Origin of the sequence: Paenibacillus polymyxa M1 (assembly GCF_000237325.1) — a bacterium.
Lineage (GTDB): Bacteria > Bacillota > Bacilli > Paenibacillales > Paenibacillaceae > Paenibacillus > Paenibacillus polymyxa_C.
In genome coordinates, this window is sequence record NC_017542.1 from 4,182,644 (window position 1) to 4,297,986 (window position 115,343).

A 115,343-nucleotide genomic window follows, 5' to 3' on the forward strand; every position below is an offset into this window, starting at 1 on the left:
TTTTCGGATTGAACGATCGGATAGTTAAATAGGTTCTCTGCCCCAACATATTGATGAACAGATGGAATAAAGACAGACTTCCCGGTTTTAAACACGACTCCTGCTATGCCCTTTCCAGATTGCAGCACAATCCGCTTAAATCGATCATTTAAATTGCCAGCGGCATTTTTCCATTTAATGACGTATTGATATTCGGCCGGTTCAACCAGAGCAAGTGCCATAAAATCATAACCGAAATGTTCGCGTATTCGCTCAAGCTCCCTTTGATAATCCATCTTATTATTCATCACTCTCTCCTAATAAAACTAGGAAAGAAGGCAGGGCCCGCTTTCCTAGTTCGATTTATGTCTTCTGTACAGGATATAACTTCTGCGCACATAATTCAACGGAACGCTCCACACATGTACAAGCCGGGTAAACGGCCAGAACGCAAAAATCGCAAAACCCATAAGTACATGAAGCTTGAAAGAAATCGGTACATCTCTCATCAGTGTCGGGTCGACACGGAATATGAACAGGCCGCGGAACCAGATTGAGATCGTCTCCCGATAATCGAATTCAGGCTGTACCGCATTCGTTACGAGAGTTGCAAACATCCCCATGCATACAAGTGCCAACAGCAATACATTTACAATCAAATCAGAAGCTGTACTTAAACGGCGCACATTACGAATTGTAAAACGTCGAGAGGTAAGTATCAACATCCCCAGGAACGTCATAGCCCCAAATATTCCACCAATATAGACCGCTCCAATGTGATATAGATGATCGTTTACACCCAGCGCATGCATCCAGGTTTTGGGTATGCCCAGACCAGACACATGACCAAATATAACAGGAATAATCCCCAAGTGGAATAAGAGACTTCCAATCATCAATTGTTTCTTTTCAATAAATTCACTCGATTTTGCCGTCCAATTGAACTGGTCAGTTCTATAGCGGAAGATATGACCTACGATAAAGATGACCACGCACATATAAGGGAAAATGACCCATAAAAACTGCTCCATCATCATAACGCGGCTGCCTCCTGTTCTACGCAAGCTTTAAGCGTTTCGCGCAGTCCCTTGACCAGATGAAAATACGGGCTTTCCATTTTTTCCAGCGCTTTAAGCAAATGATAGGTGCCGTCTTCCAAAATCGCGATGGGCATGCGGAAGTTTTCTGTCGTCTTTGCATCCTGCACCCATTCAGCGGCATATAGAAATTCACACATGAGCGGCAGATAATCAGGTAGCTCTCCATCTGGCATTTCAAGACCATACATTTCATAGAGGACCTTTAACTTGACCAGCATTTGTCCTCTTTCCTTTGCATCTTCGAACTTGAAGTAAGTCATATATAGTGCGCAATTTTTTTGAAAATCAAAAGTTTCCGTATACATTTCCTGGATTTCTTCCATACTAAACTCTTGCATCAAAGACCAGTACATATTAGCATGCGTATACGCAGGATGATCCGGATTAAAGGATGCTTCCAGAAAAGCCGGATGAAAATCCAGCTTTTCTGGGTACATGAGTTGTTGGGCGAAAAACCCGAATGAAGGCTTGAATTCATACAGTTTCGCTACATTAATCACGCCAAATACCCCCGTAGAAGTTTTCTTCATACATTTGCTTGCCTGTTTTCGAAGGCTCTTCCATTCCTGTGGAGCTTCCCAGGCTACAACCGCTACAGCCAGCTCCTTGAGTTCCACAACTATCCATAGTCCCTAAAGTATCACCGTAACCGGCAGCTCCTTGGGCGCGATATGGATTGGCATAACCCTCTTTATGCGATGTCGGAATGACGAAACGGTCCTCGTATTTGGCAATGGCCAGAAGCCGGTACATTTGCTCTGCCTGACGTGCTGTCATGCCAGTGCGTTCCAGACGGCTTTCATCGAAAGATTGTCCTGTGGACTGGGCGCGCATATAGGAGCGCATCATAGCCATCCGCTGCAGCGATTCTTTCACCGTCTGGGTGTCGCCCGCCGTCAACATATTGGCAAGATACTGAATAGGCGTGCGCATTTCTTCGATAGCTGGAAAGATCATATCCGGATTCTCGATGGAGTCTTTCCCTTCAAAGTAATTCATGATCGGACTAAGTGGTGGTACATACCAGACCATCGGCAAAGTGCGGTATTCCGGATGAAGTGGGAATGCCAGCTTATATTCAATCGCAAGCTTGTAGACCGGTGAGTTCTGCGCTGCCTCAATCCAGTCTTGCGAGATCCCATCTTTTTTGGCCTGCGCAATCACTGCCGGATCACTTGGATCCAAGAATAAATCACACTGTGCTTTATACAGATCTTTCTCATCCTCTTTAGAAGCAGCCTCTTGCACCTTATCCGCGTCATACAATAGAACGCCAAGGTAACGAATTCGTCCAGTACATGTCTCGGAGCAGACGGTTGGCAACCCGGCTTCCACGCGCGGGAAGCAGAAGGTACATTTTTCTGCTTTGTTCGTCTGCCAGTTGAAGTACACTTTCTTGTATGGACAACCCGTCATGCAATATCGCCAGCCGCGACATGCTTCCTGATCCACGAGCACGATGCCATCCTCGTCCCGTTTGTACATAGCACCCGAAGGGCAGGATGCGACACAGCTCGGATTCAGACAGTGCTCGCAAAGCCGAGGGAGATACAACATGAACGACTTTTCGAAATTGAATTTAATCTCTTCTTCGATTTTCTGAATATTGGGATCAAGAGGTCCTGTCACATGGGTGCCTGCCAAATCGTCTTCCCAGTTTGGTCCCCAATTCAGATCCATTTTTTCGCCTGTTACAGCAGATTGTGCACGTGCTACCGGAGAATGCTTCTGCTCTTTAGCGTTGGTCAAATGTTCATAATTGTAGGTCCACGGCTCATAATAATCTTTCATTTCAGGCATATCGGGGTTGTAGAAAATTTTACCTAGCGCTATCTTGGACAGCTTGTTCCCTGACTTCAGTTCAAGCTTCCCTTTGCGAAGCTGCCAGCCGCCCTTATACTGCTCCTGGTCTTCCCAGCGTTTTGGATACCCAATACCAGGTTTGGTTTCCACGTTGTTGAACCACATATATTCCGCACCTTTGCGGTTTGTCCAAGTTGTTTTACACGTCACGCTGCACGTATGGCAGCCAATACATTTATCCAGGTTCATGACCATGGCAATTTGAGCTTTAATCTTCAAGCCAGTTAACCTCCTTCATTTTACGTACCGCTACGTACACATCGCGCTGGTTGCCGATCGGACCGTAATAGTTGAATCCGTAGCTAAGCTGAGCGTATCCACCAACCATCTGGGTCGGTTTGAGATGAATTCTTGTTGGCGCATTATGACTGCCCCCGCGTGTATCCGTGATTTCGGAGCCTGGCACTTGAATGTGCTTATCTTGAGCATGGTACATAAACATCGTTCCTCTTGGCATCCGGTGGCTGACAACTGCCCGGGCGGTTACGACACCGTTACGGTTGTACACCTCCAGCCAGTCATTGTCGGCAATAGCATGAGTCGCTGCATCTTCGTTATTGATCCATACCGTAGGACCTCCGCGGAATAGCGTAAGCATATGTTGATTATCCTGGTAGGTGGAGTGAATATTCCATTTCCCGTGTGGGGTCAGATAACGAAGCACCAGTGAATCCTGACCACCCTTGATTTCCCGATCACGCGTGCCGAATACCATCGGTGGCAAAGTCGGTTTATAGATAGGCAGCGACTCCCCAAACTGCTGGAAGATTTCATGATCGATATAGAAATGCTGTCTGCCTGTCAAAGTCCGGAACGGAACGAGACGCTCAATATTTGTGGTAAATGGCGAGTAGCGACGTCCCTGTTTGTTGGAGCCACTGAATACCGGTGTCGGTATAACTTCACGCGGCTGCGCTGTAATGCTTTGGAACGTGATTTTCTCGGCTGCGCGGTCGGCTGAGATGTCCATCAGCTTCACCCCGTGATCCTTTTCCGCCTCTTCGTAGGCTTTTTGGGAGACACGACCATTGGTTGCCGACGACAGATGGAGAATCGTATCGGCCACTTGGCGAGCTGTCTGGATTTTCGGCAGTCCATCTTTGATGGACTCATCGTAATAGACCCCGTTCAGCTTCTTCAATTCCTCATATTCCTCCGCTACCGAGAAGCTAACGCCGTGCGCGCCCGTTTTTCCTGTAGCCAAATTGGGACCGAGCGAGACATACTTATCGTAGATTTTCGTGTAATCGCGTTCTACGATGCTGAAATTAGGCATAGTTTTACCCGGTACAGCAGCGACCTCGCCCTTCGTCCAATCCTTGACAAGACCCATCGGCTGCGAAATTTCGCCTATAGAATCATGTCCAAGCGGTGCAGTTACAAGGTCTTTATATATTCCCGGCAGATGCACTTTGGCCATGTTCGAGAAGGTTTCAGACAGCTGACGGTAAATATCCCAGTCTGAGCGAGATTCCCAAAGCGGATTTACCGCCGGATTAAATGGATGTACGAACGGGTGCATGTCTGTTGAGGACAAATCCGTCTTCTCATACCAGGTTGCCGCCGGAAGTACGACATCCGCGTACAATGGCGTTGTGGTCATCCGGAAATCAAGTGCGACCATCAAATCAAGCTTTCCTTCTACATCTTCCCGCCAAACGATTTCCTCTGGCTTCTGATCTTCGTTCGGTCGGGCAAGCAGTGCGTCGGAGGCTCCGAGCAAATGCTTCATGAAATATTCCTGTCCCTTGGCCGAGCTGGAAATGAGGTTGGATCGCCAAATAAAGAGTGAACGCGGGAAGTTCTCTGCTGCCCCTGGATCTTCAATAGCGAAACGGGTCTTACGCGATTTAATCTCTTCCACAGTGTGGTTAATGATTTCCTCGTTTGACTTCTTGCCTAATTGCGCTGCTTCTTCAGCGAATAGCAGGCTGTTTTTATTAAACTGTGGGTAAGAAGGCATCCAACCCAACCGGGCAGCAAGCACATTGTAGTCCGCCGGATGCTGGTAACTGACATCTCCCGCAGTCGGCGATTTCAATGTGTCGGTGCCACTTTCTTCATAGCGCCACTGTTCTGTTGCAAAATAGAAAAATGAAGTAGCATTTTGCAATCGAGCCGGTCCCTGCCAGTCTTTTGCAAAGGCAATCGTTGACCAGCCTTCAATAGGACGGCACTTCTCTTGACCTACATAATGCGCCCAGCCTCCGCCGTTGACACCTTGAGAAGCAGTCAGCACGACCAGGTTCAAGATGGAGCGATAAATGGTATCACTGTTGAACCAGTGATTGATACCCGCCCCCATAATGATCATAGAACGTCCTTGGGTGTCGATTGCGTTTTGAGCAAATTCGCGAGCAACTTGCACTACAACCGATGCCTTGACTCCCGTGATCTTTTCCTGCCAGGCAGGAGTATAATGACAAGCTGCATCGTAATAGTCCTTTGCATTATGAGGGCTATCATTACGAGCGACACCATACTGGCTCATCATCAAATCATATACGGTGGCTACGAAACGCTCTGAACCATCAGCCAGACGTACTTTTTTCGCCGGAATGACACGTTTGAACGTTCCGTTACCTGCGTTATCAAAATAAGGGAATACGATTTCTTCCCATTGCTCGTCATGACCTACCACCGTGAGCGCAGGTTCAACCTTTGTTCCGTCTTCCCGCTCCAAGATCAGATTCCATTTCTTATCTTGCTCCCAGCGCTGTCCCATTGTACCGTTCGGAACCATCATTTCGCCTGCTACTTCATCGAATATGACCGGTTTCCAATCTGCATGTTGTGAAGCATCCCCCAGATCGCTGGCCCGCAGAAAACGTCCGCCTTTCCAGGCTCCTTCGTGGGGATCAAGCAGAATCATGAATGGCATATCTGTATATTGCTTGGCATAGTTAATGAACATAGGTTCCTGGCGTTCTTGATAGAACTCATCCAGAATGACATGCGTCATCGCCTGTGCCACAGCGGCGTCTGTACCTGGATTGGGTGCAAGCCAGTTATCAGCGAACTTTACGTTTTCCGCCAAATCCGGAGCCACGGATACAACCTTCGTTCCTTTATAGCGTACTTCCGTCATAAAATGGGCATCTGGCGTCCGGGTAAGCGGCACGTTCGAGCCCCACATGATCAGATAACCTGCGTTGTACCAATCTGAGGATTCAGGTACGTCCGTTTGCTCACCCCAAATTTGAGGAGAAGCAGGCGGAAGATCGGCATACCAATCGTAAAAGCTCAACATCTCCCCACCAAGCAGAGAAATGAACCGTGCTCCCGAAGCGTAGCTTATCATCGACATTGCTGGAATAGGGGTGAAGCCTGCAATCCGGTCAGGACCGTACTTGCGAATGGTGTAAATTAATTGCGCCGAAATCAGATGCAGAACATCATCCCAAGCCACACGAACATGGCCGCCTTTGCCTCGAGCCGATTTGTAGAGCTTGGCTTTCTCCGGATCTTCCACAATGCTGGCCCATGCGTCTACCGGATTGCTATGCTCCTTGAGGGTAGCTTGCCAGAGTCGCAATAACTTACCGCGCATATATGGATATTTCACACGTAACGGGCTGTATTCATACCAAGAAAATGAAGCCCCACGCGGGCATCCACGCGGCTCAAATTCCGGCATGTCTGGACCGCAGGAGGGGTAATCGATTTGCTGATTTTCCCAGGTGATGATGCCATTCTTAACAAAAACCTTCCAGCTACAGGAGCCAGTACAGTTAACACCATGCGTCGTACGAATCACTTTGTCATGAGACCAACGCTGGCGATACACGTTTTCCCATTCTCTATTTTTTTCTTCAAGGATTGACCAATTTCCAGAATAGCTCTCGATTGGCTTGAAGAAGTTGAGACTGTATTTTTTTTTCATCGGTGATCAACGCTCCTTTTCAGAATGAATCAGCCCATCGCAAACTCACGGGGAAGATTCATTCGCTTACTCTCATTATGTAATTCATTCATCTCCGTTCCCATTAGGGAATGTCCTATAGCGCTATAGAAAATCCCTCGTTCTATGGAAAGATACAAAAAAAGCCCCCTCTACCAGAGGGAAGCTTGTATGAATAAATTAATTGTTCTTTTGGCCTGTTAACAGGAGCATCATAAAGGAAATCAGTATAATAGAGCATGTCCATACCCAGGCCATAGGAAGATGACCAGAATCTACTGCAATATAGATGGCTGTGGGGATCGTTTGTGTTTTACCCGGAATATTTCCGGCAATCATCAGCGTAGCCCCGAATTCGCCCAGCCCACGGGCAAACCCGAGTATAAAGGCCGCTTTAAAAGAAGGGAAAATCAACGGAAAGGTGATATATCGAAAGACCTGCCATTCATTTGCCCCCATTGAGCGTCCCGCGTTTTCCAAGTCCTGATCCACTGAAGCGAATCCCATTCTCAGTGTTCGATAGACTAGAGGAAAAGCCACAACCACCGCGGCCACAACCCCAGCCCACCATGAAAATACAATAGGCTCGCCAAACCATTGCTCCACCAAACGTCCAAACCAACTTTTTCGTCCGAGTAAGATTAACAGTAAAAATCCAACTACCGTTGGTGGGAGTACCAAAGGCAGCATAAGCACGGTTTCAACGAGTGTTTTCCCTTTGAATAATCCTAACCGCGACATGGACCATGCCGCAAACAAGCCTAATAGGATCACCAAAACGCTGGATAACAGTGCAACCTGTAACGATAATCGGATCGGAGGCCAATATTCGTTCCAATCTATAGCCTGCATGCTCACTTCGGTATGGTAAATCCATACTTAGCCATAATATTCAGAGCTTCTTGCGATTGAAGGTATTCATAGAAGCTTTCGGCTTCTTGGATGTGCTTGGAAGCTTTGATGATCCCGATAGGGTACTCAACCGTTGAATAAGTTTTAGAGTCCACCTCAAAGGCAATTTTCGCCTTTTGCGAAGTCAACGCATCTGTCTTATACACAAATCCGACATCTGTGTTACCCGTTTCCACATATTGCAGCACTTGTCTAACATCTTTTGCCTGAACGAGCTTGTCCTGTAGCACATCCCAAAGCTTTACGTTCGTCAGTGCTTCCTGTGCATATTTGCCTGCAGGAACACTCTCAGGAATACCGATTGCTACCTTTTTCACTTCGCTTTGCGTTAAATCCTTTACACTCGTGATGCTCATCGTCCCATCTGCAGGGATCACCACTACCAACTCGTTCGTCAGCCATATTTTTTGTTGATTGCTCTCGATTAACTGCTGATCTACGAGAGACTTCATATTTTTCTTCGAAGCAGACAAAAACAAATCCGATGGAGCTCCTTGCTCAATCTGCTTTTCCAGTGCACCAGAACCACCAAAGTTGAAATTCAATTTAATACCTTTATGGGATGATTCGTACAACGGTTGAATTTCTTTGAGTGCATCTGTTAAGCTCGCGGCTGCGGAAATGGTCAGATCAACAGTTTCAGCCTTGTTCGATGAATCTTGGCCGGAGACCTCATTCTGGACCGTGCTGCTACCACTTGAAGCTGATTGTTGCCCCGCACCGCACCCCGCAAGTAATAACACAATGGCAAAAATAAAAAAGAGTGCCTGACTATGTTTAACAAATTTCTTCATTTTATTGGCTCCTTACGTTCAGCCTGTCATTAAGTGAGAGGTTACATTATGAATGGAGTTGTGCCTGTCTGGTACGTTCAACTAAGGTACAATTCTCAAGAAGAATATGATTATAAATGTCTGCTTCCAGATCCTCCAAACGCTTCAATACAAGTCGATGCGTACCACAAGCTTCCTGCAGCGGCTCAAAGCCATTGGTAATCAAGCGCAGCTCCTGCAGTATATCCACAATCGCTTGATGCTCCTCTTGCAACTCGGATAAATGAAAGTGAAGTGCGTCCACACGCTCAAATGCCGAGTCTTGAAAAAACGCTTGAATCAACGGAAACAGGAGGCTTTCCTTGAATTGAATATGTATCGTTAACTTCTGTTTAAGCAAGGTATAAAGTTCATTCACTCGCTTTAGGTGCGAATAACGTTCGCCATGAACCCGCGTTAGTTTGGTAATATACGGTGTGAGCGCCGCTAGTTCTTCACATAACTTTGTGTGATACTCATTCTGAATATAGGCGATCAGTTCTTTGGGTTCGAGTGAGGAAGGTTGCATTTGCTTGTGCTGTGCCTGATTTTCCTCCACTTCATGCACCCGCGCCAGCAGTTCACCAGCGTGAAGCCCCCGGCTGGCAGCTGCTTCACGGAGCGATATTTTCCCGCCACAGCAGAAGTCAATCCGTAGTTTACGGAACAAGTCACTTGTTTTGGGTACTTCTTTCACAATGTCCGCTACCCATGTTTCTTCCGTTAACTGGCTCATTTTTCATTCCCCCATCTTACTTCAGTTTTATACTCAACTCTCATTCTATGTCTCTCTCAAGGCTGAACCAATTAGGGTGATCCCTTTTTCACTCGTGGAAAGAGCCTGATTATAAGAAACCTGAGACCAGCTGTTCAGCTGCTTCTTTGCCTTGAGCGATACAATCTGGAATGCCAACGCCTCCATAACCAGCGCCACAAAGAAACACATTCGGAAAATACTGTGACAAATCATGTCTCACCTTCGCCATCTGTTCTTGGTGCCCAATCGGATATTGTGGCATGGATTGATTACACCGACTGACCTCGGTCATTTTAGGTTGAGCATCGATCCCCATTAGATCTTTCAGGTCTTTGCGGGCTGCTTCCACTAGTTCCTCGTCTGTCATCTGAACCCATTCCTGTGCACCTGCATGGCCAATGTAAGTCCGCAAGAGTGTATACCCTTCAGGTGCGGTATGGCTCCACTTTGTAGATGACCAAGTACAGGCCGTAATCATCTTCCCTTCCTTACGGGGAACGAGAAATCCAGTTCCCTCATAGGCCAGGCGAAGGTCTGAATTTTTATACGCCAAGGAAATATTCGCTACCGAAACGTAATTGATCTTATTAAGCCAGCTCACACTTGTGATATCGGAAAATAATTTAGCCGCCTCAAAGGCTGGAATAGCGCAGATTATTGCATCTGCATCTATGATTTGTCCTTGGTTCAGGACTACCTGATAACCGTTCTCTTTTCTTATCTCAGCCACACGCTGCTCCATCACAAATTGGACAGTGTCGAGCTTTTCCTTTAACCGCTCCACGATGGTCGATAATCCATGTCGATAGGAAAGAAACATGCTTTTCTTGGCGATTTCCGGCAATTTGTTAGGTGCACCCGACTTTCTCCCCGCCCCTTTAGCCATACCTATAATCAGACTTCCATGCTTTTGTTCCATCTGCTTAAATTGAGGGAAGGTTGACTTGAGGCTAAGAGAATACGTATCGCCAGCGTAAATACCAGATAACAAAGGCTCTGTAATCTGCTCCAACACCTCTTTACCTAGACGCCGCTTGATAAAATCTCCCAGAGATTCATCCATATCGCCTTTCTTGGCTGGAATGATCAAATCCATGGCTGCGCGCGCTTTTCCCAATGGAGAAATTAGCCCTGTCCGAATGAAGGGAGTTAGCTTGGTTGGAATACCTAAAATAAAGCCCATCGGCATGGTATGCAGCTTGCCTTTATGCAAAATGGAGGCCGACTTGGCCTTCGGGTTTGTTGACACCAAATCAGCTTCCAGTCCCAACTCCATAGTCAGATCCAATATAGCCGTCTTTCTGGCCAGGAAAGCATCTGGTCCTTTTTCGATCATAAAATGGTTTTGGCGAACCGTTTGCAGCTTTCCTCCCAGGCGGTCGCTTTTCTCCACCAGTGTAATCTCCACTTCAAGCTGCCTGTCCTCTGCCAGCTTTTTCACATAAAAAGCGGCACTTAAACCGCTTATTCCTCCACCAAGGATCACAACTTTTTTAGCATTTTTATTCATAAGCGCACGTTTCCTTCCCCACTCCAGGCATATATGCACAATATGGATCACTCTCTAAGTAATCTCCTGTGATGGCAAAAGCTCTTGCTCTGGAGCCTCCACAGACTGTATTGAATTCGCAGACTCCACATTTTCCTTTAAGCAGAGATTTATCCCGAAGATTATTCATAATCGGAGAGTTCCGATAAATATGGGCCAAACTATCCTTTCGTACATTCCCGCATGTTAGCGGCAGGAAACCACTCGGGTACACTTCGCCGATATGACTGATAAAAACAAATCCATCTCCATCATTTACACCTTTAGGGGCACGCCCCAGAATATCTGCCCTTTTTTGTTCGAACGTTGCACTATGCTGTCCTGCTTTGTGCTTTTCCTGTAGGACAACCCTTCGATAGTGAGGTGCTTCGGTAGCCTTTACACCGTAGGGCATCTGTTGCTGTATCTGATACAACCACTTCATTACAGCCTCATGCTCATCAGGAGTAATCATATCTTTTTCCATACCACGCCCGGTTGGAACGAGAAAAAACAAGCTCCATAACACCGCCTGCATTTCCTTTACCTTCTCTGCAATTCGCTCCAGATCGTGAAGATTGTATCGGGACACGGTTGTGTTCACTTGGATAGGAATGTTCAATTCCTTCAAATAGCCAATTCCCCGCATGGTCGTATTATAAGAACCCACAGTCCCTCGAAAATGATCGTGAATGTCCGCGCATGAACCATCCAGGCTAAAAGCCCACCGTGATAAACCAACCTGCTTTGCTTTTTCGACCGCTGCTCGTGTCACTTTTGGGGTAGCACTGGGCGTCATTGAAACCGATAGTTTTTTCTCCTCAATTGCATATTGAGCCAGCTCAAACAAATCAGGACGCGATAACGGATCTCCACCTGTGAAAACCACTAATGGATGATTCATCTCGGCGATTTGATCAAGCAGCTTTTTGCCCTCTTCAAATGTCAGCTGACGAGGGTCAGGCTTATATTGGGCTTCCGCTCTACAGTGAAGGCATTTTAATGCGCAAGCTCTTGTTACCTCCCAAATGACGATAAACGGGTCTACGCGATAATCTCGTGGCGTTTGCAAAGATATCATTGATGTCTCTCCTTTTTAAAAATATAAAAACAGCACAGATACATAGAGCATCAATGAAAATCCAATTTCAGCCATGCCTACATGCTTTGCCTTTAACTCGAACTTAGGAAGCCATATAGCTCGTATGAACAAAATTAAAAATGGAATAACCAAAAACACCTTGATCCAGGCGGCAAACAGCACAATGATCAGATGATAGATAATAGACGCATAATAGTAACGTGGATTTTTTCTTTCACGGATGATCGTTTTAACATAAAGAGCCGTTCCTATGAAATAACACACCAACAGCAAAAACAGCTCTGTGGTTAGCGTCCAATCTCCGCCTTCCCCAATATGAACAACAGGATATATAAAAGAGCAGAAAAGCAGAATCGCGGCAATGTCATTTAACAAAGCACGCTCATTCTTCATTTTGGCGTAATACATATTAGCCATAAAAAAGAACAGAAGCAGAACTCCGTACCAGATCAACGCAGGTTTAACCCAGACTAGAGAAGCTAAAAGAGGAAGGAGTATTGCTCCGTAAATAACAACAGGTTTACGGTATCTTTTACTGTTTCCTGTTTTGATCCATTGGAGAACAGGAAAACTAAATAAATAGATAAAAAACCAGCATACGAATAGAGGTATATGAATGAATTGTTTTGGAGAAGCAGCTAAGCCAAACAAAAATGGAAGAATGAGCATTGCCCAAGCTCCATGCTGATTGGGGATGTATCTGCTGATCCCTTTCAAAGTCTTGATCCTTTTTTCACAATGTGTAACATCTTTGTAGCTACGGTTAATCGACTCATCATCCATTCCCCCAAAGTTCAATTTTTCACCCTACTTTAATTCTAAGTATTCTGTCCAATTGAACCAATCAGGGAGTTCCCTTATTTGTTTGGGGGAATAGCCTAACCTGAAGATAAACCTTCACTTTCTTTATAAAAACGTACCGAAATAATAGTCCAGCGCTTCCTGTGAGTATCCGTCATCTCCTTGCCAGGCTGCTACCGAACAAAAATCATCATTGCCGCCGCGGCGCCTGCGAGGTGTGTCCCGTGGTGTGAGCAATCCTGCATATCCCCATACTTCCATAGCCACATCGCGTTCATTTTTACTGGATGGGAGCACATCTTTCCAGCGCTTCTCCAATTGTCGTGGACCGTTCTGAGCCTCACAGTCCTGAACCGCTTCCAGCATGTTGTGAAGTATTACAAGATCCTCATCAGTAACCTGGAACTCCTCCTCTTGACTGAACAATTCAAGGTCCATCCAGCAATAAAGAAGGTGATTCAGCCGAATACCTCCCCATTTGATTCGTTCAAAATTCAGTACATTCAAATCCTTATTGACGTATTCCTTATCGGACATTAGTTTATGAAAATTACAATCCCCACAGCTACTGTAGTTGGGCAGGACGACAGGCCGCTCCCTATAGGTGTGCAAAGGCAGTTTTACGGTTAATGCCCAGCTCGATAAGGCGCTTCGTAAATGGACTTTTTTCGTGGAAAGACTGTGTAAAAACGCTGCTGCCACTCGCTCTTTTGTAGCCTTTTGCTGGTGCAGCTCATATAACCTTTTTATAATCTCATCATGTGTAATGGTGATCGGATCGAACATCAAGCCCATACTTTTGGCATATTCAAAATCCTCACCCGAAAAAGGTTCTCTCTCCTGCTTCCAGCCGCTGGAGGACCAGAAAGTGTTCATAAGTATTTTCTTTGCTTTTTTATCCATCACACTTCTCCTTACTCGTCTGACACTCTCACCTTCAACAATCATCTTTATACTTAAAAGCAATGGCCGTATTTCCCGACCGGGGGTCAAAATAAGAAGAGATTTTCCCCCAGTTCAGTTCATATTCCATATAGGGGTAAGGCTTGGTTTGACGATAGCTTGGCTTCATGGACAAATGTTGTTCTAACAAACGATCATGCTCCCTTTGCCGCTTTCTCTCCCCTTCCTCAGACCAATTATCCCATGAGGTTGGAAATTCGTTGCCCTGGAGCGAAATCTCCACAACAATTAGGGTTGTATCCTTAAAGCATACAGACACAAAAAAATGCCGGTGCAGCAAAGGAACCTGATCAAAATGGTACCAAATGTACCCATTTCCTAGCTTTCTTACAGAATGAAAATATTTCGTGTACAAAGCAGTCTCTAACAACTGATCTTCCGTTAAAGAAGAATAAATCGCGTGCTCATTATCAACTTGAATGATTCCCGATTCCCAGTCATTATTGCTGCCACTCCTTAAGCTGGTATGACAATCTACTAGTTGCTCTCTAGCCTCATTTGTCCACATGTTGGAAAATGGCCTGCCAGGACCGATCCAGCACACGCGTATGTAATCGTCTAGCATAAACATTTCTAACGATGGCAAGAACGATCACACCCACGAATGCAACACTAAGTATTGTAATAGAGGGAACCCAGTAGTCGAACATGGCATTCACCAACACTTGCAGCAGATGTCGTTCCGGCTGCAAATATTCCACCGTCGCAACGATAACTGCTGCCAGCAATATAATCACAGATATGATCAAAAGCATTGCATTAATTACTTTGTATCTGGCAAGCCCTTGCTGAAAAATGCGAGTGCCGGCATATTGCTCCAGCAAGATGATCTGCTTGTGAAAATCATCCTCCACCTGCTCTACAGGCAGGTCGTGCTTCTGAATCAAGGCATGTGCTTTCTTCAGTTCGGATTGAATAAATAGACTGCTCTGGATGGCAGATCCTAACTGACCTAAAACATTCATCTCTTTTTTACCCCATTTCAATATTTAGTAAAAATCAAAGTACCCCCGCCAGATTCCTTCATTCTGATGCTTGGCAAAATAAAAGCTGCCCCCATCGACAATATTCAATCCAGCTTTGGCATCTGACGCAATCTGAAACATAAATTCATAGCCTTCGCCAAAGTCGATGCCTGGTTGAATAAAGCTGGGATAGCCACCGATTTTGTGAACCGCATGTATTTCCTCCACGATGTCCTCAAAATAGTCGGGTTCTTCCTCATCCATGTTGTTGAGGGCATCACCATATTCCTCAGGGATATCTTCCCCGTCCCAAACGGGATAGTCATTCTCTATGAGCTCGGGGAATAACGGGAATGCCTTGATATGCATGAATGCCTCCCCAAAATCTTTTTCGACCAAATCCTCTACCGACGTATACTCACGAATACACATATATCCTTCCATGTCCTCATGATCCAGAACATCGGGAGACAGGAAGACCGTCAACAGCTTGACATCACATATAGCTTGTGGAACAAAAGGCATAGCAGGCAAATACAATTGCATGATCGGAGCCATAACATTCCCCTGTACATCAACGGGTTGTTCTTCCGCCGGCAATGCCACTGTAACTCTGCCAATCCAGCTCTGTTCCAGGGAATCTAACGGTCTGCGGCCCCCTGTATGAAAAATAGTAGCTTTACGTTTTAGAATCGTTCTTAGCTTCTCGATAGAGTTGCTGGACAACGAAATCACCCCTTTCTAGGCTAGAGTAGAAACGCAACAGTATACTCGCCTGCTTTAAATCCAAACTCACTTAATCGGTCTTCCATCTCTTGAATTTGACAAAGATAATCTTCCGGTACAGCTGGCAAATCTTGTTCATTGACTAATGTTCCGCCGAGTCTGGCGCGTGCATATTCGGCACTTTTCCACATCGCCTCAAACACAGCTTGCGGCTGCACCGTTCTTACCACATCCATACTGAAAATCAAATCTGCAAACCGTTCCTCTGCAAGTGTACTCAGCCAAAAAAATCCAGGCTCTGTTCCCGTATGTACGCTAAATAGTTCATCATTGCCTCCCGGACCGTGATGGTGTGCATGGAAAATATCCATATCTCCCCACTTCATTCCAAGGCTCAGCATGACATCCCAAATGTCCGCTCCACGATAAGATTGACCTTGATCCGCTACCAGCCTAAGCATGACAAAGTGTTCCCTCTCACCCTCCTGATCTGTAAAGGCTTGTAGCTTTTCCGCTTTTGCACGTGCATGGGCAGCATCCTCCCGAGGAAGCACACGAATGGTCCCCTTCTCCTGAAATCGCGCCGGTAGTGTGTTCATAAAATCAGCAACCTTGGCTTCTTCCAAACAAATCTGCATCTCTACATTGTTGAATATATCCACACAAATACAGATTTTATCATAACGGCATTCGCCTTCTAGTCTACGCCCGACGCTAGTCCATATCTGCAAATCTTGGACATGCCCGTATACGATATATCCTTTGAGCAATTGCAAAATGTCTTCATCTGACAACGTAAAACCATTGAATTCCACATCAATCAGCCAGTAGATATTAGAATCAGGCTCCACTTCATGGACTCCTTTTATTGTCTTTCTAGACCCATGATCCAACTCTACGGCAAGGATGCTCGATACATCCTCACTTCCATATTCAGGTAAAATCAAAACCCCTCCTCCTTATTACCTATTTTTTACTTTATAGTTTCCTATAATTCTCAATCTATATTAAACTATAAACCACCAAGCACAAAATAGGTTAAAAGTGCTGGGTTGTTGAACATGACTCGTAGAAACTCAAAGCTTCGAAAGGGGAGAACTCATGATGCAAAAACTTTGGCAAAAAGGAAAGGCTCTGTCCCTGCCTATAGTGGTGTCTGCATCGCTGATTTCAGGAACGCTGTTGGTAAATAATATACCTACGGTGAATGCGGCTGCGACCAAGGAACTGCTTCAGTTATCCGGACAGACGACTTACTACGGAGAGGTTGAGAATGGACAGCCAAACGGACGTGGTACGATCAAATGGAGCGAATACAAGCAGTATTCGGGCGATTTTGTGAATGGCAAGCGATCAGGAACTGGAAAATATATGAATCAATACACAGATGCAGATGGACAACATCATAAAGTCGTATACAACGGAACATGGAGCAATGACACGATGAGCGGTAAGGGTACGCAGACTGAAAAAGTGACGCAATCGGATGGAACGATCCGTTCGAATCAGATCCAAGTAGGTACTTTTCAGGATAATGGATTACAGAACGGCTACCAAGTGATCCATGCTGTAGCCGATCCAGACTATAGCTTCACTTATAAAAATGGAAAAGAAGTGCTAAACATCTTGCACAGTAATCAGGATCTGGTCCAAAGATGGCAGCAAGGAGAGCTCTTCTCCGTAAATTATAAAAATGGCTCTGTTCAAAAGGAATACTCCATGTTCCCTGAAGAGGTCGCAACCAAAGAACGTCAAAGACAAGCGGCCATCAAGTATCTCAAAGGGATTACCGCCAAGGTCACCCCTCACTTGCAGCAGTTTGAAAAGCTGTCCAAGCAGGTCCCTCTCAAATAAGTTAGAGTATCGCACAGTATATAAATAGCCTCTACGCAAGAAGCCCTCTCTTTCTTATAGAAATTCCTACAAGAAAGAGAGGTTTTTTCCATTTTCTTCATAAATGACATATAAGAACTTCGGATCATAACGACTCCTACTATTCTCCCTTATGCCCATCAACGAACTCATACAAATGACTTATTTTTCGCTCAAACCCCCTCCTTTTTTTGCTAACTCCCGCTAGAATCACTAAAATATAAAGTAATTATTTTAATCATCCGAGGTGGACATCATGGCTAAAATTATGGTTCCTCCTGAGAAACTAGAGGCGGTTTCCAGGCAGTTCGCGCAGGCACGTGAGCTGGGGGCACAAATTTGCGGACAATTGTCACAGCATATTCAAATGCTAGAGAATAGCTGGGCAGGAACGACACAGCAGCGCTTTTATCAGGATTTTCACAAAGCACGTGGACAAATGGACGCTTTTACTCAAACCGTCGGTTCTGTCAGCACAGAGCTGCGTTCGATTGCAGTAAAATTCAAGGAAACAGATACCCAAGCAGACACAGGGATTAACCAAGGAGATCAGAGCGGACAGATTAAGAGCAGTGAAGGAGCAACTTCCGGGAAAAAAGGAAACGATCCCGCAGATATAGCCATTAACAGCTTGTCAGAGGCCAATAAATGGCGAGGGCAACTGGGCTTTGCTGGAACAGCGATCTATAGCGGTCTGGCTTCCACACTTGTGCTCACCAAAACAGTAGAATTCAAGAAAAGTCTGAAAAATCCCACTCGAGCGGTTATACATAATGCGGCATGGGTGAAAGGCAAAGGTAACAATGCTTTTATGCGTAATTTGGGCAAAAGCATAAACCGCCAGTTCGCTAAACCAGGTATTGTGATGAAGGGCTTGAAAGGTTTCGATCGTTTAGCTGGAAAGCTGCAAATGGGTAAGCTCGGCCTTGGGTTTAACAAAGCCAACAGCTTTCCTCAGTGGACGCGCAACGTCATCGCCGGGGTGGAAAAAGGACGCTACGGCATAGCAACACGCCAAATTCCCGGCATGATCGCCAAAAAGCTATATCCAATTAATGCCACCATGAATATTGTGGGCGAAGGCATCAGTCTGGCTGGAAAGTGGAAAAGCGGGAAGCTTACCGGAACGGATGTGGCTGTATCTGCTTCTAACGTAGCGATTAAAACCGCCGCAACTTATGGCGGAGCTGTCGTTTTGGGGTCCATAGGCGGTGCTATCGGCGGTCCGGTTGGTGCAGCCGTCGGTGCATACGTCGGCGGTACAGTGGGGAGCTGGGCAGGTGGAAAAGTCGCCAAATTCGCCGAAAAAGGGATACGCTGGGCCAGCAAACTATTTAAATAAACATACACTTAACAGATGGAGAAGGAGCCTGACTATGGACAAACAAACGGTAATTTTAACGCTTGAGGAACTAGGCTTTGCCTTGACCGCGCTGGGTGCAGAGGATATGGCTTCGGGTCTGCTCCAATCCTATTACGGGGAACTAACCGAAGATCGCTGGGAACTGCTTTTTCATGCTGCAACACATAGCCTGGTATCCAAAGGCTTGTTGGAACAGCAGGATGACGGGCAACAGCAGGATGACGGGCAACAGCAGCTTGAATTTGATGCGTTCATTGTTGAAATGCTAGCTCATCTGGTACAAAGCCGCCAAATGCTGCGTGGATACAAGGAGCAGCAGGACAAGCAAAATACATTAACGATACACCATGGAAACGAACGTTTTCTGTATCACTTTTCCAGCCACAATGAACTCCATTTCTTTCGCTGGTCTTCTCCAGAAGACTGGCATCACGATATTGATCAATTGTTCGGCCTGTCGGCTCCCAGCTTCAATGGTCACAGCCGATACGTCGATCTGACAGAAGAACAGTGGAATGAGTTGACCTCATCCAACTTCACGATGCAGCAAATGGCAACGTGGAAACTTCAAGAGTTGGATCAAAAAATGATACAAGACTGGCGAGAGGATTTTAATCGTAATCACTACAGCCTGGATAATTTGAGCCAGATGGTATACACGGACACGGATGAAGAGGGTCCTTCCGTTACGAATCTGCTATTTGTTCTTAAAGGAACGAATGATGTGTGGGTTGTAAGAAATACAGAGCTGGATATGCAGGCCACCCCATGCCTGCGAATTGAAAGTGTGACCGAATCAGACTGGAGAGAACGGATCACTCATTTCATTCAGGCGTTTGTACCCGACGAGGCGGTATTCCGTGGATAAAATTGTATATCGCAGATCTTTGGCATTTTGGAAAACCCTGGGCAGCTTGATGTTTGTGGTGATTTGTCTGTTTTTGTTGTTGCTCATTTTTATCGACGAAGATATCTCTGCTCTGCAAATCTTCTTCTTTATTACGTCCGCCATTATTGGAATTCCTTTTTTCGGTAGTTATTTGGTGGTCTGTTTGAGCAGAACGCTTCGTAAGGAAGCCTTCCTGTTCATCTTTGACGAACACAGTATTTCCGATGGTATTCGAACTGTGCCGTGGTCTGCAATCACTAAAGTCGAATTCGAGGGGGCCTCCATCCGTAAATGGCTGCGCCCTCGCTTCCCCGCCTTTATTTTTTATCTGAATGACCGCAGCACCTGGGAAGTCAGCACCGATTATGTGTTGAATGATATGGAATTGAATCAAGCCGGGAAACAACTTCGAACTCTCATTAACCAGTATGGCAAGCCAAAGAAAAAACGTTCCTGAACATTGCATGGACGCAGCACAATAACTTCCTTGCCTTGAAGATGACCCGTATAAAAAATCCCGTTCGCAATCTGGGTCATCTTTATCCCTTCGATTTGCGCTCTCAAACCTGCTATTTCTTCTTCCATGGCTCCGATATGGCTATACTCAAAGTTCGTTTCTCGATCCCTCCATGAATTTCTTTTATTCCAGCTTAAGCTTGAAAAACACCCGTTGCTGCGATGCGCTGTACCGCCTCCAGCAGTCTTTCTTCACTATTCACCAGGCTGACCCTCACATGAGAAGCTCCTGCACGACCAAAGCCTTCTCCAGGGGCAACCGCAACATGCGCCTCATCCAATAAAAAGTTTGCAAAGGAAGCCGATGTATACCCCTCCGGCACCTTGAACCAGGCAAAAAAGGACCCTTGGGGAGCAGCTACATCCCAGCCAATATTTCGTAACGCTGCAATGAGAACATCACGTCGCCGCTCATATAACGCCGCGAGTTCCCGTACTGGCTCCTGGGTGCCCAGCAATGCGACAGCTCCTGCATCCTGTACCGCACCAAAAACAGTGCTGTAGGCATGCGTATGATAATGCTTGAGTGCACCAATGACGGACGCATTTCCAACCGCAAAGCCGAAGCGCCATCCAGCCATGTTATACGTTTTGGAAGCTGTATACGTCTCGACACCATACTCCTTGCCGCCAGGGATTTGCAATAGACTAATCGGCTTATGTCCGCCAAAGCCAAGAGCACCGTAAGCAAAATCATTCATAACCGGAAACTGGTACCGAGCAGCATAATCGAGTGTCTTCGTCAGAAAATCTACAGTAGCTACGGCTCCTGTCGGATTGTTCGGATAATTAATCATGAGCAGTTTGACCTGCTCTGCGATTTCTTCCGGAACGGTTGTATAATCAGGCAAGAATCCATGCTTCTCTTTCAGTGGAATCGTATGAATATGGGCTCTTGCCAGCGCAGTAGCGGAATAATATTGGGGATATGCCGGATCGGTGGTCAATAACCAATCACCAGGATTCAGCAACGCCTGTGGAATCCCCATTACACCTATGGCAGAGCCGTTGAATACGGCAACTTCCCGTTCAGGGTCCAGCTCCACCTGATACTCCCGTTTATAGAACGCAGCGACTGCCTCCAGCGTGCTTTTTTTTCCATGAAAAGGCGGGTAGCCCTGATTAATCGGTTGATCGACCGCATCCTTCAAAGCGCTGATGATATGCGGCGGTGTGGGCTGATCCGGGTTGCCGGCTGCCAAATTAATTACATCTATTCCTTTGCTTTTATACAGATTCACTTTGTCATCGATTGCGCTGAAATAGTTGTCAGGCAGAGCCTTGACGAGATCAGAGGATGAAAAAATCACGTTTATCTCCACCTTCTATCCATAAGATATAGACTGAGAATGTCAGCCCGCCAGGATCATACCCATTTATTTAAAATAGCTTGGCAGCTTGTAGCCTTCATACGCAGGATTCGATTTGATGTACTGTTGGAATTCATCTGAATGATATCCCTCAATAATGTCTTTGACAAATGGCTTGTCCTTATTCTTGCTGTCCACAGCCACCACGTTCGTGAACGGGTCTGTCATATTTTCAAGCTTTAATGCCGAGGTCAACTTCATTCCATTCGATACAGCAAAGTTCCCTTGTATAGCCGCAAAATCAACATCCTCCAGTACACGTGGCCCCTGTGCCGGGTCGGTAGCAACAAATTGCAGATGATGCGGATTAGAGGTGATGTCATTCACCGAGGTTTGCAATGGATCGATATTGTCCTTTAACGTAATCCAACCTACTTCCTTCAAAATGTTCAGCGCGCGCAGCATATTAACTGGCTCGTTGGGCAGGTTGATTTGGGCGCCAGCGCTGATTTCGTCAAGGCTGGTGTGCTTGCTGGAGTACAATCCCATTGGAGGAGTCGGGACCTGCACAGCACCAACCAGATCAATATTCTCCCGCTTATTCATAGAATCCAGATAGAGCGAATGCTGGAACACATTGGCATCAATATCACCATTAGCCACGGCTACATTGGGCTGAACCCCGTCTGTAAACTCTTTATATGTAATCTTATACCCCTTCTTCTCCAAATATGGAGCCACACCATTCTTAAACTGATCGCTATATGGGCCGGGATTAAAGCTGATATGCAGTGTTTTCTTTTCTTCACCAGCAGCGCCGCCCGACGTATTCTTGCTGCCACAGCCTGAAATAAAAAGCACGACTACTCCCAGTAGCAATATAAATGAAATCCATTGTTTCTTCATTTTGATGTCTCCCCCTGCTCCTTGATATGATCTACTTTTAGTGAGTTAAAATGTTTACATCTTTTTAAAACATAGTAATTTGATATGTTTTGTAGATATTACAATGATTTTTTATTCACTGTCAACAATATTTAATTACGCATCTTCCGCATAACTCAAAAGGATCACATCAGGCGCTCCGCTTGAAGGCAAAACACTTCACAAGTTTGTAATATAATTCTGTTTCAATTATACCCCCATGGGGTATAATTGAGTGTGTAAATACAATCCTAAAGGAGCTATTTAAATATGAAAAAACAATGGGCTTTGCTTGCTGGTGCAGTCATGATTATTTTGAGTGGGTGCGGGAACAGTAACACGCCAGATCAGGAGCATACGACAAACAGCAGTCAACAGCACGACACATCAGATATGAACCATTCCACTTCCAGTGAGCTTCCTGCCGGACTAAAAGAAGCTGAACATCCAGCCTTCAAAATTGGCAGTCAAGCGACCATGCAAGCCGATCATATGGCAGGCATGAACGGCGCTACGGCCACGATTGTGGGTGCTTATACGACTACTGCTTATACAGTCTCCTATACTCCAACGACTGGAGGAGAAAAAGTGACTAATCATAAGTGGGTTATTCATGAAGAGATTAAGGATGCAGGCAGCGAGCCCTATGAACCGGGAACGGAAGTTATCCTGGCGGCAGATCATATGAAGGGGATGGATGGGGCTAAGGCTACCATAGATTCCGCCGAGCCAACGACCGTATATATGGTAGATTATACGCCGACTACAGGAGGAGAGCCTGTCAAAAATCATAAATGGGTGACGGAGAGTGAGCTTTCAGCCAATTAGAACTCTTTTATCACAGGTTGCTTGTGATCGCCAGAGGGAGCACGGCAACGGCTCCCTTTGTATAGCTTGATTAGGGTTTGGACGTGTTCATATGTATCTCCTTGTGTCAGTTGTTTAACGCGGCATACGCAGAATGGCTGCCTTCAGTGCTTTGGTCCCTTCTTCGCTTTTTAAATAATCCGACGGTGTTTCGTGACCAAGTGCGGGAACCTTTCGATCCATCCAAGTCAGCAAATATTCGCCCATGTCAGGCAGCAGCACGATCTGAATCTCCTTTGGAATTTCACTCTTGGCCACCTTTGCTCTTACCGCTGGATCTACCTGATCATATTGCTCCTGATAGATTTGAACCATGTTGGCCCAGCTTTCCGGCTTAAACTCTTTCAAATATATCTCTCTCATCCATGAGCCCTCCTTTTGATCCCAGACAACGCTTCTCATGCTGAAGCAACCATTCTTTTCTCCATAGGCCCCCTGCATAGCCAGTTAGTTTCTGATTCGATCCGATAATTCGGTGACATGGAATCACAATGCTCAGCTTATTTTTGCCATTCGCACTGCCAACAGCTCGGATTGCTTTTTCATTTCCAATAGCAAGAGCAATATCTTTATAAGCTGTCGTTCTACCGTAACCTACGGTCACCAGCGCATTCCATACTTTTTGCTGGAAGTCTGTACCTTCAAAAGCATAAGGAAACGAAAATTTAAAGCGCTCACCTTTAAAATACTCGTCAAGCTGGCTGGCGCATTCCTCTAATACTTGGACTGGAGCCTCTTCTGTAAGCCTCGTTAAGGGCTCATTCCGATTAGAGAACATAATAGAATAGACAGCCTCTTTGGTGCCCTGTATCTCTATCTCTCCAATCGGCGATACATAATTCAATACGGATAGCTTGCTCATCAATGGATAACCACCTTCCATTCCTAATCTTTATGTAACTTCCTATAATCACTAGGAGAACATTGGTTCAAGCTGCGAAACGACTTATAGAAATTTGAGGGACTTTGGAAGCCTGTCTCATAGCAAATTTCAAGATTCGTAAGATCTGTATTTTTAAGAAGATAGGACGCCTTATCTACTCTTATTTTTTCCAAATACGTACGCGGGGTTTCGGAGGTTTCCTGTTTAAAAATCCGATCCAAATAAAAAGGGCTTATTCCAACATGGTCTGCAATATCCTGCAATACTAATTTTTCTTTATAATGATTGATTAAAAAAGCAACCACATTCTGGACAAGCCTGATGTACGGCGAATGATCTATATGAGGCTGGCATCTTTTGCAAGCGCGAAAACCCGCTTTTTCCACGGTGTCCACATCAAAGTAAAACTCGACATTGATTTTTTTCGGTTTTCGGGATCGACAGGAAGGTCGGCAATATATACGGGTTGTTTTCACAGCGGTAAAAAACACCCCGTCATATTTACGATCACATGCTATAATTTTGTCCCACATTTCTTCAAAAGAAAGACTAAGGTTAGCCATGATCGAAGATTCCGTCCCTTCTATAGTTCATACTCATCTAGTTCAGGATTTGCAAAATCATCATATAAATGTGACGTATCTCGAAGGTTGATCAACTGTTCCGCATTCTTTTGCAAAGCAACTATTATCTTATCAGAAAACGCATTTCCAAAGCTAAACCTTTTGACTCCTAACTGCTGAAGCTGGCGGACATTCGTCAGACCTGGCAAGGATAAAACATTAAGCGGAGCATGTATATGATATACAACTTTTCTGATCTCTTCATCATTCTTTAACCCTGGCACAAAAATGCCGTTCGCACCACTTTCCACATACGCTTTGGCCCTTTCTATGGTCTCCGAAAGTGGAGCTTCTATCTGCAAAAATGTATCCGTTCTTGCGTTTATAAAAAAATCTTTAAACCCATGAACATCCAAGGCAGCTCTTATTTTGGACAGCAGGTTACTGTGCGCCCTCACTTCTCGAAGCCCCTTTTGCTGTTTTAATGAATCCTCAATATTAATCCCTGCCACTCCGACATCGGCTGTCCTTAATACATGCTCAACAATCGTTGCTACATCCTTCCCATATCCTGCCTCAATATCTGCCGACACTGGAATCTGAACATGCTCTGCAATCGTCCGAATGATGCTTACATGCTGTTCAAAATCAATAAGCTCTCCATCTGAAAACCCAAGCGTATTGGCAATTCCCCAACTTGTCGTACCTATCGCCTTAAAGCCTGCTTTTTCCAGAGCCAGGGCAGATAGCAAATCCCAGGCGTTTCCTAGAAATAAAATTTCCTCTGATGTATGCAAATCGTTAAATTCTTGTATTTTGTTCAATTTATAACCTCCTGTTAGGTGATGTATCTCATTCTATCAAGAGGCTGTATTGGTTTTCGTCCTCATTCTTGCTTTTATGGTCTGTGTTAATCTAATTACTTGAATTCAAACGAGCTGTTAAAGTGTTCCTTCTGTTTTTCATACACTCTACGAATCTAATTTTGAATTAAAAAACAGAAGATTTAGGCCAATGTATCCAGTTACAATTCACAAAAATGGAATAAAAATGGTTATTCGAGCACTGTTCAATCATATGTTTCTTATCTATAATCTTGCTAAATTAATTCGAGTTAGATGCTAATCTACGTAAGCTTTAAAAGTGTATTTGGTGTTGCTACTTACTACTGACACAGCATCACTTTTTTTATATGTAACATTTCTTTTAGCCTTTCACAATTACATTATTAGAGGAGGAGTTATATGTTTAAAATCAGCAGTAAACTCATTTCCCATAAAACGAAGTTTTTTATGATATTGCTAAGCTTTTCTGTAATCGCTTCATTCTCTAGCTTGTACGGCCCCTTACCCGCCAAGGCTCTTGCTGAAGAAAACGGAACTCCAGTACAAGAAACAAATGAATCAAATATACAGCAAATCCCCCTCACCAGCGAGGAGACTACTAGCCAAACAGCGGTTACAGCTATTGATCATGATGCTAATTTCTCACCTTCAACACTTCAGTTTCTGAAGGATAATACAGGACTCGACGGTGAGCAATGGGATAATATTATGAAGCTAGTGAACAAGCCAGAGCAGGATTCTTTGAAATGGACTGAATTCTATGGCTATGCCGAAGATATTGGCGATGATCGTGGATATACCATTGGTATTTTTGGAGCAACAACAGGCGGTTCCAATGATACGGGACCAGACGGTCCGGCCTTATTCAAAGCTTTTGATGCTGCTAGTGGAGCTAGCAATCCTTCCATTGCAGGTGGATTAGCCCGTGCTGGACTGAAGGGGAAAATGAGTGGCTCGATTTTAAAACTCAGCGATAGCGATAGTGTAATCAAAAAGAAGATCAAAGCTCTCCAAAATAATGAAGCTTGGAGAGAAGCCATGTGGCGTACGTTCTATGACACCTATATCGAATATAGTGTGCAGCAAGCCCGGAAGCGCGGATTTAATACTGCTCTGACGATTGGATCATTTGTCGACACTGCACTCAATCAAGGTGCTACGGGTGATGACGGTAGTCTTGAAGGAGTCCTCTCACGATCTGGCAATAGCACGAATGAAAAGACATTCATGACTAACTTCTATGCTAAGCGTACATTGGTTGTCGATACCAACGATTATAACCAACCTCCTAATGGTAAGAATCGGGTGAAACAATGGAGTTCTCTTTTAGCTTCTGGCGAAACAGATCTTAAGAACGCAGATGTAGCCATAATCAAAGTAACTAATTGGGAAATGAAGTAAATAACCATATACGTAATAAGGAGAGCATATCGTATGCTCTCCTTATTTTATTTTCATGAAAATAACATTCCATTCATTCTTCCATACAGTTCTTCTCATCGTTCTATTATGTAGGCATTGTGTACAAATAGAAAAACTGCTCCAGAAGCCCGAAAGTTGCAAGCTCCTGAAGTAGTCTTGTAAAATGTTTATTGTGTCGAATGGAGTCCGTTAGATGACCCGATAGCCAGCTGGCAGTCTGCCAGTACTGCGGATATTACGGATTTGCTGCAATGTCAAACGTTGATTGGTAGAGATAATAGATTCCACATCATTCCCGCGAATCAGATCATCCAGGTCGGCGATGCTGCGATTTCCCCTATACACACGGAAGTTACCTCTAAACCGCGTGCCAGTAAAGAGTACAAGTGTAGCATTGCTGCTGGTAGAAAAGAAACGCAGACTTTCGATGCCGTCGAGAATGTTATCGGTATTACGAATGCCTAGGTTTCCTCTGAATACTCTCCTGGAACCCCGAAAATTTTCTTCGTTGTAAACTGTAAGACGTGGATACGTTTGAGATACATATGCTTTGTTGTCCATATTGTAATTCCTCCTTTCAACTTTATCTTATGCTTCACCATCCGATTGGCGCGGGCCTCGCAGCATCCATCTAAAAATGGTTATGTGATTGAATAGAGCAGACGCAGACTTGAAAAAGGAACATACGTTCTGTATAATCTAGCTTAGCAATTTGGAAAATCCTGAACTAACGGAGATGTAGACATGGACGATAAATTTATTGAGGAACTACGTGAAATTAGCAGGAACGACAAGCGAAGATCCGAATTTCTCATTAAGGGTATGAAAGAAACGCTTCAGGAAAGAAAAGAAAAAAACTTTATCGAAAGATGGATTTGGGGACAAAAGAATAAGAAGCTTATAGCGCGGAAGTTTAAGTCCTAGTAGATATAACAACAGTACTTCGTAGCAGTTTAATTTTCATAGCATATACAAGTACATTAGATCAAATCTCATTTTTAGGGAGGCAAATCCATGATTGAGCAGCTAGTCCCATACGACGATCTATTAAATCACAATCCATTTTTAGCTGATGAGGTTCGATATAATTTGCTTCATCGAATATGTGAGTCAGAAGAATCAACATGCCTTAAAACGTCTGATGGAAATATGATTTTCGCTCAATCACCCGGACATAAGGCTTGGCTATGGATTTCACAGCAAATCATCGGCAACCATCAGTTGACCTATATCGAACAACTATTACGTTATTTAAAAGGAAACAACCTACCAGGTGTCTGTGGTGATGTCGAAACCGTCGAGAAGTTCGCAAATGCTTACGCCGAGCGGCACACTGCTCAGGTACATACACACATGGTCATGGAATCTTATTTCTGTCCTGAATACAAAAAACCTTTAGGCGTTGGGGGAATTCTGCGACAAGCCATTTCAAAGGACGTACAGTTAGTTGCCCAGTTTCTAGCTGGCTTTGCAGAGGAGGCTTTAGACCATTCAGTTGATCCAGCAGGTCAGATTTCAGCTGCGGAGGCAGCAAAATTACTGATATTGCGTTTGGATAAACCCTCCTGCTGTAAGAGAGCATATGATTGCTCATTCAAAATAAACAAGCCCAGCGATGCCATCTATCGCTGGGCTCATCCTTCAATTATCTATAATTCTTTATTCTATCACACCCAATTCCGTGTGAACCGAAGATCTTCGTGAAAGTAAATATACAGCTACCATGGCGATGGCGACACCAGCTGCTCCAAACCAAGTGATAGAAGCCAGCGAAACCTGGCTAACAGCCACACCACCAATACCAGCTCCGGCTGCCATAGCAAGCTGCATCATAGACTGATTGAGACTCAGCATCACACCGGAAGATTCCGGTACGAGAGTGACCAAGTTATATTGTTGAGTAGGTCCGGTTGTCCAGGCTGCGAACGACCACAGCATCAGTAAGACAAATAATACACCTAGAGAATGAGCGGCGACAGGAAGTAAAAGCAAGGAAAAGACATGCAACACCATGCCCCCGAATAATGTAAAGGAAATACCCTTTTTATCTGCGCTGTATCCACCGATTTTCGACCCGATCAGGCTGGCAATCCCGAAGGCAAGTAATACTGAGCTTAGCATATTATGCCCTACACCTGATACATTCAGCAAGTACGGTGAAATGTAAGTATACGCGAGGGAATATCCCCCTCCCCAAAAGAAGGTAATCGCCAATCCCAAAGCAACTTCTGGCTTCTTCAGAAGAGCAAACTGCTGTAGTAAGGGAATCGGTTGATCTCCTTTTAAGCGAGGGATTGTCATAGCGATAACGATCAAAGCAATAATCCCTGTCAAAGCGATGCCGAGAAATACGGTTTTCCAGCCATATGCAGAAGATATCATTCTTCCAAGCGGCACCCCGATAATCAGCGAGGCTGTAAAACCCATAGTGACCGTAGCAATAGAACTAGCCTGCATGCCAGCTGGGGCAATTTTCGCAGCAATGCTCAATGCTGTAACCACGACCATTCCTGCCCCGAGGGCCATAAGAATACGTGCAGCGATAAACATTCCAAAACCCGGCAAAACAAAGGAGAGGACATTGGCTACGGCAAATAATCCGAGGGAACTCAAGAGCAGCTTGCGTCTGTCCCATTTAGCGGTTACTGCCATCAGAATCGGGGTGCCAATCGCGTAAGCAAGAGAAAAGACTGTAATTAGCTGGCCCGCTGCGGACACCGTAATCCCCATGGTTGTCGCAATCTGATCCAAAATGCCTGAGATAATGTATTCGGATGTGCCTACCAAAAAACTAACAATTGCCAAAATATACACTTTCCACGTGCTCTGCATTTTGTAAATAACGCCTCTTTCCTTTTTTTATTTTTATATTTTTATATTTTTACAAATATCGAAATAAAGACTAAAAAAAATTATGTGATCAGAAACGGGGCATATTTCTGTGCTGCTTCCACATCCAAACTGTAATAAATAAACGTCCCCTCTTTACGGTATGTGAGCAGCCCCGACTCTGCCATTTGCTTCAGATGGTGCGATAGCGTTGAAATAGCTACACTGTTCAGCTTCTCGCCCAGCACAGAGCAGCATTGGTCACTTTCCTCTTTTAACAGAAGTGCTATCTTGAGACGAGTCGGTTCTCCAAGTGCTTTATATATTTTTACAGCTTGCTGCATCTCTGTTGTATCTTTCACCCTGTTCGTCTCCCTTCAGTTCCAGCCTTAATTTCGATGTTTGTCGAAATTAAATTAACACAAACTTTGGTAAAAGTAAACCCGTTATGGTAAAGTCACATCTTTTTTGAACTCTATAGTGTGAATAATGGTCTTTCTCATCTTATAATAAAATAATCCCCCATCCATAAAGATAGAGGACCAAACAATCTAAATGCAAAGATGAACTACGGATTTCATTTCATGGTGTTAATTCGGACTTGCCGTGGGTCTGACAATGATTTCATTCACATCTACATCTGTAGGCTGCTCCATGGCATACACAATGGAACGAGCAATGGCATCCGGCGAAATTGGAATACGGCGGTATTCTTTCATTCCCTGCCGGGCCTCTTCATCAGAAATACTGTCGGCAAGCTCGGATTCAGTTACTCCCGGTGATACCAGTGTTACACGAATATTTCCTCCAACCTCCATACGCAATCCTTCGGAAATGGCCCGAACTGCATACTTCGTTGCGCAGTATACTGCTGCAGTCGGAGTTACACTATACGCGCCAATAGAGGCAATATTGATAAACTGACCAAATCCTTGCTTTTTCATAATGGGAAGCCCTGCCGCGATCCCATGCAGAACGCCTCGTATATTAACATCAATCATGCGGTCCCATTCTTCTACCTTCAGGGCTTCCAATTTTGAAAGAGGCATCACTCCCGCATTGTTCACAATGACATCCACACGTCCAAATCGTTTTTCAGTATACTTAATGAACGCTTCCATCTGCTCCCTTTGGGTCACATCCAGTTGCAGATAATCAGCGTATCCCCCTTTTGAACGAATTTCAGAGGTAAGAACCTCCAATCGTTCTGTGCGTCTGGCCCCTAATACCACATGAGCCCCATGTTGAGCAAGTAAACGAGCAGTAGCTTCACCGATCCCACTGCTTGCCCCTGTAATAGCTGCGACTTTCCCTTTAATATTTAACATGCTTGCTCCTCCTTTAGTTTAAAATGTTACTGAAAAACGATAAGTTACCCACATCCCTATATAGGATACTGAGAAGCGTGTACACTTTTTTCCGCTTTGTTGCTCTCCATGACTATTTCACTCCTTTGCACTTTTATTTTTTCTTAATTGCTCATTAGGTGTTGTATCTGCATCTAATTATGAGAGGAATGTCCATCGGGCTGGTAGAAGAATCAGAGCAAATTATTGCCTAATCCTCCAAATACACTTAATATGAATTCAAATCGATATCGAAAAAAAAGCGCATCTTAAAGTGAATTGTCCACTGAAGAGTGAAGATTAGCTACGTTGTGAAAAAGGGAGGGTCCTAGTGAAAGCAACCGAAATTGAGAGTTCTACTACGGAAAAGCAAGCCGAATTGCCCAGTCTCATAGAACAATTTACAAGTCACGACGGAGTTCACGCTACAGATATCCCTTCACTTTACTTCGTCCGAAGTTCGAATACCACCGTTCCGATTTATCAGGTTCATGAACCCGCCTTATGCATTGTGGCTCAGGGGAGAAAAGTTGTGATACTCGCAGAGGAAAGTTACTATTACGGCACATCCGACTACCTTGTGGTTTCGGTGGATTTACCCATTTCCGGGCAGGTCATACAAGCATCAACTGATGCTCCTTATTTGTGTCTTCGACTCAATTTTGATCCACATCAGGTTTTGGATCTGATCAACGAACCTGCTTGCTCCGCAAACTCAAGCACGGGTTCCAGACGAGGCTTGTATGTAAGTCAAACCAACCTCCCGCTGCTGGATGCCGTGGTAAGGCTTGTGCGTCTTTTGGAAAATCCGCAGGACGTTGCGGTACTGGCACCGTTAGTCATTCGTGAGATACTGTATAGGATTTTACAGGGGAATCAGGGGGAATCCTTAAAACAACTGGTCATGACTGGCAGCCATTCAAGCCGGATCGCAGAAGTCATAAAGCGAATTAAACAAGATTATGATAAGCCGTTGCGAATTGAGGAATTGTCCCAACTGGCTAGTATGAGTCCTTCGTCGCTACATCGTCATTTTAAAGAGGTTACGGCTATGAGCCCCATGCAATATCAAAAACAATTACGTCTGCAAGAAGCCCGTCGCCTGTTGTTATCTGAATCAGCAGATGCGGCAGATGTCGGTTTTCAGGTAGGCTACGAGAGTCCCTCTCAATTCAGTCGTGAATACGCTCGTTTGTTCGGCCTGCCTCCAATTCGTGATATCAAGCGCTTGCGTGTAGATCAGGATCACCTCCAATCATAATCGCAGGATGTAAAAACAGCACAAAAAAGCTGCCTCGGGTAGAGAAGCAGCTTTTCATTTTATATACTTCGAGGCAAAGCTCATCACTCATTCAGCATCAATAGGGATTATCCAGCTTGGCGAACAGAGCACGAATAACATCCTTCTCTGCCGTAGTAAGCTGTTGCCCAGCCTGCCATTGTTGAATCTCTTTCTTGACTTCCTTGGGGTCTCTATAGCTGAGAGCATACCCGATGCCCCCTATACCTTGTACACGGTTGGCTTTGTCCATATTTGCCAATGCTCGGGTCATCGCAGTTCTGTCTCTTGTGAACAAATCTCCCATAAGATTATCGTATTCTTCAGTTAACGCTCCATCCAAGCCGGCAGTGCCCTTGATCACATTCGAAAAACTTTCTGAAGGAACCAAAGCGCGCTGATTATAGAGGTATTCAATGATTTCCATGCTTAGATGTTCACTGATTTCGTTCATCTTCCCCCAATGGATACCTGCTAGATGGTCCGTAATATGACGTACTTTTGCTTCATCACTGAGAGAGGAATCCTTATAAAAGGACAGCACAAGCTCCTCTTTACTTTGCTGGGCACGCTGCGTACTGACTGCGCTATGCTTAGACACCTCATTGCTTGCTTCAGACGGCGCCGCAGGGTCAGCTCGGGGAGTACACCCTATGGTTACAGCCAGCAATAGTATAGTACAAGCTACAGAAACAAACACGCTACCTTTTGACACGAATCCACTCTCCTATCCACACCTTTTACACCTGCGACCTCTCATCTATTGGTATGACGGAGCAGGATTCAGATCTAGACTTATCTTCTACTCGTCACGCCCAACCGTAGGCTTACGGATCACAGAGACGCTGGATTCTCTGACGATCAAACGAGGCTCGAACTGTACACGCTCATAATCTCCCACGGTCTGGTCCTGAATTCGCTTAAGCAGCAGTTCCGCAGCCAGGCGTGCCACCTCTTCCCCCATAATAGAAACTGAGCTGATCTGTGGGGTCGTTACGGTCGCCCACAAATTGTTGTCAATACCAACCACTGCAACCTCTTGCGGTACTTTTACACCCAAATCCTTAAAGCGGTTTACGATTCCTATGGCCACCATATCATTAACTGCATAAATGGCATCCGGCATATTTTTCAAGCTGTAAAAATAATCGGCTGCCCGTAGCCCAGTCTCGAAGGAAAAGTCATCGCCAAAATACACCAGTGAAGGGTCCACATGCTGGAGAGACTGCTCGTAAGCAAAGTATCTCTCTTCGATTTTATCCTTCGCTGCACCTGCATAAGCAATTCTCGTTCTCCCGATTTTAAGCAAATGCTCCATCACAAGTCTTCCCTCTTGCCGAGCCAAACTGACGATATCCGCTTTAACGTCTTCACCCAGCTTCTTGCCATAGTTAATAATGGATACCGGAACGCTAGCCTTGTTAATCAGATCAACCAACATTTTGGGATACGCCAGTGGCATAATGATAAGCCCGTCTACATGCAGCTTCTTAACCTCACGTACTGTTTCAAGCTCCATTCTGGCATTCCCGGCCGTATTGATCTGCACAACACGATAACCGTGCTGCTTGGCGGCCTGTTCTACGGACCAAGCAATCTCTGGAATAATCGCGTTCCGAATATCCGGTACAGCCAACGCAATTTGACGTGTCTGCCGTACCTTTAGACTTTGAGCTGAGGTATTGGGCGTAAAGCCCATTTCTTCAATCACTTGCAAAATAAATGCTTTCGTCTTGGGGCTGATGCCCTCACTATCATTAATAGCCCTAGAGACAGTCGCAATACCAACCCCTGCCCGCTTGGCTACATCCTCTATGGTTACTTTCTTTTGCTCTGACACACCCAAAATCCTTTCACGCTCGGAATCGTTTTCTATCTATGCACATAAACTCTCTAATATAGATATTATACCACAGAATAGTTCTCTAAAAATTGAATTCGTTTTCTTCTAGCCTCTGCTTCACTTGCAAAATTCGCAAAAATTCTTTTGTACTAAGCAATGAGTCAAATATAGCGCCATAGTCACAAGTGATTATATTCACAAAAAAATCAAGTGCTTTTTGCATTAATTTGGTTTGACAATGTGTAAAAATTGTGACATATTATTTTTCGGAAACGTTTCCTAATTCATTCACTTTTATAGCGGCAATGATCATATAATCATCAAGGAGATGACAGGACATGCAAGCATTGAGATGGCATGGAGTAAAAGATTTACGTTTGGAAAATATTGAGCAGCCCGCTGCTCTTCCCGGAAAAGTAAAAATCAAAGTCGAATGGTGTGGTATTTGCGGAAGTGATCTCCACGAATATGTAGCAGGACCGATCTTCATTCCTGAAAATGCTCAGCATCCATTGACTGGTGAAAAAGCTCCGGTCGTGATGGGACATGAATTTTCTGGACAAGTCGTTGAAATCGGTGAAGGCGTAACCAAAATTCAGGTTGGCGACCGTGTAGTCGTTGAACCCGTTTTTGCATGTGGAGAATGTGATGCATGTAAACAAGGCAAATATAACCTTTGTGATAAAATGGGCTTCCTCGGTTTGGCAGGCGGCGGCGGTGGATTTTCTGAATATGTGGCTGCTGACGAGCACATGGTTCACAAAATTCCAGAAAGCGTATCTTTCGAGCAAGGCGCTTTGGTAGAGCCTTCGGCCGTTGCTTTGTATGCTGTACGTCAAAGCCAGCTGAAAGTCGGCGATAAAGCTGTCGTATTTGGCGCTGGTCCTATCGGATTGCTCGTGATTGAAGCGTTGAAAGCTTCGGGCGCATCTGAGATTTATGCAGTAGAGCTTTCCGAAGAGCGTAAAGCCAAAGCTGAAGAGCTGGGTGCTATCGTGCTTGATCCTAAGACTTATGACGTAGTGGAAGAGCTGCACAAACGGACCAACGGTGGCGTAGATGTAGCCTATGAAGTCACTGGAGTACCTCCTGTGCTGACTCAAGCGATTGAATCCACTAAAATCAGCGGACAAATCATGATCGTCAGCATTTTTGAAAAAGATGCTCCGATCAAACCGAACAATATCGTTATGAAGGAACGCAATCTGACTGGTATTATCGGCTACCGTGATGTATTCCCGGCTGTCATCAGCTTGATGGAAAAAGGATATTTCCCTGCTGACAAACTTGTGACCAAACGTATTAAGCTCGAAGAAGTGATCGAGCAAGGTTTTGAAGGTCTCCTGAAAGAGAAAAATCAGGTTAAAATCCTGGTATCTCCGCAATCCTAATATCGAAAATAAACCAGATGTCTGCCCTTTGCAGGCATCTTTTTATATAAAAAAACGCTCTCCTTCCTGCGACATACTGTCGTCAAGATGAGCAGCGTTTTTTGATTACCGTTTTGCTTATTTCATTACATTTTTCAGAACATCGTCAATCATTTGACTGTTTGCGATTGTACCTGTATACAACCAGCTGGAATCCTTACCAAAATCGTATACGTGCCCTTCTTTAACTGCCGGTATTCCTGCCCAGACTGGATCTTTAATAATCTCATCCTTGCTCACTTTTTTGCTGTTCACGATAAAGATATAATCAGCGTCCAGCTCAGCCAGTTTTTCCAGAGATAAGTTGCTCCAGTTCGCCTTGGCTGTTTTGGAAATCTCCTGTACGACCTGTGGAATCTTAAATCCCAAATCCTTGTACAATACATCACCGCTGGATAGATTCTGGTTCACCACATATACGTTTTTATCCGTTACCCACAATGCCGCAGCGGTTTTTTGTCCTACCTTCTGACTTAGCTTGGCTTTCGCTTCTGCTGCTTTTTTGTCGTAATCGCTCAATGCCTGCTTCGCTTCACTGCTCTTATTCAGCACCTCACCCACGGTCAGCAGCTCTTGGCGCCAATCATTATTCATATTACTACCTACAACATAGGTCGGAGCAATTTTGGAGTATTGATCATATTTGTCACCTTCGACCATACTCGCACTGTCCATAATGATCAGATCAGGTTTGAAGTTCAGAACCGCCTCGAACGGAAGATCTGAAGCGATGGCAGGAACATCCTTCAATTCTTTTTGCAGGTAAGCTTGAACTGAATTTTTACCTACCGACCATTGGGCTACCGGTTTAACACCCAACGCCACCAGATGATCCTCCAGATAAGAAGCGAGCACACGCTGAGGCTGAGCCGGAACCTTCACCTCATGCCCAAGTGCATCCTTCAGCACTCTTTCCTGTGATGTTGGTTCCGCTGATGTATTATTGTTCCCTTGCGAAGCGCCATCGGTTGCCGCAGGACTGGATGAGCCTGAGCACGCGCTCAGCAGCAAGGTAAAACTAAGCAATAAAATAAATGCCATGGAATGCTTTACGTTTCTATTCATTCGTAAAATCCCTTCATCATGATTTTGATAATGATTATTATCCTCAATAACAGTATGCAGGGCGCCACTTTTCGAATCAATGGAACATTCAGACATGCTTGATGGATTATCCAGACGCATATCACTAACAAAAGCAGATGAATATAAGCTGTCCCGATAATGAACCGGGGATACACCAGTATGTTTTTTGAATGCCCGGCTAAAGAAATACACATCCGGATACCCCACACTCACAGCAATATCCTGTAAAGTGGCATCCGTCTTGCGCAAAAGCTCCTTCGCCTTGTCCATCCGTAGTTGAATCAGATACATAATCGGGCTACAGTCTGTTTGTTTTTTAAATAATCGGGTCAGGTGTCGCGGACTGCATTCCAATAATCCGGCCAGACATTCCAGCGTGATGGACTCCGCATAATGAGCCTGCATAAATCGAATCGCCTGTGCCACGACATCCCGCGTGGAAGTCCGAGCCTGTGGTTCCTGCAATTGACGCATACATTCATATGCAAAATCATAGAACCGACCCTGAGCCTGAATCTTCGATAACGCCTCTTGATCCTGCCAGGCGTCCGCCAGTAGTTGCAGCTTTTGATAAAGTATAACCGGATAGGACGGTCTGAAACCATAAGCTATCAAAGGATGATTGTACACCGTGTTTCCCGAAAAAGAGTTTGCTTTATATAGAACAAGAATATATTCGATCCCGCATGACGCGGGCTTTATGCTCAGTTCAAAACCTTTGCTGCCATGCAGTACATACCCTGAATGGGATTCATCCTCCCAATCACCAGCCAAGCGTACGCTACCTTGTAGCATAAACACAAAAGCATGCGCTGGGAGACGATAGGGTTGAACCAGCTCTTCCGCTTCCAGTCGAATGTGCCGGACATCCATGACACGGATCGACGAATGAAGCCATACGGACAGCAGCTTGTTCAGCTCATCAGCTTCATGCCCCTTGCTCATCCCGGTATGGGAACCTGTCTGCTTTTGCCGATCCTGCTTCACGTATCCAAGCCTCCACTTCTTAAATATCATACTTTTTTTTTCAAACCAACCTCATTATATATCATAAAGACAGAATGATATCATAATACAACAATCGTCAACGATATCATTCTGCCTCTGTTCACCAGTTTGTCCCCTATCTATGTCATTCTCCCTACCAGATCCTATTTCTTTCATTTCCTAATTGGATATTTTCATGTAGTATAAGTCTAATTGAAGTAACCCTGCTTGGGCTATGCTGAAGCTATACACTATGATGAAGGAGGATTTCATATTGAAATCAAATGAAGCAACTTTACACAAAAAGCTTCGACCACGGCATATTACCTTTATGGCTATGGGTGGAGTCATCGGGACGGGTATTTTTAAAGGAAGTACCGAAACGATTAGCTTGGCAGGACCTGGAGTTATTTTGTCCTATGTCTTTGCAGGACTTCTGCTCCTGGTCGTTATGGGAGCGATTGCCGAGATGGCGACGGTCTACCCCAACATGAATATGAAGGATTTTATTCGCAAGGCTTTTGGAGAGCGACTTTCCTTCATTATCGGCTGGTTGTATTGCTTCATGTGGCTGGCCGTCTGTGTCATTGAGGTCATTGCTGCTGGAAGCTTTCTGCAATATTGGTTGCCAGATGTTCCTCTATGGCTTCTCAGTTTAGCAAGTGCGGCTTTCATTATTGTCGTCAACATGCTGAGTGTCGGTGGTTTAGGGGAGCTGGAATTTTGGCTGGCGGGTATTAAGATCGCCATGATTATTATCTTTATCGCCTTGGGTGGCTGTATACTATTCGGAATTATTCCCACTGAAACTCCACCTTATCTGAGCAACTACGCGCAGCACGGCGGGTTTCTCCCCAATGGCTGGCTGGCTATCTTTTCGGCGTTGCTGGTCGTTACCTTTTCTTACGGAGGGTCTGAGCTGATCGGATTGACGTTGACGGAGACTGAAAATCCAGAAAAGGTACTGCCTAAAGTGGTTAAAAGTTTTATTCTTCGCGTTGTTTTGTTCTATACGCTGCCAATTCTCATTATTTGTGGCTTGATTCCCTGGAACCAATTGGATGCAAGTACCAGCCCGTTTGTACAGGTATTGTCTTCTGTAGGGCTTCAAGGCTCAGCTCATGTCATGAACTTTATTCTGATCACTGCTGTACTGTCTGCCGCCAATTCGGGAATTTACGGGGCTACACGCATGCTCCATTCGCTGGCGATTAATGGAGAAGGTCCCAAGTCACTCGCGCGCCTGTCTTCAAATGGAGTTCCGGTGAACAGTCTCAAACTGTGCGCAGTCATCCTGATTGTTGGCTCCATGGTCGCATACGTCGCTCAGGACGGGCTGTTCCGTATTTTGATGGCTGTACCTGGCTTTGTCGTGCTGCTTGTCTGGAGCTGTATCTGCCTGTCCCAATTGAAACTGCGCAAATCTTATCCAGTAGAGCCTACTTTCAAGATATGGGGATACCCTTATATAACGGCGGTAACAGTGGGATGCCTATGGGTCATTGCCTTCCTGTTCTTGATTGACCCGCAAAATCGGATCAGTATCAGCGTATGCGTGGCGTTCATGGCATTTTTGATCATCTGGTCTTTGGTGAAGTTCCGGAGAAAGCAGGCTTAAACAGCTCATGATTCAATCGTATCTGTTTCCAGTTTCATATGCTTTTCTAGCCTTCCCTGTTGCTGCGTTACTGTTTACACTACCATTTCTCATCGTGCAATATCGCAGACATGGCTATATTCACAAGGCTAGAGCGTGGTTGCTTTACTTGATGCTGTTATACTTGATGAACGCCTTCTTTCTGGTCATACTACCGCTTCCAGCATCGCGTCATAATGCAGCCTTGGCCGGGGGAGCGTTGCAATTGATGCCCTTGCAGTTCGTGCAAGACATTATAAGAGAAACATCCGTTTCACCTGCTCATCCCTCCAGTTATGTTCATTTGCTGAAGGAGCGTGCTTTTCTGCAAGTGGTTTTTAACGTGATGATGACCATGCCTTTCGGTATGTTCTTACGTTATTATTTCCGTGCACGATGGAGATGGTGTCTCATTCTGTCCTTCACCTTGTCCCTCTTCTTTGAGGTGACACAGTTGACAGGATTGTATGGATTTTTTGACCATGCGTATCGTGTGTTTGACGTGGATGATCTGATGGCTAACACATTGGGCGGTATGCTGGGCTTTCTGCTCGGCGAATGGTTCTCACGCTTCCTTCCCCGTTTGGAACATCTGGACAAGCACTTGGACATTACGACCAAACGGGTGTCCTATACGAGACGAGGAGTAGCCTATTTAGTTGATTCTATCCTTTGGGCGGGGTTGCTCAGCATTATGGAGTCCATGCATGTATCTGCTGCTTTCTGGGTTTCCAGTGGAATTTACTTTATGGTGGTTCCTTACCTGACGAATGGACGAACTCCGGGGAAGTGGCTGGTACGCATTCATCTGACAGGGAGAGGAAAAAGAGTTTCCCTGTGGGAGCTCATTAAGCGCTACAGTTTCTTATACTGGTTGTATTTTGGACTGAATTACGTACTAGGTGGATCTGTACTGGGATCTCATCTGTCTCCTTGGATAAATGTTCTGATCAGCCTTGTGCTGTTGGTGATAAACGGATGGTTCTTTTTCCACCTGGTCATACGTCTGTTCAAGAAAGCACCGTTATTTTATGAGGAGCTTAGCCATACTTCGCACCAGATTATATGGCCCAAGCGCTACCATCCTACTCAGAATGACCCCGCTGACCCAACACAGACGTCGGGAGCGAATATAGTACAAAAATAACCAGAGGATCGACACGTCATCAAGCCCCGGATCTACATTGCATCCAGGCAAATAAAAAACAGGTGAGAGCAAAGGGATGTCCTTGCTCCACCTGTTTTTTTATGTTGCTTATATTTTATGTTGCGTATAGATGTTAGCTCAACTTATTTCCACTGTGCAATTTGATCAATCGGTAGACGTGTGGACGGATGACCCTCGTTGATTCCTTTACCCATCGAAATGAGCATAATAGGGACATAACGGTCTTTGTCCAGACCAAAGGCCTCAGCAATTTGATCCTTTTCATAACCGCCGATAGCGTTAGTGTCGTAGCCATGAGCGCGTGCGACCAGCATAAGCTGCATGGACACCAATCCACCGTCGATCAGGACCGTTTCTCTGTTCACAACTGGATCAAGGGCAGCAAAATGGGCTGTTACCTTTTCCTGTTGCATTTCTTTAATGTCTTGAGGCATATAGCCCAGTTCTACAGCTTCTCCGAAGATTTGTTCGAAATTATCAAAGTTGTTCAGATCCCCAAACACAGCGATCACTGCCGAAGAGGTCTCCACTTGACGTTGGTTGAAACGAGCCAATGGCGCCAGGGTTGCTTTACCTTCTGGGCTATCAATAACAAGGAAACGCCAAGGTTGCAGATTAATGGAGGATGGTGCGCGTGTAGCTTCCGTTAGAATCTCTGTCATTTCCTCGCGGCTAATCTTCACGGACGGATCGTATACTTTTACCGAACGGCGTCCCAGTGCGATTTCCTTAAAATCATTCGTTTTTACAATATTGGATGTATTCGTATTACTCATTCCAATCTCTCCTTTGTTCCTCTGTGGGTAATCGTAATATGACAATGTTGTCAGTCCATACTGGATATATGACTATTCATCACTTGCAGCATATCGGCTAGTTGATTCCGCTGCGTCTCGTCAAAGCTCTGTAACAGCTGAGCTACAAACTGCGAGCGCTCCTGCTTAAAGATGACAATACGCGCACGTCCATAATCGGTCAGGCTTACCAAAGTAACCCTGTTGTCCTCTGGCTTCGTGCGTCGTGTGACCATTTCAGTCGCCTCCAGTTGTTTTAAATGGCGCGTTACGGCCGCACCGTCGATGCCAACCTCTTTTTGCAGCAGCGTTTGGCTAATCTCCTCCACTTGATACAACTTGCACAACAACTGCAATCTGGATGCGCTGATCCCTGCACACCGCTCAAACTTGGAGCTAATCTGCTTGTTCAGCAGCAGCAGCATATCAAAAATATACTCAGCCTCGGATGGTGTCTGGGTGATATCAATCTCTCCTCCCTTGCATATCGCTGGCTTCGTGATCTAACCGTTGATCTATCAATCATTGATCTATCAAGTAATATACAGCCTCTTTAACAATAAATCAAGTCCCTGAGAAAAATAAAGTGCCTCATTCCAAATAAAAGCTGAGCGACTCGCAGGGAGCCGCTCAGCTTTTATTTTGCTTTTATACGCTAGGTTATTCAATCTTTGTGCAAATAAGATAAGGAATTGTGGTGCTGAATTAGATAATTCCGTGAGACAGCATAGCATCAGCCACACGCACAAATCCGGCGATGTTCGCTCCAACCACCAGATTGCCTGGCACGCCGTATTCCTCAGCTGCCTTCACGCTGTTAGCATAAATATTTTTCATAATATCATGCAGCTTGGCATCCACTTCGTCAAAGGTCCATGACAGGCGCATGCTGTTCTGCGACATTTCGAGCGCCGACACCGCAACTCCGCCTGCATTGGCAGCTTTGGCTGGTCCGAACAAAACCCCGCTCTCCAAAAATACTTCAATGGCCAATAGTGAGGACGGCATATTTGCACCTTCGCCGATAGCCTTTACGCCATTGCTGACCAGCAACTGCGCTGCATGCTCGTCAATTTCATTCTGTGTTGCACACGGCAGTGCGATGTCACAAGGGATAGACCAGATCCCCGAGCAGCCTTCTGTATAGATTGCGCCTGGACGCTCTTTTGTATACTCGCTAATTCGCAGACGATTCACTTCTTTAAGCTGCTTCACCTGCTTGAGATCAATACCGTCTGGATCATAAACATAACCATTCGAGTCGCTACATGCCACGACTGTAGCACCGAGTTGCTGGGCTTTTTCAATCGCATAAATGGATACGTTACCCGAGCCCGACACAACGACACGTTGTCCTTCAAAGGACAAACCTTGAGCTTGCAGCATCTCGTTTACAAAATACACACAACCGTAGCCAGTTGCTTCCGTACGTGTAAGACTACCTCCGTAATGAATCCCTTTACCCGTCAGGACGCCGCCTTCATGTCCTCCGCGAATCCGCTTGTATTGCCCGAACATGTATCCGATCTCACGGCCACCTACGCCAATATCCCCTGCCGGAACGTCAGCATCTGGGCCGATATATTTATACAGCTCCGTCATAAAGCTTTGTGTAAAACGCATCACTTCGTTATCTGATTTACCTTTGGGGTCAAAATCCGAACCACCTTTACCACCACCGATGGGAAGACCCGTCAACGCATTTTTGAAAATTTGTTCAAAACCCAAAAATTTGACGATACCCAGATACACGGACGGATGGAAGCGGAGTCCACCTTTATAAGGACCAATCGCACTATTAAACTGTACGCGGAAGCCACGGTTGACCTGTACATTGCCTGCATCGTCTACCCAAGGTACACGGAAGGTAATGACACGTTCGGGCTCCACCAGCCGTTCCAAAAGCCCCTGCTGCATATACTTAGGATGCTTAGCCAATACCGGAATTAGCGAATCCAAAATTTCCTTGACGGCCTGATGGAATTCATTCTCATGAGGATTACGCGCGATAACCTTCTCAAAAACGGACTGCACATATTCGGCTGCTGCTTGTTGACTCTGCTCTGGACGGATCATGGTCATTATTTAATACACCCCTTTTATAATTAGCCCCTCTGTTAAATGACGGAATGACTTTATTCTGCACCCTTGAGAGTGGAACTTTATGTATTCATAAAATTTAGTTAACTATACATGATTTTTTATATAAATACATCAAAATCGCCTATAAAAGATTTTTGTATCCTTCATTAAATAACTCTATGAACCTACCATTGCCTGTTATATTCCTAAAGCCAAATCCCTTGATTTACGGGCTTTTTTCACGATTTCTAAGGGTTAAACACCTTACTCTATATGGCATTATAATGTGAACAAATTGAAACTAAAACATACATCATATCTGGAAAATATGGATTATAAAAAAAGAGGCTAGCGCACAGGGCGCAGCCTCTTTTCCCATCCGTAAGAAGGTAACAACTCACCATTACAGAAATATTCTATTACGCATAAAAGGCTTCAAGCTGACGCACAATTTCGGCCTCGTCATGCTCTACCACCTGCTGGTGTTGTGGCTTGGCGAACAATTGTTCAATTTGCGCCGGGAACTCCTGCTTAATATCCACCAGACGGATCGCCTCATCGAATTTGGCCGGATGTGCTGTTGCAAAGGTCACACAGACTTCGCCTGCGCCATTATACGCCTCATACGCGGCAATACCGCAAGCTGTATGCGGATCGAGCAAATAATCGTATTCAGCCTTGTATTTTTTGATCAGCTCCAGACACTGCTCATTCGAAGCACCAAGCGCTTCAAAATCCTGCTGTACCCGTTTCAAATCCTCTGCCCCGATCACAATCCGTCCCTCGGTTTTGAGCTTATTCATGTATTCAGATACCTTGGCTGCATCCTCTCCGAGGAAGTAGTACAGGTATCTTTCGAAATTGCTCGCCACTTGAATGTCCATCGAAGGACTGTATGTGCTTTTGAAGTCTCCTGGCTTATATTCGCCTGTCTTCACGAAGCGCTCCAAAATATTATTTTCGTTCGTGGCAATGATCAGCTTATGGATTGGCAGACCCATTTTCTTTGCGAGAAAGCCGGAAAAGATATTGCCAAAGTTGCCGGAAGGCACGCTGACATTGATCTTCTTTGCACCCGATGACTCCTGCGCCCGGAAATAAGCATAGAAGTAATATACCGTCTGCGCCAAAATACGCACAAAGTTAATCGAGTTAATCGCCCGCAGATGATGTTTGGCTTTGAAGTCCAAATCGGCAAACAGGTCCTTAATCACTTTTTGACAATCGTCAAAGTTCCCTTTTACAGATAGATTCAGCACGTTCTCATCGTCTACCGTCGTCATTTGCAGTTCTTGTACCTTGCTCACCTTTTGGTGTGGGTGCAAAATACAGATTTTGATGCCTTCCTTACCTCGTACGCCCTGAATGGCTGCCGCCCCGGTATCGCCTGAGGTTGCACCCAAAATGTGAATGATTTCATTCTGCTTTTTGGACACGTAGGAATAAAATTCACCCATAAATTGCAGCGCCACATCCTTGAACGCGAACGTAGGTCCATGGAACAGCTCCAAAATAGACAGGGAATCGTTGATCTTCTTCACTGGCGTAACTTCCGGATGACGGAAGCTCGCATAGCTGCGCTCCACCAGTTGTTCCAAATCTTCACGAGGAATCTCATCATTGATATACAGCGCAAAAACTTCCAGCAGCAGCTCTCTGTAGCTCAATGTAGCCCATTGCTCCAGCGTAGCTCCCGACACGGTCGGAATCTGCTCCGGTACCATCAGACCTCCATCGTCAGCTAACCCCATGAGCACGGTATCAATAAATCCCTTGGCTTCTACTCGACCTCTAGTGCTTATATATCTCATATACATCCCCCAATAAAAATTCAATTCGAACCTTTTTTCGAATATATTATTGTCTATAATACCCTGTCGCGGTGCTGTAACCAAGCCTTTTTTTCATATTTCAAAGACTTTCTCCTACTTTACCATACCCTGATGCATCAGGCATCTGTAATCACCAGGCAATCGGAACGTCAGAAACAGGACGTGAGTCTGAAAAAAGAAGGCTGCTCCAGCCATTACGAGCCTGAAATCGAGAGTGCAGCCAGCTTGAGCGAAGGAGAAGTGCAGCTTCCCGTAAAACGCAAATCGTTGCCAACTTCCTCTACCTGCTGTAGTACGTCAAAGAAGTTACCTGATACCGTAATCTGATTGACCGCTCTGACCACTTGCCCTCGCTCAATCCAGTAGCCCAGACAAGCCAGCGAAAAATTACCGGACGCCGTATTCGTACCCGCATGCAGCCCTTGCAGCTCGACAATCATCAACCCGCGATCCGTCTTGCGAATCATGTCCTCCAACGTAGACGTGCCTGGAGCCACGTACAGATTATGATACGACACCCCAATTTTACCGTTATAGCTGCCTTTGGAAGCATGAGACGTACTCTGCACCCCAGCCTTGCGGGCTGTCTTGCGGTTATGGAAATACGTCCGTAGTTCGCCATCCTTGATAATCTCATTGCGGCGTGTCGCACTGCCTTCAGCATCAAACGTACTGCCTGCCGGAACATTCTCCATCAGCGGATCATCAATCAGTGTGATATGTTGGCTTGCCACCTTTTGTCCCAGTTTCCCAGCCAAGCGTGAAAAGCCTTTATCCACCGACTCCGCAGAAAATACCGACGTATACGCAGCCAGCAATTGCGCTGCTGCATCATGACGGAAAATGACCGGATAGTTATCCGATTGGATCGTGCGCGCCCCCAGCTTGGAAACAGCCTCTTTCACAGCTTTATGCGCCACATCCGCAATATCGATCTCCTCCACGCTCCGCAGCGAATAATCATGCCAGCCCCCGGTAACAGTCTCGCCATGTTCTGCTGCAATCACATACACATAAGCGGTCGCCAGACTTTTGCGACGATGGCAGTGTAGCCCTTTGGTATTCACAATCAGGACCTCATTCTCACGAATGCTGACCGAGCAATGCCGAGCCATCACAATCCGTGGGTCTGCGGCAAGCGCTGTACGCTCCATTTCCAGCGCCGCTTCGATCAGAATCTCAGGAACTGTGTCAGCAAGCGTAGAGGCATAAGCAGGCTGCTCAGGGTAGCTCTCAGAGCCTGCAAACAGCTCATCCTGATCCTCGCTCTCCAATATATCCGCGTTGCTGCGAGCTTCTTCCAATAAGAAGTCGATCACATCCGGTTCCAGCTTCTCCGTAGAGGCATAGCCCATTTTCCCGTTAATGACACCACGGAAGGAAAGTCCGCCATTCTCAACGATGGTATATTGGTCAATCTCTCCCTTCAGCACCTTTACCGAGGTAGAACGTCCATTTACATAGTAGATTTCCATATCCGCATAGCCCATTTCCCGGCCTTTGCCGAACAATGCCTCCTGAAATTGCTGAATATTCATCGCCTATTCCCCTTTCCGTCCACCGACGGTCATCTCGGATACACGAATCGTCGGTTGTCCACAGTTCACCGGAAGACTTCCACTAACCGAGCCGCACATGCCCTGACCATGATCCAGATTGTTGCCGACCATATCAATATTTTGCAGGGTTTCAATCCCTTTGCCGATCAGCGTTGCGCCTTTGACCGGCTCGGCAATTTTGCCGTTGCGAATCATGTAAGCCTCTTCGACTGCAAAATTGAAGTCGCTCGTCGAAGTATTCACCGAACCGCCGCCCAGCGATTTGGCATAGATTCCGTACTCCGTATTCGCAATGATCTCTTCACGGGTCGAATCCCCGTTCGCAATAAACGTATTGTTCATACGGGATGCAGGCGCGAATTTATAGGACTGTCTTCGTCCCGATCCTGTCGCAGGTACACCCATCTGGCGCGAGCCCATGCGGTCGATCAGATATCCTTTTAAAATACCGTTCTCGATCAGTACGTTGCGCTGTGTTGGCGCCCCTTCGTCATCGATATTGAGCGAACCCCATGCATTCGGAATCGTTCCATCATCTATAGCTGTAACGAGCGGTGAAGCCACCTGCTGCCCGATTTTATTCGCAAACACGGAAGTTCCATGCGCCACCGCTGTAGATTCCAGCCCGTGTCCACACGCCTCGTGAAAAAGGACGCCGCCGAAGCCATTCTCAATCACGACAGGCAGTCTACCACTAGGAGCATATCCCGCTTTGACCATCGTGGACGCAATCCGAGCGGCGTGTCTGGCATTTTCTTCGATATTCAGATTCTCCAGAAATTCAGTCCCAGCATACACTCCCGGCCCACGGAACCCGGACTGTCTATGCTCCCCATCAGTCGCAATCGCGCTTATTCTCATGCGTGTATACGTACGGGTATCCTCCACCAGTAGCCCGTTGCTATTGGCGATTAAGACGTTCTGGATCGAGTTGCTAATCCCAACAGAGGTTTGCGTGATGGAAGGATCGTATTGGCTTGCCGCCTCATGCGCCCGTCTCATCATGTCGATCTTGGCGCGTTTCTGCAAACCGTCAGGAATGATCGCAATCGGATGTTGGTTAGGAATCGCATGAGGATGGAGTGTAATGGTGTGTGTACCTGGTGCTCCACCGCCGCGAATAGCCTTGGCGGCCGATTTGGCCAGTCGGATCAGGCTCTGTTCGCTCATATCGCTGGTGTACGCATACACCGAAAAATGCTCCTTCATAATCCGAATGCCAATCCCAAAATCTCGGCCTGACAGCGCCGTATCCACGATGCCTCCAGTCATGCCCAGTTGCCCATTGGTGCGGTCCTCGACAAACACCTCTGCAAAATCCCCGCCCGTCTCCAGCGCGGCTTGCAGCATATCCTGAATCTGTGTTGGATGTATCATCACGTTCCTCCTCGTATTTGCCATGTTTCATATTGTACGTTTAAGTGATCAAGAACATATGCGGGTTCATGTTTATTTCCCATAACTTTACTATACATGATGTGGGAGTGGGTGTAACTATTTGGGCGTAGGGTGATTGCGGGGGAGTGAAGATTTATGGGCGGGGATGGAGGGATTGAAATGAAAAAACCTGATCAGACCTTGAAAGGTCATGTCAGGTTAGCTTGAGTTGCTTGATTACTAGTTGGATTGAGCAAGTACGTGCATGTGAGGCCGATACGTAGACGGATCATTCTTCCGATCGCTGTTGCCCCCAGATTTTTTTGATTATATTTTAGCGGTAAAAATCCGGGTTCAAAGGCGAACGCTCCGCTTCTTCAGAACGATTCCGTCCCCTCCGCTGCTATGCTTGGGTTTGCTTCATTTTGTTCGCCAAAATACTTTTTTTCAAACGAACCTTAAACAGTTCTCTTCGTAAATCCAGTTCCATGATATGAAGATGATCGGCCGCTTCTTTGACGGTTGCCATGTGCAGTACACTTGCCTTTTGAGAAATGATAGCTAGCGCATCCCAAATGAGCTTTGTGCATGTTTTAAGTCTCTCTATGTGTTCGTCTTCCTGCTGTACCAAGCTCTCGTATTCTTTAGCCGTATTTTCAGATGAGTTTGTATGTTCCATGCTCTTTAGTATCTTAGGTTGGGTATCCAAGTTATCATCTCCTTTTACTCAAAGTGTATCAAAGGATGATAACGGATATGGTACGTAGATACGTAGCAATTAGAAAATAATAGATAAGGTTATTATGACAATTTAGTGTGCAAGATAAAATAAGACCCTTTGACATTCCAAGATAAGGATTATATCAAACTTACAAGTTTTAAAAGTACAACTAAATGAATGGATATTTTTTCAATTCAAATCATTAGTCCCGTGAAATAAATTATCCTTCCTTTCACGCCAAATGGCTGTACCTTAAAAGAAATACCTTCTTCACAAAATGAGCTTCAATTGTAAAAAGAGCTGCCGAAACAGCTCAAGGGATACATCATAATCACAAGCATTATTTTACTTTTTTAAGATTCGTATCCATATTTCACTTTTGAAATTCGGTGAGGTTATATCCTTATTCTCATTCCACAAGATTTCCGGGCCTTCTATTTGTTCATAGTTTGAGGATGGAAACCATTCGGAATAAATACGTCCCCACACATCTTGTAGCGCATCAGGAAATGATCCGATTGCTTCGAATACTGCCCATGTTGAGGCAGCAACTTTAAGTTGTGTTAGGTTATCCGGACACTCCTTTGTTGTTGCAACGCCAATATAGTGATCAAGCTCCCCTTTTTCCTCCATTCTACCTTCAGAAAAGTTCGTGGATGCACTAAGCAACCCCATAGGCTCGATATTAGAAATTCTTTTAAGATTATTGATCGTTTCACCATCTAAACTTTCCCACATCGCAGCAATCTCTGGATTGACTCCGTTGAAAATAATGGGAACTCTTTTTTGGATACCAACGATGCGAAATGCCCCTTTTTCCTCAATTCGATAGTTCATTTCACTTCCCCCTTTAATTGATAACTGGAAAGCCATTCGTGGATATGCTTTAAGTGAACGGCCATTAATTCTGGCTTCAGACGGCGTTAAGCCATGTAAATTTTGAAAAGCTCTTGCAAAAGAATCTGGTGAATTGTACCCGTATTTAATCGCGATATCTATGACCTTTATGTTGCTATCTTTAAGCTCAAATGCTGCAAGAGTGAGGCGTCTGCGGCGGATGTATTCTGATAACGTAGCACCTGCAAGAAAAGAAAACATCCTTTTAAAATGAAATTCAGAGCAGTAAGCCAGCCTTGCTACCTCTTTAAAGTCAATTTCGTTAGTCAGGTTTTCTTCAATATACTTGATTGCTTCATTCATGCTCTTAAGCAAATCCACTATATGACCTCCTTCATCAATAGAATAACAGTAGTTGAATGTATCCATCCGATAATTCCTGCACGATTATGTAGGGTCTATTCTTATTCATAAATTTAGTGCGAAAACATATATAACAGAGCCTATTCACCATATGTATCAGTTTAACTTTCAAAATTTTCCTCGTAAAAAAACTTGATATCCTTAATTACATTTGAATCAGCATGTAGCCGATGAAACCATTGAGCTTCACATTCTGGCGTTTGAAGTACTTATCAGTAATAGATGGCTGCAAGCCCTTTTCCAGCAAGCGTTTGACTGTCACGGAATTTTAAATCTGAAGTATTTTAATTTGTAATGTAATGGTATTATAGGTAAAATTATGTTTATGTTGTGAGTAAGAAATGTTAGCACAGGGCAATTTCATTAAGGGGAACCTGTATAGCTAGCCCTCTAAACTGTAATTATTGGAGTAAAATATCTAGTGCAGTATAAATGAATGGAGGGTAATATTATATGAAGTTGTGTAAAAGTATTGTTTTATTTTCTTTGGCGGCCTTATTATTGTTTTCGTTAAACATGGGGAACGTAGATGCGAAAGCGACTGTCATTAAGGCACCAGTGATTCTTAAAATCAACCAATATTACATCTTATACACATCACCTGACGCGCCATACATCGACAAACAACAGCGCTTTATGATTCCATTACGTGCAGTAAGCGAGTTGCTTGGAGCGACAGTAAATTACGATGTGCCTAAAAAAACAGCCACAATTTCTTGGGATCACAAGAATATAGAAGTTACAATTAACTCTAACAATGTAACGTATAATGGAAAAAATACAAAAATTGATACTGTACCTGTTCTTAAACAAAAACAAGTTTTTATTCCTGCCAAGGTACTACTTGACGGCTTAAACATTAAGGGCAGCTGGGAGGATCAATTGTTAACGATTAAAGATAATAAATTCAAAAAAAGTAAAGTGATTTCCTATTTAGAGGGCGGCTACGATCCAAATACAATCCCCTTAAGCACGGACATAGATACCAATAAAATTCGCCCGCTATCTTATGAGCTAACCTTACCGGGAGATGGTAGCAGTTCAAAAATGGCAACATTATCTATAACCGCTCGAAATATATCTGGTAAGGATTTGAAATTAGGTAGCGAAGACCTTCGGCCCACTTTCATTACAGATATAAGCTACCAATACGATAAGCAGGATAGAGATCGACCTGCAGTGCAAGCAGGAGCAACTTTTACGCGTACCTGGAACAAAATAGATCTTTCGTCTACAAGTTCTTCCAACAATTTTCAATCCAACCCTCTTAAATATATTGTAGCTATCGGGAATACCAAAGATTAAATCAGGGGATCTAGAAGACCCTAGACATGTTTAGAACTATAGGAACATCAATTTCCAATAACTTCTCAAGCAAGGCATGCTGATATATTAAAATAAACGATTTTAAATCTATATAAAGGATTATTTAAGCAAAAGCGCCCATACTTTACTGGGCGCTACTTGTAGCCCTCTTTGCCTTTGAGAATTATTTTACGTAATAGAGAAGAACTTAAAGTTTAAACATAATGATGAAATCAGTGAATCTCACAATATGACAACACTACAGAACATGAGATAAGGAATATACTTCAGCTTTTATCGAATATAGCAAGATCATTGAATGAGATAAAAGCTTTTTATGATGGAAAATCTTGAAATAAAATGCTACACTTTCTAAAAATATTCAGCATCTCGCAATTAAGAGGGGCACGCCGCCCCTCTTTACTGTTTTCCCAGACATCTTCCAAGTTATTTGTCATTGTGCAATGCAGTGACAACCCTAGAGCCTTTGTTGAATGCAGGAACATATTCAAGTTGCTCTTAATCCCTTCTACCTCAATGCTTCTTATCTCGATATATCACTACCACGCACTCCACATGCCTTGAGTGTACAAAAATGATGACCCTAAGGCCTGGTCGCCCCTTGGCGGAAAATCTATCATTTTTTAGATCAGAGTCTTTATGTCTTTCTTTTTTTATTTTCTACTGAAAGTGTCCCTCCTGATCCATCTGCCCCAAGGCAGTCTTGGTTTTTCTGACTTTCTGACCATCCTGTCAAACATAAAACCAGTAAAATAATTTATTGCTCAACTACCCCAAAATCATCCACATAAACATATCCTGTACCAGAATTCTTGTAAGCATACACTGTTGCCCTGGTAGCGCCTGCTCCGGTTGTAAAGGGGATGTTTACCATTGTCCAGGTTGTACTGTCAGATGTTGCGGATGCATCCGTTCCTTCAAAGCCATTAACGCCAATCTGAATCCGCTCGCCTATGTCTGCCTTAACCCAAGCGGTACACATATAGCTGGTATTAGGACTTAGCCCCGTAAGTACCTGCTCGATACCATCTTCTCCGGGTCCCAATTTAACACTCTTAGAGCCGCTTCTTGGTACCGATACACTTGCAGCAGTATCTGAATATGTTGCTGCCCATGGTGAGATGATCCCTTTCTCGAAATCAGATTGCCTTACGTTATTAACATAAAGTAAGCTGACACTCTCAAAAACCGGGTCCGGAGGTGAAGAAAAATCATGCCCGGCAGTCCAGTCAGTTCCACCGAACTCATATGCTCCAATATCCGGTGCCGCACCAACATAATCATTCGTGATTCCAGATATTACAGCCCCTGCATTAATAGCTGGAGAAGTAGACTGCAACCTGAAATCATATGCTGGGGGATTCACAAATAACGGATTGGTTTCTGAGGTAATATTATTTCCCTCTATATGAGTACCAGGCAGTGTAAAGGCTGTAGTAAAGATATTGTTGAAAATTCTGTCGCCATACATATCTGACTGAAAATTACTTCCCCAATATCCTACATTTCCGTTACTGTAGGTGGTATTGTTATAAATCAGGTTAAAATTACTGGGTGTATTCAATCTTATCCCTGTATAGTTTCCCCATACAACATTATGATGCACAATATAGCCCTTGCTACCGTTATCCAGATAGATACCAGTGCCGGAATAATTCTTTGCCAGATTATCATGGATGTAATTATGATGAATTACCGTCCCTTGCCCATCCCAGGCAAATTCATAGAGTATTCCGCAGTCTTTTGTCAGCTTTCCTGCATTGTACAGATTATTATATTGTATCTGGCTGTTTTGGGTAGGCATAAATATCAGATGACGCCCAGCGTTATATACCGTATTATGACTGATTAGATGGTTTGCCCCCAATAGATAGATTGCCGGAATATCCGCTGCCGAATAATTTGCTTCATGAATAAGATTATTAATTACCTTATTTCCTGTTCCCTCTATACTCACCAGATTACCGGAACTGTAGGTCAAAGTACTGTCTCTAAGCTCATTATTGGTACCGGACATAAATATCCCTGTACTGTATTGTCTGGTAACATCCGAATCATGACTGACATATTCCGCAATCATATTAGAAACTTTACAGTAATTAGAATTAGACATTTTAATGCTGGAGGCAAAGATATTAATTCCGGTAATATTTATGTAAGAGTGGGAACTTAAATCAAATGCATAAGTCCGCTTCTTTGCTTCTACTGTCAAAGTATTCGGATCAACTCCACCAGGTGCCCATAAATAAAGTCTGCCAGTAATGCTGTCATAATACCATTCTCCCGCACTGTCAAGATCTTTAAGATTACCAGTAATATAATAGCTGTTACCGCCTGTCGCTGCAGTATCTATTTGATCAAAGGTAATGGAGCCGTCACTTGAGCTGGTAATGGTACTTTTATAAGATTTGTAGCCTGTTCCCGGAACACTCCAAACCGTTTTGCCAACCCAGTATCCAGGTGCCTGAGTTAAGTCTCCATCCTTGATGGTTGTAGTGGAACCGGAATCAACTGTTGCATATGTTGAATTTAAGGGATCAAGTGTTGATGAATTGGGCCATCTAGCTTCAAATTGCATTTGCTTATTAACAAATATCTGATTTTTTGTTCCAAGGGAACCCTTCATTTCCGCATAATAGATGGATCCGGAGTAATTTTTCCAGCCAGTAACCGGATCGGCACCGGATACCGTTACGTTCTCTCCTGTATAAGCCTCAAAGTTTATGGGATTTGCAGAAGTTCCGGAAGTATGAAGTGTTACTGTTTCCTGGTATGTACCACCTCGTATGATGCAGGTATCTCCGGCTGTCATGATATCTGCTGCCTTTTGTATGGTTTTCCATGGATTTGATAGTGTACCGGTCCCAGTGATGTCATTCCCCGTTGTAGAAACATAATATACGGAATTTGCCTTTACAGTTTCCACACCCAGATTAAAAGTAAATACATAAATCATCATAATTACAACTAAAAATCTAAAGCCTATTCTCTTATTCATAGCTTACCTCCTGGAATGAATTCTATTTTTAGATACGGCTTCTACGCCTGGGCTTAAGTTCACTGCTAGGTATGTTCTAATATAGAAATTTGTGTATATATAAGCCCTTAATTATTTAATCGACTTATACCGACTTAAAGTTTATGATTCTTTCGGCGAAGCTTCTCCTATACTGAACCCATCCAGCCATTTCATTGACCATGCATGGTATTATTTTCTTTTCGAAATGGGTGCATGAGCATCCAGAGATTAAAGTACGCTATCAAAATGATTTCATCCCTCTGATGGAAGAATCGCGTGAAAAGTATGAGACTTATCCGAAGCATGTAGTTCCTGAATTCGCATATATTAATTTCATTGAAAATGCAGGTGTGAACAACGAGAAGTTGATTGCCCAGGCACCTTACGCGGGCATGACAGATGATATTCGTGCGGGTAAGTTGCAAGCATAGTCAATCAAGACAAATTGAACTGAAAAGCCTGAGCCTGTGTCTCATAACGTAAGACAAATTAAAACACCTACCAACCTGGTCATACCCTGTCTACTTGACAGGGGTATGACCAGGTTGATAGGTGCCCAGCATCTTTTTTAATGTTCTCTATAACCATCTAATCTCCATTGGCTATTCTTCTTTCTCTTTTTCATCATGAAGCATCTTCTCTAATACAACATATACAAACTGTGCTCCGTACTTCATGCCCTGCCAGTACAAAGCTTCATTCTCCAATGCTTGCTTGTAATGATGCTTATCCTCCCATTCCGAGAATTCAAGTCTGTTCACAATATCGCATCAGGATCAATATTTACGCTAATTCCCAGTCGGTCAACAACCAGGTTCTGAATCGTACTTTTACCGCTTCCATTATTCCCCGCAAATACATACATCATTGGTATATGTTTATGCATGAGAACATCCGTATCCGCAACAGGAACAATGTCTCCATCGTTGTATTCTTTTACAATTTGGCCATCCGGCGTTTTATATACAATATAGGTATCGTTCGCTTTCGCATCCAACTTGGCGCGATCTCCTGTAAGTTTAATCAATTTCTCCAGATCTTTAAATTTATCCAAGGGGTTCACCTTCCCGCATCCGTATTTATTTAAAGTAATTGAACCACAGCAAGTTGATTGCACGTCACAGAAGGGAATAACCTTATTGCTTGAGGAATTCTTACAGGTAGCGTACAAAGAAAAGAACGCCAAACTAAGGACGCTCTCTTGAATACTCACATTTTCAGTTAAATACATCGGATGTGTCCAACCCCTTTAAATCAAAAAAAACCGAAACATTTATTTTGTTGTGCCATACCTTATTTCTATAAACTTTTCCCCAGCTCGTAAAGGACATAGGAAGCTACAATTAAGCACCTCTATATATCGACTCGACATAGCTTTACTACGGTCTCAACGTGTGTCGAGAGGATGGAACGGATTTACTTGAAATTAACGCGTTCCATTTTAAAAATAATAGTTCAATTTCCTTCTATTTCTTTTTCAGCTAAGCTAGCATGCTCTCGATAAGTCCCTTCCAGCTTAAAATGGATTTTTCTAATAATTTTATGGATGCTTGATTACACGCTGCAACCGTCGCGTAAATTTTATTCAACTCTAAATCCTTACGTTCAAACATTGTGCTTAAAAATAACTCAAGTAATACATTTGCATATCCTTGCTTCCTATGCCTTAAAGGCAAGTAGTATCCGATCTCGGCACTTTTATTCCGAGAATTATAGTCAAAAAGCTGTATCTTACCTATCCGTTTATTAGTGTTAGTTCTATCACATTTTCGAGTCTTTTCAATACATTCTCTTTATAATTGTTATATGGAGGAAGTTCGATTATGGGTCGGCAAGTATGTTGCTCTTTTTCGCTTTCAGTAAGACTCCAATCATATAAGTCTGGTAAGTAATCTTCAATATTCCCACTATTTAAAAGCACAAGTCCCCTTATCATTCTATCACTCCATTATTTTTAAATTTAGATTGTTTAGTTAGGTAGGGTATCATTTGGTTTTAAGTATCTGTTTTGGCAGCATGAAAAAGCATCGAAATAGCAAACCATGTGGCGTATTACCATATTCCTATATTAACTCATGTTATACTTCCCTCTCATCCTCCTACTTCCAAAAATAAACATAGTAAATCCCCCAACCAATGGGTCATTCTGTAAACTAAATCCTTCTTTTAACCGATAAATACATATGCTGGGTTGTTTATTAAATATCACCTCTCGTCCCTTTAAAGCGTACAAACCTTGTAATACATATCTATTTTGACTCACTGTTGTACTCATCTGAAGCTTCGATAATTCAGAAGCAAATGCAAGATGACGTGCTTCACTTGGAAATACCCATCGCATCTAGAAAGGAGTCATGAACTCACTTGAGCGTATTATCAGATGGGATCGGATATGAAAGCCTACGCTTTTATGGTCCCTTTCAGCCCCTACACATCGAACAACTTCAAATAACACGTACCATTAACGATCATGCCTACTTACATATCAGTGGGATGCTCTCAGAAGAACAGGGAGTAGCTTGTATTGGTCAAAATATGGATCAGGAGCCCATTGTGATTCGTCAGTTGAATGATCAGGGACAATCGCTGAGAAGGCTGTTTCATGGGATTGTTACACGTATGTCCGTACACTGTGTGCGAGGCCTGTATACGTTTGAACTAGAGGCCGCTTCCCATTCATACCAAATGGATATTAAGGTAAAAAAGCGTTCCTATCAAGATATTCACCGTACCTATGATGATCTGGTCACTGCGCTGGTTCGAAAGTATCAGTACGGAGATGCCATTGATACGGTAAGCAACCATGCCAAATTGGAGACATTTGTTTTACAATATGAGGAGACGGATTGGGCGTTTTTAAAACGCCTCGCTTCTCGCTTCGGCTCCGTACTTGTGCCAGAGGTAACCGCAGCCTCGCCCAAGGTTTTCTTCGGTATGCCAGAAGGCAAGCAGCATAAGGTGGAGCGGGATGTATTTTATCGAGTACGGAAAACGTTTCATGAGTTGGATGCGGAAAAGCCGGGAGAACGTGCTGGCTCGTATTTCACCTATATGATTGAAAGCCTGCAATACTATGCACTAGGCGACCTCATCACGTTACCTATCGGGCAAGGCAAAGAACTGGCCGTGGTTCGAGCCGTGACAACCCTGATAGATGGCTTACTGCGTACTCGCTATAATCTTCAGTCCGAACAGGATATCCGGTATGCTCGGTATGAAAACAATCAGGCCACCGGGGTTTCGCTGACAGGAACGGTGCTGAAGGTACAACAGGATTTCGTACAGCTACAACTGGATATTGACCCGAAGCAAGATCCTGCCAAAGCGTGCTGGTTTCCCATCGCCACCCGTTATGTCGCCGAAGAACATAGTGGCTGGTACGATATGCCCGAAATCGGGGAACAGGTGGAATTGTATCTGCCTACCCACCGCGAACAGGATGCCTATGTCACGGATTCGCTCCGACAACAACGCCACGCAAATGGGCAGCCAAATGTAAAGGTATGGCAACATGTGCAAGGTAGCAGCGTCGAAATGTCTGAGCATGAGCTAACCCTATCCACCTCCGGTGAATTTTCCATTACACTTCATGAAAGTAGCGGAATTACCATTGACAGTCCGGGGAATGTGCAGATTCAGGGTGGTCACGTGAAGCTCGATGCTAGGCAGGAACTTTCGCTCGAAGCTGGAACGGCGCTGTATCTGAAAGGCGGAGCCAGCAGCATGGTACTGGATGGTGAGACGGATACCAAAGCTCCAGTGATTTATCAGGAAGGAACGGTGAAAGCTCCTGTTTTCGTAGCTGACCTCCCTCCTGTGCCTGAGCCGCCACTCATGAGCATAAAAGCCTATGAAGCAGCCCAGTCAGCAGCCAAGGATTCATCTAGCAGCCAAGCCTCTACCCCTAAAGCAAAAGTCACAAGTCCAGCAGAGCTTAAACAGGCGAATGCCTTGATGGGTACGGTGTCCAAGCTATTAGGCTCCATTCCAGTGATGGGAAAAGTGGCTGGTGTTGTAGCGGGTGCGCTAAGTGGACCTGCGGGTGGTGTGATTCTGGGAGCAACCGCTATGATCCCCGTTCGGAGCAAAGGAACAAATCACGCTGTAGGTAGTGCTCCTAAAGGTGGTTTGCATCCACTGAAGCATCTGGCTAGTTTAGCGCTCCAAGGGCTAATAAGCCAATACGAGCATGAACGGGCTAAGGAAGCTTATTATAGCAAGTGGATTTTAGGCAAAGTGTATACGAGTGCACGTCACATAGCGCTTTCGGGTGGCCCACTGGAACTGGTCCAAAACCTGTTAAAAGAGTCAAATGCCATGGCTCATGCATATCAGCAGGTTCCTAAAAATATTCAGGAGAAATGGCTCCGGGATAATGAAGAAAAACAACGTATTCAAGCAGCACAAACACAGAAACATGAGAATTCTAGACTTGCATTATGGCGAGAAAGAAAAACTAGTGAATATACTTCATATTGGAATCAAACTGATTATTTTACAGCCAACTGGTGGCAGGATGAAAATAAGCTAAAACAAGCAGAGCAAGCACTGCGCACTGAAATTACAATGAAGCGCAAACTATCACTGTATGATATTAAAGATCCTAATAAATTGGCTGCCATCCAGCGTATCGTCAATGCAAAACGAACACACGTATGGGATGAAGGTACTCTCAATGCCATTGAAGATGGTTTGTTAGCGATGGGTGTGGACTCTACAAATGCTATTGAGTTGGACAAAGAGAAAATGGATGCACTCATTTCTCGATACAATCAAGGCTTCATCGGACAAAAATCTGGAGATTACATGGAAAGGACAGGCTTAAGCGATTTAGTCGAAGACACGACTTATGGGATTGTAACAGCTCGTATCGGTATGGGGAGTGCTGGAAGTTCTCCTGCCAGGTCCAGCCAGCCACCTTGCAGAAAATCCGCCTGCAAAACCCAATCCAAAGGGTGGTCCAGGTGTAAACAGGCCCATTGATGAGTTCAATGATTCGGCGATTTATAATGGGGCAAATTCAAGTAGACCTAAGGAGTCACCTAAACTACCGAATTCGAGCAAAAGTAAGCCTCCTGAGGATACTCTAAAAGCTTCTAATGTTGGTAGTATAGTCAAGAGTGGAAATAAAACGAAGTATACGAATTCGGCTGGTAATGAGTTAATTTGGGATGATCAACATCCGAAAAATATTAATCGCGATATTGATAATCTTTTAAACAGTAAAGACCCCGGAAAAGCTACTGAGGCAAAAGTAGCTTCTGCTGTTAGAGAAAATAAGGAAGTAACAGCATTTGCCCAGAAAATTCAAAGGGCAGATGGTAACCCGGCGGGCGATTTTGACGTAGTCACTAAGGATGAAATTATTGAAGTTAAGAAATCATTAAAAGCGGTTACAAATGTTGAACAGTTTGATAAATACGTTAATGTAAATCATGACGGCTATTTTAATCATAACCAGAAGAAAGTCATTTTATATATTGACAAGCCATTGACTAATTTACATCAGAACGATCTAATAAAATTGGAAATCATTAAATCTAAGGGTGTTACTATTGTAAACTCTATAGATGAACTCAAGGAGGTATTAAAGTAAGATGGGGACTCCGGCAGTTATTTTAACGAATAAAGAAAGATACTCTCCTGAGAAGTTGTTAGCAGATAGTATAGTTGCAGCCTTTCATTCGGATGCATCGCTCTATTTCTACAATAATAAAAATTACTCAAATGAGGGGAAGTTTTCATATACAACGCTGAATATTAATAATAGATCATTTGCGGAGAACAACGAATCTTCATTAATCTTTTATATTCATAGTATTAATAGTTCAAGTATTGATTTTTACTATCACGAAGATTTAGGATTAGATACAAATTTATTGCTGTGTCAAGTCGGTCATATTGAGGATATCTATGGTAATCAAGAATTGATATTCAATTTTATTTACGAATACCTTAAGCTAAATCCTGATGATTATTTTTGGATTGCAGATTATGATTGGGTTTACAGTTGGGAAGACATTCAAAAATTAAAATCATTACCGTATGATCAAGATTGGTGCTATAAGAATCCCAAAAACTAACTTATAAGTACAATGTGACAACAAGATCGTACAATGCAACTAAAAACCAGACATTAAAAAAGACATAAAATCAGTAAACTTTAAAAGGCTTATTTCGAATTGAATCTATGAGTAGGATGAGCTTTTTTTATACTCAAAATCAAAAGAAGACGAAATTAATGTCAAAACAGATATAGATAGCAAGCATGCAAAAAAAAGAAATATTGCTGACGTACTTACCGGATGGTATAAGGGAGGATTGGGAAGCCCAGAGCAGATTAGGTGGAGGAATATGACCTCACCGCATTAACTCTAGACTAGAGCGTACTGGAGGTTTGAGTAAAATGGACTTTAGGTTATCCATTGGCTCTGATTTGTCTAGAGAAGCCTTGGGGAAGTTGCTTTACAATATGATATGTGAAGTGTTAGTAATGGAAATAAATTTTTATGAAGTAGAAGTAAAAGATTGGTCTGATGCTCGACAAGTGAGTATTAGTTGTACTTATTTTTCTATAAGCATTAATTTAGATGACGAGGATGACTATTTAGAACGTTTTCGAGAAATGAATCTCGAAGATCACGGCGTAGATACAAATGTTCTTATTAGTATTCAATTTGTATCGCGTACTTTTGACATTGGATGGTTAAAGCTACTCGAAGTTATTGGAAAACTATTACGATTAAACGATCAAGATTTGGTTGTTGAAGATGATTCCTCATACCCACTATTAAAAAGAATTAAGGGGCGTTTATTTATCAATACTAATCTGGATGAATATCAAACCAGGTATATCACTAAAGAAAATCTAAAGCTACTGAATTATCCTTATTTAGAAGAAGATTTTTTTAAAGATAGCGGATATAAAAGGTAACTTTTTTCTGTGGAATCAGAGTATCCTAAATAACATTTTTCAATTACGTCGAACGAGTCGATTATGGTCAGATACTACCATGATTGACTTGTTCTTTTTACTTTCCTCTTGCCCCTAATGCCGTTTGGTAATATGAACAAGCTGGTGAGAACATTAGAGGATAGAGGGTTGAGGATAAAGGTGAAAGACGAGAGATCCCCAATGATGGCAGCTATTTAACTACAGATGGTGAAAATATAAAATCACCAATGCTAGATTAGTACACCTTTATAAGAAAGTGAGGTTATAGTGAAATGATACTTACTCTTGATATAAGTAATGAAGAATTTGATGGAATTATAGATGGTGATGGAGAATTTACACCGACTATTTTTTTGAATTTCCCAAGTGATATTAGAGGAATATACGAATTTGAACTCATAAATACAGTGATAGATATTTATAATTTTAAAGATCAAATACAAAATCAGGGACTTCATGTAAAAGATGATTCACTTTTTGTATTTGGAAAAATGAAAGTTCGAATTGAGGGGGTCAAAGGTGCGGATTTCAAACTAATTGAAGGTAACCTTCTTGCAGGACGTGAGCAATATTACAGTTGGCCCTATACAATTGATAGCGGTGATATTGTATGTAAATGTGGGGGGAAGTTATCTTTCCTAGAGGATTGCTACGTAGCATTAATGATTGTTACTGAAAGTAAGCCTAAAATAACATTAAAATTTAATATTGAGGAGACAGTTCCTTTTGATTTCATGAATAGCAATAGCATAGAGCAAGCAAATTTAAAAAAAGTAGAGTCTAAACACATGAAATCTCTTGGGAAGTTGTTTGATTTCAACTTTTTCCAAGAGTATTTTAGATCTGGGAGAAGAGCTATTAAGAGTGAGTAGTTCAAATGTTAAATAAAAGGATCATCTAATGGCTTATTCTGAAACAATGAGGAGGATGAGCCTTTTAATCTAATCCTGAGAGGAAGAAATATGTGATTGGAAAAATTATGCACCTAATAATAAACGCGTCTTTAGATAAAGATGATAGTGTTATAGTAGCTGCTCTAAAGTTATTAAAAAATGATTGCAATTTAGAAGAATTAGAGGGTGACTATTTTGCTCAACTTGTTAGTATGATTCCTCTGGTTAAAGAACAGAGTACAAAGGCACTTTTAATCGAAACAATTGTGGAATCTCCAGAATTCGTTAGCGACGATACGATGTTGGACGAATACGTGAAACTTATATCAGAAGGTGCGACTAACGTTAAGGAAGCTGCAAGATGTTTAGGTGCATTTACCGCCTCTGGCTCTACAAACAAACAGATATTCTTACAATTGGCCAATAAATTAAATAATAAATTTGCCGTTGAAATACTAGTTTCAATGGGACGCTCTAATTGGGGAGAAATCCCTCATTACCTAGAATCATTTACTCAAGAGGTTCAAAATGCACAAAGGATAAGATATCGTTCAGGAATAATTGCAGCCTTTTTATTAATTGTTCATCCTCTGTGTTCAGAATACGCTCATATCAGTTCGTTATCTTTTGGATATCCATTTATTGAAGCGGCTATGAATGATTGGACATGGGTAACCCCAAAAAATACAGAAAATATAGTACAAAAGAAAATAGTAACCTCAAAAGAAGCTGACGTATTGGTGAAATTAGGGAGATTATTGCGATATAATAAGGATTTGAATTCAAACGAAATTGCAAAGCTCTACACCGATTTTTTTGAAGATAAGAACCCATTTGATGTTATTTACACTCTACCAAAATAAAAACATAGCGCCAAAGAAGTCACTGCGAGAGTTGTTTTGTTTTGTATAGAACACGCTCCTATCTTTCCCCTAAAACAATGACTTGAGATCCCTCCACATCTTAACGTGTTTGATTTACAAGAGAAAGTGTTCGAAGAATACAGTGCTGGTAAAGCATAGGCACCAAAGCAGATAAGTAATGTTCATATTGATATTGAAGAATAGGAGAATAGGAGAATAATTAAATGCTTATAATAAAGGCTTTAACAAAGATGTATGAGGATTGGGGTGAAGATATAGACGATTTCTATATTACTTATAATGTAGATATCGGACCCAGTGAAATAAATGGAGCATCAGACATGTTTTCATTTGAACTAATAAGTCCTAAAAGGTTAGATAGAATGGCAGATCAAGGTGATATTATTATCGGGCATGGTCATTTTATAGCAAAGGACTTTAATGAAAATACACTTGAAGCAACATTAAACCGTATCATTAATAAATACACAGATGATGATATTAATAAGGCATACAAAAACCTATCTACATATTTTCGTCGGGAGATGGATGAATAATTAGAGATCTAGCTGATTTACATACACACAGTTAGCCCTATAGCAGATTTCACAAAAATAATGTCGTGATCACGATCACGGTTTAGACTGTAAATTTAAGTTAAAATATAAACAATTTTAAATTTATTTCAGCTGAAACCAAAGATACCGTGATCGATCACAAAGAAAAAACAAGGAAGTGTACAAAGATGAAAAGAACTGATTTACCTCTTGTCTATTCTTGTTCTGGATGTTCCTCCGCAGCACAAACCGCTAACATGATCGCTATACAAATGGACCGAGAAAAAGTCGCTGAAATGTCCTGCATTGCTGGTGTTGGTGGTGATGTCAAACCACTTGTCAGAACAGCAAAATCGGGACGTGACATCATTGCAATTGACGGCTGTCCCTTGTCCTGTTGCAAGAGTTGCTTAGCAAGGCATGAAGTTCAACCCAAACACTATTTCCTGCTGTCTGACTTTGACGTACCCAAGATCATAGGAGAAGATCCTAACCCTGATCATTATAGGAATGCTTACACACAAATCTTAGAACAAATTGGACAATAATTCTTAATCAAATTAAGGTGTGTATCGAAAGATGGCTCTCAATATGCACAATATCGTAAATTAGTTTTTACTGGTGGCTCCTAACATATCTTTAGGGGCCACCAGTATTTTTTTACTCCCAGTTTAATCATTGGATATAAAAATCCTAAAGAATTTGGGGTTCTAATTAGAGTCATTTTTCAAATTCTTAAGCAGCTCATTTGCAACATATGGCAAAGCGTTTTCGAACCCTTTTCTTTCTACAAGTGACTATACATTCTTTTTTAATACTTTTCAGATAACTAAGGTTCCCCCTCCTATATTCAAGCTCCCCCGCCTCCTTAGCTGCCTTGTAAAATTACTCGTCGTTACCATCCAAGCAACACAGCAACTATGTACCTGCGTACCAGCCTTGAGTTGGAGTACTATCTCATTCCCAACATCACGTTTCCAGCAGCTGCACTGAACGGCGATTATATAGCTCTCTTTGCCTTTGAGAATTACTTTACATAATAGCGAAGAGCCTAAAAATAAACATAATGATGAAATCGGTGAATATCACAAAATGACAACAGATGTTATATTATACTTTGTTGATATTAAGTAAAGGAGATGCTTATGATGAATCAAGAACCAAATCAGCAATTAGGTGAGATTATTGAGCGGTTCATACATTCATATATGGCAGAAAATAATAATATCCGATCTCAAAAAGTAATCAACACTGCAGATGAGGAAACAATAGCTCATTTAAGGAAAATTGGTTTTCCCAAAAAAGGAAGACCCGTAAAAGAAGTTGTCGATGAAATGAGGAAAAACGTTTATTCTCATCAAACTTTCATGCAACACCCTCGCTTTTTCGCCTTGGTTCCTAGTCCAATGTCTCTTTACTCTTGGTTAGGAGATATCATGACCAGTGCTTATAATACCCACGCCGGAAGCTGGATGCAGAGTTCGAGCGCAAGCCTTTTAGAGGGAGAAGTAATCCGGTGGATGTGTGACCAAGCAGGATATCCAGATACTGCCGGGGGTTTATTTCTGTCGGGCGGATCGCTGTCGAATTTGACCGCTTTAGCGGCTGCCCGCAATGCAAAGTTATCCGAGCAGGAATATGCCATTGGAACTGCTTATGTTTCAGATCAAACTCATTCATCGGTCGCCAAAGGGCTACGCATCCTCGGATTCCGTAGTGATCAAATCAGGAAGGTTCCAAGTGATAAAAATTTTCGTATGGATGTTTCAGCCTTAGAGAAAAAAATAATGGATGATCAGGCGGCTGGCATGAAACCTTTTGCGGTCATTGCCACGGCAGGCACAACCAATACAGGAAGCATTGACCCGCTAAACAAAATTGCTGACCTATGTGAAAAACATAATATTTGGTTACACGTGGATGGAGCTTACGGTGCGTCGATTTTGGCTTCTTCGAAATATAAGTCTCTTTTGAGCGGGATATCGCGTTCAGATAGTATCACCTGGGATGCACACAAATGGCTAATGCAGACCTATTCCTGTAGCGTGGTTTTAGCCAAAGATAAGCAGCAACTCAAAAACTGCTTCAGCACACGCCCAGAATATTTGAAGGATGCCGAGACTGATGAAGAACATATTAATTATTGGGATTTGGGTCCAGAGTTAACCCGGCCTGCTCGAAGTTTGAAACTATGGGTGACACTGCAAGCTTTGGGGACTGATGCTGTCGGTGAAGCCATAGAGCATGGAGTTCAACTCGCAGAATGGGCTGAAGATGAAATCAAAAAACATAATCATTGGGAAATTGTATGCCCCGCGCAATTAGCGATTGTTAATTTTCGATATGCACCACCTGGGCTATCCGACCAGGAATTAGATTCACTCAATAAAAGGATCTCCCAAGAAATGGTGACGAACGGGTACGCCACAGTGCTTACGACACAACTCAATGGAAAAACGGTTCTCAGAATCTGTGCCATTCACCCAGACACTACCGAAGATGAGATAAGGAATACAATTCAGCTTTTATCGAATATAGCAAGATCATTGAATGAGAAAAAAGCTCTTTTATGATGTTCAATTGTGAAAATGAAGTACTGCACTTTCTGTAAATAGATGAAAATGTTCAGCATCACACAAATAAGAGGGGCACGCCGCCCCTCTTTACTGTCTTTCCTGTACATCTTCAAAATTATTTGCCATTGTGTAATGCGGTAACAATGAACAGCATCAATCCTAAAACGTACGCACTCCACATGTGTCAAAGAAGGACAAACTATCACTGCTCCAAAGCAAACATGCGATCTTACGCAACCTATTTCAATTCACGGAGGGTGAAAAATGAAGCGAAAATATTTTTATAGCACGGCTGTAGTATCCTTTGCAGTTCTTGTGAGTGCTATATTTGGAACCTCTTCTTATAACGCTAATGCAACACCGATTAATCACTCTATTCATGTCAATGGAACCTCTTTGCTTAAAGTGAATGATTATGACGTTTTGTACTGCACACCGATTGGTCCCTACGTTAATGAAGAAAAACGTCTCATGGTTCCGCTTCGCTCTGTTGTCGAGCTTCTCGGCGTAAAAGTTGATTATAACGGTAAACTTCAGGAAGCAAAAATCAAGTGGAATTCAAATGAAATTGTGTTTCAAAAGGGAGCAAAAACATATAAACTGAACGATACTTTAGCACAGATGGACACTCAGCCCGAAGTGATTCAGGATGCCTTTGTCATTCCGCTTGGGGTATTGCTGAGAAGTATGAATATCCCGTTTGAGTACATGAACAACAAAGTGATTTTAAAAAATCCGGCCTTTGACCAAAGCAAGATTTTTCAAAAAGTAATAGAATTGGATCAAGGAAGATCCATTGTTGACACTCCTTCTGCACTGGATATTCAAAATTTCAAACTTGTGGAAGAGAAAAACTCAGCAAGCGAAACCAGAGGGATTATAACGGTGAGTGGATTAAATCGGACAGGCTCGGCGATTAAAGAAGGGAAAGAAGATTTGCACATCATCGGCTTCTTTAATCAAACGGTGGAAATGGATGCAGACTTCGCGTCTGTAGATATCCCAGATCGAAAACGTCCAAAAGTTAATCAGGAAGACCGCGTGTCTCAAAGTCTGTCGTATCTTAAAATAAATGACCCTTTGCAGTATATGCTAGCTGCCGGAAGAACATTAAAAACGAAGAATGAACGAAAATAGGAATATTGGAGAAATTTAAAATCAATACAAACGCTTGGTAATCGGCAGAGTATGCATACTTAAATCACATCTCCCCCATTGGGCCAGATTGGTTTCTATATTTAAAAGCAAAAACCCGCTCAAAGCGGGTTTCACGATCCAAGACTTAAAGAAGCTATTAGTTTGTTACCCATTCCCAAGCAATCAAGTATTATTTCTTAATGTCAACCTGTAATGTTCCATTGACTGTCGTTGTTTCTACTGTAGCTCCCAGAACTTCCGAAACAAATCTGAGAGGAACCATAACCCGATTTGGATATTCTGGCATAACGGGAGCATTCGGCATCATCTTTTCTTCATCGTTCACGTATGCAACTTTGCTACCACGGTTAATCGTACAATTGTACCATTATTTGATTTAATTGTAACTTCTTGTGTAGGTCTGTTCCACGAGACAGACTCTCCCAAACCCTTAGATATGAATTTAATAGGGACATATACGGTGTTTGTGGATTTCTCTCCAAATGGATCTAATGTCAAAACGCTGTTATTTACAGCAACTTCAACATTATAATTAAATTTAGATCCCGCATGCGCGCTCTCAACTGAGACAGAAGATACGAACACAAAGATAACAGCTAAAGGCAAAATTATACGTTTTAACATGGCTTATTGCCTCTCCCCATTTATCAACTAGACCCTCATTGAGAAGCTAAAACACCAAATGCATCCTGTATTCAATCTTTCCTTACTGACAGTGAACAGTAATCAACATGTGTCGAGACGATGTCTCGCTTAAGTTAAAAACACTTGCTTTGAAGAACAATACACGATACGGAAAACCTGACAAACAAATTCTCAAACCGACGTTCTAAGGAGATATTCATTTTTATCGAAAAATAAGCGTTTGATTAAGCAATAAATCATTTCTTTTTAAGTAATTACCATTAAAAGTAATAGGTATCGAAGTTCCATTGAAGTAATCTCTCTTATTGTCATGTTTTATAGCATGAATATGAAGATGCGGCTCACTGCTGTAACCTGAGTTTCCTACTTTCGCAATTTCTTGTCCAACCTTGACAAAATCATTTTTCTTAACTAACAGACTATTTTTCTTCAAGTGTAACAGCAAAATATTATATTCTTTGTGTTTGATGATAATCATATTTGTATTACTACGACCCAGGGAGTTTGGCACATTATCTTCTACTCCATCCACAACTTCGATAATTCTACCCTCAACCGGACTATATACTGAATCATTATAAATGGGATAGGATTTTAAAGATTCAGGATTATCAAATTTTCCTTTTCTTGAACCTAACGGGGTGAGCTTGGTTATATCCACCGCATATTTCAGAGTACGATGCGAAAAGTGATAGTTCATAGATGAACTCATTCCACCATTCACTACCTCGTAAGCCCCTCCTTTCAAAGGGAACGCTAAATCGACTGCATCTTCGTGTTTAGGAGTGGATGTAATGTATGAAATATTAAATAAAATACATATAAAAACTTGATATATCGCTAATAAACCATAAAGAGAAAGGAATATTCGTGTTTTTCTATTTAAGCCATTAAATTTAAAAGAGCGTAAAGTAACCATTTGACGGAATAAAGAACATCCAAACAATACGATGCAAACCGGACGTAAATAATAACTAATTTCTGTCCAATCATTTATGAATAAAATCATGAACGTATATGCACTTGTAAACAAAGTGTGAATATACCACGAAATACGATTTTTAAATGGAAAGTAAGCCATAATCCAATAAAGTATAAGTGGAATCAGCAGCATTTTTACAAAATAAAAAAACATTCAATTTCTTCCTTTATCATATGATAATTTTTTACTTACCTCTTTTTGAAATTCAGTATCCGTTAATAATTTATGAAAAAATAAATCCAGCTTCTGCTTGAGCCAAATGTGATCCACCCCAGAATCATCTTGAATAAACATGGCTAGTTGAATGTCATTTCCTTCCCGATCCGTACAATATAAAGCCTCTGTTAGGACAGAAATGGTAGACCCACCTTTGTTTCCGAACTCTATTAGCTTGGAGTTATCCACCTGTCGCTGAATTAGCATTTTTAGATATGGATTTAAAGTAGAAGGAACCAACTCCTCCTTGTGTATAAGCTTCATGAGGTAAGCATATTCTTTAGTCGTTGAACGAGGAAGCTTGCGCGATTCCAGCACTTGAAGCCTTCGTGCATAATTCTGCTTGGTGTTCCATTTCTGAATACATCCTAACCCCTTATCACTATTTAGTATCTGGTGAATTTCAATGGATTTTTCCATGTATTCTTTGTAGGTCATTTCACTTATTTTTTGTATCGATTCTTTAAATCCTATTTTATCTACTTCTTGGATATAAGAAGACATTAAACCCGCAGATGAAAAAGGAAAAATTTTATCATGTAACGAAAGTGAGAGTTTATTTATATTTTCATTTATCTCATCTAATCCCATTTTATCCATCAGAAATTCTGTATTGGCATTAGAACTGTAAGCTAACATACCGTGAGCAATTTCAAATAATGTAATTTTTCCTTGAACCTCTTTATGATTTGACTTAATCCATTTGATCCAGCTATTATGAGCGTTGCCATCAGAACCAGGAATATAAAATTTATTTAATTCCTCTAAATCCACAAGTTCATGTTCATCTAACAGCTTTGCCGCTACTTGGCGAGCAAACTCAATAGCGATGATCACTTTCGCAGTGCTGGCAAGCGGCATTTTAACTTCTGAGTTGTAGCTGATTTTCTCCATACCATTTTTGATCATATACAAAGAAGCTTTACTCGGATTTTCCTTCAAAAAGCTTAGAACATCTATTTCTGTTTTCTTATTATTTTGGCGCTTCGCAATGAGCAAAAACAGGATACATATGAAAACAAATATTAAAGTTATAGCTACTAACAATAAGATTATTTGCATACTTTGCTCCTTAATGGTGAAGTTCACATAAATCGTCACAGTTCCCTACAGGAATCACTTTTCTTTTAGAAGCTATATAATCATACAAATAACCGCCTATACCCATTTTTTTGAAAATGATTATAAAGGGAACCGCCCACCATAGATACGGTATTCTTGTACAAATTTGTGCAATAGAGTCAATTCCGCGGTGTATTCTACTGGGATCATTCAGTGAGAAGCTATGCATTCGCCTTTGTAATTCATCAACATCTAATTTGTATGCTTGAACCAATGAAGAATTCCGAAAACTAACAAGCCGTAGCATTCTAAAATAATCCAGCTTGTACAAATAGTCTTTTATATTTGTACAGACAGGACACCAACCATCATAGAAAACCAGAATTTGTTTGTGTTGAAAGCTTACATATCCTAATCTTCTTGTTTTTCTTCGAATTGTAATTGTTATTTTCCGGAAACTGATCTTTATAAAATGGTATAACTTTTTATATTCTTGATCCGTAAACAACAATAATTCCATAACAATCATAATTAACGAAAATGTCAGCAAACCCATTCCTATAGCAATACCTATATGAAACAATATCATGGCAATAACTACAAACGGTTTAAGCCTCTTATTAATCACAGCAAAAGGGAATGCAATTTTAATAATTATAGATAAATAAGTGAATAGAATGGTGAGTCCAACATAATGGTTAACCATATAATCCAAAATAGGTCTGCTAAACTCTCTCACTTGAGATATATAATAAAGTGCTGTTCCGTTTTGCCACATTTCGCCCATAAGCTGGTACATTCCTGAGAAAAAATAAACAATACACAGTTGTATAATACAAAAAAGTACTGCAAAATTGTGGATTATCACGGATAACTTATAGAGTAAAGAGTCTTTCGAGTCTTTTCCACGTGAGTTGTTCATTTTAGAATCCAAAGAGAAATAGGCAGTGTTATTGGTGAACAACAGAAAAAACATATTCACTATAAGTAAGTTGTCTCCTCCGTCACTAATATGAAAAGAGCGAACATACAATGAATAAAAAAATAAGTAGGCTAGAATTGAAAAAAGACGGCCTTTATATCCTATTAAATAAAAAATAGTAACTATAATTCCTAGGTGATAGATAAAGTCAAAAAATAAAGCTGATGAATTCAAATTATATAAAGACCATGTTAATGACTTGTACCCAGTAGAATAAATATTAATTCCAGATTCGTGCCAAAAAAAGTATCTTTGTTTATAATGAATAAAATAATTGAAAAGTAATATCAACCCAATACATATCCGAAGGATACTTGTACCAATAAGAAAGCGTTCATTCATAAAAAAATTACGGTAATTCAACAACATCCTTTACAACTCCTTTCCAATCATATACGACATTCTCTTCTTTCACTTTAAAATGAAGATCATTCCGCTTTGAATATGGAATCGCATCCGATATTGAGGTCATAAACTGGACATCAGTTATTTCATGTTTTAAAAACTCCCTTTTTGCAAACGCAGAAGCATAGCGATAAATGATTTGTTCAACTTGATCCGAATCTTTTTCTAAAGAAGCATTTATTTCTTTGGATAAATTTTCTTTTCTTGATATTTTATCCATTAATTTATATGTTAGGTCATCTTTCCCTCCTATATATAATTGATGTATGTATCCACTTCCAATTCTGAGCATCCTATTATAAGGTGAAAATACTGTCGTCTCATTCGTCCTAATCATAGGTTCAGTAACATCATACCAATTGCTTAAAACAGTTTTGGTACTGCCCTCCTCCTTATACTTCACACGTACATATAATTTTAGATTTTGAGTCATAGGCTGGGGAGCAAATAGATGCCAGTTTTGTTGAAAAAACCGTCCAACATAGTTATCAGTTACTGATTTCAATGAAACAGAGACCGGGTTAAGCGGTCCAGCGTGAAGTAAAATAAAGAAGAAATGAACCATCAAGAACAACGATAAAGAGAATAACGTAGCATTTAAAATACACGCTTCACTTTTTTTTTCATTTAAGAAATCACCTCTTTTTAATAACATCAGGGAGAGAGAAACATAAAAATCTGATCCTCTCCCTGATATTTCAGCTATTTATCAAAAATTACATCTGCATTCTCTACATCACTGCTAGAAACACCTGTACCTAATAGACTTCCTAAGCGGGTCGCTTCTCTCAGAGCATCCTTGTTAGCTTCATAAGCTGCTTTACCAACTTGTACTGCTTTACGAGCAAGGGAGGCTATTGCTTGAGGCTCAACAGCAGCACCATTTGCATTCGCGCTAATTAAAGGAGAAGAATTTCCAGAGGAAACGTCATAATCAGAAGCGTAAGAAGCGCTTAAACTTACAGTAGAGAAGGCTGTGATGGCTAGAGCCAGACTAAGTATTGTTAATTTTTTCTTCATAGATAATTCCTCCTAAAATGGTTAGTAACAAAATAATTTCAATCTCTTAGTTTTATAACTTTTATATTACTATTATTTAATATAATTACTTATTATATCACTCCCTTCCATATTTTATATCTTATTTTCCCTTGCCAAAAATCATAAACATAAATTTTTGGTAATTAAAATTAAAAATTATTATCTTAGTCCAGTCACGCTTCATTTTAAAATCCATTAAGAAAAGAAAACAGCAATCTCTACAAACCCCATCAAACTCTGTGCCTTAAATAGTTTCATGTCTACATTTGGTCTACAATTAAGGGTGATTAAAAGCAAAAACCCGCTCAATGAGCGGATTTCAGTATAAAGACGTGGGGAGTTGAACCTCTGTCCCAAACTTTTAATATACATTAATTGTTATTATCAGTGTTCTTCAAGCCATATGTATCAGACTTGAGGAGCTCTCTCCATTTATCAACTAGACCCTCATTGAGGAGCTAAACACCAATGCATTCTGTAATCAATCTTTTCTTACTGACAGTGTACATCACTCCTCATACTCTTGTGTGGTGACAATGATTGCCGTATTTTGGGCCATCTATCTGGCATCCGAATTTTTATTACATCATTTCAGCAAACTGTCATTCTTAATACTTTTTTATTAAAAAGTGATCGCATCTATTTTTCACTAAAGCTTTTGGCCCATTCAGCAACCCTACGGCTACTTTCTTCTTCTGACAAATCCTCGATCCTGGTCATAATAGACCATCTTACTCCACAAGGATCCAATATACTTGCGAATCGATCACCTGAAACAAAGTTTGCAACGGGTTCCCTTACTTTCGCTCCTCTTGCTACCGCATTTTCAATGACCTGATCCACATTCATTACGTAAATTCCGAAAGAATAACACGCATTTCCTTCATCTGGCGGCAAGACCAATTGATATGTCGGATTCGCTGCTCCCAGCTGCAAAAAACCATTTCCAAAATCTAATTCCGCATGAACAATGATTTTATTGCCATTCTCATCAGGTAATTCAGTAATATCCTTAACCCTTGCATTGAAAACCGCTTTATAAAACTCTATTGCTTCCGAAGGATTCTTCACGGTAATAAACGGGGTAATAGATGTAAAGCCGTTGGGTATTCCCTTCTTTGTATATTTGCCTGACACTCCCACATATTCTCTGCTTTCAGTCATTTTAACTCCTCCTTTAAATGATCGTAACAGTTCAGTTTTATGCTTATACCTTCATTGGATTGAATTCATCAACTCATAGTAATGTTTGGATGCACGAGTCTTATTAAGACTATACCAAGCCTCTAATGTTTTAGAAGAAAACACGCCCAGAGCTTTCAACACGTGTACGGAGAATTCCAACGGAGCCATTCCAGATGCAGTGATTAGTTTTCCATCCGTTACAGCAGACTCCATTTTGTAATACTTTTCGCCCGTATAGGTGGGACAGATCATTTTAAGGTATTCCAGATCATTGCTTGTATGCGAACGTGAATTCAGCAGTCCTGCCTGGGCAAGTCCCATGGTAGCACCACAAATCGCCGCCACCCATATACCTTCCTCTAAACATCTCTCAACAATTTTTAAAATCGGTTGGTGAATGGTTTCTGTCCATGTATTTCCACCGGGTAAAATCAATAAATCTGTGCTTTTAATACTGCACTCATCTAGTTTGATGTCAGGCAGGATTTTCAATCCGCCCATGGTTGTGACAGGAGTCTTTTCCATTCCCACGGTAACTATTTTGGATGGGAACAGCCCCTTTTTATAATATCTCCCCGAATTCAGTTCGGCAGTTAAGTAACCGATCTCCCAGTCTGCCATAGTGTCAAATACATAAAGATATGCCGTACTATTCATTCACAGGTTCTCCTTATTTTATAATTTATCAAGTGATACCAACCTCGGTAACCCGTGATTATCCCCATTATAAAAAAGCTTCACTGACATCTGCTGTCAGTGAAGCTTTTAGCGCTGATAATATTCTACTAACTCCGACGCAACAGCAACTAGTTTTTCCTTCAAGCTCTGTGGTTCGATGACTTGAATGGATTTCCCATAGGGTAGGAGTAAATAAGGGACATATGTATGAAGTGATTTTTCCTCAAGCAAAAAGATGGCTTGGTTAGCGGTTCGTTCTTTCAGATGATGCCCCAAAAACCAATGCAGACATAAGTCATCCAATGCCTCTGACTTGCCTTCGATCATTAAAGAAATTAAACCGTCCTTGCCCACTAAATCAGGTAACAGATTTTGCATAAAAAATTCACGAGCCGAAAAAGCCTCAGGCCGCTTAAATAGGCTTGGAGTACGCTTAATCTGTAGAATCCGATCTGCCCGAAAGCTACGGATCTCATTCCTTAGGTGACAAAATGCAACAGTATACCATTTGTTGTTCCAGTAAACCATTCCGTAGGGGTCTATCACCCTATTCTTGGGTTGTTCTTCATGGCTTGTGCGATAATCCATTTCAACAGAGAATTCGTTGGCTACAGCCTGCTCCAATTCTGCCAATATCGGCTGTAGAGAAGGATCTCCCATGCGATTTATCACTTCAAATCCGGCTAAATGACGGCTAAGTATACTTTCCTGCTCTTGATTCGAATACTTTTTCAATTTTGACGTCGCATTGCTTAATGCCTCACTCAAAGGGTATCCAGCTTCCTTTGCAAAAACAGCAGCATGAAGGAGCGCCTTTTTTTCCTCCATATCAAATAGTAAAGGTGCTCTAATAAAATTATTCAGCAAGCGATACCCGCCATGATGGCCCGTGTCGGATATTATAGGCACTCCACTGGCGCATAGTGCGTCAATATACCGATAAACTGTCCTTATATTTATTTCTAGCTTTTCGGATATTTGTTTTGCGGTCATTTTCACACCCGAATTCAGCATCCATAAAATGGCCAGCATATTATCGTTTTTTGGCATAACATGAACCCTCCTCTCTCATTAAAGCTCAATCTTTTATAAATATCACTTTATAGTCCCTCTTACCACCTATTATATGCTTATTTCCATTTTATACGTCCCTCTCATATCTTCAAATTCCAGATTTACACATAGTAAATACCATAATGTATGGGTCATTCTGTAAACTAACTCTCTCTTTTAACCGATAAATACATATGCTGGATTTATAATTCCACTTTTTAAACACAACTACAGAAGGAGACACCTATGGAAAATATCGTGACGTACGGTCATATCGAAATCATGCCTTATGAGTTCGTCCGCCTTCATGAACTTAAAATCTTAAAAACAGTCAATGACCATGCCCGAATGATCTGTACAGGCATCATCTCGGAGAAAAAGCGAGAGCTGTATGTACGTGCTTCGGATGAAGAAACCCAGGTCAAAGCTTTTGTTACGGACAAAAATGGCAATCGGCAGCCTCTTTTTCGAGGCATTGCCTTGGATGTGGAGGAAAAAGTCGTTCACGGGGTCCATTACCTAACCGTCGAAGCCATCTCTCATACCTACGAGTTAGATATTAAACGCCATCAACGCTCTTTCCAAAATCCCAAGCTCACCTATACGGGTTTGATTGAAAGTATTGTATCGGACTACTCCAAAGCAGAAGCGATGGATGTTGTGTCCCATAAGAAGCCCATTGGTACCTTTATCATGCAATATGATGAAACCGATTGGCAATTTCTGAAACGGATGGCTTCCCACTTCTACTCTCCGCTCATTCCTGCAGTGGGCTATGGAGTGCCAAAGTTTTATTTTGGCCTACCTATGGGACTCAGCAAAGGAGAAATTAAATCTACGAATTATAAAGTCACCAAACGGGTCGCGGATTTTCAAACCGCCTCAGAGAACCATATCCCTGGCGTGCGTGATGCGGATTTTATCCAATATGAGGTCGAGACGGAGAAATTGCTGGAGCCTGGCTACGAAGTGACCTTTCAAGGTCATAAGCTGATCGTAGCTGAAGTGCTAACAGAGATGAAGGACGGGGTACTGACCCATACCGCCAAGCTGTCACCACGAAGCGGCTTACGTCCGATTAAAGACTACAATCGCTCCATTATCGGCGCTTCTATTCAAGGCAAAGTACTGAGCGTTCGTCGGGACAAAGTACGTGCCCAGCTCGATATGGACGATCAGCAAGATCCGAACACAGATTACTGGTTTCCCTACTCTACCATTTATGCCTCTGCGGATAACACGGGCTGGTATTGTATGCCTGAGGATGGGGACAGCATTCGTATCTATTTCCCCAGTTATAAGGAAGAAGAGGGATACGCGATCAGCTCAGTTAAAAGAGAACCACAACCTTCCGGGGGAAAAGCTTCTGTTACTTCTGGTCATGGCACAACTTCTGCTTCGTCTGCCGGATCAAAGTCTTCTTCGGCACTGTCTGCGGTAGCTCCTGCGCCAGATCGAATGGCTGATCCTGCCATTAAGACGCTGCGAACCAAATACGGCAAAGAAATCATGCTCGCCCCAGATCAAATCGTTATTTCTGGCAATGGCATGTCCATTGTCATTAACGATAAAACAGGCATTGATATTGTAAGTGGAAAAAATGTGAGTATTAGCGCGGCTTCGGATATTATTATGAGTTCTGGTAACATCCAGCTTTCTGCCGGAAAAATTGAGCTGTCTGGTAAAGGTAACACGATCACGTTGGATGACAAAACCACCTTCTCCGGCACGGAAATTAAGATGAACTAACGGAAGGTGAGAACTAGCAGATGGATAAACAAGCGGCATTACACCATTTTAAAGAACATCATTTTACACCTTTGTTGGACATTCAGTTGGACAGGCTGGAAGCCATGTTTGATCGCTACCAAGCTCAACTAATCTCCGATTTCAAAGAATCGTTTAGGGATTTGTGTATACACATTCTGAACATGCAGCAACAAGGCCAAAAAGAACCCATTGGATATATTCACTACTCGTTCTTGCGCACTCAGATGCTGGAGCAATCCTACCTGTATATGGTCGAGGCTTATTCTGCTGAATGGTACGAAGATGATTCTGATTGCAAGTTAACCTATGACGCATCATGGGCTTACGCATCGATGAGTACCATGTTGGAAGCCTTGGAGCAGGAACGAAAAATATATATGGGGACGATCACTTCAGTGGACGTTGAACGATTGATACTGGAGTCCGCTCCTTTGTTTCACCAGTTTGTGAACTCCCTCCTGCGCTTAGGGATAGCAGAAGTGGTTCAAATGCCTGAGTATCTCGCTATTCATAAAACTGATCGTGTAGTCATCCGAACGGGCGAATACAAGGATATCAGCGAGAATCTATATGTCGAAGATCAGGAAGCACTTCTTGCAGATCATGTGAGAGAGCAATTGATACACTCCAGTGAAGAAGAACCCTATGTTTACGAAAACCTAAAGCGGATCTCTCTTCCCCACCTTCACCTGATGCAAAAGGATCTGCGCTATAACGATTTTAGCCACACTGACTTACGGGAAAGCCAGTTTCACACCTGCATATTGATCGGAAGCATGTGGCAGCGATCGAATCTAGCAGGGGGTAGCTTTCAGGGATGCTTACTGACCGACGCGGATTTTAGATATAGCGATTTGAGAGATGCTAACTTCAGTAATGCCAGCGGACAACCTTATCGGGAACATGGAGTTCGGGTACCAGGTCTATGTGGCCTTCATTTTGAACATGCCATCCTGGATGGGGCCGATTTTACGGATGTGCATTCGTTTGAACATGCGTATTTTGATGGGGCTTCGATGCAAGGAACCCTCGTCCCGCAAAAGTACTACCAGCATTGGAAACTAAGCGAAGCACAGCTTCAATCTATTGTGTGGACGGAGTAAGGAGGAATGTGTATGCGCCATTATTATGTGCTGGTCGATGATCATCGTATATCCCGAAACATTGAACCGATGAATTTAAATCTTTTTAAAACGCCATTTGTTGGCATGCCTCCGGCTCAGGTTTTAGATGTTCATGCGACAGAAGATGCGGAGTATACGGACTGGCTACCATTTTTAACCTCACAACCGCTATTTTCCGATCCTATGAAACGGATTCTAGAATTATACAATACACAAGCTCGTTTTAAGCAGGTGTATATCGTGAACCGGGAACCTAGCCGTCAGGAATTATATTGGATTTGTTCCGTTCCCTCTGTGGAAGGCATTTCAGAGCAGACTGAATTTTATGCGCACGACCAAACTCTAAAACGACTTGTTCTAGATAGCTATAAGGTGAATGGACACCATTTTTTCCGATTGTCCAACGTGAGGGAACCTTATTTCATCGTTAGCTTAGAGGCTGCTGAAAGCTTGCTTCGGCGGAGTTTGAGTGGTTTTCGGCTACAGAAGCTAGAACTCTTATAAGGAGGTTCAATCTTGACGGAGCATTGGGATGAATTTTTTTTAAAACTGCATCATCAGCAAGTATTGAAAGAGCAATTAAGTACAGCGGAAAACGATGAAAGCTGGATGATGATATCTATTGAAGAAGCGATAGAGGGAATTTTAAAAGGCTCACTAACGCTGACGAATGAACAGGAAATTCGGTTTCAAACTCTTCCTGTCTTTGAAAATCAAGTCACCATTTCCCTGCCTGACTCTCTTGCTCCAGAAGTTCGAACTGGACAGACGGTAGATCCATCGAGAAGCTTCGTCGTTCAGGACAAGCTGGGCGGAATCCTGTTCGGTCTGCACCAAAGCGGGCAAGAACTGGACCCTACGCAAATAGAAGTCTATCAACAACAGATGATTGAGCAAACCAGTCGCGCACAACCAAGTATGAAGCTTGTAGATGAAAAGATTCTTTCTATTCAAGATACCATCATTGGCTGCTATGAAGCTATTTTTCTAGTTTCCCCCTCTCCCTATTATCAAATTGTCTTTGTGCGTTCCTGGCGTGGCAAGGCTATGATCGGGAGTTGCCAATTTAAGCTGGAGGATGGTCCCCTCTGGGTTCCGTTAACCTATGCCATGCTGCACACTGCGACATGGTCGGAGCTTTCTTGAATCTATACCTTTTATCCAAGGAGGTACTTATATGTTTTTACCTATACTTATTAAAGCTTTGGCCCAAGGTGCACTCAGCGGAGAACATTCCTATGTGGTGAGAGGAGCCAAGCTACAGTGCAGTCAAGGTACAGACCCTGGTGTGCTTAATATGATGTACAGCCATGGTGTCTTCATTAAAGATAAACCCGTTCTGAACGTGGACGATGCCATTTGTGGAGCCAATATTAGCAAAATCAATGCTTTTGGTCTGTGTAAATTGAAGCATGGTCTTCCTTGCGAACCTGAGATTGCGTTTGGGTCCAAGTGGACCGGTGGGAAAGAAGACGTATTGATTGAGGGGGCACCCGCCCTACTCAACAATTCGACCTTAATGTGTAGCTGCCAAGATGTTCTGACTAATACGTTCAATTTCATGATAGACCCCAGTGATGATGGTACCCTCTCTTCTGCGATCGGACCTAGTGGTGGGGGCATCATCTCAATCATCGATGACGGGCAAGACAGTTGATTTTATCAAGCAAGGAGATTCAGGAATGAACATCGTAGCAAAAGACCGTTTTACCTATCAGCATCTACATGTTACCTGGCCCTATGGCAAGCTGCGTCTTCGTAATGTCCATATGAGTCACGAGCTCGGAGAACATGCCAGACTGAAGATCACGGGCGTCTTGGAAGGCAATCAAGCAGACACGATCATTACTAAAGCAAGTAGCGACGACGAAGTTGAGCTATGGTATTCCGATGCCAAAGATCAGAAGCATCCATTATTCATAGGACAACTATACTGCGTAGATGTGGAGCACACGCACCAGGAAATCGTGGTAACTCTCGACGTCATTTCTCACAGCTTCAAATTGGATACGCAGTTCAAAAATCGTTCCTTTCAACATATCAATCAAAAATTTGTGGAGATTGTAGATGCAGTACTGGCCGATTATAAAGGCTCGGATAAGATCGATGAAGCTTTTGAGAAAAAAGCGACAGGCCAGTTTATTATGCAGTATCAGGAGACGGATTGGACTTTTTTAAAACGGCTGGCTTCACATGTGGGAGCCCTGCTCGTCCCCAATATCGTTTCACACCATGCGCAAATTTGGATCGGAATCCCGCAAGCCAGGCAGCATATTCATTTGAAAGAGGTTCCTTTTTCGTTACAACGCAAGATCGCTCCTTATCTGGATCAGGAGGCGAACGGCTGGAGATCTGCCAATATCGGAGATTACACCCGTTATACCTTTGAGTGGGATCAAATGCTGCAATTAGGAGATGAAGTTGAACGCAATCACGAAACTTACGTCATCACCAAACGTGAGGGTCAATTGATTCGTGGCTTGATGACTTGGTCGTATGAATGCGCCCTGACTGGGGGCTTGAAGGTCCCCAAAATCTATAATCGAACAATCATTGGCGCGGCTATTGAAGGAAAAATACTGGAGGTCAGCCGGAATCAGGTTCGATTGCATTTGGATATGGACGATCAGCAGAATCCTAAGGATGCCCAGTGGTTTCCCTATTCTGCAGAAGGGAATCAGGTGTGGTATCTAATGCCGGAAAAGGGTGCGCAGGTGAAGCTGTATTTTCCAAGCGCTGACGAGGACGATGCGATGGTTATACAATCGGTCCGAACGAAACCATCTAGTGTTGCTGTCCCTTCATCTCACGCAGCTCAAGGTGCCGTGATCGAATCACCAGCAGAACGTCACCAGCGTAAAACAGCCGATCCTGGGGTCAAATCCTTTGCAAATCCCCAAGGAAAAGAAATTTCCTTAGGGAACTCCGAGCTGTCGATGAGTGCGCAGGAAGGATCGCTATACATCTCCATGAATACCCAGCACGGTGTTAGCCTGAACAGTACCCAACGTGTACAAATTCAAGCTGCAGGAAGTCTTAGTCTTTCGGCAGGTAGTATTCTGCTGCAAGGAACCAACGGCTTACATTTGAATACAACAACGGATACGCTTGATTTGGAGCAGGAAGTTAACAGCGTGAGTTCGGAAATCCAGCTTAAAGCTTCCCTCCATCAATATTACCCAGAACCGATCTTGTCTGACTTTGAGAAGCAAGTCGCTGAAAAGGGAATTCAGGGCGTAATGGGAGCACGCGCCAAGGAAAACGTAGGCGCCACCCTCAAGGGAGAATGGGATGCGGGTTTGGAGTTTGCAAAAGGCATGTGGAATTCGTTTGTCGACATAGCGGATCTTGTAACAGTTCCTCTTGCTTTTCGTTTTATCTTGCCAGAAGGAATCTTGAGACGTAATGAAACTTTCGAAGGTATTCAGCATGGCTTAGAACTGGGCGCTGAGAAAGGTATCAAGTATGTGGAAGTTGTTAAAAATTCGTCCAGTGTAGGACAGGGATTTAAAGACGTTGGGAAAGAAGTAAAAAAAGATGCTAACTTTATATGGGACGGCATCACAGAACCTTTCGTAAAAAAATTAGATAACTTCTTCCCCAACCCCTATACCGATACCAAACAGGAAAGTTATGATGCAGGATATGATAGTATAAAAGCCGCGGAACGTGCAGCAGACATTTATACAGTTCTTAAAGGCGGCGCAAAGTTATTTAAAAATCTTGGAAAGCTGGGTAAAGAAGAAGTCTCCTTATCTAAAGGGGCCAAGGAAACTGGAGAAAAGAATACTGGAAAAGGTGGCGCGCCGGGATTATTCGGAGATACAGCAAAAGCTGAATCTGCCCTTGCCAAGGCTGGAGATGGAAAATTCAAAACGAATGCCATTCGTTTCCCTAATAATTTTGAATCCTTAGGTAGTTACTTGCAAAGTGTAGCTAGAAAGATGAATATTCGTATTACTAAAAGGTCACCCATCTTTGCAACTGCTGGAGATCATTATCGGTTTCATGATTCTGGTCATGATATCCCACATTCTAAAGGTTCTGGTGCAAAAATTTCGCCTGAGAGACAAAAACAGATTGATGCGTTAGAATCAGGAGAGTACACGGGTAAGAGTACTAAAGGAACGGATGAAGGTGCTAGGTCTACAAACGTCTCTATAGAGAAAAAGAAATGGCTTGAAAGTCTACAAAACACAGAAAACTTCAAACAAGGGACCAAAGAAAATGGATTAAACCATATTTTTGATGGTGAAATACTCAAAAATGGAAATGCCAACGGTTTCCATTATGAAGGAATGCCGAATAGTAACGGTAAAATTGTAGGAAATATCGACCCACCTAATGAGTTTGGTGTGTATCAAGCAAATATTGAAATTAATGGGGTATTAAAGGGCCCTAAATCCACATTTTTTCCAAAGGAATGGACACCACAACAGGTGATAGATGTAGTAAATGAAGCTTTTAATAATAAAGAAATTATAAAGAACAATAAATATATAGGAAAAACAAGCACGGGAATGGAGATAGAGTTTATTTTAAGAAATGATAAGATAATTTCAGCTTATCCAGTATATTAATTAGAGGAGATTTGAATAATGATTAAGTATAAATATAAATTAAAATATATGGAAAAATTCAATATAGTCGTATTAGATTTTGACGAAGAAAAATCACTGGAGTTCGCAAATATGATAAGTGATCCATTAGGATCTGATATACCTTGGAGATTTAAAGATTTGAAAATTGATATTGATAATTATATTGATTTATTAAGAGGAAATATACCACAATACAACCATGGAGGAAATGCATCTAGTGTTATATCCTATAGAGATTATACAATAATTGAAGATCCTTTTTATGACGAGGAAGAAGATGAAGTTGAACCGATCTGTAAATTAGAGACAGTTGAATTTGTGAAAATCATATTAGTATGGGCTTATGAAACTTATAAATATAAAAGTGAGCGGGGGGTGATTGCTCAAGAAGAGGCAGAAATGGTTATGAATTGGATCAAACAGAAAATGACAGAAGTTAAGAGTATAGAAAATAACGAATAACCATAACAAAAACTAAACAAATATAAATATGTATTGAGAAGCTTATTCCAATAAGAGTTATAATGAGGAATAGGCTTTTTCAATGCGTAGACAGGTATATCAACAGTCGTTATAACACTGAAACATTACATAAATTTTGATTTTGCGTAACGTAAGCGGGATACAGATTAGGCTGATATTCCACCTGCCTTCAAGCAAACTGAATTCGCCATTTTATTATGAAGCAAGAGTTAGTCAAACTCCTGCGCCGGATAATCCAAAGATCGGTTTTGAAGGAGCACGTGGGGAGTCTCAATGTACGCTTAAGCCAGCACCAGATCCTTAAATAAAAAAGATATTATATGAAGCTGGTATTAATGGTGTACAATATAAAAATGCTGTCCCCAATCTTTCACCAGTAGCAAAAGCACAAGTAGAAATCGACTATATGCTCAGTGGAAAGGGGAGATTTTAAAATGACAATAAACGATCCAATCTTTGGCGAACTCGAATATAACTATAGTTGGGCTAAAGATACCACTATTCATTTTTTGGGAAAAGAAAACTGAGATTGCATTGATGATAGATGGTGAAGAAGATGGCGAGTTTGATGAAGATCAATATACGGCATATCAATCATTAATGCAAAATTGGGAGCAATTGCAGCAAAGCTTCTTGCAACCAATTTTAGACTATTACCAACAAAAGCGACATGAACTTGGTTATGATACTGAACTTAATTAGAATTATCCCTTAGTTGAAACAACCGACAAACTTCTTGAAATGATTACTTTGGATGGAATTGTTGTTCCATATTCAGGTATTTATGAAGGTCGAGATATCGAAATACTTTTTGATTGTACATGGGATGTAGAGAATGGATTGGGAATTCGTTTATTAAATGAAAAAGTAACTGAAGTAGGTTACCAGGATGTTGCAATTTGAATATTTGGAGAGAGGCAAACTGGTGCTGAATTAAACACTTAATCACACCATTATTTTCGATTTAACCTTTGTTTTATCTGAGGAAGTTTCGTGAATGGAGAGTTGAACTGTTCACACGAAAGTTCTAAAAAAGAATATCCTATTTAACAATACACTGAACAGGTCATTATGGTTAGATACTACCATAATTGGCTTGTTTTTTGTTATTATCTTAGCACTAGTCCCGTTAGGTATTCATAACATCACCAAGCATAATGGGGAAAGAACAAAAGGAAACTGGGCAGACGATCCACGACATTAATTTGAGAGGTGAAATATTTTGAAAATACAGAATGAAAGTATAATTTCCCCTCTTCCAGATAGAAATTTAATTATGCGTGTGGAAGAGAATTTCGAAATTAAGTTTCCTAATGATTTTATAAATTTTATATCGAAAAACAATGGTGTTATTCCAATAACTAGATTCTTTGAATATAAATCTAATAGATATGTAGTTGATCGTTTTCTTTGTTTATTGGACAATCCCGGCGAGCATGACAAAGGGATGTATGACATCAAGGTTGTTTTCAGTCAGTTAGATGAAAGAATACTTTCTGATGGAGACATAACAGGTGCAGAATTAGTGCCATTTGCAGCCCTATTTGCAGGTGATTTCGTCTGTCTAGATTTTAGCGAAAGTAAAACCGACCCAGTAATTTGTATTTGGTACAATGAGGAGTCTGACGATTATGATCCAGTTACAGAAAAAATCGCTGATAATGTAAATAGTTTTCTTGATATGTTAGAAGAATAATTGGAATGGACATGGATGAAATCATCATTCGAGTCTATTAATATTATGATGTAAAAATGTTTACAGCCCAGCCCCAACGACAAGATCATACAAGACTGCCATTAAACCAAACATAAATTAACTTGACAACACTTGATAAATTTTCGTAGGCTTAATCCAACTTGAACCACGAGGAGGAATAAGCTTTTTTCCATGCAAAAACAATAACTCCTTGCCTTCCCTCTCCATCAGAGTTAATATACACACACTTCAACCACGGGAGGGAAAATACACTATGTCAAATTGGCCAGATTGGTTTCTCGAAGCGTTACGCATCGTTTTTATGAATTAGAATTAGCCAGTGAACAACAGGCTTCATCAGAGGACAACTATCTATACACTTAAATGGATCAATTCAAAATTAAGAAAAACCAGGATATCCAACATCTATTATCGGAATGGGTAGAAGCCCTAGGCTATCAGCTGCGTCAGGACAAACAATCCATGTATATGGAAAGAGTAAGTAAAAGGGAGGATTCGATTGATTCTTCCCGTCATACATTCCACAGTTACTCGTTAGCCTACTGATAGTGTTAGCCCCTTTACATTAATCCATTATTTCATCTATGCTCATTCCACTTTTCAAGGTAAAAACAAAATGAGCTGGTGAGAGAATCGTGATCTTTTCCACCAATGCATTAAATAGATTATCATCAAATTGTTCTAGTATATCTTACTGTGGGCTTAGTACTTGGATGATTTCATCGACTCGCTCCTTGATTTTTTCCTTCTGATCCTCTTCCTCCTCTAACATCACCATCTGTTGCCGTATCTAGTTGAGCTCACTGGAAAGTCTGTTCGTCTCTTCATCATATACAATCTCATCAATCTGATTCCGTAGTTTGAGGTTCACTAATTCCTTCAAGTCGGATTTCAATTGTTGCATCAGCCCTTCGATATCCAATAGCGGTTCTTGCTCTACTTTGCTCAATAGTATCGATTCAATATTGCCTTTCAGCGTTTTAATGAATTCTTTCTTGTTCTCATACATCCGGTTGAACAATCGTACAAACGCGGAATGTAAAATTTGCTCATTAACCGATTTGGCATCATAAGTTACTTTACCTTCATTTACATACATTTTGCATTGCCATACCACTTTTTTGGATGGATTATTGCTGTTTCAGGTTCGACGTTTTAAAAATGGCTCCACCGCATCCACAATATACTTTACTGCTCAGTGCATATTTACTGGAGTATCTTTTACTAGCCCCCATCAACTCCCTTTCAGCTTGGCCCTCCGTTCCTTTTCCTTTTGCACCACTTCAAACAGTTCCTTGGATACAATGGGTTCATGGTCGCTTTCAATTAAATATTGCTGCTCTGTCCTTTATTCCTTATTCGTTTGTGGGTTAGAAAATCTACAGAAGACGTATTTATTGAGGGGGCACCCGCCCTACTCAACAATTCGACTTTAATTTGTTGCTGCCAAGGTATACACGAGACGATATCCTCCTTTTTTGGTGGAGGCAGCACGGACAATTTCGCCACGGGATCGGGTGGTGAAGCCATCATCTCCATTACAGATGACGGACAAGACGGCTGATCATATCAATCAAGGAGAGTAAGGATGAACATCGTAGCGAAAGGCCGCTTTACCTATCAGCACTTACATGTCACTTGCGGCAGGCGCAGACTTAGATGATATTATTGAAATACTAGAAGACCTTGGAAAACAAGCTGCTTCTAGAAGATAAAATTCAAAGGAGAAACTAAATTGGATAAAGTTCAAAGTGCGAAAGACATTAGAGGTGCTATAAAAAGTGGCCAATTGGATAGGTTAAGAGATTTACTTGAGAAAGAACCAGAAATGTTGACATGGATGACACCCTTTGGTACATGGTTACATGTAGCAGCAGCTTATGGGCATCTAGAAATAATAAAATATCTTATTAGTGCAGGGATAGATACTAATGCGCAGGGTGGAACTTTTTCTACAAATGCTCTTGAAAGAGCAGCTACAAAAGGGCATTTAAATATTGCTGAATATCTCATTAACCAGAATGTCGAGATTGATACTAGTGAGCCAGATAGAAATCCTCTGTTCGCTGCAATATATGGTGGTCATTTTGAGATTGTCAAATTGTTAGTTGAGAATAATATAGATGTATCTATAAAATACTCTGGTTACAACATGAAAGATATGGATGCTTATGCATTTGCCATTGAAAGAGGACAAACAGAAATTGCTGAATATTTAAAGCAGAAGATGGATGGAAAAAGATAGAAAAAGACTTATTTAATAGTATTCAATACCGAGATGTTACAATAAAATTGGTCATAATGTTTTTGTAAGTAGTATAATAAGACCTTGCCATCCCTCCCTATCAAAGTTAACATACACACACTCAAACAACGGGAGGAAAAGTATACTATGTCGTATTGGCAGAGTGGTTTCAGGAGACGTTACGCCAACGATTTTATCATTTAGAACTAGCCCGTGTATAACAGACTTCATGTTCATCAGAGGACAAAAATCTATTCACTCAAATGGATCATTTCAAAATGAATCAAAATGGGGAAATCCAATGTCTTCTATCTGAATGGGAAGAAGCTATAGGTTATCAGCTAAGTCAGGACAAGCAATCATCTAAATGGAAGGAGTAAAAGACGGGATTCGGTTGATCCATCCCGTCTTTTACTCCACAAATATTTGTTAGCCCATTGATCGCATTAGCCTATTTTGTTAGTCTATTAATTTATTTAACAATGATCTATTAAAGCTAGTACCTGAATAATCTCATCGACACGTTCCTTGATTTTCTCATTCTGATCCTCTTCCTCCTCTAATATCAGCATCTGCTGCCGTAGCTCGTTGAGTTTAGTGGAAAGTCTGTTCGTCTCTTCATTATATATAATTTCATCAATCTGATTCCGCAGCTTGAGATTCACTAATTCCTTCAAGTCGGATTTCAATTGTTGCATCTTTACTTGTTCTCATACATCTGGTTGAACAATCATACAAGCGCAGAATGTAAAACTTGTTCACAAACCGATTTGGCATCACATGCAGCCTTACCTTCATTGACATACGTTTTACATTGCCATACCACTTTTTTGGATGGATTATTGCTGTTCCAGGTTCGGCGCTTAAAAATTCTCCACAGCATCCACAATATACTTTGCCGCTCTGTTCATATTTACTGGAGTATCTTTTATTCTCCCCCATCACACTCGCTTTCAGCTTGGCTCTCCGTTTCTTCTCTTTTTGCACCGCATCAAATATTTCTTGGATAAAATCGGATCATGTTATTCTCTATATAATATTGCGTTCTTGTCCACGGTTTATAAGCTTATTTTCAAGATATGTTAAAAAATAAGGACCCAAGATATGCGAGTTTTCAGAGTAAATTGAAAAAGCTAAAAAAGAAGTATCCTGGATTACAGTTTGATTTTATTAGGGTAGAAACAGATGTGAAAATAACCAAAACTGGATTTGGCGTGGACGAGTTAAAGGTAAAAGACTGGAATAAAGTAATAGACTAACCTTAAGGAGGATATAATGCTAAACCCAAAAAAATTAGAAATAGCGTATAAAAGATACAGCAAAAACTTTGTTGACGGAATCAAATTTGAAGATATTAAAGAGGAATATGAAGAGTGCCAGAAAGAAATAATTAATATTGTCGATATGAATGCCGTGGAGAAGGATCATATTTTATTAATAGATTTAGAATCGATCTCTTCATATCATCTCTCTAAATGGAAACAAAATGTTCTAGTTAATGGTGAAAATACAGTAGAAGACTTAAAAAAAATGCAAATAGTCGTTTTTTACCAGTGTATGGGGCAAGATCTTTATAAAATCCGTTACCCTGAAATGATGACAGAATACTCCTTTCAGGAAGTCATAACAGCCCTAATTCATTTCACAATGTTTGGGTGGGAGAAAGAAGAAAACATATTATTCGAATTTATTGATAATAACCTTGGAAGTAATATACTGAAATCCAATGAATGGAACAAGCATACATGGTTCTTACTGGAATTATACTTGCAATATAGAAATAAAACTATTGCAGGAACGAGTCAAAACTTGAATATATCTGTGAAGGAAAAATTCAAGGAAGCTGGGCTTCGATACGATTTAATCCCGAAAGACTTGGATATATATAAGGAAGTGTTGGGACAATGGACAACTCGGGATTCGGAAGCAATTAAACACCTGATTGGCGAAATGTCACTTTACCACTCTATTTTAGCCTCAGAAATGGGCGAGTCCATTGAATTTGGCGACTTTAAATATGGATTCTATCCGTATGAAATATTATTCTTGCTTTATGTAAGGAAAAAGTTGGGCCTACCGGTTTTCAATGAATTTGACGAGGTATTGATGAACACGCCAGAAGCTAAAATGGAAATCGGGGACCCTGAACCCTATCCAGAATGGGATCCGCTGTTGCGCCTAACAGATAACTTCTATCGAAAGAATTATCCCGAATATATTCCGAACAAATATGGGGAATTGTTTCAATAATTACAAACGGAGGAAATCAACATGTCTGATGAGGAGATCGTCCATCTTATATTCGAGGATCGCCAAGACATAGAAGTCATTTTAAGTGACTTGGAGTTAAGTCTCAACGAGAGTGTTTTAAAATATGGTCTATCTACGAAGAAATTTCTCTACCTTGATTATCGAGGTGAGCAGTCTATGGAGATTGTTAACTATATTTTAGATTATGAATTTGCTCATAGCCTTGAGTTGGCTTCCCAAAAGGAACTAGAGGAACTGGGGGAATTTGATTATGAGTATATACCTGATAAGATAAAAGAAGTCAATAAACTCATTTATCCTAAAAGGTATGGATTGTTTACTTATCCAACCAGTGGCGATTATTATGCCCTATTTATTGCCAAACTGGAGCACAAATCTAAATTGCTGCGAGCAGAGCTGTTGGTTGATGAATGGACACCTTACAAAGAAAGATGCATACAGTATTACTATTAATTACACTTTCGGTCTATTAAAATCAGCTGATCTAACAACTTATAAACTTTTCAAAAGCTTATTCCTACTTGAATCATGAGTGGGAATGGGCCTCTTTTTAAGCTAAATTCAAGGAAGAAAAAAGAGCTTTCTGGTCAAATTTTAAATGATCCGCTAACGGCTGTATAGGGTTTCCTCACTTAAACCAATTACGGTTACCCCTTTCAGCCTAAGAGGGATAAAATAAGATATCCTGCGAAAGACGCACCAAATAGTAAGGGCGAAATGATTCCAAGGGAGGGAGATACAGAATACAAAATTATAAATGATTTAGCTAATAAGCTTGGTCCATCTAATTCAAACATAAAAGGAAAGATTAAATTATTCACGGAAAATGATACGTGTATTAGTTGTAATGACATTATTTATAGTTTTTCAAAAGACTATCCTGAAATAACAGTAGAAATTGTTCATAATAACGGATTAAAAATACTAAAAAAATAAGGAGGTAAAAATATGACTTGGATATATCAGGAGTTAATAGATTCATTCATTGAAGAGTGTGATGAATATAAATTACAGCATCAAAGCCCCAGTGAAGCGATTTCTCGGGCTTTTGATGAAAATTATAGTGAGAGTTATTCAGATGATATGAAAAAGGCAGTTTTAAATGTTATTTCAGCGGAATTAAAATTAAAACAACCACGAATATATAAGCTTGCTAAAGAAAATTACATCAGAGATCTTAAATCGATAGATTTTGAAAAAGTAAAGAAGCATATTCAAAGTGGGCAATTAAATGAAAAGGAATTTGAGGAACTGTACTCGCGAAGAAATAAAGTATTGGTTGACCTGGAGAAGATGCCCGTTGACCTTTGTCCAAAAGCCAGATGGTTTTATAATGAGATCATAGATAAAGTCAACACCTATTTTGTAGGGGCTGAAAGTGTTGAAGATACTATTGATCATGTGATGGAATGTTTTGAAAGAGAGTTTCGATACAAGGACTGTGCAAAAAAGAATGTTTATACTACAATTGTAGAGAACTTAATACGACAAAGTGAAAGAGTACCTGAATACATCATTGATGAGATTAAATTTGGATATTTTGATAATTCCCAATTTGAACTGACAGAGGAAGAGAGCCAAGATTTATCAAAGCGAATCACTAAGGTTCTTGAAGATCTTGATATTTTCCACCAGTGAAGTAATGTCTTTATAAATATGTCTTTATCTCGTAATATGATGGTGGCAGAGAGGCTAACAGCCCCCACCCAGTGTCGCGTATGTCATCTATCAACCAATATAATATTAACGCTATATTTTGAGCCTCAAGGATTTTCCAATAAACAATACAGAGATAATTCAAAATGACAATAAACGATCCAATCTTTGGCAAACTCGAATATAACTATAGTTGGGCTAAAGATACCACTATTCATTTTTTGGGAAAAGAAACTGAGATTGCATTGATGATAGATGGTGAAGAAGATGGCGAGTTTGATGAAGATCAATATACGGCATATCAATAATTAATGCAAAATTGGGAGCAATTGCAGCAAAGCTTCTTGCAACCAATTTTAGACTATTACCAACAAAAGCGACATGAACTTGGTTATGATACCGAACTTAATGAGAATTATCCCTTAGTTGAAACAACCGACACACTTCTTGAAATGATTACTTTGGATGGAATTGTTGTTCCATATTCAGGTATTTATGAAGGTCGAGATATCGAAATACTTTTTGATTGTACATGGGATGTAGAGAATGGATTTTGGACATGTTGCAATAGCCACACTATCCCTCTTGGACAATAAAGATGCACAGATTAAGTTTAACGAACTTTTTGAGGAGCTAAATGATAAATTTTTAGTAGATAATTTTAGTAAATCAGAATCATATAAAGTATAGTAGGAAAATATCGGAAATCAAGCAACGGAATATCTAAAAAAAGTATACCCGTTATGCTGAACAGGTCAATTATGGCCGGATACCACCATGATGGGCCTCTTTTCAAAAGGACTACATCCGCTACGTTTGTGACCACGTATCGTCCATTAAGTGGGTGAGAGATAATCGTGCCATACAATTTCAGATATTCAAGCTGATATTGTGAACTCATAAAACAGGGTCATCCATACAAAGATCCTGATTCATATAGAGATGGTGATTCATATAGAGATGGTGATTTTGGTTCAAAACCACCAGGTGCACATGATTCAGCTGCTCCTCAACCCAAAGGCGAATTTCTGTATTTAACCATTTAATGGAAAATATAGATGAGATGGAGCGACATAATTGATGGAAAATTTTAATCAGGCAATTAAGCGTATTTCTACAATAGATTGGAGTTGTATTGGAAACAAACAAGCAAGATCACATGTTCATTTGAGTAAAGAATACTTAAGAAGAGCATCAATATTTTTTCAATATTATCCTGGGCCTTGTAGGTATCCTTTTATTATAATTTCAAATTCGATAACTAAGTCACAAGTGAGTGTTGATGAATTACAAATACTAAAGGAAATTGACAATAGTTATGTTAGAGAAATTGTTACCAGTTATATAGAGTTAAACGCACTCATTGATGAAGGAAATCAAATTGCTATTGATAATAAAGATTTGTTTGAGCCAGCAATAAAACTATATGAAAGAGGTGGCCTTTTCTTTATAAGGGGAGGTTATTTGAATGTAGTTGGTGCTACTGATTTTCTTTCGCTTGCAAATCGAGTTAAAAGGGAACCACTTGAGATAAGTGATGAAATCTTGGATGCTCTTGACAATGAACGTATAGAGTAACCATTTTTACATTTTTTCGGTTAGGTGAACTACCCAGTCATCTGCTCTACCAAAGACTTATATATCTCATGTAATACCCGTATAAAGACTTTTCTTGTTTACTTAAACACACATTGATGATTAAAAGCATAACCTTAAAAAGACTAAAGTCTACAATAAACAGGTCGGTTATGGTCAGAGGTCACCATGATTGACCTGTGTTTTATGCTTTCATTTATTTCTCATTTCCTAAAATTACATTAATATAATCCAAAGTTTCCCAAATGTAATTCGCTATATAAAATTCATTTTATGGAAAATTGGGGGAATAACTTAGAAGAGGGCTTGCACAAACTGGCTCTGGGCACTATCAAGATGTTACCCCATGCGGAATTTTGGGCAAATTAGAAAGTCTCACTAAACAGAAGATTAAAAAAAATTTAATGATGACGATCCAAATTTACATTTAGAAAAGGCCAATTTCCTCTTAGAAAAATTAGATGAATAAAGATTAATATGGTCGAGTATAAATTCTTGCGAGATAAGGTGATATTGCTATGAGTTTACCAAAAATTATTTTAGGAATACCTGGTTATTGGGAAACAAGAGATGAATTTATAGAGGCAATGGCTCGAAAGGGAAACGGTTTTATATATGCAGGTAGCCATATCGGAAACCTTAATAAGCCAAAAGATTTCTTTGACGTAGAAATGAGTGAATATAATCCTTATGTTGCAGAAGCTTTCGAGGTAGCTGGAAATGGCTCATTTAAAAGGGAACACATTGATCAATTAAATGAACATAAAAGTATCGTCTATCTTTTGGGTGAGGGCGGTTCTATAGAAAAAGTTTTGGATATTATGGAGGTTGCTAGTGCTGTATTGCATGCAGGAGGAATGGCTGTAAATGTTGAATCTTCTGGAAGAGCAAGTACAAAAGAGGAATGGTTAGGACTAACAAGTAGTAGAGACATTGCTCAAGTTTTTACTGCGTTTATTCAAATGTCCCGCGAAGAAAACACATTTTACACTACTGGTATGCACAGCTTTGGTTATCCTGATGTACAAACAACTTCTGAAGACATAACTGGCTCGGAAGTGTCCACATTATTCAGGATATTTTGCTTATATAACCTTGTAGAAGCTCCAAAGATCACTAACGGAGAAACATTTAGTACAGATCCAAGCTCTCCAATCTATCTATTAAAGCATAAAGAATGTACAATGTTTGAGGAAGAAGATCCATTCTATAATCCATTCGGAGTATGGAATTTAATTCGAAATCACCGCCCTATCAATTAAATTTTTTCATTTGATACCCAGTTATACTTAATAAATTCTTAAAGGCTTATTCCACTTACTATTATGAGGAGGAAAAAGCCTTTATTTTGTTCAAGATCAGCAACTAATAACTAGCCCTCCAGCCGCCTAAACTAAACTCGCATAAAAATGCCCCCTAGCATTCATCGGACAAACCAAGAGGTTTGATCCAATGTCTATACTAGGGGGTGCTCTTCTAATCAAGAAAATTTGCTTTACCCTTTAACTGACCCGGCTGCGATCCCTTCCACAATCCGGTCACTCATGATGAGGAACACGAGCAAAATGGGCAAAATGCTGATCATCAACGTGGCTCCGATTGCTCCCCAGTCGGTCGTATATTGTCCGATAAAGTTCTGAACGCCTACGGTCAGTGTTTTATTTTCGTCAGAGCTAATGAACGTATTGACGAAAATAAACTCGTTCCAGTTGTAGATCATATTAATAATAGACGTCGTTGCCATGACGGGGGTGGTCATGGGCAGCACAATCCGGAAGAACATCCGGTTGACGGAGCAGCCGTCCATAACGGCCGCTTCTTCCACTTCACGGGGCAGAGCGTAATAGAAGCCCAGCAAGATCATCATCGTTGTTGGCAGATTAAAAGCGACATACGACAGGATGATGGATACCGAAGTATCTGTTAGATGCAGTTTGAGAAACATACTGAACAACGGGATCAAAGTGGAATGGACCGGAATCATGAGTCCGACCATAAAGAGCCCGAGGACCAGCTGACTCCCTTTCCACCGCATACGTGTAATGGCAAACGTAACAAAGCTGGCAAGCAGCACGGTCAGCGCCACAGATATGACCGTAATCCACACACTATTGAAGAAATACCGTCCGATATTGCCGCTGGTCCACACATTCATATAGTTTTCCCAATGCGGCTGGGACGGGAGTGCAAACGGTGGAAGGTTAAACACTTCCTGATTATTTTTAAGCGAAAAAAGCATCAGCCACACTAGCGGTAAAAGCTGCGTCACCGCTAAGATGATCAAAAGTATATACAAAGCGGCATAACCGACCCGAGTTAACATTTTGCCGCGAGTAGCGACTCCAAGCGGATAGTTGGCGGCTGCCTGGGTTTTCATATCCGTTCCTCCCTCTTCCTGTCCTTTGTTACCCATGATCTAATTGCATGAATGTTCTATGAATACTGGATGGTGTCACTAGTAGCGGTCACCTTGCGAATCACCCACGTAGCAACCAGACAGATGAGCAGCAGGGCAAAGGCTGTAGCGCTGCCATATCCGAAATCGAAGCTGCGGAACGCCTGGTGGTACATGTACGAAGCCATCACTTCACTGGCCCCGTTCGGCCCACCGTCCGTCATGACGTAGATCAGGTCAAAATATTTGAGCGAGCCGACAATGGACAATATGATCGTCACGTTAATTACCTCGCGCAGTAGAGGCAATTTGATACGAGTCGCAATCTGCCAGGCACTGGCTCCGTCGATCCGTGCAGCCTCCATCAGCGTTTCGGGAATGTTTTTCAGCCCGGCATAATAGATCAGGATATAAAAGCCTGCATATTGCCAAATAATCGGAATGAATAAGGCAAGCAGCACCAGAGACGGATTAGCCAACCACTCGGGCGGATTGTGAACTCCGACCGATGCCAGCAAAGAATTCAGCACTCCGTTGGTCGGGTGATACATTTTGAGCCACAATTGAGCGATCGCTACAGAAGACAGCAGCATGGGAATCAGATAAATTTTCCGCAGCAGATTCGCTCCCTTGATTTTTCCTGACAGAATCATCGCAACGACCAGATAACCGATCAGACTGATGCCTGAAAACAAGGCCAGCAGCAGCGAATGCCAAGCACTTTGCCAGAATGCCGCGTCTGTGAACAAATGTTGATAGTTATCCAGCCCTACGAAAGTCATAGGGCCGATTCCATTCCACTGATTCAGGCCGTAATAGCCGGTCAGTACGATGGGCACATAAATCACGGCAAATAACAGCAGCAGGGAAGGCAACACATAGAGAGCAATGACGAGCTTATTGGACATGACCTTTTCCACGGTCAGACCTCCTTAGGTGGTCAATTTCAATTTCCTTTCTCGATGGCAGCCTTATGCTGGTCGGCAAATTGTTGCGGTGTCACCGCTTTACCAAACAACGCCTGAATCATATTCAAATGTACCTGCGCTGCATTCGGCTTCATTTGTACATCAGCGAACAATGTAATGTTGCTGGCTTGGTTCAGCCCATTCAGCAGATCGACATACAGCTTGGGCAATTTTTCTTTAGAGGTGTCCACCTTCGTCGCCGGAATAACGCCCGCCTGTGTGACCGATTGCTCTCCCCATTTTTCTACGAAGTATTCCACGAACGCTTTGGCTTCTTCTTTTACTTTGGAATTTTCCGAAACGAACAAACCTACTCCCGGACCTCCTACCCAACTGTTCTCGTTGCCCTTGCCGCCTGCAACCATCGGGAATTTAAAGAAGCCGACTTGATCTTTAAACGCTTGCGGGATTTCGGGATTAGTCGTAAAATTCGGCAACTCCCAAGTAGCCATCAAATACATCGCCGCTTTGTCGTTCATAAACTCGGATTTTCCTTCATCATTGGACAAGCCGTTAAATCCTTTGTTAAAGGCGTTCATATCCACCAGCGTCTGAATTTCGGAGGCCGCCTGAATTAAACCAGGGTCATCGAATGATCCTGAGCCGTCAATTGCTTTTTTCAGCGTTTCGCTACCTGCTATACGGTCTGCCAGATACATGTACCAAAGCGAACCCGTCCAGCGGTCTTTATTGCCCAATGCAATCGGTGCAACTCCATGATCTACAAGTGTTTTCACCACCTGCTTAAATTCATCAAATGTCGCAGGTACCTTCAAGTTATATTTTTGGAATATGGCTTTGTTGTAATAAATGGGTGTTATGTTCAATTCGATCGGAAGCGCATACGTTTTACCATCCAGCGCATAGGCATCGGTCGTTCCCGGTACGAATTTGTCCTTCAGCTTGGAACCTTGCAGCAGGTCATCCATCGGCGTAAATAATCCACCTTTAACGTAAGGCTCCATGAAGCCCGCTGCCCAAGTGATGCCGATATCTGGCAATTCGTTGGAAGCTGACAGCACTTTGAGTTTGTTTTTGTATTGTTCATTTTCCAGCACTTCCTGCTGAATGACGACATTCGGATGATCCTTTTGGTATTGATCTATAATCTGAGTTACAAGCTTGCTTTGCTGTGCCGAGCTTCCCTCTGGCCATAAGTGCATCATTTTGAGCGTAACCTTGCCCCCAGCTCCACTGGAACCGCCTTGCCCATCCTTACCAACACCACAACCGGACAGCACTAGCATGAATGACAGCAGCAGGGTCAACCCAGCAACCCATTTTCGATGTGAGCGCTTACGAACTGAATACTCGTTGGACATCGTTAGACCTCCGTTATTGTAATTATATTTTTTGTAACCGTTATCATTTGTAAGTTTAGCACTCTATTTCTGCTTCCAACAGGGTACGCTCATTGGGTATAATTCCACTTTTATTGGGTTGTGAGCAGCCTATATGTCAGTCGATATTCTCTGGTCCTTTACGCATCTGCTGTCTATAGCGGCTGGGACTTACCCCCTCGGTCGCTTTGAATACTTTAATAAAATATTTATCTGTCCGGTAGCCTGAGCGCTCACCGATTTGGGCAATCGTCAACTGGGTATGCAGCAGCAGCTCCTTAGCCCGTTGTATCCGTATCCTGTGCAGATATTCGCTGAAGGACAAACCACTTTGCTCCTTAAATAAAACACTAAAATAGCTCGCATTCAGGTGTGAATGCGCTGCAGTCTGCGCCATCGTAATGGGTTCGTGAAGATGCTCTGCCATAAAGGTGAAGGCTCGCCGTACCGGATCGCTAAGCGTAGTCGCTTGGAGGTCAAGCTCTAGCAGAACAGGGTCAGCCAGCTTGTCCAGCTTCTTATACCGCTGCCGTTCCTCTTCAAGTTGAAGTGCTTCATTTACCGCATTCAGCAGCTCCTGCTTATCAATCGGCTTGAGCAAATAATTAACGGCTCCGAGACGAAGCGCCTGCTGGACATAATCAAACTCCGCATATCCCGAGATCACAATGATCGCCGGGCGATGTGAATCCCGTTCCAGAGAACGGATTAAATCCAGCCCGCTGAATTCCGGCAACCGGACATCTGTAATCAGCAGATGCACCTTCTCCGCTTGCAGCATATGTAATGCCTCCAGGCCATTCCCCGATGTCATAATCCGGTATTTCCCGGCGGCCCACTGCTCCAGTGTCTGATGTATCCCCTGACGTGTTCTTTGTTCATCGTCCACAATAACAATGGTCTTGGATGAAAAACTCATTCCTACCGCCCCCCGTATTCATCAGGAATTTCAAAAGCGACCACCGTTCCTTCCTGCACAGCACTGTAGATCAGCACGCCGTCCGTTGGATAAGATGCACTGTCATAATAGAGAGCAAGCCTGCGCTGCACATTAACCAGTCCCATACCAGTTCCCTTGCTCTGACAGGCAGATCCCTCGATCAACGCTGTACGCACAGCTGCAAGTTCCTCCTGTGTCATTCCAGGTCCGTTATCTACAACCTCGATCCTAGTCCAACCCAACCTCGCCGAAGGAGTGATTCGAATTTCAACACGGCCATTGCCGATACGATTTTCGACACCGTGTAAGATTGCATTTTCTAGAATGGGCTGGATCAGCAGCTTAGGAAGCGGAATTCTTGCTGCCTCTGGTGGCATATGAATTTGCCAGCTCAGACGTTCGCCCAGACGCATCTCCATCAATTCCAGATAACGATGGACTTGTGCTATTTCTTCCCCAAGTGTCACCCAAGAGTCATGGTGAGCCGGTTCGATCACATAACGAAACAGCCGCGACATGGACACCATCAGCCCGGCAAGCTCCTCCTCTCCTTTTTCTTGCAGCGACCAATTGAATGCATCTAGCGTATTAAAAAGAAAATGCGGGTTGATCTGCGCTTGCAGTGCTTTAAGCTCGGTCTGGCTTTGTAAAGCCTCCTTCTCGCAAATGACACGGATCAATTCATTGATATCGACAATCATCGTGTTGTACTCTGCATTTAATTCCTGTAATTCAACCGCTGCTGCAGGTTCAGGATTCAAGGCCAACGCTCCTTCCCGTGAACGGCGCATCGCCTGAATCAAGTGACCTATCGGTCTGGTAATCAACGTTGACAGCATAAAGGACATGAACAGGAATAACACGGCACCTAGAGACGCCGAAATAATAAGTGTCGTCCGTAAAACCGTAATTCCGTCTGTGACGACGCTAACTGGAATCAGGATCAGCAGCGACCAGCCGGTCCGTTCCGATTGCTGAACTGCCTTCACATACTCGCGCTCTCCAATATGAACCGTCTGTGTCTTGCTGTGCAATACATCTAACAAATTAATCTGACTCATAGGCTCACCCGACAGCAGCTGCCCTCGACGATCTACAAGCAGCATAGTTTCATTTGCTTCTTCTTGGGTCGCTGACGTACCATTTAGCCCAAAATAACTTCGTTCCATGCGGGTAATCAGATATCCTCCGCGTGAAAACCAGCGATCCACCAGGCTCACCTGCCGAATCGCCAGCAGCGACTGGGGATTTTCAGGATCTATGCCGATCCAGACCAGCCTGCCTTTCATCTCATTGGCTTCCCGAATGTCCGCCTGTCCGATACGATCCTCCAGACTGCCTTCTCTAATCGGAAACAACATCTTCCCTTCAGCGGTATACAGCTCCAGCGAGCCAACGCTCGGCATATAAGCCTGATAGCTATGCATCACTTGCAGTAGCGATTGACGCTGTCCGAAAGTCACCTTGCCCCCATTACGCTCCTCCAGCAAAATATGCTGAACAGATGGATGATTCGCCACTTGTTCCGTCAGGCTGTCCATCTGGCCGATTAATGCATCCAGTCTGCCGCTTGCTTGTACTGCGGTTTGACCAATATGCCGTTCGGCACTGTCTTTCAACAGGTGAGAGACATTAAGATAAATAAACGCTCCCGCCACACTCATCATAATGAGCATTACCAATATAAAGCCGATAAAGATCTGATTACGCAACGTGTTTAATGGTTGAAACTTTGAACGCATAAGCCTTCTCCCCCTGAATCATCGCAGAAAAGCTGATAATGATAACGCTTTCTATTTTTCTATTCTAGCGCATCGTTCCCCTTTGTTGGCATCTTTTTAGCAGAGATTAATTAAAACGGCCAGCCCTCTTTGAAATCATTGCGTTTGATCATAACACGTAATAACGATGTATATTAAAAAAAGCCTTAACAAAGATAACACCTTATCCTTGTTAAGACTTCATCTGCATTACCAAAGCAATCCCTCAAAGTTACATTCAATGGCAGGGTTCAGACATTATCTTGTGGATAACGAAGCCCATTTTTGCTCCAGCCACTGATCAAATTCAGCACCCTTGTCGCCTTCATATACGTCATAAATATCGACTCTCATCTTGTGCAGCTTCTCGCGAAAATCGTTATAGGTATGGTCGGCTGGCAGGCTTTTTTTAATGCGCACCAGTATCTTCGTCAGCCCCTTAACAAGCTCACCCTCTTTGCGCACAGGTGGCTGTACGTTTTCGCCCCATTCCTGTAGCTTGTGGTAAGCAGCTTCCTGAACGGCATATACCATATCATTATTCATTCGGTGCGTCAGCAAGTCAATCGTCTGCTGGTTCTTCCATGCACCCAGATCATTCACCGCTGCTAGACGCGCTTTCCAATCGGAGGTTCGGTTGGCAGCCACCTTAAGCTGCTCATATACTTCTGCAAATTCCTGCTGAGTTTCGTTGTTTTCCAAAATAATCTCATCCTTTTCTAAAAATCACTACACTGCTGTTCATCACGATTGCCGTTTGTTAAATATAACATACTTGCAGGTCTTCTACTAAAAAAGATCATTATGAAGTGCATTGGACCCACAGCCAATAATATGAACAAGAAAGAACCCAAGGCTCCGCCTCAGGCTCACTGGTGCAGATTAACAACTGGAACCTGCGTTGGTACAGTTTTTTTATATACGGCATGCTCGATAATAGCCATATTTAGTGAGAAAATTTATAGAAAATCGGCACGTGCTGGTGTAAATGCATCTAGCAAAATTCCGTCATCCTCCAGCGGGATACAGCCATGAAGAGTGTCGGATGGAAAATGGATGCTGTCTCCTTCTTTAACAGTCTGCACTTCCTTGGTTTGCCCATTATCGATCATGAACTTAAAGCTTCCTTTCAAAACATAAGTGACTTGTTCATGGACATGCTTATGCAACAGGATTTCCCCAGTTTGGGCTTTAGCAAACATCACTTTGATATACATAAGCTGGTCACTGTGCGCCAGCACTTTCCGGGTCGTATTACTGTCTACTGTATCCATTTGAATATCTTGGTCATTAAAAAACATGAATCATTCCTCCTCATTTAGAACCCAATTTATTTAGATGAGTTATTTTTAAAAATTCATAAATCGGTTTAGTTTAAAACCAGCGGAAAATAAGCCAAAGTAATCCGGAAAGGGTTGTAAAGTCGGGATCGGCGAATGTCACTCCGTCGGCACCCAAAAAAGAAAAGAGCGGCAAGGTGAGAGCCGGCAGCAGACATAGCAAGAATCCATTAAGACAACTGGAAATGACTGCCCCTCTAAAACCACCGCTGGAATTGCCAAATATCGCGGCTGCACCGCCAGCGAGAAAACAGGCCATGATCCCCGGTACAATAACAGGCAATCCAATAAGCGGGAAAACAAAAACGCAGGCCACACCTGTGAAAAAGCTGACCAAGAAGCCTACCAACGCGGAATTGGGTGATTTGTCGAACAGTACCAGAACATCCACCCCAGGAACTGCTCCAGGTGCGAACACTTGGGAGAACCCCTTGAAAGCGGGTACAATTTCAGTCGTGAACAGCTTAACACCTGCTTTTGCGATATACAAGCCAGCAGCAAAAGTGGCTGATTGTTCGAGGATAAAGACGAGGTATTCTTTGCCGTTAGATAATTTGCTGACATATTCAGAACCAGCAACCAGTCCAGATACCAACAAAAGCACCAGCATCGTCAAGGTTGTTGCCACATTGGGATCACGCAAAAAACTGATGCGGTCATTTATTTTTACATTTTCGGTGTCATGTTCACGATTGCCTAAAACTTTTCCTAAATAGGTACCGAGAATGTAAGAAGTCATGGAAGCATGAGCAATTGTATATTCATCCGATTTGATAATATTTTTGCTGGCATTTCGGAGCAGGTAAGGAAACACTGCCATATAGCTCCCAATGACCAAGGAACCAACGATGATTGTAGTTAGCGAACTGAGACCCAGACCTTTCATAACGGCTGTAGCGGCAAAGCTCATGAACAAAATCAAGTGGAGAGACAAATAAATGTACTTGAACTTGGTCAGGCGCGCAAGCACGATGTTAAGGATCATGGAAAAAAGTAGAATGAGCGCAGCATCCGCCCCGATCTGATCAATGGTCAGGGCCATGATAGCTTCATTGCTTGGTACGACACCTTTAAGGTTGAACGCAAAAGAAAATATTTGGCTGAAGTTGGTGAGCACGCCTCCTAAAATTCCGCCTCCGACCTTAATCATGGTAAAGCCCATGAAAGAAAGGGTAGTTCCCGTTATGATCTCGGATACTTTCTTCCTCTGGAATATGAGACCGAGTAATGTCACAATCGCAATTATGATGGATGGCTCCCTGATAATGCTCATAAACATTTCCATAGTGATCTCCGACCTTCTTTTCTTTTATTTTTCATTCTTACTAAATCGATTTAGTAATGCTTGAAAAAAATTTCCCTTCCGGGAATGTAAAAAGAAGTAGAACTTTTTTTGTGAATTATATCACAAATCCAATCATAAATTTCCGTTTATGGTTCACTCCTCTCCTTTATTAAGTTGCAGTCATCACTACACTCAACACTACCAGAAAGGGTATTCATGACTCGAATCATAAGATCATTATAGCTCTTTATTTTCCTTTTACAATAGAATTTATAAAAACGTTTTCAAAAAAAGAAAAAAATACTTATTCCAATTATTCAATTTAACTTTTGGACAGATTCTCTGTGGTTAATGACCGGATTCAATCGGATGATTTCTGACAGCTGCTCATGCCCCTGCTCTTTTTGATCAATTTTATCGAGCAGTAGCCTCGCACTTCTTTTCCCCATTTCAAAACTCGGCTGGGAAACGGTAGTGATCGGCGGATTATAAAAAGATGCAAAGGATACATCATCTATCCCAATCAAGGAAAAATCATTAGGTATGGTCAGATGATTATTTTTGGCATAGATCAGCACCTGCTCCAAAATCATGTCATTCGTAGCAATGATTGCGGTGGGCGGGTTCTCCATGTGAAATAGTTGTCTAATAAGATCAGACATTTCATCCAGCCTGCCGCTTTTGATATAGTTTTCATGCACGGATATGTCATGTTTGCCGAGCGTATTTCTATAGCCGGACAGCCGCTCACTTCGTGTGGTAATTGCTTTTTTGCCTAGGGGAAACGTGATGATGCCGATGTTTTTGTGACCATGCTCAATCAGTGCTTCAACCGCAAGCTCACTAGCTTTTTCATTATTTAACAGCACCGTGTCTACGTTGATTTCATCGATTTTTCGGTCGACAAACACGAACGGATAGCCACTTTTAACAAGGGAAACATATAATTTTTTGTTCTCTTCTGTCGGAAAAATAATAAGTCCATCCACTTGCCGAGCAATCATCGACTGGACGTACTTTTTCTCTTTGAGCGAATCATCATCAGTATTGCAGACAATGACCTGGACATTTTCCAGTTGGCATTCATCTTCAATTGCGCGCACGATTTCTGTTGTAAATCTCGACAAAATAGTTGAAGAAATAACCCCCACAATAAAGGTCTTCTTTTGCTTGAGACTGCGCGCCACCTCATTGGGAATATAACTGAGCTCCTCAATCGCTTGCTCAATCTTCTTCTTGGTGCTTTCACTCATATAGTTGTATCTTTTATTCAGAAACTGTGAAACTGTGCTCTTCGACACCCCTGCACGTTCTGCGACTTCTTTCATCGTGGTTACCATGATTCCCCCCCTTTCTATATTGCGTATTAGGCATGTGTTCATTTTCAACTCTGTATGTACTCTACAACCTGTATGTAATGTGAATTTCCTTTATTATATACCTTCTTTTACAGGAGGAAAATATAATAAATGTGAGTTGGAACGTGCCTCACCCCATAATCCAGCCCCACAAATGCTAGACCCCCTAACCTAAATATCCCTTGTCGCAAAACTAATAATTTTGAACGAAATCTTAAAAATATACAAATTTTATGAACTTGTTTGATGGAAGATTTGAACATAAAATGAAATTGTAATCGGTTACAATATCATTTATATAAAGGAGGAAGCAAGAATCATGAAGAAAAAAGGGTTGAAAAAAACATTTTTCGTCATTGCCTCCCTCGTCATGGGCTTCACACTGTATGGGTACACTCCACCTTCGGCAGATGCAGCCAGCGTGAAAGGATATTATCATACCCAAGGAAACAAGATTGTAGATGAATCCGGGAAAGAGGCCGCATTTAACGGTCTGAACTGGTTTGGTCTAGAAACCCCTAATTACACTTTGCATGGACTGTGGAGCCGCTCAATGGACGACATGCTGGATCAGGTGAAGAAGGAAGGTTATAATCTCATCCGTCTGCCTTACAGCAATCAGTTATTGGATTCCAGCTCTCGTCCGGACAGTATTGATTACTACAAAAATCCTGATCTGGTCGGATTGACTCCGATTCAAATTATGGACAAGCTGATCGAAAAAGCTGGACAACGCGGTATTCAGATTATCCTTGACCGTCACCGCCCAGGCTCAGGTGGACAATCCGAGCTATGGTATACCTCTCAGTACCCTGAGTCCCGCTGGATCAGCGACTGGAAGATGTTAGCTGAACGTTATAAAAACAATCCTACCGTCATTGGTGCAGATTTACACAACGAACCGCACGGTCAGGCAAGCTGGGGAACAGGCGATGTTTCCACAGACTGGCGTCTCGCGGCGCAGCGTGCAGGGAATGCCATTCTGTCTGTGAATCCGAATTGGCTGATTCTGGTAGAAGGTGTGGACCATAATGTACAAGGCAACAACAGCCAATATTGGTGGGGCGGCAACCTGACAGGTGTAGCCAACTATCCTGTCGTTCTGGACGTACCGAACCGTGTCGTCTATTCACCACATGACTACGGTCCTGGTGTGTCTTCGCAGCCATGGTTCAACGATTCAACCTTCCCGTCCAACCTGCCAGCAATCTGGGATCAAACCTGGGGCTACATCAGTAAGCAAAACATAGCTCCGGTGCTGGTCGGTGAATTCGGCGGTCGCAATGTTGATTCGTCTTCCGCTGAGGGTAAATGGCAAAATGCACTCGTAGACTATATTGGTGCCAATAACCTGTACTTTACGTATTGGTCCCTGAATCCGAATAGCGGCGATACAGGTGGTCTGCTGCTGGATGACTGGGTTACCTGGAACCGTCCGAAGCAGGACATGCTGAGCCGGATTATGAAGCCTGTAAATTTCATAGCAGAGCAAGTGAAAGCAAGCGCCGAATAGGCACAGAACTTCAATCCGTTTATTAAAAAAGCCGATTTTTCCTCCTTCAGTCCAGCTTGTGCTGGGACTACGAAAAGGTGGAGAAACGGCTTTTTTCATTTTCCAGTTTTACACATTGTAAATTCCCTAATGAATGGGTCATATTGTAAACTAAATCTCTCTTTTAACCGATAAATACATATGTTGGATGTGAAAATCATTTCGACGAGAGACTCACCATGAACGTAAACATAATTAGGAAGGAAGTTTTCATGTGATTATTTGGAAGGGCTTTGGTATTTTAAATATCATTATTCCAGGAATTTTATTCGTTATTGTCGGCAGTTTAGTATCCGCTCTTGGGCTTGACTCCATAGATTCCCGGCTGCCGATGGCTTTTGTGTTCATTGTGTCGGGAGTTATTATCTGGTATTTGGGTAAAGCACTTAACGCCGACTCGGACAAGGTGCTCGTTGATATGGAAACAGGACAACGCTATCGAATGGGAACCCAGCACAGTCTGTTTTTTATCCCTATGCATTATTGGGGCCCTGCCGGTCTAGCGATCGGATTTATTTTAATCGTTGCATCGATATTTATATAACGTTGATTGTAAAACATGAGCTATTCCAAACACCACAATGCGAGCCAGTTGCTCCACTGTGGTGTTTTTTCCTTATGTAGATCGATTATGATCAGATACTCCCCTGGTTTATTTGTGATAAAGCTTTTCTCACAAGCTGATCAGCTTGTCGAGTGGTCTCAGGTAAGCGATATTGTGGACAAAGCTTTAATATCCAGTTGCAGGCCGTTTCTAATGAAATACGATGTCCTACGGATACAAACAGAGGTTTAATGTTGTCCTGGGTTCTTAACGCCCTACCGATAATTTCCTCACGATCCATTAATAACGAACATGCCCCTCGTTCTTGAGATGGCTCTTCGAATTCACCCCATAGCCTCGTTTTACCACATCCAATTGTAGGAATATCAAATATAACACCTAAATGACTGGCTAATCCGAATCGTCTAGGATGGGCAATTCCTTGTCCATCACAGACCACCAGCTGAGGAGAGGTCTTGATTTGCTTCAATGCTTTTACTATAGGCGGCAGCTCCCTGAATGAAAACAATCCGGGGATGTAGGGAAAATGGACAGCATCTTCAACCACTATGGATTCCACTACTTGTAATGAGCTAGCATCTAAAATCACGATGGCCGCAACTAAGAGATCACTTTGTTCACTGTATGCCACGTCTACCCCAGCAACATATTGAATTTCAGGGAATCGATCTTCTTTTGTAACTTTTAAAGATAACTCCTGCTGTAATTTCACCGCTTCTTTTTCATCTAGATCCCATTCATGATTTATGATTGGTTCCATTTTTCTGTGCCTCATTTCTATCCTCTTAGAATGTAGTTTTCCGAATGTCCTCTGTATGTTAATGGATCAGCGTGTTTGCTACTGAGATGGCGAAAACCTAGCTCATGCTATGACCTAGCTGCTCGACCTTGCTCAGCCATTCGTTACGCTGTTGCTCTGTCCTCTTATTCATGAGATCAATGGTTGTAGAACGTACTGGTTTGACTCCACATAAATGTAACGTGGAATCCTTCATCATCCGGTGCCCAGGCTGTCCTTGGAAAAATCGGTAATACCAGTGCGGACCATCCATCGTGCTGATAAGGCGGGCTGTTCTTCCCTTTAAAAGCTTGTCAGGCAAGGGTTTTCCTTTTTGATATTTAAACGCGAATCCCGGCATAAAGGTACGGTCAATAAATCCCTTCATTAACGCAGGCAAGCTGCCCCACCAGATCGGAAAGACAAAAACGAGATGTTCTGCCCATTTAATCCATTCCTGTGCTTGAATCAAATCAGGTTCTAGCGGCAATTTATTCCGATATCCACCTGATAGATTTGGATTAAACTCCAACGCGGACAGCTGCAATAAGCGAACCTCAGCCCCTGCGCCTTCGGCTCCTTTTACATAGGCTTGAGCCAGCGCTTCTCCATAACTGTCAGCGACCGGATTCCCCTGAATCACCAATATTTTTTTAGACATATAAGCCACTTCCTACCTTCATATTATGATTTTAGTTAGAAAACACTAACTTTATATTTAAAAAGAAAAGGTCACTACTGACCTTTACTTAATAAAGCAGTTAAACGTTGTTTGATCTCTACGGCAAATGGAACCAGCTGCTGTGGAAGTTCACCTTCCAGGCTAGACACGGACAATCGTGTAATGGCTCCAATGATGAGCACACCTGATAGCTGAACATCCTGCTTAGGCAGTTCACCTTGTTGAATCCCCTGTTCGATGAATTCAGTCAACGCCTCCAGCGGCTGACGCACATTCTGGTTCTGGCTTGCTTCAACATACAGCTCATGATGCTGTGATAGTAGAAGCAATCCATATTGGTCCTCATCATGCATATTCAGCACTTCATCCACCAGTTGGTGGAAACGACTGAGAAAGCTCCCACTCTGCTTGCGATAAAAGTCAATTAAGGTGGTGTAGCTATTGCAATACTGCCCGAATACCTCCAAGGCCATCGCGTCTTTACTCTTAAAATGCTTATAAATCGCGGCATCTGTCACACCGGCAGCCTCTGCAATTTCTTTGACCGAAATCCCATCAATTCCTTTGGTTGCAAATAAGCACATCGCTGCCTGCAGAATATCCTTCTTTTTACTGTCTACATGTGTTTTCTTATTCATAGGATTATAGTAAGTGATTGCTAACCAAATTGCAAATCATATTTATACAGTTTCAACCTGTCTGTATGCTTGAATTTAAAATCCATCGTAATAAACCTAAAATACCATGTTTTTATAAGTGAATGGTCATGAATACGTTAAATGATACGTGTATCGCCTCATTTTATTCCTATAAAATACATATGTAACCGAATAAAAGCGGGCGTTCTGAACCGTAAATAAAGAGGACGAAAAGGCAACCGATTGGCATACGCTGCATTACGGCGCTCGGCGCTAGGACAAGTCGGGCTAATCATGCTTGAAGTGCATGCAGTCACCCAGCAGGGAAAAGATTCGGGCAGCCTTGGCATATGGAGCGACGAGCACATTTCCCCGCTGCAAAAAGTGGTGCAGGCCATCCATGACCAAGGCTCTAAAGCCGGTCTCCAGCTTTGGCATGTCGGACGCTCCTGGCTAAATCCATTCTGGCCCAGACAGGCAGCCGAGCAACTCGGTGTTCGTATTGAAGGATCTGCACCCTATAACCATTTTTGGTTTTAAAATAATGTCCATCACATGAAGTATTCATCGTAAGCAATGTCATGCACTGTATCGCACACTAAATTGAACAATTTCCACAATAATAGGTGTGCCGGAGGAAATAGTCTCCCCTTCGCTGAGGTGAATCGTCAGCGATGAAGGTGTCAAGCTGAACAACGTTCTTTCTTGTAACATCCCGTTAATATACAGATTGGCATAACTATTGCTTCCGACATGAAACCTTTGAAAAGCCCCCTGCACACCATCTACAGAAAATTGATCCGCCATAATCGTAACTGAAGATTCAATCGGATCAGGAGTAAAATAAAAATACCGCTCAGCCCTAGGGACAATTTCAACATTGGAGATGTCAGGAGCCGGACCTGTTGGACCAGTTATACCTTGGCCTCCAGTAGGACCGGTTACGCCTTGTGCCCCGGTAGAACCGGGTATGCCTTGGGCTCCGGTAGGGCCAGGTATGCCCTGTGCTCCGGTAGGACCAGGTGCACCTGTTGCGCCTGAACTACCGGGAGCCCCAGCTGGACCTGGCACTCCCGGTGCTCCCTGTGTTCCTGCTGGACCCTGTATTCCAGGTATTCCTGGTGTTCCCGCAATTCCCGGTACTCCTGGCGCTCCTGTCACCCCGGCTTCGCCTGGCAGACCTTGCTTTCCTGTATGCTCCATCCTCTTCCGTTTAGCAGGAGTATTTCTGAAGCGTCGTTGTATAATAATTAGTTTTGGATGCTTTTGAGCATGGAGCCCCGTTTTTGTTTTACCTTTGAATGAATACCGGGGCTTGCACTTTTTTCGTTTGTTGATCTTGCAATGTACCGGTCTCTTTCCTTGCCTCCTTAGTGATGCATCGCGTCTTTTCATAACAGCCGTACACACCTCCTCCTCTCATGCTTATGTATTGTATGCACATCTCCCATTAGGGTCTTAGGCATTTGTAGCATGCAGATTCCAAGTATTCGCTTTCATTTTTTGCGCAGTAAAATAGGGCTTTCTCCATTTACCCTATTATTAATAGGAAGGTTCATATGCCGTTTCCGAATAGGTTGAAAAATCATTTATTGATTAAGAGCCAGCAGTGGCTCATCCCAGTAAAGAAAGGAGATGAAAACGATGCCCATCATAAAACCTGTATACACAGCAGTAGCTACTGCTCCAGTAGCTACTGGTGGTGCCATAAGCACGACTGTAACCCCAGCCGTGACTCGTTTTTTTGCAACCATTACAGCCGGGATGATCGGAGCAACAACAACAACTATTCCTGCTGCCAGCTTCGTAGATGACGCCGATGCTCCAGTCGTTGCTTTGCCAACATTAACGGCTACTGATTCTGCTAATTATTATATTAACGGAGTTATTCAGCAGAGCTCCTTATTCACCCTAACCACGGCAAGTCTGGTCATTGCCTCCGTAGATATTACACCAGGTGTCCCCGCTGTCATAGAAATATCTGATTTTAGCGGCACAACCTCTACTATCACAACTCAGCCTACCATCTCTGCCCCTACCGTAACGATTATCACATAAGGCGTTTCAATGATTTTGAACCAAGCCGGACTGAATGGTCATTCACGCTGTACACTACCCCGTATATGCTAGAAAAAGACCGATTCAGATGTCCAGATCTGAATCGGTCTTTTAAGCTCAAGATTAAGGCAAAATAGCAAAGGAGCGCACCGGAAATCCCGGAGAATCCTGAATGCTCGGTACAATATTATAAATGACTGCACCCTTCGGGGGCAGCTTGTCCAAATTCGTCAGCACCTCAACTTGATATCGATCCTGCTCCAATATGTAATATTCTCCTACCAGCTTACCCTCTTTTCGATAAGCTACAGAGGAGTCAGTATCCAGTGTTTCATGTCCAATAGCAGCAACATTTCGTTCCTCTACCAAAAAGCACAGCGCATCCAGCGACCAACCCGGGCAATGTGCATCTCCAGCGTTGTCCTTGTTCGAGAAGGCATCAGGATCAGGCCAACGCTTGCTCCAATCACTACGAAAGGCGACAAAGGACTGATCGGCAATCCGTCCGTGCTCTTTTTCAAAATCCAGAATATCCGCAACCGTAAGCTCATAGTCGGAATTGGCTGCAACGGCTGCTGAACGGTCAATGACAACCAACGGCAAAACCAGTTCCTTCAACGAAAGCTCATGTAAATAACGTTTACCCTTCACAAAATGAACGGGGGCGTCGATATGAGTTCCATATTGCCCTGGAAAGCAGTATTGTTTTACAAAAAAGCCATCGTCGTGGGTAAACAGGGTATCCACCTGAACATTATCGAAAACCGGAAAATGGGGAATTTCGGGATAAAAGGCATGGGACAAGTCCACCCACTCTTTTTGCTTCAACAACTTCAGGATATCTGCTAAATACTCTGCCATGATGCCCATTCCTCCTCAGCTTTATTACAAGCATTGTACCTGAGGATGCTGCAAAAATCTATAAATCCCCTGTCCTTCCCCTTCGTATTTTGGCTTGAAATCGTTAACATTACGAGAAAAACCATTCAATTTTCTTTTGCTTTAATATGAAGATGAACAGACTGATTTTGAAAGAAATTCACCAGGAAAATTCCATATAATCATATATACATTTTCTATTCGGTATGATTGTTAACGTTTTCATTCTGGCATATGCGTTTTGATTGGAAAAAGAAGGGCTCTATTGAATTATATAAAAAATTCGACAAAAATTTTAGTATGTAACTTTTATTATATTAACAAATACTGGAACACAAAGTATGATAGAACATGTAGAAACTACAGGAGCACCCGGGACTCCCTTCGTTCGTCTACTCCATTTATCCAATATACGGAGGTATTTTATGAAAAAGAGATGTTCACTCGGAATCGCAGCCGTGTTATTGTTCGCTACTCTGGCTCCTATGGGTGCACCTGCTCATGCAGCCAGCGATATTGGCAAGGAGACACTCGGCAGCAAAAACGGCTGGGCCGCCTTTTCTACTGGCACAACAGGTGGAGCTGCTGCTACTTCCTCCAATACTTTCACCGTAACGAACCGTAAACAACTTGTCGATGCGTTAGGCAAGAGCAGCAACACTACACCTAAAATTATTTATGTCAAAGGTACAATCAATGCTAACGTCGATGACAATAATAAACCATTAGGATTGAACGATTACAAGGACTCTAAGTATGATTTCAATGCGTATCTCAAGGCGTATGATCCGTCTACATGGGGGAAAAAGGTTCCTTCTGGTACATTGGAAGATGCACGTAAGGCATCACAGAAGAATCAAGCCAGTCGTATCGTTATTGAAATTCCATCCAATACAACGATTGTCGGTCTGGGCAACAATGCCGTCATTAATGGTGCAAACTTCCAATTAAAAAAGGGTACAGACAACGTCATTATCCGTAATATTGAGTTTCAGGATGCCTACGATTATTTCCCACAATGGGACCCAACTGATGGCAGTACAGGCAATTGGAATTCAGAATATGACAGCATTACAATTAACGGAGCCACGCATGTATGGGTGGATCACAATACGTTCAATGACGGGGCTCACCCCGATAGCGGAAACGGCACCTTCTACGGTCAAGAATACCAGCATCATGATGGACTGCTCGATGTGATTAACCAAGGTGATCTGGTTACCATTTCATACAATCACTTTTACGATCATGACAAAACATCCATTATCGGCAACAGCGACAGTAAAACAGCGGATGAAGGGGCTTTACGTGTAACCCTGCATCACAATTATTATGAGAATACAGTACAACGCACACCGCGCGTACGTTATGGACAAGTCCATCTATATAACAATTACTATACAGGTGATGTAAAACGCTCTGAATACCCTACACTGTATATATGGGGCGCGGGCAAAGCCTCTAAAATCTTTGCTGAAAACAATGTCATTGACGTTGCGGGACTGTCCGCAGCCAAAATTGTGACTGTTTTTGGTGGAACTGCCCTGTCAGACACTGGCACACTTCTGAATGGACAGGCCGTAAACGCAGGCTCCAGCGCGGGGCTTAGCTCCTCTGTAGGCTGGAAGCCATCCTTGAACGATAAAATTTCCCCATCCGCCAGCGTGAAGACAGAAGTCACTTCCCAAGCCGGTTCCGGCAAGTTGTAAGCGCTGCCGTCTAATACAAATCACCACAGACTCATACAACCTGTGGTGTTACACCAAAAAGGCTGTTCCTCCGTAATATTAATTCACACGGAGAAACAGCCTTTTTTTATTTATTATTTGATTATTTACAAATGATATCGTGCTTTAACTGCCGTATTGTTCAACTAAAACTGGCTTTTCAAATGCGTTATCCAGCTTGCGAAGTTTAGCCTTCACCGCTTCTGGTGGCTCAACCGCAGGTGCATCTGGATGAAGCAGCCATGATTTCACAAAGTGTGTATCAGACAATTGATAGAGTGGAGGCTCTTTCTCAAAGTCAATTTTCATGGCATAAGAACTACGGGCTGCAAACGCATCCCCTACAGGTGGGTGAAGCAGATCCGGTGGTGTTCCCGGGATCGCAGCCAGCTTCTGACCATGGCTGTCCAAACTAGGCATGGAAGCGAGGAGTCCCCATGTATATGGATGTTTTGGGTTATAGAAAATTTCATTAACCGTACCTGTTTCCACGATTTGCCCTGCATACATAACAGCAACGCGATCCGCCATCTTCGCCACAACACCGAGATCATGAGTGATAAAGATGATAGAAGTATCAATTTTTTTCTGAAGATCCTTCATCAGTTCCAAGATTTGAGCTTGAATGGTTACATCCAACGCAGTCGTCGGCTCATCGGCAATCAGAAGTTTCGGATTAGCAGCCAATGCCATTGCAATGACGACACGTTGACGCATACCGCCACTAAATTCATGCGGATATTGGTTAAAACGCTGTTCAGGATGTGGAATACCTACCAGATTCAGCAACTCAATACCCCGCTTGCGAGCAGCGTCCTTGGATATCTTTTCATGCTTGAAAAGCACTTCCGTGATCTGCTTACCAACTTTCATCGTCGGGTTAAGTGAAGTCATAGGGTCCTGAGAAATCAGACCAATTTCCTTACCACGAATTTTTTGCATCTGCTTTTCCGTTTTATTAATCAGCTCTTGTCCGTCAAACATAATTTGACCCTTTTGATAAACGCCCGGAGGAGTCGGGATCAGCTTCATAACAGCTTGTGAGGTTACGCTTTTGCCTGAGCCGGATTCACCGACAATCGCCAGCGTCTCTCCTTTATTGACATGAAAGTTTACGCCACGAATGGCCTGCACTAGTCCCTGACGGGTCTTGAAAGATATCGTTAAGTCCTTCACTTCCAAAAGGCGGTTCATCTCATCACTCTTTCATTTATTATTCATCACTATTATTGACCACTATCTAAAAAAACGACGTTCATGAGTCAAGGTATATACGAATAATTTTACTCATTTTAGTACCTGCCAGTCAAGCAATATCTAAAATATCACCAAAAACCTATCATGCAATGTCAAATTAATGGCACATTTTAGCGAAAAATTGATCATTTTTAACCATTTTTGCCTCATTTATAACATGCGTCATGACATGCGTTGAATGTAGCTGAAGCGTGCCCCACCTAATGGCGATCGTGTACAAAGTAATTCTCCATTCAGTCGGGAGGCTATTTGACGGCAGATGGCCAATCCTAGTCCCGTCGCACCATTTGATCCGGTATAGAATCTTCCGAACACCTCGGCTGCTTCAGATTCGGTTAGACCTTCCCCATCATCATCTACATGCATAACCCACACAACCTCCGGTGTTGTCCCCGTCTCCAAATGAATGACTACCTCTGTGGAGGTGTGTCGAACTGCATTTTGCAGCAAATTCAATATCATACGGAATAATTGCTCGGCCGGAACGGCCACATGCAGACCCTCTCCCTCCACTCGCAGCGAGATAGAGCGTTCGCTGGCCATCGGCATCAACAGATGAACAGCGTCCTCCGCCATACTTCTCAGATCAATCAAAGAGACCGGCCATTCCTCATTCAGCGCCTCCAACCTCGATAGCTGAAGCAACTTTTCCACCATATCAATTAATCGC

Annotated in this window: 112 protein-coding genes and 5 pseudogenes (2 of these 117 running past the window's edge); 47 read left to right on the top strand and 70 right to left on the bottom strand. The window is 42.5% G+C overall.

What is annotated here, in order from left to right; translation table 11 throughout:
- From PPM_RS18840 to PPM_RS18915, 16 genes are all read right to left on the bottom strand, one after another.
- Nucleotides 1–287, bottom strand: the 5' portion of a protein-coding gene (locus PPM_RS18840) for a GAF domain-containing protein (protein WP_013372380.1). It extends 166 nt beyond the left edge of the window; the window shows 287 of its 453 coding nt (coding positions 1–287); it begins with the start codon at nt 285–287; its stop codon lies off the left edge, out of view.
- Between the two features lie 45 nt (nt 288–332).
- Entirely contained in the window at nt 333–1,016 is a 684-nt protein-coding gene (gene narI / locus PPM_RS18845) for a respiratory nitrate reductase subunit gamma (protein ID WP_013372381.1), read from the bottom strand.
- Nucleotides 1,013–1,579: a nitrate reductase molybdenum cofactor assembly chaperone gene (narJ, locus tag PPM_RS18850; protein WP_013372382.1), complete on the bottom strand. Its 567-nt coding sequence runs from the start codon at nt 1,577–1,579 to the stop codon at nt 1,013–1,015. The genes narI and narJ overlap by 4 nt, the downstream gene beginning before the upstream one ends.
- Nucleotides 1,572–3,161, bottom strand: a complete 1,590-nt coding sequence (gene narH / locus PPM_RS18855; RefSeq protein WP_016324613.1) for a nitrate reductase subunit beta — start codon at nt 3,159–3,161, stop codon at nt 1,572–1,574. Before narH ends, narJ begins: the two co-directional genes overlap by 8 nt.
- On the bottom strand, nt 3,151–6,825 hold the full coding sequence (locus PPM_RS18860; protein ID WP_016324614.1) for a nitrate reductase subunit alpha: 3,675 nt from the start codon (nt 6,823–6,825) through the stop codon (nt 3,151–3,153). The genes narH and PPM_RS18860 overlap by 11 nt, the downstream gene beginning before the upstream one ends.
- Before the next feature lie 198 nt (nt 6,826–7,023).
- Nucleotides 7,024–7,701 (bottom strand): molybdate ABC transporter permease subunit, encoded by a 678-nt coding sequence (modB, locus tag PPM_RS18865; protein WP_043886027.1) that lies wholly within the window; start codon nt 7,699–7,701, stop codon nt 7,024–7,026.
- Nucleotides 7,698–8,549, bottom strand: coding sequence for a molybdate ABC transporter substrate-binding protein (modA, locus tag PPM_RS18870; protein ID WP_013372389.1), 852 nt, complete (start codon nt 8,547–8,549; stop codon nt 7,698–7,700). Before modA ends, modB begins: the two co-directional genes overlap by 4 nt.
- 46 nt (nt 8,550–8,595) lie before the next feature.
- A complete protein-coding gene (locus PPM_RS18875) occupies nt 8,596–9,303 on the bottom strand; it encodes a DUF542 domain-containing protein (RefSeq protein WP_013372390.1) in 708 nt (235 codons plus the stop codon).
- A 109-nt stretch (nt 9,304–9,412) separates the two neighbouring features.
- A complete protein-coding gene (gene hemY, locus PPM_RS18880) occupies nt 9,413–10,834 on the bottom strand; it encodes a protoporphyrinogen oxidase (RefSeq protein ID WP_013372391.1) in 1,422 nt (473 codons plus the stop codon).
- Nucleotides 10,827–11,933: a TIGR04053 family radical SAM/SPASM domain-containing protein gene (locus tag PPM_RS18885; RefSeq protein ID WP_013372392.1), complete on the bottom strand. Its 1,107-nt coding sequence runs from the start codon at nt 11,931–11,933 to the stop codon at nt 10,827–10,829. The genes hemY and PPM_RS18885 overlap by 8 nt, the downstream gene beginning before the upstream one ends.
- A 15-nt stretch (nt 11,934–11,948) precedes the next feature.
- Nucleotides 11,949–12,737, bottom strand: a complete 789-nt coding sequence (locus tag PPM_RS18890) for a YwiC-like family protein (protein ID WP_043886028.1) — start codon at nt 12,735–12,737, stop codon at nt 11,949–11,951.
- A gap of 123 nt (nt 12,738–12,860) precedes the next feature.
- Nucleotides 12,861–13,658: a hypothetical protein gene (locus tag PPM_RS18895; protein WP_013372394.1), complete on the bottom strand. Its 798-nt coding sequence runs from the start codon at nt 13,656–13,658 to the stop codon at nt 12,861–12,863.
- A 34-nt stretch (nt 13,659–13,692) separates the two neighbouring features.
- On the bottom strand, nt 13,693–14,226 hold the full coding sequence (locus PPM_RS18900; protein WP_013372395.1) for a hypothetical protein: 534 nt from the start codon (nt 14,224–14,226) through the stop codon (nt 13,693–13,695).
- The gene (locus tag PPM_RS18905) at nt 14,213–14,683 is read right to left on the bottom strand and encodes a DUF6097 family protein (RefSeq protein WP_013372396.1); all 471 of its coding nucleotides are present in this window, start codon (nt 14,681–14,683) and stop codon (nt 14,213–14,215) included. Before PPM_RS18905 ends, PPM_RS18900 begins: the two co-directional genes overlap by 14 nt.
- A gap of 24 nt (nt 14,684–14,707) precedes the next feature.
- The gene (locus PPM_RS18910) at nt 14,708–15,409 is read right to left on the bottom strand and encodes a DUF1963 domain-containing protein (protein WP_013372397.1); all 702 of its coding nucleotides are present in this window, start codon (nt 15,407–15,409) and stop codon (nt 14,708–14,710) included.
- A gap of 20 nt (nt 15,410–15,429) precedes the next feature.
- Entirely contained in the window at nt 15,430–16,356 is a 927-nt protein-coding gene (locus PPM_RS18915; protein WP_013372398.1) for a cell division protein ZipA C-terminal FtsZ-binding domain-containing protein, read from the bottom strand.
- Between the two features lie 157 nt (nt 16,357–16,513).
- Here PPM_RS18915 and PPM_RS18920 point away from each other — a divergent pair, with 157 nt between their 5' ends.
- The 4 genes from PPM_RS18920 (at nt 16,514) to PPM_RS18935 (ending at nt 19,990) form a co-directional block, all read left to right on the top strand.
- Nucleotides 16,514–17,263, top strand: coding sequence for a hypothetical protein (locus tag PPM_RS18920; protein WP_025679277.1), 750 nt, complete (start codon nt 16,514–16,516; stop codon nt 17,261–17,263).
- Between the two features lie 274 nt (nt 17,264–17,537).
- A complete protein-coding gene (locus PPM_RS18925) occupies nt 17,538–18,623 on the top strand; it encodes a WXG100 family type VII secretion target (RefSeq protein WP_013372400.1) in 1,086 nt (361 codons plus the stop codon).
- A 34-nt stretch (nt 18,624–18,657) separates the two neighbouring features.
- Nucleotides 18,658–19,512 (top strand): hypothetical protein, encoded by an 855-nt coding sequence (locus PPM_RS18930; RefSeq protein ID WP_013372401.1) that lies wholly within the window; start codon nt 18,658–18,660, stop codon nt 19,510–19,512.
- Complete coding sequence (locus tag PPM_RS18935; RefSeq protein WP_013372402.1) at nt 19,505–19,990, top strand: DUF5381 family protein; 486 nt, start codon at nt 19,505–19,507, stop codon at nt 19,988–19,990. The genes PPM_RS18930 and PPM_RS18935 overlap by 8 nt, the downstream gene beginning before the upstream one ends.
- Nucleotides 19,991–20,183: 193 nt before the next feature.
- Here PPM_RS18935 and PPM_RS18940 read toward each other — a convergent pair whose 3' ends face one another.
- The gene (locus PPM_RS18940; protein ID WP_013372403.1) at nt 20,184–21,359 is read right to left on the bottom strand and encodes an aminotransferase class I/II-fold pyridoxal phosphate-dependent enzyme; all 1,176 of its coding nucleotides are present in this window, start codon (nt 21,357–21,359) and stop codon (nt 20,184–20,186) included.
- 66 nt (nt 21,360–21,425) lie between these two features.
- The gene (locus tag PPM_RS18945) at nt 21,426–22,265 is read right to left on the bottom strand and encodes a MetQ/NlpA family ABC transporter substrate-binding protein (protein WP_013372404.1); all 840 of its coding nucleotides are present in this window, start codon (nt 22,263–22,265) and stop codon (nt 21,426–21,428) included.
- Between the two features lie 288 nt (nt 22,266–22,553).
- Between PPM_RS18945 and PPM_RS18950 the strand changes: the two genes are divergently transcribed.
- Complete coding sequence (locus PPM_RS18950) at nt 22,554–23,111, top strand: YdhK family protein (protein ID WP_013372405.1); 558 nt, start codon at nt 22,554–22,556, stop codon at nt 23,109–23,111.
- Nucleotides 23,112–23,225: 114 nt separating this feature from the next.
- On the opposite strand, the gene PPM_RS18955 is transcribed toward PPM_RS18950, so the two are convergent.
- The 4 genes from PPM_RS18955 to PPM_RS18970 are packed head-to-tail and all read right to left on the bottom strand — an operon-like array spanning nt 23,226 to nt 25,420.
- A complete protein-coding gene (locus tag PPM_RS18955) occupies nt 23,226–23,513 on the bottom strand; it encodes an antitoxin Xre/MbcA/ParS toxin-binding domain-containing protein (RefSeq protein ID WP_013372406.1) in 288 nt (95 codons plus the stop codon).
- Nucleotides 23,485–24,012, bottom strand: coding sequence for a methylated-DNA--[protein]-cysteine S-methyltransferase (locus PPM_RS18960; protein WP_013372407.1), 528 nt, complete (start codon nt 24,010–24,012; stop codon nt 23,485–23,487). Before PPM_RS18960 ends, PPM_RS18955 begins: the two co-directional genes overlap by 29 nt.
- Nucleotides 24,013–24,035: 23 nt before the next feature.
- The gene (locus tag PPM_RS18965; RefSeq protein WP_013372408.1) at nt 24,036–24,596 is read right to left on the bottom strand and encodes a bifunctional transcriptional activator/DNA repair enzyme AdaA; all 561 of its coding nucleotides are present in this window, start codon (nt 24,594–24,596) and stop codon (nt 24,036–24,038) included.
- Between the two features lie 20 nt (nt 24,597–24,616).
- Nucleotides 24,617–25,420, bottom strand: coding sequence for an isocitrate lyase/PEP mutase family protein (locus PPM_RS18970; protein WP_013372409.1), 804 nt, complete (start codon nt 25,418–25,420; stop codon nt 24,617–24,619).
- Nucleotides 25,421–25,840: 420 nt separating this feature from the next.
- Between PPM_RS18970 and PPM_RS18975 the strand changes: the two genes are divergently transcribed.
- Nucleotides 25,841–26,842 (top strand): chitosanase, encoded by a 1,002-nt coding sequence (locus tag PPM_RS18975; RefSeq protein WP_013372410.1) that lies wholly within the window; start codon nt 25,841–25,843, stop codon nt 26,840–26,842.
- Nucleotides 26,843–27,052: 210 nt separating this feature from the next.
- Here the strand turns inward: PPM_RS18975 and PPM_RS18980 are convergent, their stop codons facing one another.
- On the bottom strand, nt 27,053–27,424 hold the full coding sequence (locus tag PPM_RS18980; RefSeq protein WP_013372411.1) for a hypothetical protein: 372 nt from the start codon (nt 27,422–27,424) through the stop codon (nt 27,053–27,055).
- A 183-nt stretch (nt 27,425–27,607) separates the two neighbouring features.
- Between PPM_RS18980 and PPM_RS18985 the strand changes: the two genes are divergently transcribed.
- Both PPM_RS18985 and PPM_RS18990 read left to right on the top strand, forming a co-directional pair.
- Entirely contained in the window at nt 27,608–27,787 is a 180-nt protein-coding gene (locus tag PPM_RS18985; RefSeq protein ID WP_013372412.1) for a hypothetical protein, read from the top strand.
- A 90-nt stretch (nt 27,788–27,877) separates the two neighbouring features.
- A complete protein-coding gene (locus PPM_RS18990; RefSeq protein WP_013372413.1) occupies nt 27,878–28,567 on the top strand; it encodes a hypothetical protein in 690 nt (229 codons plus the stop codon).
- Here PPM_RS18990 and PPM_RS18995 read toward each other — a convergent pair.
- The 3 genes from PPM_RS18995 to PPM_RS19005 all read right to left on the bottom strand — a co-directional run bounded on the left by PPM_RS18995 (nt 28,523) and on the right by PPM_RS19005 (nt 31,020).
- Nucleotides 28,523–29,695, bottom strand: a complete 1,173-nt coding sequence (locus PPM_RS18995; RefSeq protein WP_013372414.1) for an MFS transporter — start codon at nt 29,693–29,695, stop codon at nt 28,523–28,525. The two genes, PPM_RS18990 and PPM_RS18995, sit on opposite strands and share 45 nt — an antisense overlap.
- Nucleotides 29,696–29,775: 80 nt before the next feature.
- Nucleotides 29,776–30,054 (bottom strand): ArsR/SmtB family transcription factor, encoded by a 279-nt coding sequence (locus PPM_RS19000; protein ID WP_013311367.1) that lies wholly within the window; start codon nt 30,052–30,054, stop codon nt 29,776–29,778.
- Nucleotides 30,055–30,282: 228 nt separating this feature from the next.
- Complete coding sequence (locus tag PPM_RS19005) at nt 30,283–31,020, bottom strand: SDR family oxidoreductase (protein WP_013372415.1); 738 nt, start codon at nt 31,018–31,020, stop codon at nt 30,283–30,285.
- 349 nt (nt 31,021–31,369) lie between these two features.
- Here PPM_RS19005 and PPM_RS19010 point away from each other — a divergent pair, with 349 nt between their 5' ends.
- Nucleotides 31,370–32,299: an AraC family transcriptional regulator gene (locus tag PPM_RS19010; protein ID WP_013372416.1), complete on the top strand. Its 930-nt coding sequence runs from the start codon at nt 31,370–31,372 to the stop codon at nt 32,297–32,299.
- Nucleotides 32,300–32,396: 97 nt separating this feature from the next.
- Here the strand turns inward: PPM_RS19010 and PPM_RS19015 are convergent, their stop codons facing one another.
- Nucleotides 32,397–33,032: a hypothetical protein gene (locus PPM_RS19015; RefSeq protein ID WP_013372418.1), complete on the bottom strand. Its 636-nt coding sequence runs from the start codon at nt 33,030–33,032 to the stop codon at nt 32,397–32,399.
- A gap of 87 nt (nt 33,033–33,119) precedes the next feature.
- Nucleotides 33,120–34,157 (bottom strand): LacI family DNA-binding transcriptional regulator, encoded by a 1,038-nt coding sequence (locus PPM_RS19020; protein ID WP_013372419.1) that lies wholly within the window; start codon nt 34,155–34,157, stop codon nt 33,120–33,122.
- Nucleotides 34,158–34,498: 341 nt separating this feature from the next.
- Here PPM_RS19020 and PPM_RS19025 point away from each other — a divergent pair, with 341 nt between their 5' ends.
- On the top strand, nt 34,499–35,551 hold the full coding sequence (locus PPM_RS19025; protein WP_013372421.1) for a 2,3-butanediol dehydrogenase: 1,053 nt from the start codon (nt 34,499–34,501) through the stop codon (nt 35,549–35,551).
- 117 nt (nt 35,552–35,668) lie between these two features.
- Here PPM_RS19025 and PPM_RS28725 read toward each other — a convergent pair whose 3' ends face one another.
- Nucleotides 35,669–37,663, bottom strand: coding sequence for an AraC family transcriptional regulator (locus PPM_RS28725; RefSeq protein WP_013372422.1), 1,995 nt, complete (start codon nt 37,661–37,663; stop codon nt 35,669–35,671).
- 274 nt (nt 37,664–37,937) lie between these two features.
- Here PPM_RS28725 and PPM_RS19035 point away from each other — a divergent pair, with 274 nt between their 5' ends.
- Both PPM_RS19035 and PPM_RS19040 read left to right on the top strand, forming a co-directional pair.
- The gene (locus tag PPM_RS19035; protein ID WP_013372423.1) at nt 37,938–39,281 is read left to right on the top strand and encodes an amino acid permease; all 1,344 of its coding nucleotides are present in this window, start codon (nt 37,938–37,940) and stop codon (nt 39,279–39,281) included.
- 7 nt (nt 39,282–39,288) lie between these two features.
- A complete protein-coding gene (locus PPM_RS19040; RefSeq protein WP_013372424.1) occupies nt 39,289–40,446 on the top strand; it encodes a VanZ family protein in 1,158 nt (385 codons plus the stop codon).
- A gap of 143 nt (nt 40,447–40,589) precedes the next feature.
- Here the strand turns inward: PPM_RS19040 and PPM_RS19045 are convergent, their stop codons facing one another.
- From PPM_RS19045 to PPM_RS19080, 8 genes are all read right to left on the bottom strand, one after another.
- Nucleotides 40,590–41,243 carry a nitroreductase family protein gene (locus PPM_RS19045; protein WP_013372425.1) on the bottom strand — a complete coding sequence of 218 codons (654 nt, stop codon included), beginning with the start codon at nt 41,241–41,243 and terminating at the stop codon, nt 40,590–40,592.
- Nucleotides 41,244–41,293: 50 nt separating this feature from the next.
- The gene (locus tag PPM_RS19050; protein ID WP_013372426.1) at nt 41,294–41,686 is read right to left on the bottom strand and encodes a MarR family winged helix-turn-helix transcriptional regulator; all 393 of its coding nucleotides are present in this window, start codon (nt 41,684–41,686) and stop codon (nt 41,294–41,296) included.
- Nucleotides 41,687–41,966: 280 nt separating this feature from the next.
- The gene (gene gdhA / locus PPM_RS19055; RefSeq protein WP_013372427.1) at nt 41,967–43,343 is read right to left on the bottom strand and encodes an NADP-specific glutamate dehydrogenase; all 1,377 of its coding nucleotides are present in this window, start codon (nt 43,341–43,343) and stop codon (nt 41,967–41,969) included.
- A gap of 419 nt (nt 43,344–43,762) precedes the next feature.
- Nucleotides 43,763–45,154 carry a threonine synthase gene (gene thrC, locus PPM_RS19060; RefSeq protein ID WP_013372428.1) on the bottom strand — a complete coding sequence of 464 codons (1,392 nt, stop codon included), beginning with the start codon at nt 45,152–45,154 and terminating at the stop codon, nt 43,763–43,765.
- 215 nt (nt 45,155–45,369) lie between these two features.
- A complete protein-coding gene (locus PPM_RS19065) occupies nt 45,370–46,713 on the bottom strand; it encodes a TldD/PmbA family protein (RefSeq protein WP_013372429.1) in 1,344 nt (447 codons plus the stop codon).
- Nucleotides 46,714–46,716: 3 nt separating this feature from the next.
- Nucleotides 46,717–48,111, bottom strand: coding sequence for a TldD/PmbA family protein (locus PPM_RS19070; protein WP_013372430.1), 1,395 nt, complete (start codon nt 48,109–48,111; stop codon nt 46,717–46,719).
- A 403-nt stretch (nt 48,112–48,514) separates the two neighbouring features.
- Complete coding sequence (locus PPM_RS19075) at nt 48,515–48,820, bottom strand: hypothetical protein (protein ID WP_013372431.1); 306 nt, start codon at nt 48,818–48,820, stop codon at nt 48,515–48,517.
- Nucleotides 48,821–49,177: 357 nt separating this feature from the next.
- Nucleotides 49,178–50,050: an AraC family transcriptional regulator gene (locus PPM_RS19080; RefSeq protein WP_013372432.1), complete on the bottom strand. Its 873-nt coding sequence runs from the start codon at nt 50,048–50,050 to the stop codon at nt 49,178–49,180.
- Nucleotides 50,051–50,545: 495 nt separating this feature from the next.
- Here PPM_RS19080 and PPM_RS19085 point away from each other — a divergent pair, with 495 nt between their 5' ends.
- On the top strand, nt 50,546–51,397 hold the full coding sequence (locus tag PPM_RS19085; RefSeq protein ID WP_013372434.1) for a copper amine oxidase N-terminal domain-containing protein: 852 nt from the start codon (nt 50,546–50,548) through the stop codon (nt 51,395–51,397).
- 778 nt (nt 51,398–52,175) lie between these two features.
- Here PPM_RS19085 and PPM_RS19090 read toward each other — a convergent pair.
- Nucleotides 52,176–54,416 carry a right-handed parallel beta-helix repeat-containing protein gene (locus tag PPM_RS19090; protein ID WP_013372435.1) on the bottom strand — a complete coding sequence of 747 codons (2,241 nt, stop codon included), beginning with the start codon at nt 54,414–54,416 and terminating at the stop codon, nt 52,176–52,178.
- 200 nt (nt 54,417–54,616) lie between these two features.
- Here PPM_RS19090 and PPM_RS19095 point away from each other — a divergent pair.
- Nucleotides 54,617–54,868 (top strand): annotated as a pseudogene (locus PPM_RS19095) (phenolic acid decarboxylase); the annotation flags it as partial.
- A 171-nt stretch (nt 54,869–55,039) separates the two neighbouring features.
- On the opposite strand, the gene PPM_RS29440 reads toward PPM_RS19095, so the two are convergent.
- The 3 genes from PPM_RS29440 to PPM_RS30665 all read right to left on the bottom strand — a co-directional run bounded on the left by PPM_RS29440 (nt 55,040) and on the right by PPM_RS30665 (nt 56,221).
- Entirely contained in the window at nt 55,040–55,198 is a 159-nt protein-coding gene (locus tag PPM_RS29440; protein WP_013372437.1) for a hypothetical protein, read from the bottom strand.
- Nucleotides 55,195–55,491 (bottom strand): hypothetical protein, encoded by a 297-nt coding sequence (locus tag PPM_RS30220; RefSeq protein WP_013372438.1) that lies wholly within the window; start codon nt 55,489–55,491, stop codon nt 55,195–55,197. The genes PPM_RS29440 and PPM_RS30220 overlap by 4 nt, the downstream gene beginning before the upstream one ends.
- 427 nt (nt 55,492–55,918) lie before the next feature.
- On the bottom strand, nt 55,919–56,221 hold the full coding sequence (locus PPM_RS30665) for a GNAT family N-acetyltransferase (protein ID WP_080567877.1): 303 nt from the start codon (nt 56,219–56,221) through the stop codon (nt 55,919–55,921).
- A 580-nt stretch (nt 56,222–56,801) separates the two neighbouring features.
- Here PPM_RS30665 and PPM_RS19110 point away from each other — a divergent pair.
- From PPM_RS19110 to PPM_RS19145, 8 genes are all read left to right on the top strand, one after another.
- On the top strand, nt 56,802–59,420 hold the full coding sequence (locus PPM_RS19110; protein WP_016324623.1) for a contractile injection system protein, VgrG/Pvc8 family: 2,619 nt from the start codon (nt 56,802–56,804) through the stop codon (nt 59,418–59,420).
- A complete protein-coding gene (locus tag PPM_RS30225; RefSeq protein ID WP_016324624.1) occupies nt 59,320–60,033 on the top strand; it encodes a hypothetical protein in 714 nt (237 codons plus the stop codon). Before PPM_RS19110 ends, PPM_RS30225 begins: the two co-directional genes overlap by 101 nt.
- Nucleotide 60,034: 1 nt before the next feature.
- A complete protein-coding gene (locus tag PPM_RS19120; RefSeq protein WP_013372442.1) occupies nt 60,035–60,520 on the top strand; it encodes a hypothetical protein in 486 nt (161 codons plus the stop codon).
- A 323-nt stretch (nt 60,521–60,843) separates the two neighbouring features.
- The gene (locus PPM_RS19125) at nt 60,844–61,371 is read left to right on the top strand and encodes a hypothetical protein (RefSeq protein ID WP_013372443.1); all 528 of its coding nucleotides are present in this window, start codon (nt 60,844–60,846) and stop codon (nt 61,369–61,371) included.
- A 293-nt stretch (nt 61,372–61,664) separates the two neighbouring features.
- Nucleotides 61,665–62,264: a hypothetical protein gene (locus PPM_RS19130; protein WP_013372444.1), complete on the top strand. Its 600-nt coding sequence runs from the start codon at nt 61,665–61,667 to the stop codon at nt 62,262–62,264.
- Between the two features lie 92 nt (nt 62,265–62,356).
- Entirely contained in the window at nt 62,357–63,148 is a 792-nt protein-coding gene (locus PPM_RS19135; protein ID WP_013372445.1) for a hypothetical protein, read from the top strand.
- A gap of 224 nt (nt 63,149–63,372) precedes the next feature.
- Nucleotides 63,373–63,705, top strand: a complete 333-nt coding sequence (locus tag PPM_RS19140) for an Imm8 family immunity protein (RefSeq protein ID WP_013372446.1) — start codon at nt 63,373–63,375, stop codon at nt 63,703–63,705.
- A gap of 188 nt (nt 63,706–63,893) precedes the next feature.
- Nucleotides 63,894–64,253, top strand: coding sequence for a putative zinc-binding protein (locus tag PPM_RS19145; RefSeq protein WP_013372447.1), 360 nt, complete (start codon nt 63,894–63,896; stop codon nt 64,251–64,253).
- 273 nt (nt 64,254–64,526) lie between these two features.
- Here PPM_RS19145 and PPM_RS30530 read toward each other — a convergent pair whose 3' ends face one another.
- Entirely contained in the window at nt 64,527–64,781 is a 255-nt protein-coding gene (locus PPM_RS30530) for a restriction endonuclease (protein ID WP_080567878.1), read from the bottom strand.
- 69 nt (nt 64,782–64,850) lie between these two features.
- On the opposite strand from PPM_RS30530, the gene PPM_RS19150 reads away from it, so the two are divergent.
- Nucleotides 64,851–66,278, top strand: coding sequence for a pyridoxal phosphate-dependent decarboxylase family protein (locus PPM_RS19150; RefSeq protein ID WP_013372449.1), 1,428 nt, complete (start codon nt 64,851–64,853; stop codon nt 66,276–66,278).
- A gap of 267 nt (nt 66,279–66,545) precedes the next feature.
- Nucleotides 66,546–67,418 (top strand): copper amine oxidase N-terminal domain-containing protein, encoded by an 873-nt coding sequence (locus PPM_RS19155; protein WP_013372450.1) that lies wholly within the window; start codon nt 66,546–66,548, stop codon nt 67,416–67,418.
- 190 nt (nt 67,419–67,608) lie between these two features.
- Here PPM_RS19155 and PPM_RS19160 read toward each other — a convergent pair.
- From PPM_RS19160 to PPM_RS19200, 9 genes and pseudogenes are all read right to left on the bottom strand, one after another.
- Nucleotides 67,609–68,063: pseudogene (locus PPM_RS19160) on the bottom strand (copper amine oxidase N-terminal domain-containing protein).
- A 223-nt stretch (nt 68,064–68,286) separates the two neighbouring features.
- Nucleotides 68,287–69,219 (bottom strand): M23 family metallopeptidase, encoded by a 933-nt coding sequence (locus tag PPM_RS19165; RefSeq protein WP_013372453.1) that lies wholly within the window; start codon nt 69,217–69,219, stop codon nt 68,287–68,289.
- Nucleotides 69,220–70,344 (bottom strand): serine hydrolase, encoded by a 1,125-nt coding sequence (locus PPM_RS19170; RefSeq protein WP_013372454.1) that lies wholly within the window; start codon nt 70,342–70,344, stop codon nt 69,220–69,222. It abuts the gene before it with no gap.
- A 10-nt stretch (nt 70,345–70,354) separates the two neighbouring features.
- Nucleotides 70,355–71,131 carry a DCC1-like thiol-disulfide oxidoreductase family protein gene (locus tag PPM_RS30670; RefSeq protein ID WP_412534808.1) on the bottom strand — a complete coding sequence of 259 codons (777 nt, stop codon included), beginning with the start codon at nt 71,129–71,131 and terminating at the stop codon, nt 70,355–70,357.
- A gap of 544 nt (nt 71,132–71,675) precedes the next feature.
- A complete protein-coding gene (locus tag PPM_RS19180; protein WP_016324627.1) occupies nt 71,676–72,386 on the bottom strand; it encodes a DUF5819 family protein in 711 nt (236 codons plus the stop codon).
- Between the two features lie 47 nt (nt 72,387–72,433).
- Nucleotides 72,434–72,751 (bottom strand): hypothetical protein, encoded by a 318-nt coding sequence (locus PPM_RS19185; protein WP_013372457.1) that lies wholly within the window; start codon nt 72,749–72,751, stop codon nt 72,434–72,436.
- 660 nt (nt 72,752–73,411) lie between these two features.
- Nucleotides 73,412–73,936, bottom strand: coding sequence for a VOC family protein (locus PPM_RS19190; RefSeq protein ID WP_013372458.1), 525 nt, complete (start codon nt 73,934–73,936; stop codon nt 73,412–73,414).
- Nucleotides 73,937–73,987: 51 nt separating this feature from the next.
- Nucleotides 73,988–74,614, bottom strand: a complete 627-nt coding sequence (locus PPM_RS19195; protein ID WP_013372459.1) for a type 1 glutamine amidotransferase family protein — start codon at nt 74,612–74,614, stop codon at nt 73,988–73,990.
- A gap of 108 nt (nt 74,615–74,722) precedes the next feature.
- Nucleotides 74,723–75,685 (bottom strand): helix-turn-helix transcriptional regulator, encoded by a 963-nt coding sequence (locus PPM_RS19200; RefSeq protein ID WP_013372460.1) that lies wholly within the window; start codon nt 75,683–75,685, stop codon nt 74,723–74,725.
- Between the two features lie 249 nt (nt 75,686–75,934).
- On the opposite strand from PPM_RS19200, the gene PPM_RS19205 reads away from it, so the two are divergent.
- The 10 genes and pseudogenes from PPM_RS19205 to PPM_RS19245 all read left to right on the top strand — a co-directional run bounded on the left by PPM_RS19205 (nt 75,935) and on the right by PPM_RS19245 (nt 85,362).
- Complete coding sequence (locus PPM_RS19205) at nt 75,935–77,437, top strand: hypothetical protein (RefSeq protein WP_013372461.1); 1,503 nt, start codon at nt 75,935–75,937, stop codon at nt 77,435–77,437.
- Between the two features lie 20 nt (nt 77,438–77,457).
- Nucleotides 77,458–78,561 carry a pentapeptide repeat-containing protein gene (locus PPM_RS19210; protein ID WP_013372462.1) on the top strand — a complete coding sequence of 368 codons (1,104 nt, stop codon included), beginning with the start codon at nt 77,458–77,460 and terminating at the stop codon, nt 78,559–78,561.
- 12 nt (nt 78,562–78,573) lie between these two features.
- Nucleotides 78,574–79,086 (top strand): imm11 family protein, encoded by a 513-nt coding sequence (locus PPM_RS19215; RefSeq protein ID WP_013372463.1) that lies wholly within the window; start codon nt 78,574–78,576, stop codon nt 79,084–79,086.
- 12 nt (nt 79,087–79,098) lie between these two features.
- Nucleotides 79,099–79,728: a hypothetical protein gene (locus PPM_RS19220; protein WP_013372464.1), complete on the top strand. Its 630-nt coding sequence runs from the start codon at nt 79,099–79,101 to the stop codon at nt 79,726–79,728.
- Nucleotides 79,729–79,759: 31 nt separating this feature from the next.
- A complete protein-coding gene (locus PPM_RS19225; protein WP_013372465.1) occupies nt 79,760–80,239 on the top strand; it encodes a DUF4280 domain-containing protein in 480 nt (159 codons plus the stop codon).
- 25 nt (nt 80,240–80,264) lie between these two features.
- Nucleotides 80,265–83,162 carry an EndoU domain-containing protein gene (locus tag PPM_RS19230; RefSeq protein WP_013372466.1) on the top strand — a complete coding sequence of 966 codons (2,898 nt, stop codon included), beginning with the start codon at nt 80,265–80,267 and terminating at the stop codon, nt 83,160–83,162.
- An 18-nt stretch (nt 83,163–83,180) separates the two neighbouring features.
- Nucleotides 83,181–83,645 carry a hypothetical protein gene (locus PPM_RS19235; protein ID WP_013372467.1) on the top strand — a complete coding sequence of 155 codons (465 nt, stop codon included), beginning with the start codon at nt 83,181–83,183 and terminating at the stop codon, nt 83,643–83,645.
- Nucleotides 83,646–83,822: 177 nt separating this feature from the next.
- Nucleotides 83,823–84,096 (top strand): annotated as a pseudogene (locus PPM_RS30235) (hypothetical protein); the annotation flags it as partial.
- A 4-nt stretch (nt 84,097–84,100) separates the two neighbouring features.
- Nucleotides 84,101–84,569: pseudogene (locus tag PPM_RS28755) on the top strand (DUF6985 domain-containing protein).
- Between the two features lie 319 nt (nt 84,570–84,888).
- Entirely contained in the window at nt 84,889–85,362 is a 474-nt protein-coding gene (locus tag PPM_RS19245) for an SMI1/KNR4 family protein (RefSeq protein ID WP_013372468.1), read from the top strand.
- Between the two features lie 811 nt (nt 85,363–86,173).
- Here PPM_RS19245 and PPM_RS19255 read toward each other — a convergent pair.
- Complete coding sequence (locus PPM_RS19255) at nt 86,174–86,482, bottom strand: hypothetical protein (protein ID WP_013372471.1); 309 nt, start codon at nt 86,480–86,482, stop codon at nt 86,174–86,176.
- Nucleotides 86,483–86,617: 135 nt separating this feature from the next.
- Nucleotides 86,618–86,710: a recombinase family protein gene (locus PPM_RS30535; protein WP_080567900.1), complete on the bottom strand. Its 93-nt coding sequence runs from the start codon at nt 86,708–86,710 to the stop codon at nt 86,618–86,620.
- Nucleotides 86,711–87,118: 408 nt separating this feature from the next.
- Here PPM_RS30535 and PPM_RS19260 point away from each other — a divergent pair, with 408 nt between their 5' ends.
- On the top strand, nt 87,119–87,628 hold the full coding sequence (locus PPM_RS19260; RefSeq protein ID WP_013372473.1) for an ankyrin repeat domain-containing protein: 510 nt from the start codon (nt 87,119–87,121) through the stop codon (nt 87,626–87,628).
- A gap of 476 nt (nt 87,629–88,104) precedes the next feature.
- Here the strand turns inward: PPM_RS19260 and PPM_RS19265 are convergent, their stop codons facing one another.
- Nucleotides 88,105–88,326, bottom strand: coding sequence for a hypothetical protein (locus tag PPM_RS19265; RefSeq protein WP_013372475.1), 222 nt, complete (start codon nt 88,324–88,326; stop codon nt 88,105–88,107).
- A 577-nt stretch (nt 88,327–88,903) separates the two neighbouring features.
- Between PPM_RS19265 and PPM_RS19275 the strand changes: the two genes are divergently transcribed.
- The 7 genes and pseudogenes from PPM_RS19275 to PPM_RS19300 all read left to right on the top strand — a co-directional run bounded on the left by PPM_RS19275 (nt 88,904) and on the right by PPM_RS19300 (nt 94,413).
- Entirely contained in the window at nt 88,904–89,878 is a 975-nt protein-coding gene (locus PPM_RS19275) for a hypothetical protein (RefSeq protein WP_013372478.1), read from the top strand.
- 21 nt (nt 89,879–89,899) lie between these two features.
- Nucleotides 89,900–90,352 carry a hypothetical protein gene (locus tag PPM_RS19280; RefSeq protein ID WP_016324631.1) on the top strand — a complete coding sequence of 151 codons (453 nt, stop codon included), beginning with the start codon at nt 89,900–89,902 and terminating at the stop codon, nt 90,350–90,352.
- 264 nt (nt 90,353–90,616) lie between these two features.
- On the top strand, nt 90,617–90,835 hold the full coding sequence (locus PPM_RS30675) for a deaminase domain-containing protein (protein WP_013372480.1): 219 nt from the start codon (nt 90,617–90,619) through the stop codon (nt 90,833–90,835).
- Between the two features lie 12 nt (nt 90,836–90,847).
- Entirely contained in the window at nt 90,848–91,537 is a 690-nt protein-coding gene (locus PPM_RS19285; protein ID WP_013372481.1) for an Imm3 family immunity protein, read from the top strand.
- A gap of 164 nt (nt 91,538–91,701) precedes the next feature.
- Nucleotides 91,702–92,151 (top strand): annotated as a pseudogene (locus tag PPM_RS19290) (DUF6985 domain-containing protein).
- A 484-nt stretch (nt 92,152–92,635) separates the two neighbouring features.
- The gene (locus tag PPM_RS19295) at nt 92,636–93,133 is read left to right on the top strand and encodes a hypothetical protein (protein ID WP_043886030.1); all 498 of its coding nucleotides are present in this window, start codon (nt 92,636–92,638) and stop codon (nt 93,131–93,133) included.
- Nucleotides 93,134–93,669: 536 nt separating this feature from the next.
- The gene (locus PPM_RS19300; RefSeq protein ID WP_013372486.1) at nt 93,670–94,413 is read left to right on the top strand and encodes a DUF4261 domain-containing protein; all 744 of its coding nucleotides are present in this window, start codon (nt 93,670–93,672) and stop codon (nt 94,411–94,413) included.
- Between the two features lie 233 nt (nt 94,414–94,646).
- Here the strand turns inward: PPM_RS19300 and PPM_RS19305 are convergent, their stop codons facing one another.
- The 9 genes from PPM_RS19305 to PPM_RS19345 all read right to left on the bottom strand — a co-directional run bounded on the left by PPM_RS19305 (nt 94,647) and on the right by PPM_RS19345 (nt 104,519).
- Nucleotides 94,647–95,528 carry a carbohydrate ABC transporter permease gene (locus PPM_RS19305; RefSeq protein ID WP_043886031.1) on the bottom strand — a complete coding sequence of 294 codons (882 nt, stop codon included), beginning with the start codon at nt 95,526–95,528 and terminating at the stop codon, nt 94,647–94,649.
- Nucleotides 95,529–95,584: 56 nt separating this feature from the next.
- On the bottom strand, nt 95,585–96,466 hold the full coding sequence (locus PPM_RS19310) for a carbohydrate ABC transporter permease (protein ID WP_013372488.1): 882 nt from the start codon (nt 96,464–96,466) through the stop codon (nt 95,585–95,587).
- A gap of 26 nt (nt 96,467–96,492) precedes the next feature.
- A complete protein-coding gene (locus PPM_RS19315) occupies nt 96,493–97,836 on the bottom strand; it encodes an extracellular solute-binding protein (RefSeq protein ID WP_013372489.1) in 1,344 nt (447 codons plus the stop codon).
- 136 nt (nt 97,837–97,972) lie between these two features.
- Complete coding sequence (locus PPM_RS19320) at nt 97,973–98,773, bottom strand: response regulator (RefSeq protein WP_013372490.1); 801 nt, start codon at nt 98,771–98,773, stop codon at nt 97,973–97,975.
- Nucleotides 98,774–98,775: 2 nt separating this feature from the next.
- Nucleotides 98,776–100,536, bottom strand: coding sequence for a cache domain-containing sensor histidine kinase (locus tag PPM_RS19325; RefSeq protein ID WP_013372491.1), 1,761 nt, complete (start codon nt 100,534–100,536; stop codon nt 98,776–98,778).
- 276 nt (nt 100,537–100,812) lie between these two features.
- Nucleotides 100,813–101,256: a HEAT repeat domain-containing protein gene (locus tag PPM_RS19330; protein WP_013372492.1), complete on the bottom strand. Its 444-nt coding sequence runs from the start codon at nt 101,254–101,256 to the stop codon at nt 100,813–100,815.
- A 257-nt stretch (nt 101,257–101,513) separates the two neighbouring features.
- On the bottom strand, nt 101,514–101,855 hold the full coding sequence (locus PPM_RS19335) for a cupin domain-containing protein (protein WP_013372493.1): 342 nt from the start codon (nt 101,853–101,855) through the stop codon (nt 101,514–101,516).
- Nucleotides 101,856–101,928: 73 nt separating this feature from the next.
- On the bottom strand, nt 101,929–103,179 hold the full coding sequence (locus tag PPM_RS19340; RefSeq protein ID WP_013372494.1) for a PTS ascorbate transporter subunit IIC: 1,251 nt from the start codon (nt 103,177–103,179) through the stop codon (nt 101,929–101,931).
- A gap of 317 nt (nt 103,180–103,496) precedes the next feature.
- The gene (locus PPM_RS19345) at nt 103,497–104,519 is read right to left on the bottom strand and encodes a substrate-binding domain-containing protein (RefSeq protein ID WP_013372495.1); all 1,023 of its coding nucleotides are present in this window, start codon (nt 104,517–104,519) and stop codon (nt 103,497–103,499) included.
- Between the two features lie 337 nt (nt 104,520–104,856).
- Here PPM_RS19345 and PPM_RS19350 point away from each other — a divergent pair, with 337 nt between their 5' ends.
- Nucleotides 104,857–106,050 carry a glycoside hydrolase family 5 protein gene (locus PPM_RS19350; protein ID WP_013372496.1) on the top strand — a complete coding sequence of 398 codons (1,194 nt, stop codon included), beginning with the start codon at nt 104,857–104,859 and terminating at the stop codon, nt 106,048–106,050.
- Nucleotides 106,051–106,303: 253 nt separating this feature from the next.
- Nucleotides 106,304–106,633 (top strand): hypothetical protein, encoded by a 330-nt coding sequence (locus PPM_RS19355; protein WP_013372497.1) that lies wholly within the window; start codon nt 106,304–106,306, stop codon nt 106,631–106,633.
- 91 nt (nt 106,634–106,724) lie between these two features.
- On the opposite strand, the gene nfi is transcribed toward PPM_RS19355, so the two are convergent.
- The 3 genes from nfi to PPM_RS19370 all read right to left on the bottom strand — a co-directional run bounded on the left by nfi (nt 106,725) and on the right by PPM_RS19370 (nt 108,752).
- On the bottom strand, nt 106,725–107,429 hold the full coding sequence (nfi, locus tag PPM_RS19360) for a deoxyribonuclease V (protein WP_013372498.1): 705 nt from the start codon (nt 107,427–107,429) through the stop codon (nt 106,725–106,727).
- Between the two features lie 82 nt (nt 107,430–107,511).
- Nucleotides 107,512–108,093 (bottom strand): NAD(P)H-dependent oxidoreductase, encoded by a 582-nt coding sequence (locus PPM_RS19365; RefSeq protein WP_013372499.1) that lies wholly within the window; start codon nt 108,091–108,093, stop codon nt 107,512–107,514.
- 74 nt (nt 108,094–108,167) lie between these two features.
- Nucleotides 108,168–108,752 carry a TetR/AcrR family transcriptional regulator gene (locus PPM_RS19370; RefSeq protein WP_013372500.1) on the bottom strand — a complete coding sequence of 195 codons (585 nt, stop codon included), beginning with the start codon at nt 108,750–108,752 and terminating at the stop codon, nt 108,168–108,170.
- 243 nt (nt 108,753–108,995) lie between these two features.
- Here PPM_RS19370 and PPM_RS19375 point away from each other — a divergent pair, with 243 nt between their 5' ends.
- On the top strand, nt 108,996–109,292 hold the full coding sequence (locus PPM_RS19375) for a putative 12-oxophytodienoate reductase-like protein 1 (RefSeq protein ID WP_016324633.1): 297 nt from the start codon (nt 108,996–108,998) through the stop codon (nt 109,290–109,292).
- A gap of 39 nt (nt 109,293–109,331) precedes the next feature.
- On the opposite strand, the gene PPM_RS30435 is transcribed toward PPM_RS19375, so the two are convergent.
- Nucleotides 109,332–109,955: a DUF4183 domain-containing protein gene (locus tag PPM_RS30435; RefSeq protein ID WP_013372503.1), complete on the bottom strand. Its 624-nt coding sequence runs from the start codon at nt 109,953–109,955 to the stop codon at nt 109,332–109,334.
- A 441-nt stretch (nt 109,956–110,396) separates the two neighbouring features.
- Between PPM_RS30435 and PPM_RS19385 the strand changes: the two genes are divergently transcribed.
- A complete protein-coding gene (locus tag PPM_RS19385; protein WP_013372504.1) occupies nt 110,397–110,810 on the top strand; it encodes a DUF4183 domain-containing protein in 414 nt (137 codons plus the stop codon).
- A gap of 123 nt (nt 110,811–110,933) precedes the next feature.
- Here the strand turns inward: PPM_RS19385 and PPM_RS19390 are convergent, their stop codons facing one another.
- Nucleotides 110,934–111,671, bottom strand: a complete 738-nt coding sequence (locus tag PPM_RS19390; protein WP_013372505.1) for a cyclase family protein — start codon at nt 111,669–111,671, stop codon at nt 110,934–110,936.
- 443 nt (nt 111,672–112,114) lie between these two features.
- Between PPM_RS19390 and PPM_RS19395 the strand changes: the two genes are divergently transcribed.
- A complete protein-coding gene (locus tag PPM_RS19395) occupies nt 112,115–113,398 on the top strand; it encodes a pectate lyase family protein (protein WP_013372506.1) in 1,284 nt (427 codons plus the stop codon).
- 144 nt (nt 113,399–113,542) lie between these two features.
- Here PPM_RS19395 and PPM_RS19400 read toward each other — a convergent pair whose 3' ends face one another.
- The gene (locus PPM_RS19400) at nt 113,543–114,610 is read right to left on the bottom strand and encodes an ABC transporter ATP-binding protein (protein WP_013372507.1); all 1,068 of its coding nucleotides are present in this window, start codon (nt 114,608–114,610) and stop codon (nt 113,543–113,545) included.
- Nucleotides 114,611–114,835: 225 nt separating this feature from the next.
- Nucleotides 114,836–115,343, bottom strand: the 3' portion of a protein-coding gene (locus PPM_RS19405) for a sensor histidine kinase (RefSeq protein WP_013372508.1). 872 nt of this gene lie beyond the right edge of the window; 508 of the gene's 1,380 nt are visible here — the last part of the coding sequence; the start codon falls outside the window, past its right edge; the stop codon is at nt 114,836–114,838.

Coding starts and splice junctions, on each gene's coding strand:
- narI (WP_013372381.1), bottom strand. CDS start 1,016: ATGATGATGGAGCAGTTTTTATGGGTCATTTTCCCTTATATGTGCGTG.
- PPM_RS18860 (WP_016324614.1), bottom strand. CDS start 6,825: ATGAAAAAAAAATACAGTCTCAACTTCTTCAAGCCAATCGAGAGCTAT.
- modA (WP_013372389.1), bottom strand. CDS start 8,549: ATGAAGAAATTTGTTAAACATAGTCAGGCACTCTTTTTTATTTTTGCC.
- PPM_RS18875 (WP_013372390.1), bottom strand. CDS start 9,303: ATGAGCCAGTTAACGGAAGAAACATGGGTAGCGGACATTGTGAAAGAA.
- hemY (WP_013372391.1), bottom strand. CDS start 10,834: ATGAATAAAAATGCTAAAAAAGTTGTGATCCTTGGTGGAGGAATAAGC.
- PPM_RS18885 (WP_013372392.1), bottom strand. CDS start 11,933: ATGATATCTTTGCAAACGCCACGAGATTATCGCGTAGACCCGTTTATC.
- PPM_RS18890 (WP_043886028.1), bottom strand. CDS start 12,737: ATGGATGATGAGTCGATTAACCGTAGCTACAAAGATGTTACACATTGT.
- PPM_RS18895 (WP_013372394.1), bottom strand. CDS start 13,658: ATGGATAAAAAAGCAAAGAAAATACTTATGAACACTTTCTGGTCCTCC.
- PPM_RS18900 (WP_013372395.1), bottom strand. CDS start 14,226: ATGTGGACAAATGAGGCTAGAGAGCAACTAGTAGATTGTCATACCAGC.
- PPM_RS18905 (WP_013372396.1), bottom strand. CDS start 14,683: ATGAATGTTTTAGGTCAGTTAGGATCTGCCATCCAGAGCAGTCTATTT.
- PPM_RS18920 (WP_025679277.1), top strand. CDS start 16,514: ATGCAAAAACTTTGGCAAAAAGGAAAGGCTCTGTCCCTGCCTATAGTG.
- PPM_RS18925 (WP_013372400.1), top strand. CDS start 17,538: ATGGCTAAAATTATGGTTCCTCCTGAGAAACTAGAGGCGGTTTCCAGG.
- PPM_RS18930 (WP_013372401.1), top strand. CDS start 18,658: ATGGACAAACAAACGGTAATTTTAACGCTTGAGGAACTAGGCTTTGCC.
- PPM_RS18945 (WP_013372404.1), bottom strand. CDS start 22,265: ATGAAGAAACAATGGATTTCATTTATATTGCTACTGGGAGTAGTCGTG.
- PPM_RS18950 (WP_013372405.1), top strand. CDS start 22,554: ATGAAAAAACAATGGGCTTTGCTTGCTGGTGCAGTCATGATTATTTTG.
- PPM_RS18955 (WP_013372406.1), bottom strand. CDS start 23,513: ATGAGAGAGATATATTTGAAAGAGTTTAAGCCGGAAAGCTGGGCCAAC.
- PPM_RS18960 (WP_013372407.1), bottom strand. CDS start 24,012: ATGAGCAAGCTATCCGTATTGAATTATGTATCGCCGATTGGAGAGATA.
- PPM_RS18965 (WP_013372408.1), bottom strand. CDS start 24,596: ATGGCTAACCTTAGTCTTTCTTTTGAAGAAATGTGGGACAAAATTATA.
- PPM_RS18975 (WP_013372410.1), top strand. CDS start 25,841: ATGTTTAAAATCAGCAGTAAACTCATTTCCCATAAAACGAAGTTTTTT.
- PPM_RS18980 (WP_013372411.1), bottom strand. CDS start 27,424: ATGGACAACAAAGCATATGTATCTCAAACGTATCCACGTCTTACAGTT.
- PPM_RS18985 (WP_013372412.1), top strand. CDS start 27,608: ATGGACGATAAATTTATTGAGGAACTACGTGAAATTAGCAGGAACGAC.
- PPM_RS18990 (WP_013372413.1), top strand. CDS start 27,878: ATGATTGAGCAGCTAGTCCCATACGACGATCTATTAAATCACAATCCA.
- PPM_RS18995 (WP_013372414.1), bottom strand. CDS start 29,695: ATGCAGAGCACGTGGAAAGTGTATATTTTGGCAATTGTTAGTTTTTTG.
- PPM_RS19005 (WP_013372415.1), bottom strand. CDS start 31,020: ATGTTAAATATTAAAGGGAAAGTCGCAGCTATTACAGGGGCAAGCAGT.
- PPM_RS19025 (WP_013372421.1), top strand. CDS start 34,499: ATGCAAGCATTGAGATGGCATGGAGTAAAAGATTTACGTTTGGAAAAT.
- PPM_RS19040 (WP_013372424.1), top strand. CDS start 39,289: ATGATTCAATCGTATCTGTTTCCAGTTTCATATGCTTTTCTAGCCTTC.
- PPM_RS19045 (WP_013372425.1), bottom strand. CDS start 41,243: ATGAGTAATACGAATACATCCAATATTGTAAAAACGAATGATTTTAAG.
- PPM_RS19050 (WP_013372426.1), bottom strand. CDS start 41,686: ATGCTGCTGCTGCTGAACAAGCAGATTAGCTCCAAGTTTGAGCGGTGT.
- gdhA (WP_013372427.1), bottom strand. CDS start 43,343: ATGACCATGATCCGTCCAGAGCAGAGTCAACAAGCAGCAGCCGAATAT.
- thrC (WP_013372428.1), bottom strand. CDS start 45,154: ATGAGATATATAAGCACTAGAGGTCGAGTAGAAGCCAAGGGATTTATT.
- PPM_RS19065 (WP_013372429.1), bottom strand. CDS start 46,713: ATGAATATTCAGCAATTTCAGGAGGCATTGTTCGGCAAAGGCCGGGAA.
- PPM_RS19070 (WP_013372430.1), bottom strand. CDS start 48,111: ATGATACATCCAACACAGATTCAGGATATGCTGCAAGCCGCGCTGGAG.
- PPM_RS19085 (WP_013372434.1), top strand. CDS start 50,546: ATGAAGTTGTGTAAAAGTATTGTTTTATTTTCTTTGGCGGCCTTATTA.
- PPM_RS19090 (WP_013372435.1), bottom strand. CDS start 54,416: ATGAATAAGAGAATAGGCTTTAGATTTTTAGTTGTAATTATGATGATT.
- PPM_RS19120 (WP_013372442.1), top strand. CDS start 60,035: ATGGGGACTCCGGCAGTTATTTTAACGAATAAAGAAAGATACTCTCCT.
- PPM_RS19125 (WP_013372443.1), top strand. CDS start 60,844: ATGGACTTTAGGTTATCCATTGGCTCTGATTTGTCTAGAGAAGCCTTG.
- PPM_RS19130 (WP_013372444.1), top strand. CDS start 61,665: ATGATACTTACTCTTGATATAAGTAATGAAGAATTTGATGGAATTATA.
- PPM_RS19140 (WP_013372446.1), top strand. CDS start 63,373: ATGCTTATAATAAAGGCTTTAACAAAGATGTATGAGGATTGGGGTGAA.
- PPM_RS19145 (WP_013372447.1), top strand. CDS start 63,894: ATGAAAAGAACTGATTTACCTCTTGTCTATTCTTGTTCTGGATGTTCC.
- PPM_RS19150 (WP_013372449.1), top strand. CDS start 64,851: ATGATGAATCAAGAACCAAATCAGCAATTAGGTGAGATTATTGAGCGG.
- PPM_RS19155 (WP_013372450.1), top strand. CDS start 66,546: ATGAAGCGAAAATATTTTTATAGCACGGCTGTAGTATCCTTTGCAGTT.
- PPM_RS19165 (WP_013372453.1), bottom strand. CDS start 69,219: ATGTTTTTTTATTTTGTAAAAATGCTGCTGATTCCACTTATACTTTAT.
- PPM_RS19170 (WP_013372454.1), bottom strand. CDS start 70,344: ATGCAAATAATCTTATTGTTAGTAGCTATAACTTTAATATTTGTTTTC.
- PPM_RS30670 (WP_412534808.1), bottom strand. CDS start 71,131: ATGGGCGAAATGTGGCAAAACGGAACAGCACTTTATTATATATCTCAA.
- PPM_RS19180 (WP_016324627.1), bottom strand. CDS start 72,386: ATGTTATTAAAAAGAGGTGATTTCTTAAATGAAAAAAAAAGTGAAGCG.
- PPM_RS19185 (WP_013372457.1), bottom strand. CDS start 72,751: ATGAAGAAAAAATTAACAATACTTAGTCTGGCTCTAGCCATCACAGCC.
- PPM_RS19190 (WP_013372458.1), bottom strand. CDS start 73,936: ATGACTGAAAGCAGAGAATATGTGGGAGTGTCAGGCAAATATACAAAG.
- PPM_RS19195 (WP_013372459.1), bottom strand. CDS start 74,614: ATGAATAGTACGGCATATCTTTATGTATTTGACACTATGGCAGACTGG.
- PPM_RS19200 (WP_013372460.1), bottom strand. CDS start 75,685: ATGCCAAAAAACGATAATATGCTGGCCATTTTATGGATGCTGAATTCG.
- PPM_RS19205 (WP_013372461.1), top strand. CDS start 75,935: ATGGAAAATATCGTGACGTACGGTCATATCGAAATCATGCCTTATGAG.
- PPM_RS19210 (WP_013372462.1), top strand. CDS start 77,458: ATGGATAAACAAGCGGCATTACACCATTTTAAAGAACATCATTTTACA.
- PPM_RS19215 (WP_013372463.1), top strand. CDS start 78,574: ATGCGCCATTATTATGTGCTGGTCGATGATCATCGTATATCCCGAAAC.
- PPM_RS19225 (WP_013372465.1), top strand. CDS start 79,760: ATGTTTTTACCTATACTTATTAAAGCTTTGGCCCAAGGTGCACTCAGC.
- PPM_RS19230 (WP_013372466.1), top strand. CDS start 80,265: ATGAACATCGTAGCAAAAGACCGTTTTACCTATCAGCATCTACATGTT.
- PPM_RS19235 (WP_013372467.1), top strand. CDS start 83,181: ATGATTAAGTATAAATATAAATTAAAATATATGGAAAAATTCAATATA.
- PPM_RS19255 (WP_013372471.1), bottom strand. CDS start 86,482: ATGTATGTAAATGAAGGTAAAGTAACTTATGATGCCAAATCGGTTAAT.
- PPM_RS19265 (WP_013372475.1), bottom strand. CDS start 88,326: ATGCAACAATTGAAATCCGACTTGAAGGAATTAGTGAATCTCAAGCTG.
- PPM_RS19275 (WP_013372478.1), top strand. CDS start 88,904: ATGCTAAACCCAAAAAAATTAGAAATAGCGTATAAAAGATACAGCAAA.
- PPM_RS19280 (WP_016324631.1), top strand. CDS start 89,900: ATGTCTGATGAGGAGATCGTCCATCTTATATTCGAGGATCGCCAAGAC.
- PPM_RS30675 (WP_013372480.1), top strand. CDS start 90,617: ATGATTCCAAGGGAGGGAGATACAGAATACAAAATTATAAATGATTTA.
- PPM_RS19285 (WP_013372481.1), top strand. CDS start 90,848: ATGACTTGGATATATCAGGAGTTAATAGATTCATTCATTGAAGAGTGT.
- PPM_RS19295 (WP_043886030.1), top strand. CDS start 92,636: ATGGAAAATTTTAATCAGGCAATTAAGCGTATTTCTACAATAGATTGG.
- PPM_RS19300 (WP_013372486.1), top strand. CDS start 93,670: ATGAGTTTACCAAAAATTATTTTAGGAATACCTGGTTATTGGGAAACA.
- PPM_RS19305 (WP_043886031.1), bottom strand. CDS start 95,528: ATGAAAACCCAGGCAGCCGCCAACTATCCGCTTGGAGTCGCTACTCGC.
- PPM_RS19315 (WP_013372489.1), bottom strand. CDS start 97,836: ATGTCCAACGAGTATTCAGTTCGTAAGCGCTCACATCGAAAATGGGTT.
- PPM_RS19320 (WP_013372490.1), bottom strand. CDS start 98,773: ATGAGTTTTTCATCCAAGACCATTGTTATTGTGGACGATGAACAAAGA.
- PPM_RS19325 (WP_013372491.1), bottom strand. CDS start 100,536: ATGCGTTCAAAGTTTCAACCATTAAACACGTTGCGTAATCAGATCTTT.
- PPM_RS19335 (WP_013372493.1), bottom strand. CDS start 101,855: ATGTTTTTTAATGACCAAGATATTCAAATGGATACAGTAGACAGTAAT.
- PPM_RS19340 (WP_013372494.1), bottom strand. CDS start 103,179: ATGGAAATGTTTATGAGCATTATCAGGGAGCCATCCATCATAATTGCG.
- PPM_RS19345 (WP_013372495.1), bottom strand. CDS start 104,519: ATGGTAACCACGATGAAAGAAGTCGCAGAACGTGCAGGGGTGTCGAAG.
- PPM_RS19350 (WP_013372496.1), top strand. CDS start 104,857: ATGAAGAAAAAAGGGTTGAAAAAAACATTTTTCGTCATTGCCTCCCTC.
- nfi (WP_013372498.1), bottom strand. CDS start 107,429: ATGAGGCACAGAAAAATGGAACCAATCATAAATCATGAATGGGATCTA.
- PPM_RS19365 (WP_013372499.1), bottom strand. CDS start 108,093: ATGTCTAAAAAAATATTGGTGATTCAGGGGAATCCGGTCGCTGACAGT.
- PPM_RS19370 (WP_013372500.1), bottom strand. CDS start 108,752: ATGAATAAGAAAACACATGTAGACAGTAAAAAGAAGGATATTCTGCAG.
- PPM_RS30435 (WP_013372503.1), bottom strand. CDS start 109,955: ATGGAGCATACAGGAAAGCAAGGTCTGCCAGGCGAAGCCGGGGTGACA.
- PPM_RS19385 (WP_013372504.1), top strand. CDS start 110,397: ATGCCCATCATAAAACCTGTATACACAGCAGTAGCTACTGCTCCAGTA.
- PPM_RS19390 (WP_013372505.1), bottom strand. CDS start 111,671: ATGGCAGAGTATTTAGCAGATATCCTGAAGTTGTTGAAGCAAAAAGAG.
- PPM_RS19395 (WP_013372506.1), top strand. CDS start 112,115: ATGAAAAAGAGATGTTCACTCGGAATCGCAGCCGTGTTATTGTTCGCT.
- PPM_RS19400 (WP_013372507.1), bottom strand. CDS start 114,610: ATGAACCGCCTTTTGGAAGTGAAGGACTTAACGATATCTTTCAAGACC.